The organism is Pseudomonas sp. ICMP 561, from assembly GCF_002699985.1.
Classification (GTDB): domain Bacteria; phylum Pseudomonadota; class Gammaproteobacteria; order Pseudomonadales; family Pseudomonadaceae; genus Aquipseudomonas; species Aquipseudomonas quasicaspiana.
Genome location: NZ_LKBT01000056.1, coordinates 170,963 through 285,413 on the forward strand (window position 1 = coordinate 170,963; position 114,451 = coordinate 285,413).

Consider the following 114,451-nt stretch of genomic DNA (forward strand, 5'->3'; position numbering starts at 1 on the left):
GCAGCAGACACCATCAAGATCGGCATCGCAGGTCCAAAGACCGGCGCAGTTGCCCAATATGGCGACATGCAGTTCAGCGGCGCAAAAATGGCCATTGAACAGATCAACGCCAAAGGCGGCGTCGATGGCAAGAAACTCGAAGTCGTTGAATACGATGATGCTTGCGATCCTAAACAAGCGGTCGCGGTAGCCAACAAAGTGGTCAACGACGGCGTCAAGTTCGTGGTTGGCCACCTGTGCTCCAGCTCCACCCAACCGGCTTCGGACATCTACGAAGACGAAGGCATCATCATGGTGACTCCGGCTGCAACCAGCCCGGAAATCACTGCACGTGGCTACAAGCTGATCTTCCGCACCATTGGTCTGGACAGCGCGCAAGGCCCGGCGGCTGGCAACTACATCGCCAAACAGGTCAAACCTAAAACCGTCGCCGTCATCCACGACAAGCAACAGTACGGTGAAGGCATCGCCACTGCCGTCAAGCAGACGCTGGAAAAAGACGGCGTAAAAGTCGCGCTGTTCGAAGGCATCAACGCTGGCGACAAAGACTTCTCGTCGCTGATCGCGAAGATGAAACAAGCCAACGTCGATTTCGTTTACTACGGCGGCTACCACCCGGAACTGGGCCTGATCCTGCGTCAAGCTCAGGAAAAAGGTCTGAAAGCCGGTTTCATGGGTCCGGAAGGCGTGGGTAACGCGTCGATCTCGCAGATTGCTCAGGATGCGTCCGAAGGCCTGCTGGTCACCTTGCCTGCTTCGTTCGACCAGGACCCGGCCAACAAGGCTCTGGTTGAAGCGTTCAAAGCCAAGAAAGAAGACCCAAGCGGTCCGTTCGTGTTCCCGGCTTACGCGGCGGTTCAGGTCATCGCTGATGGCATCACCGCTGCGAAAAGCGAAGACACTGACAAAGTGGCCAAAGCTATCCACGCTGGCACCTTCAAGACGCCAACCGGCGACCTGTCGTTCGATGACAAGGGTGACCTGAAAGACTTCAAATTCGTGGTCTACACCTGGCACAAAGACGGCACCAAAACTGAAGCGCCTGTGAAGTAAGCATTCGCCATAAGTTGAACCCAGAGCCCACTGCAACCGCAGTGGGCTTTGTTTTACGAGCGCAGGCGATCCACAAGACCACCTGTCGCTGACCATCTTGAAACCGTCACCAGTGATTCACTGGGCTTGTATCCAACGTGGACGCATACCACGACGTGCAAGCGGCCAAGACTTCACCAGTGAAACATAGAGCAGGTTTTTAGGAGCACGCTGTAATGCCCGAGATAGATATCTATCACTTCTTCCAACAGCTGGTTAATGGTCTGACCATTGGCAGCACCTATGCCTTGATCGCCATCGGTTACACGATGGTCTACGGCATCATCGGCATGATCAACTTCGCCCACGGCGAGGTGTACATGATCGGTTCCTACGTCGCGTTCATCGCCATCGCCGGTTTGACCATGATGGGCATCGACAGCCTGCCGCTGGTTATCACTGCAGCGTTTGTCGCGAGTATCGTCGTCACCAGCGCCTATGGTTATTCCATCGAACGCGTGGCCTATCGACCGCTACGTGGCAGTAACCGTCTGATCCCGCTGATCTCTGCCATTGGTATGTCGATCTTTCTGCAGAACTCGGTTCTGCTGTCTCAGGACTCAAAAGATAAATCGATCCCCAACCTGATTCCCGGCAACTTCGTGTTTGGCTCGGCCAGCACCCATGAAGTCGTGATTTCCTATATGCAGGTGCTGATCTTCGTCGTGACACTGATCGCGATGCTCGGCCTGACCTGGTTCATCTCCCGCTCCCGTCTGGGTCGCGCCTGCCGCGCCTGTGCGGAAGACATCAAGATGGCCAACCTGTTGGGCATCAACACCAACAACATCATCGCTCTGACCTTCGTCATCGGTGCAGCACTGGCGGCGGTCGCTGCCGTATTGCTGAGCATGCAGTACGGCGTGATCAACCCCAACGCAGGCTTCCTGGTCGGCATCAAAGCCTTCACCGCAGCGGTACTGGGCGGTATCGGCAGTATCCCGGGCGCGATGCTCGGTGGTCTGGTGCTCGGCGTGGCAGAAGCGTTTGGTGCCGATATCTTCGGCGACCAATACAAGGATGTGGTGGCGTTCGGTCTTCTCGTATTGGTGCTGTTGTTCCGGCCGACCGGCCTGCTCGGCCGTCCGGAGGTTGAAAAAGTATGACCAAAAATCTCAAATCGGCGTTTTTCAGCGCCTTGCTGGTGCTGGCCGTCGCCTACCCGGTTTTCGGCCTGAAGCTGGAAATCGTCGGCGTCAAACTGGCCGTCATTGGTGCCAGTACCACCACCGTCAGCGTGATTATTGCGGGCGCCATCGCGATGTTCTTGCGCGTGCTGTTCAATGAGCAGATCACCGCGGCATGGCGCTCCTCACCGAACATGCCACTGGTGCCAGCCAAGGCCAGCAACTTCCTGAGCCTGCCCTCGACCCAGCGCTGGATCATTCTCGGCCTGGTACTCATCGCACTGGTCTGGCCGTTCTTCGGCTCCCGAGGCGCGGTGGATATCGCCACGCTGATCCTGATCTACGTGATGCTCGGCCTGGGCCTGAACATCGTGGTCGGTCTGGCCGGCCTGCTGGATCTCGGTTATGTCGGTTTCTATGCCGTGGGTGCTTACAGCTACGCCCTGCTCTCCCACTACTTCGGCCTGGGTTTCTGGATCTGCCTGCCGATTGCGGGAATGATGGCAGCGCTGTTCGGCTTCCTGCTGGGCTTCCCGGTATTGCGTCTGCGCGGCGACTATCTGGCCATCGTGACCCTGGGCTTCGGCGAAATCATTCGCCTGCTGCTGCGCAACATGACCGACCTCACCGGCGGCCCGAACGGCATCAGCAACATCGAGAAACCGACCCTGTTCGGCCTGTCGTTCGAGCGTAAAGCGGCTGAAGGTATGCAGACCTTCCACGAGTATTTCGGGCTGCCGTACAACTCGATCAACAAAGTAATCTTCCTGTATCTGGTTGCTTTGTTACTGGCACTGGCTGCGCTGTTCGTGATCAACCGTCTGCTGCGCATGCCTATCGGGCGTGCCTGGGAAGCGTTGCGTGAAGACGAAATCGCCTGCCGTGCTCTGGGCCTGAATCCAACCATCATCAAGCTGTCGGCCTTCACCCTGGGCGCCGCATTTGCCGGTTTCGCAGGCAGCTTCTTCGCCGCTCGCCAAGGGCTGATCACGCCGGAGTCGTTCACCTTCATCGAGTCGGCGATCATTCTCGCCATCGTCGTATTGGGTGGCATGGGCTCGCAACTGGGCGTCATCCTCGCGGCCATCGTTATGATCCTGCTGCCTGAACTGATGCGTGAGTTCAGCGAATACCGCATGTTGATGTTCGGCGCCATGATGGTGCTGATGATGATCTGGCGTCCTCAAGGTCTGCTGCCCATGCAACGTCCACACATGGAGCTGCGCAAATGAGCCGCCCAATCCTCGAAGTCAGCGGCCTGAGCATGCGCTTTGGCGGTCTGCTGGCGGTCAACGGCGTAGGCCTGACCGTCAATGAGAAACAAGTCGTGTCGATGATCGGCCCTAACGGCGCTGGCAAGACCACGGTATTCAACTGCCTGACCGGTTTCTACAAGCCAACCGCAGGCACCATTCTGCTCGACGGCGAGCCGATTCAAGGTCTGGCCGGTCATCAGATCGCCCGCAAAGGCGTGGTGCGGACTTTCCAGAACGTGCGCCTGTTCAAGGAAATGACGGCACTGGAAAACCTGCTGGTTGCACAGCACCGTCACCTGAATACCAATTTCCTGTCCGGCCTGTTCCGCACTCCGGCGTTCCGTCGCAGTGAGCAGGAGGCCATGGAATATGCTGCTCACTGGCTGGAAGCGGTCAACCTCAAGGAGTTCGCCAACCGTACGGCGGGCACCCTCGCCTATGGTCAGCAACGCCGTCTGGAAATCGCCCGATGCATGATGACCCGTCCGCGCATCCTGATGCTCGACGAGCCTGCTGCAGGTCTGAACCCGAAGGAAACCGAAGACCTCAAGGCTTTGATCGGCGTACTGCGTAACGATCACAACGCGACTGTTCTGTTGATCGAACACGACATGAAGCTGGTGATGAGCATTTCCGACCACATTGTGGTGATCAATCAGGGCACACCGCTGGCTGACGGTTCGCCGGCACAGATTCGCGACAATCCTGAAGTGATCAAAGCCTACCTGGGGGAAGCGTAAATGCTGCAATTCGAAAACGTTTCCACCTTCTACGGCAAAATCCAGGCCTTGCACGACGTCAATGTAGACGTGCGCCAGGGCGAGATCGTGACGCTCATCGGTGCCAACGGTGCGGGTAAATCCACGCTGCTGATGACCTTGTGCGGTTCGCCCCGCGCCCACAGCGGCAGCATCCGTTACATGGGTGAAGAACTGGTCGGTCTGGAATCCTCGGTGATCATGCGTAAAAGCATCGCCGTGGTCCCGGAAGGCCGTCGCGTGTTTGCGCGTCTGACCGTGGAGGAGAACCTCGCCATGGGCGGCTTCTTCACAGAAAAAGATGACTATCAGGAGCAGATGGACAAAGTCCTGCACCTGTTCCCGCGTCTGAAAGAACGCTTCAACCAACGCGGCGGCACCATGTCCGGCGGCGAACAGCAAATGCTCGCGATCGGCCGTGCGCTGATGAGCAAGCCCAAGCTGCTGTTGCTGGACGAGCCGTCACTGGGTTTGGCGCCGATCATCATTCAGCAGATTTTCGAGATCGTCGAACAACTGCGTCGTGATGGCGTGACGGTGTTCCTGGTTGAGCAAAACGCCAACCAGGCCTTGAAGATCGCCGACCGGGCCTATGTGCTGGAAAACGGTCGTGTGGTGATGCAAGGCACCGGTGAAGAGCTGCTGGTTGACCCGAAAGTGCGTGATGCCTATTTGGGTGGTTGATGATTCGCTGCAATAAGAAAACGGCCTTCGGGCCGTTTTTTATGAGAAATTACCGGATGGCTCAGAGCCTGTGGGAGCGAGGCGCAATCCCGTAGGACCGGCTTTAGCCGGGAGGGCGTCGGAACATTCACCAGACTTCTTTCGCCAGAAATGCCGCTCTCCCGGCTAAAGCCGGTCCTACGAGGTCAAGAGCTAATTCAGGCGGCAGCCCCCTTCAGGTATCCCCCACCCCCAACCGCTCAAGCGCCGCACTGCTGCGCTGAAACCAGCTCAACAGATAATCGGCCAACACCTGCATGCGCTTGGGTAATTCACCTTCATACGGGTGCACCAGAAATAGCGGCGAAGTACTGGTCTGATAATCGCGGAACAGCCAGTGCAAGCGACCGTCGTTGATCTCGGCATGCACCATGTACGACGGCAATCGGGCGATCCCGGCACCCACCAGTGCCGCCTTCTTCAATAAACCGTAATGATTACTGGCGAACGTACCGTTGACCTGAACCCTGGTGAGCTCATGGTTCTGGTGATAGAGCCACTCGTTGCGACCGCTGTAATGACTGTTCAGCAGACAGCTATGGGCAATCAGCTCGTGAGGGCTATTTGGCTGTCCATGAAGTTGTAAATAAGCGCTGCTGGCACAGGTCAGCTCCTGCATGGCAAGCAACGGCTTGGCGACGAGGCGTTCATCACTGGCCACATGGGAGCGGATAGCCAGATCAAAACCATCGCGACGCAGGTCACGAAAAGCGTTATTGAGCTCCAGCTCGACCTTAACTTGCGGGTACTGCGCAGAAAACTCCATGAGCAAGCCTTCAAAAAACGTTTCCCCCAAAGACACCGGGGCCGTAACACGCACCTGCCCCACCATGTCATCGCGCATCAGCTCAACGATATTGCGTGCCCGCTCCATGCTGGCCAACAACTGCTGCCCTTGCGGCAACAACGCTGCGCCAGCAGAAGTGAGGCTGAGGCTGCGGGTGCTTCGGTGCAGCAGCATCACGCCATAAGCCTGCTCCATCTGGCTGATCCGCTTGGACAGGTAACCTTTGCTGCAACCCAGACGGGCCGCAGCAGCCGTGAAACTTCCTGCGTCGATCAGTACCGCAAAGGCTGCCAGGTCATCAATTTCGCTCACTGTTATTGTTTCCCTATGAGAACCAAAGGTTGCCTATTAGCACGCTTATCGACGGCAAATAGCGACCCTACACTGTCCCTCGACATCCATGAATGAATCTTCGGAGCGACAGCATGAAAATTTTATTGATTGGTGCAAGTGGCACCATTGGCTCGGCCATCGCCCAGGAACTGGCCCAACGTCACGAGATCGTCCGCGCAGGCCGCAACAGTGGAGAAGAGCAGGTGGATATTAGTGACAGCGCTTCAATCCGAAAACTGTTCGAACGGATAGGCCGATTCGATGCTGTGGTCTGCGCCGCTGGCAATGTGAAGTTCGCGCCGCTGGCCGAAATGACTGAAAGCGACTTCGCCCTTGGCTTGCAGGACAAATTGATGGGCCAGGTCAACCTGCTGCTGATCGGTCGGGAGTTCGCCAACGACGGCGCGTCGTTCACGTTCACTACCGGTGTACTCAGTCACGATCCGATCCGTTCGGGCAGTTCGGCCAGTCTGGTCAATGGGGCCATCGACGCTTTCGTCCGGGCAGCGGCCATAGAGTTGCCACGCGGCATGCGGGTCAACTCGGTCAGCCCTAATGTTCTGGTTGAAGCCATGGACAGCTATGCGCCTTATTTCCGGGGTTTCAAACCGGTGCCCGCAACCGATGTAGCGCTGGCTTACGCAAAAAGTGTCGAGGGCCTGCAGACCGGTCAGACGTATCACGTTGGTTAATGCCTCTTGTGATGGGGCCGCAGGCTGAGTAACGTGGCGGCACATGTCTGGAGACCACTCAATGTTTGCTGTTCGTTCCGCTCTGCTCGTCGCGCTGTTGCCACTGTTCGCTGGCTGCCAGATGCTTGCCTCTCACTCCGGTTCAGACCCCGTCTCGAAGGCTGGCTGGATTCGCATGCAGGGCAATCTGACCGGCGATAGCGGCAAGCTGATGTTCCAGCCGTGTAATGAGCAGCGTCGTTACGTGGTCAAGGACGGCGGCAATACTGGCATCCTGCAGGAAGCGACTTCCCTGGCGGACAGCTCCGGCAAGGTCTTCGCCGACCTGCGCGGTGTGTTCGTCGCCAGTAAAGCGGTCGACAGCGATGGCCAGCTGGACCTGCGTCAGGTGTACCGCGTCGAACGCGCAGGTCAGGCCTGTGAGGACCCCAATTTCAAGCGTCTGACGTTGCACGTCAACGGTAACAAACCGGCCTGGAACGTTAACGTCAGTGGCAAAGGCATGGTTATTGAGCGTCAGGGCAAAGACTCTATTGCCGTGCCGTATGTGGAAGAGCAACTGCCAGATGGGCGGTTCAGCGTGAGCAGTGAGGCTAACGGCAACAAGATGGAGCTCTGGGTTGCGCCACAGCGTTGCGTTGATAGCGTGGATGGCTCGGTGCAGCATTTGACTGCCGAGTTGCGGATCAACGGCGAGACCGCCCGGGGTTGCGGGTATTACGGTGGGTCGCGGGATGATTGATCTGGGTTGAGTTAATACTCGAGGATTACCGCTCCCGTATCGCGGAATAGGTATGTGCACAACTTTTCCATGCAGGGATGTTTGTGTACATATCCATTGCTGCGTTATGGCTGATATTGGTTGCGCTTTTACAGCGCGTCACTTTTGATAGAGCGCAAAAGTAACCAAAACGCTCTTGCCCCACCACTTGGTGCCTCGCTGTCGCTCGGCATACCCGTAATCCGACATTGCTGCGTGGAGCCGCCGCCACCGGCCATCCATGGCCTGAGGCGGCTAAACCGGCATCCCTGCCGGTTTGCCCCACGCAGCAATATCGAATTCCGGCCGGCGTGGTTTAACGGGGCGCCTAAGATCAAAATCAAAAGCAGATCAAAAACAGAACGAAAACGGCGATAGCTCCTCGGACCGGTAGGAGCGAACTTGTTCGCGAGACGTCAGCACAGCTAACGAATACATCATCTGACACACCGCTTCGCAGCCTTCGGCAGCTCCTACAGAAACCCAGCAAACCCACACAATCAGGTCGGCTATCAGGCCGCCGCGCTTTTGACTTTGATCTTAGGCGCCCCGTTAAACCACGCTGGCCGAACGCAGATTCTGAAGCGTGGGTAAACCGGCAAGGACGCCGGTTTAGCCGCACCGGGCCATGGATGGCCCGTTGCGGCGGCCCACGGTTCAGGATCTGCGGGCGGGCATCCCGAGCCTAGGCGAGGGACCGAGTGTTGGGGCAAGAGCCTTTTGCTTACTTTTGGGCTCTATCAAAAGTGAGGCGCCGTAAGGGCGCAACCAATATCAGCCGTGACTAAGATAATGGATATGTACACAAGGTTGCTGCATGAAAGTTGTGTAGATACCTATGCCGCGAAAGAGCGACGCGGCCTGCAGTAAAACCGCGGTGTTCTTATCGTCGGAATGCCGCCCAGACCAAGCACCGCGGATTTGTGTGCGGCTTCAGGTTCATGATGAGCCTGTGGGACCGACCGGGGTGGCGCTCCACTTCATTCGGGAAGGCGGCATTTCAAGCGATACATCAGTTGCGGATGTACCGGCCCCTTCGCGAATGAATTCGCTCCCACGGATTTGTGTTTGCAGGCCAACATAGAATCTCCCACATACCCGGCCGCTACATAATCCCCCTCCAGACCCGTTTGCCGGAAGGGGAGCAACACACTCACTTGAACGCTGGAACCACCTGCTTGATAAACAACTCCAGCGACTTTTTCTTCTCGGCATGGGGCAGGCTGTTGTCGCACCAGAAGCTGAATTCGTCGACGCCCAGTTCCTGGTAGTGCTTGATGCGGGTAACGATTTCTTCAGGGGTGCCGATCATGGTGTTCTTGCGGATGTTGTCCAGTTCAAACTCCGGACGTTCCTTGAACTTTTCCTCCGGGCTTGGCGCGAGGAAGCCGTTGACCGGGGTCTGTTTGTTGCCGAACCAGGCGTCAAAAGTACGGTAGAACTTCGAGATGGCCGTAGCGCCGACTTTCCAGCCGTCGGGGTCATCTTCCGCATGGACGTGGGTGTGACGCAGCACCATCAGTTGTGGGCGTGGCACGTCCGGATTGTTGGCCAGTGCGGCTTCGAACTTGTTCTTGAGATCCACGACCTCCTCATCGCCTTTCATCAGTGGCGTGACCATCACGTTGCAGCCGTTGGCCACCGCGAAGTTGTGGGAATCAGGGTCGCGGGCGGCGATCCACATCGGTGGTGTCTTGATCGGTTTCGGGACGCTGGTCGAGGTGGGGAATTTCCAGATTTCACCGTCATGGGCGTAGTCGCCTTGCCAAAGGGCGCGCACCACAGGGACCATCTCACGCAGCGCCAGGCCGCCTGACGAAGCAGGCATGCCACCTGCCATGCGATCAAATTCCACCTGATAGGCACCACGGGCAAGGCCGACTTCCATGCGCCCATTGCTGATCACGTCGAGCAGCGCGCATTCACCGGCCACCCTCAGCGGATGCCAGAACGGCGCAATGATGGTGCCTGCGCCCAGGTGAATCGTCGTGGTTTTGCCAGCCAGGTAGGCCAGCAATGGCATCGGGCTGGGAGAGATGGTGTATTCCATGGCGTGGTGTTCGCCAATCCAGACGGTGCTGAAACCGCCAGCTTCGGCCATCAGCGTCAGCTCTGTCAGGTCCTCGAACAACTGACGATGGCTGACCTGTTCATCCCAGCGTTCCATGTGTACGAATAATGAAAACTTCATGACGCGTTCCTCGGATTGTTCAGCTCCAGGCCCATGTCTGCGACCTGGCGAGTTCGATAGTGATGGCGCTGCCAGCCAGACATCGGCACGCTGCGCAACGGCTGGCTAGTGAGCGCCAGCCGCTTTGTTGAGGTCGCTTTCAGTCCACTCGGTGTAAACGCACGCATCGCCGGTGGCCCACCGCACCCTGACGGTGTCGCCGGGTTGCATCGGCATGCCGGTGGCCGACAGCGCCTTGACGGTCATCGCGGTGCCATCGGCGGTCATGACCGAGCAGGTCTGGCTTTCACCCAGGAACAACACTTCGCCGACCTTTGCCGTGACCTCGTTCCAGCCGCTTGGCAGCGGTTCCTGGCTGGCCTGTTCGATGCTCAATGCCTGGGCTTTTTCCGGGCGGATCATCAGCAACGCTTCCTGACCTGCCTGCAAGCCGGGCGTCAGGCGGATCGACAGGCTCTGGCCTTCGAAGGTGGCGACTGCGTTGCCCTGGGCCGTGAGCTTGAGGAAGTTCGAGTTACCGAGAAAGGACGCCACGAAGGCATTGGGCGGATTCTGGTAGAGGTCGTAACCGGTGCCCAGGCCGACGATTTTGCCGTGGCTGAAAATCGCGATGCGCTGGGAGAGGCGCATGGCTTCTTCCTGATCGTGGGTCACGTAGACGATGGTGATGCCCAGACGGCGATGCAGCTGGCGCAGCTCGTCCTGCAAGTCTTCCCGAAGTTTTTTGTCCAGCGCGCCGAGGGGTTCGTCCATCAGCAGGATACGGGGTTCATAGACCAAAGCGCGGGCGATGGCGACGCGTTGCTGCTGACCGCCAGACAGTTGCGAGGGGCGGCGGTGGGCAAATTCTTCCAGTTGCACCAGCTTGAGCATGGCATCGACACGCTTCTCGCGTTCGGCCGCTGGCAGCTTGCGAATCGCCAGCGGGAAGGCAATGTTGTCGCGCACCGACAGATGCGGGAACAGCGAGTAGCGCTGGAAGACCATGCCGATATCGCGCTTGTGCGGCGGCACGTTGACCAGCGATTGACCGTTGACCAGAATCTCGCCGGAACTGGGCGTCTCGAACCCCGCAAGCATCGACAGCGTGGTGCTTTTGCCGGAGCCGCTGGAGCCAAGGAAGGTGAGGAATTCGCCGTCCTGTATATCCAGGGAAATGTCGTCCACGGCCGCGAAGTCGCCGTAGTGCTTGTTCAGATTACACAGGCTGACCAGCGTGGTATTTGGCTGTTGCCCGGCTTCTTTTATCACGGCACTCATGAGGTACTCCTCGCTTCGTTGCGTCGGCGCAGGGTGGCTGCGATCACCATGATCATGACTGACAGGCCAATCAGCAGCGTCGAGGCGACGGCGATCACCGGGGTCAGGTCCTGGCGCAGGGTGGTCCACATTTTGACGGGTAGGGTTTGCAGTGTCGGGCTGGCCATCATCACGCTCAGGACGACCTCGTCCCACGAGACCAGAAACGCGAACAGGGCACCGGCGATCATGCCTGGGCGAATGGCCGGGAAGGTCACCTTGAACACTGCCTGTAACCGCGATGCGCCGCAGATCACTGCCGCATCTTCGATGGACTGATCGAACAGTTTCAGCGAGTTGATGATGGAAATGATGGTGAAGGGCAGGGCGACGATGACGTGACTGACCACGAATGAAAACAGCGTGCCGGTGTAGCCCAGTTTCAGAAACAGCGCGTAGACCGCCACGGCGATGATCACCAGCGGCACGATCATGGGCAGGGTGAATACGCCGTAGAGCATGTCCCGACCGGGGAAGCGTCCACGCACCAGAGCAAACGCGGTCGGCAGGCCCAGCGCGACGGCAAAGAACGTAGTCAGCAATGCGACCTTGAGGCTGGTCATTGCTGCGTCCAGCCACTCGGGGTTGGAAAAGAATTGACCGTACCACTTGAACGTCCAGCCAGGCGGCGGGAACACCAGCCATTGTGATGAGCCGAACGACAGCAGGACGATGAACACGATCGGCAACAACAGAAACAGCGCGATCAGGCCCGTGGTCAGGTAGAGCCCGTAGCGCAGCCGCGGGCTCATGGCATTGGGAGTCAGGAGCATGAAGGATTACCTCGCGTCACTGGCACCGACCGGGGATTCCGGCTGGAGCTTCAGGTAGAAGTAAAACAGCACCAGTGTGATCACGATCAGCAACGCCGCAGCGGCACTGGCCAGACCCCAGTTAAGGAACGATTGCACCTGCTGCACGATGAACTCGGGCAGCATCATGTTCTGCGCGCCACCCAGCAAGGCAGGCGTGACGTAGTACCCCAGCGACATGACAAATACCATCAGGCCACCGGAGAACAGCCCCGGTCGGCACAGCGGCAGGAATACCCGAAAGAAATTGCTCCACGGACTGGCACCGCAGATCGAACCCGCCTGCAGCACCATCGGGTCGATGGCTTGCATGGTTGCCTGCAGAGGAAGAACGATGAACGGGATCATGATGTAGGTCATGCCGATCACCACGCCGGTCAGGTTGTGGACCATTTCCAGTGGCTCATCGATCAGTCCCATGCCCATCAGCGCTTTGTTGATGACCCCGGAAGCCTGTAGCAGCACCAGCCAGGAGTAGGTCCGGGCGAGCAGGCTGGTCCACATCGACAGCAGGACAATGTTCAACATCCAGCGGCCCCAGCCGCGTGGCACCAGGGTGATTGCCCATGCCAGCGGAAAGCCCAGCAGCAGGCTGAACAGTGTCACCAGACCGGCCACCGAGAAGGTGTTGAACAAGACCCGTGAATACGCCGAGTTGGCGAACAGTTGCTCGTAATTGCCCAGCCCGGGTGTAGGCTCCAGGACTCCGCGCAACAGCAGGCCAATCAGCGGCGCGAAGAAAAACAGACCGAGAAAGATCAGCGCAGGAAGCAGATTGCGGCTGCCGCGCCAGCGCTGTGAGAAGGGTATCGAGCGATTCATCGTCACCGCCTGGGCCGATGCCGCACCGGCGGTGCTGGGAGCACCACCGGCCGGGCTGGATTGACGGGGGACAACCGCTGTCATTTTTACTTGACCAGCCATTCGTTCCACCGTGTCGCGATGTCCGGACCGTTCTTGGCCCAGTATGCGAAGTCGAGGGTAATTTGGTCCTTGGCATGCGCGGTCGGCATGTTAGGTGCCAGGGTCGAATCCAGACGTTGCACGCTGTCCAGGTTGACCGGTGCGTAGGCGCTGAGGTTGGCGAAGTCGGCCTGGCCTTTGGCGTCGGTGGCGTTGGCGATGAACTTCATCGCGGCGTCCTTGTTTTTCGCGCCTTTGGGCACTACCAGGAAATCAGCCATGACCAGGTTCTGTTTCCAGCTCACGCCCACTGGAGCACCGTCCTGTTGTACGGCGAACACCCGGCCGTTCCAGAATTGCCCCATGGACACTTCACCCGATGCCAGCAGTTGTTGAGACTGCGCACCGCCGCCCCACCAGACAATGTCTTTCTTGATGCTGTCGAGCTTTTTGAAGGCGCGGTCCAGGTCCAGCGGGTAGAGCTTGTCAGCCGCGACGCCATCGGCCAGCAGCGCCAGCTCCAGAACACCCGGGCTTGGCCATTTGTACAGGGCGCGCTTGCCGGGATAGGTCTTGGTATCGAACAGTGCGGCCCAGTCCTGCGGCGCTTTGGCACCGGTACCGGTTTTGCTCTCGTTGTAACCCAGCACGAAGGAGAAGAAGAACGAACCGGCACCGTGCTCGGAGACGAAGCGCGGATCAATCCGGTCTTTTTTGATGACGTTGAAATCCAGCGGTTCCAGCAAGCCTTCGCTGGCTGCGCGCAAGGCGAAATCGGCTTCGACGTCGACCACGTCCCACTGGACGTTGCCGCTTTCAACCATTGCCTTGAGTTTGCCGTAGTCGGTCGGCCCGTCCTGAACAACGGTGATGCCGCTGGACTTGCTGAAGGGGTTGGCCCAGGCCTGCTTCTGAGCATCCTGAGTCGAACCGCCCCAACTGACAAAGTTGACGCTCTCTGCCGCCAATGCCGCAGCACCCGACAGGGACAGGACGCCTGCAGTCAGCACTGCAATTGCACGTTTACTCAACACCATGTGTACGCCCTCATTTGTTGTGTTTTTGAGCGGGCTGTTGCTTGCCCGCTTATCGGGAGCAGTAGGTCCATTGGGGCCTTTTGAAACAGTGCGACCGAGTCAGATGCTGTTATTTGTGCTGTCCCTTTCCGGGCGCACCTGACGATTGATCGGCCTACGGAATATCATATTATGGTATTCCAAACTTTCTGCAAGAGCTTCGCTTCTCCGACGAAGCGTCAATTTGAGTTTGATGGGCTTTAAGCCCAATAATTACGGGGGCTAAACGTTTATTTTTAAAACAGGTTTACGCTTCGGGTACGCAATCTGAAAAGCGTTTTCATCCGTGAATAAACATCGAAAACAGGTGTTTTAAATGTGTTTTTCAGCCCGAAAACGGGATGTTTTCGACGACCTCCAGATCGTATCCAGTCAGCCCTGCGTACTTGAGCGGGGCGCCCATGTGGCGCAGTTTGCCGACGCCGATATCCTGCAGGATCTGTGCCCCGGTACCGACCTCCGAATAGATGCGCGACTGTGAACGGCTGAACTGACGCGGCGGTTGGGTCAGTTGTGGAATACGCTCGAGCAGCGCCTGGGATGACTCGTGATTGGCCAGCACCACGACAACCCCGCTGCCGGCCTCGGCGACTTTCTGCAGGGCTGCCCAGAGGGTCCAGTTACTGGGGCCGTTGTAATGCGCGCCGACCAGATCCCGCAATGGATCGATGACATGCACGCGCACCAGCGTTGGTTCGTCGCGCTTGATGTCGCCCATGATCATTGCCATGTGCACGCCGCCTTCGATGCGGTCCTCATAGCTGATCAGGCGGAACGTGCCGTGCACTGTGGAAAGCTCGCGCTCACCGATGCGGGCGACGGTGTGCTCGGTGCTCAAGCGGTAGTGAATCAGGTCGGCGATGGTGCCGATCTTGATGCCGTGTTTTGCGGCGAAGGTTTCCAGATCCGGGCGGCGGGCCATGGTGCCGTCGTCATTCATCACTTCGACGATGACCGAAGCGGGGGTGAAGCCCGCCAGACGTGCCAGGTCGCAACCGGCTTCAGTGTGCCCGGCGCGGGTGAGAACGCCGCCTTCCCGGGCGCGCAACGGGAAAATATGCCCCGGCTGCACCAGGTCTTCCGGTCGTGCATCGCGGGCGACGGCTGCCGCGACAGTTCGCGCCCGGTCGGCAGCAGAAATTCCAGTGCTGACTCCTTCGGCCGCCTCAATGGAAACTGTGAATGCGGTGGCGAACACGCTGCCATTGCTGGGAACCATCTGCTCCAGACCCAGGCGCTGGCAGTGCTCATCGGTCAGCGTCAGGCAGATCAGGCCGCGTGCCTCGCGGGCCATGAAGCTGATGGCCTGAGCGTCGCAGCAGTCGGCCGCCAACAACAGGTCACCTTCGTTCTCGCGGTCTTCGTCATCCACCAGCAGGACCATCTTGCCTTGGCGATAATCCTCGATGATTTCTTCGATGCTGTTGAACGGCATACCTGACTCCTGCTGTCATGAGTTGATTGACTTTTGGTATACCATAAGACAGTTTGTCCGGGTAAAGAACAGATATTTTTCAGGAGGGTTCGGATGAAGGCTTACTGGATTGCGCAAGTCGATGTGAATGATCCACAGCAATACACCCAGTACACACAGCGCGGTCCGGCGGCATTCAAGCTTTACGGCGGGAGATTCCTCGCGCGGGGAGGTCGCTCTGAGGCGGTAGAAGGCAAAGCCACACCGCAACGCACCGTGATCATCGAATTCGACTCCTACGATCAAGCCGTCGCTTGCTACAACAGCCCTGAATATCAGGACGCGATGAGCTACCGCGCGGGTGCTGCGAGGGCGGAGATTGTGATCGTGGAAGGGATTTAAGGTTTAGAAGCGCGCGGTATATAAAGCTCTGAGGGGCCTGATTTATTCGGGAAATGCACGGCCTGCGGATGTAATGGCGTCTTCGCGGGATCCGTTGGAGCGAGGCTTGCCCGCGAATTTATAACGATAACGCGGAGTGCCTGATCTGCCGAGTCGGCTGGTTCGCGGGCAAGCCTCGCTCCAACATACAACCCATTCATTCAGTGATTTATATTTTTTTGACGAGAGCGTCACCGGTGTCCATGACCCCGCGCTGGCTCGCAGCAAAAACGGGATCTGTAGGAGTGAGCTTGCTCGCGATTCGGTCTGTCAGCCGATGAAGATGTCGCCTGTCCTGACGCCATCGCAAGCTTCAACGAATGAAATGCACCTTGCCGGTGTCATCGTTACCGACATAGATCCCGTACGAACCGGTCCGGCGTTCTTCGATGTAGCGTTCGAGTATTTGCCGTATTGCCGGGTAGTAGATGCTGTCCCAGGGAATGTCTTCGGGGGCGAAGAATTTGTAGTCGAGGGTTTCCGGGCCAAACTGGCCGGTGATTTCCAGCGCCAGGGCGCGGAATACGATGTACACCTCGCTGATCGCCGGGACGCTGAAGATGGAGTAGGGCGAGAGGATTTCAGCCCTGACGCCGCTTTCTTCCCAGACTTCGCGCAAAGCCGCTTGCTCGGTGGTTTCGCCGCTTTCCATGAAGCCTGCGGGCAGGGTCCAGGTTCCAGGCCGGGGCGGAATCGCGCGTTGGCACAACAGGTATTTACCGTCCTGCTCAATGATGCAGCCGGCAATAATCTTCGGATTCACGTAGTGAATGTAGTTGCAGCCGCCGCACATCAATCGCTGATGAGTATCGCCCGCTGGCACGCGCTGAACGAGGTCAGCGCTGCCACAGTGCGGGCAAAAGCGCGGGGCGGGCATGTCAGTGGCCTATACGCGGTTCTTTCAGGGCCACAGGGGCGAACAACTCGCGTACCTTGCTGCCGTCATTCTGTTTGGACTTGAGGTAATCCAGCGCGACTTTTGCGGCGCTGCGCACATGGTCCACCGAAGCCTGATGAGCTGCCAGCGGGTCGCCGCTCTTGATCGCTTCGACGATACGTTCCATCTCTTCATTACTGGCGCTGCGTCGGTTTTCCTGCGAAACCGACGTGGCGCGCAGATAACTGATACGCGCCTGCAACTGCCGCAACTGGGTAGCCGCGACGTGGTTGCCCGAACCTTCAAGCAGTACGTCATAAAAGCTTTGCACTGAATCCAGCACTTGTTGCAGTTCGCCTTCCTTGAGGACCTTGCGGTTTTCCTCAAGGGCTTTTTCCAGCGCGCGAATATTCTTGGCCTTGGCCCGCAAGGTGAACAACTGAACGATCATGCCTTCGAGCACGCAGCGCAGTTCGTAGATATCACACGCGTCTTCCAGGGTAATGATCGCAACGCGTGGGCCCTTGGCGTCGGCGAATTCCACTAGCCCTTCGGACTCAAGATGACGCAGGGCTTCGCGGACCGATGTACGACTCACTCCGAGGCGTTCACACAGATCACGTTCCACCAGGCGATCACCCGGTAGCAGCTGAAAATTCATGATGGCGCTGCGCAATTTATCCAGCACGATTTCGCGTAGGGTAATGGGATTGCGATTGACCTTGAAGGAGTCGTCGATTGGCAGGCGTTTCATGGGTTTGACTCTGGATGTGACAGTTGACTGAAAATATGCACGATCAGTGTTGTATACGGCATGCCGTATGCCGTGGTGCGCATTGCGTGTATTTGCGCACGCCAGGCTGTGTTGCGCAAGCTTCCGGGATGACCGGTGCAAAACGCAGCGAAGTTTATCATGGGGCGTTTGCCCCGCAATGAAGCGGGGCTGCTGCAGATCAGACCATATCCGGCAGGGCACCCAGTTTGCCCCGGTAATAGACCATCGGCACCACAGGCTGCTCTGGCAGGATCAGATTCTTCACCGCACCGACGATGATTGCGTGATCACCGCCGTCGTACTCGCGCCACAGCTCGCACTCGATAATGGCAGTAGCATTGTTCAGCAACGGATTGCCCAGTTCGCTCAAGTGCCACTCGATACCTGCCGCTTTGTCTTTGCCTTTGCCTGCAAACGCATAGGCTTCGGCCTTCTGCCCGGCGGCCAGCAAGTGAATGGCGAAGCGCTTGCTGTCGCGCAGGACCGGGTAGGTGTCCGATTCGTAATTGGGGCAGAACAGCACCAGCGCCGGATCGATAGACAACGCGCTAAAAGCGCTGGCGGTAATGCCGACGATTCCGCCTTGCGCATCCAGGGTGGTAACCACTGTGACGCCTGACGGAAAGGAGCCCATGACTTCTTTGTATATGCTGGGTTCGATCATGTGAGGGACTCTCTTTTTTGGGCTTGTTGGGTTCGGGTGGCTAATCAATCAAGATGTACGAGCGGGTGACTAAAGATCAGCGCATGACAAACGGATCAGGCATCGGTGCTTGCGACAGGTTGATCCAGACAGTCTTGAGTTCGGTGTAGGCCAGCACCGAATCGATGCCGCTCTCACGGCCATAGCCGCTGTTTTTGAAACCACCAATGGGTGCCATGGCGGAGACTGCGCGGTAGGTATTGACCCAGATGATACCCGAACGTACATCCCGGGCCAGACGATGGGCGCGGCCCAGGTCTTTGGTCCAGATACCTGCTGCCAGGCCAAACTGCGAGTCGTTGGCGATGGCCAATGCTTCGGCTTCGTCCTTGAAACGGATCACTGAAGCGACCGGACCAAAGACTTCTTCCTGCATGATTTTCATCGAGTTGCGGTCACACTCGAACAAGGTGGGCTCGTAGTACCAGCCGTCGCTGTCCATCTGCGGGCGCTTGCCGCCAGTGCGCAACTTTGCGCCCTCTGCCAAGGCGTCGGCGACCAGACCTTCAACCACTGCCAGTTGCTGTGCCGTGGCCATGGGGCCCATTTCACTGGCATCGTCCTGAGGGTTGCCGATGCGAATACGCTTGGCGCGCTCGCTGAGTCGCTCAACAAACTCGTCGTAGATTTCGTCCTGCACCAACAGCCTTGAACCGGACACACAGCTTTGCCCGGACGCAGCGAAGATCCCGGCGATCGCGCCATTAATGGCACTGTCCAGGTCGGCGTCGGCAAAAATAATGTTCGGTGATTTGCCGCCCAGTTCCAGCGACAGCTTTGCGAAGTTTTCAGCACTGCTGCGCACCACATGCCGGGCAGTCGCTGCGCCACCGGTGAAAGCAATCTTGCGCACCAGCGGGTGGCGGGTCAGCGCGGCACCGGTGCTTGGGCCGTAACCGGTGACAACGTTCACCACGCCCGGCGGGATGCCGGCTTCGAGGGCCAGGCGGGCCAGTTCCAGCACCGTTGCCGAGGCGTGTTCCGATGGTTTGAGCACAATCGTGTTGCCTGCGGCCAGGGCCGGGGCGAGTTTGATGGCAGTCAAATACAGCGGACTGTTCCAGGGAATGATTCCGGCGACCACGCCCATGGGTTCGTGAACGGTGTAGGCAAACAGATCCGGCTTGTCCAGCGGCAGGGTGCCGCCTTCCAGTTTGTCGGCCAGCCCGGCGGTGTAGTGGAAAAACTCTGGCAGATAACTCACCTGACCCCGGGTTTCGCGGATCAGCTTGCCGTTATCCCGGCTTTCCAGCTGCGCCAGTTGTTCCTTGTTTTCAGCGATCAGGTCGCCCAGACGGCGCAGTAACTTCCCTCGTGCGGTGGCGGTCAACTTGCGCCAGGCCGGATTCTCGAAGGCTTTCTGTGCGGCCTGAACCGCACGGTCTACATCGCTTTCGTCGGCGTCGGGCAATTCGGCCCAGGCTTCGGCCAGCGCCGGGTTCAGGCTTTGGAAGGTCTTGCCGGAAAAGGCGTCGACCCATTGCCCGTCGATGCACATCTGAAAGCGAGTGAGCGTCATGCAACGATCCCCTTTGCCTGATTGTGTTGAGCCTCGGCCTTGCGCAGGAAATCCAGCAAAACCTGATTGACGAGCCGTGGCGACTCGACCGGCATCATATGTCGTTGTTCAGCGAGTATCGCAACCTCGGCACCGGGAATGCGCGAGGCCAGCTGGCGAGCCATCTCCGGCGTCGAGCCAGGGTCCAGTTCGCCGGTGGCGATCAGTGTCGGCGCGGTGATCTTGCCCAGATCGTCTGCCCGGTACATGTCCTGCGTGGCAAACAGCGTGTAAGTGGTCAGGTAACCCTGCGGGTCGTTCTCGGCGAGTATCGTGCGGATGGCCGCGATCTGCGCCGGGTTGGCGGCCTGGTATTCCCGGCTGAACCAGCGCGAGAGTGCTTCGGCGGCGTTGGCATCCGGTCCATGTTCAGCCGCCTGAGCGGTACGCGCGATGACCCCGGCGCGCTGCTCGGCACTGCGGTTGAATACGCTGTTGAGGACGACCATGCCCGATAAGTGCTGCGGGAAGTGCAGGGCAAATGCGCGCGCCACCAGCCCACCCATGGAAAAGCCGATCACTGTGGCTTGCGGCAGACCCAGATGCTCCAGCAACTCAAGCAACTGCTCGGCATAGCCCAGCAGCCCGGTATCAGCAGCGGGACGCGGGCTGGCACCGTGGCCGAGCATGTCATAGGCAATCACTCGATAGTGAGGCATCAGCCCCACGACCTGGCCGCCCCACATTTCTTTATTCAGACCCACACCGTGGATCAACACCACGGGATGGCCTTCGCCGGTGGCCAGATAACTGGTCCCGGCCGGGGTGCGTTCAGCAGTAAGCCGAATCATGGAGCGCTCCTGGCCTGTGCTTGATACGGAGGGTTACTGCTGAGCCTTTTCGGCAGCCAGCTGTTCCAGATCGATGTAGCGGTTGCCAATGCGCGGATGCAGACGCCCACCATCGGCAGCGCCCAGCACAACGACGATTTCGTCGGCACGAGGCGCATCTTCGATCTTCATTTCCAGGGTGATGTAGTGCGAACGCAGGCCTTCATCGTCCTTGTGCATCATCGGGATCTGAATCGAAGTACCAGGTCCGCCGCGCTTGTTGGTGAAGCTCAGGTAGCTTTTGGCTTTGACCGCTTCGCGATAGTGGTTGCCGAAGCGCAAGGTGTGGATCACTGCGGAGGCATGTTCGATTTCACCGTCAGCGCCAATGACTGCGGCTTTGCCGTAAGCCTCGATTTTGTCAGCACCGCCAATCGCATCTGTCAGACGCTTGACCATCAATTCGCCCAGCGCCGAGCAGTGCTCGCGGATTTCCGGGTTCAGGTCTTCAACGAAACCACGACCCAGCCAGGGGTTTTTGATCACTACTGCCAGACCCACCATGGTCACCGGCTTGTCGCTGGCTTTACCGCCTTCGATCAGGGTCTCTTCGGAATAGCAGACGATTTTGCGAATTTCGAAACTCATGGATGGACTCCCGAATGGGGTGACTGAATGTATTGCGTATGATGGTATACCATAATATTGGTCGTGCAAATTTTTTCTGCGTCAGGTGCGCAGTGAGAGATAAAGGCTGGATCGGCTCGCCACTCGATGAGCCAACAGGTAACGGGTATGCATTTCGTCGGCATTGCTTTCGATTCCCTGAACGGCCCACTTGGGTGCCACTCCACCTAACTGACGGTTGCGTCATTCAGGTGTTTTCGCAGCGGTTTACGTCACGGGAATTCAACGACGATTCATAACCGATCTACGAGGTGCCGCATGGCCAAGACAAACACCAGAACGACTGTTGCCGACCTGTTCATTCATGAGCTGTCCGACGTTTACAGCGCCGAAAAACAGATAACCAAAGCCTTACCCCGTCTGGCGCGGGCTTCTACCAATCCGTTGCTCAAGGAAGCGTTTGAGGCGCATCTTGAAGAAACCTATGGGCAGATCGAACGAATCGATCAGTTGGTGGAGCAGAGCGAACTCAAGCTCAAACGCATGAAATGCGCAGCCATGGAAGGGTTGGTCGAGGAAAGCAAGGAGCTGCTGGAGGAGATCGAGAAAGGCGAGGTGCTGGATGCGGCATTGATTGGTGCCTGCCAGAAGGTCGAGCACTACGAAATCGCTGCTTACGGCACGTTGATTGCCATGGCGAAACAACTGGGCATGAAAGACGCTGCCAAGCTATTGGGCGAGACGCTGACAGAGGAAAAGTCTGCGGATGAAAAGCTGTCGGCCATTGCCGAGCAGGGCGGGAATCAGGCGGCGACGATAGCGTCTTAGAGCACAACGGCACGGTGTCCATGACACCGCGCCAGATCGACTGTAGGAGTGAGCTTGCTCGCGATCGCAATTGATCAGTCAAAAGAATCTCGCCTGATCAATCGCTATCGCGAGCAAGCTCACTCCTACAGGGAGAGCTTTTCAAATCTCAGGCGATGCTGTAACCCTCAAACGCCTTGCCCTGCTGCAGCGCAGTCACAACATTCTTGCGATTGACCGGCAACTCGTTGCCTTCGTTATCGGTGAATGTTTCGTCCTGCAGGGTGGCTTCGTCGCCTTCGCCTACAAACGTGAACCCGAGGAATTCAAAGGCTTCACGGTCGACATTCAGGTTGGAGCGCGGGGTACGCAAAGGCAGGCTGACGCTTTGGCCGTCCTTGCTGATGGTGTAGACCTCGGCTTCTTTCTTGGCGCGGGCGGCCTTGCTTTTGCCTGTGCTCGGGTTGCTGATCGCCTGATGAGTCTGGTTCAGCACCTTGAGGGCAAGGCTGTAGACCAGCTCTTGAAAGGCAGGATCGTCTTTATAGCTGGACAGGATCCGGCTGATCGGGAACTGCGTGCTCAAATCGGCCAGTGCCAGGCTGTCGGCCGCTTCGGCGTCCTTGAGGCGCTTGAGTTCGCCCATCAGTTCGTAGGCCTTGTCATCGTCATAACTGTCCTGCGCAGCACGGATCGCGGCGCGCAGCTGACGAATTTCGTCGCTTTCCTTTGCAGTCTGGAACGCATCAAGCACCATCTCGCTGATGGTCTTGGCCTGAGGTGCGTGCTGTGAAAGACCGATAGAGTTTTCGTACTCGAGCTTGGCGGAGGTCACGGATTCAGTTGTCTGGGAATCAAGCATTGAATTTCACTATTTCAGGTTTGAGGCGCGAAAAGTCACTGGCCTTTCGGGGCGCATAATCTAGTGGACGCGGACGACGTTGTCACGGACCAATCCCGCAGCCCTCTATTTCAAGCCTTACGGGCGCTTGATAGCAAAACGGTACAATCCCGTACTTGTTTTTTCTCTTGTGTCTGTTGATCATCTCGCCCTTGAACCACTGACAAACAGAGAAAGCGGCACATGAGCACAGGTTTGACCGAAGACGATATGCGCAGAGCGCTGGGCCTGGATGTGCCTTCACCGGCAGCACCCGCGCCTGTGGAACCTGAGCTCAAGCCCGAGTCGACTCCGACGCCAGCGCCTGCTCCCGTCGCCAAGGCTCCACCACCGGCACCGCGCCCGAAAGCCAAGCGCCTGTCACCGGCGCTGCTGGTGACATTGCGGGTGACCAAAGAGTTTGAAGGCGAAGAAACGCTGTTCGTCCACGAAGCCAAAACCCTGAGCACCTTCGACGCCGAGCAGGAAGCCCGCAAGGCGGCTGCGAAAGAGAAGTACAAGTATTTTGAAGTGGTGTCGATCAAGCGGGTTGAGTGACAGGATTTTTTCAGATGAAACACGTTACTGGTAGGAGGCAACTTGTTGGCGAGGCTTTTTGCGCTGTGTTAACTCGACTAACGCCTCGCCAACAAGTTGCCTCCTACCGGTTATGCGGCGGGTAAAGATAACTGTCACCCCACTGCACTCAACCCGTGATACCCCCGATCAAAATAGACCAGCGCCGCAGCATCCTGCTGTCGACTCAGCGCCAGTACCTCGCAGAACAGAATGTCATGCGTACCCACGCTGACAGTCTGGCTGACCCGGCAATCAAACGAGGCCGCGGCACCTTCCAGCACCGGCGAGCCGGTGACCCAGGTTTCCCATTGCGCGGCGGCAAACCGCTCAGCCATGGGTGTCTTGCCGCCAAACAGATTGGACAGATCACGCTGCTCACAGGTCAGGGTGTTGACGCATAGCGTCGCATTGGCGGTCAGCGCTGCATGCACCGACGCCGAACGATTCAGGCAGACCAGCAAGGTCGGCGGCGTATCGGTAACGCTGCACACCGCCGTCGCGGTGAATCCGCAACGACCGTGCGGGCCGTCGGTGGTGATTACGTTGACCGCCGCGGCCAGTCCGGCCATGGCATTGCGGTAATCCTGTTGCGGGATCGGCAGCAACGTCTGGGCGACAGCAAGAAGTTCGGATGCTTGCATGAGTTTTTCTCCGCTCAGGCCTGGCTGGCAAGGTAATCGAGAAGTACACGATTGAAAGGCTCGACATCGCTGACGCTGGACGCATGGCCGCCATATTCGAGCAGTGCCAGTTGCCCGTTCGAAAGCTTGCTCGCGAGATGTTGCGAGCGCTGCCACGGCACTAGCATGTCGTCACGATTGGCGAGCAGCAGGGTCGGCGTGGTGATCTTGTGCAACTGATCTTCGACATCGAACGCCTGCAATGCGGCAATCCGGCGCAGCAGGTTGTTGGTCTCGGGAAAGTGCGCCAGCGCATGGGCTTCATCTTCGGCCAGTTGCGCGCTGTGCTCGGCGATCCAGTCGGCAGGATAGAGAAACAGCGCCTGGGCCTGGACGTAAGCCGCCGGACCGCTGTCGCGCAATAGATTCTTGCGCACTGCGAAGCAACGTTCGCTGTGCGGGTTCGGGCTGCTCCAGGCGTTGATCAGCACCATGCTTTGCACCAGTTGCGGGCGCTGCAAAGCCAGTTCGAGTCCGACCAGTCCACCCAGCGCATGGCCGATGAAGTGACAGTGCTGTACATCAATGCTGTCGAGCAGTGCGAGTAATTCGGTGGCCATGGTCGCAATCGAATAATCCTCGGCAAGGGTCGCCGGGCTGCGGCCAGTTCCGGCCTGATCGTAAACCACCACCTGATAGCGTTCGGTCAACACTGGCAGTTGCGGTGCCCAGAACCGGGCCGAGCCGCCCAGGCCTGAACTCAATACCAGGGTCGGCGCATCGGCGGCCTGGTTGCCGAGGATTTCGTAGTGCATGCAAGACTCCATTACAGGCGCTCAAGCGCCTGGTTGTTGTGGATAGCATTCTCTCGTAGGACCGGCCTTGGCCGAGAGGGCGGCATTGCGTTCGATAGATAATCTTCGTCAGGAACATCGCTCTCCCGGCTAAAGCCGGTCCTACGGAGATATCGTTCATACGCACCTTCGTAGGAGTGGCTTTAGCCGCGAGGGCGTCATTATGTTCACTGCATTGCTGTGGTCAGGAATATCGCTCTCCCGGCTAGAGCCGTTCTTGCGAACAGGCGTCCTGTGAAATCAGCCGATGTGGGCGATGCTGGCGATTTCGATCAGTGCTTCGGGTTTTACCAGGCCGCACTGGATGCAGTAGCGCGCAGGTTTTTCCCCGGCGAAGTATTCGGCGTAGACCTCATTCACCTTCGCGTAGTCGGCCCAGTCCTTGATCATGATCATGTTGAACGTAACGTCGTCCATGGTGCCGCCTGCGGTTTCAATCACGCTCTTGATGGTCTCCAGCACGTGACGGGTCTGCGCGGTCGCGTCGCCCACATGCACCACATTGTTGTCTTTGTCGAAGGGCAGGGTGCCGGATACATACAGCACGCCATCAGCCATGGAGCCCGGAACGAAAGGGGCGATAGGCTTGGTGGTACCGGCTGGAATGATCGCTTTCTTGGTCATGGGCTTTCCTCAGAGAGTGGAAGTTTTGGGAGTGAACGTGCTGCAGAAATCTTCAACGCTGGAAACCCAGCCGAAAAACGTTTCGATGTTGAACAGGGCCGCCTGCTGCGCGAACGCCGGACCCGCCTGATGCGTGGCGTCGGCCAGCACCACGCCGAAATACTCAAGGAAGAAGCCATCGCGCAGGGTCGACTCGACACACACGTTGGTGGCGATACCCGTGAACACCAGGTTACGAATGCCACGGCTGCGCAGCACGCTGTCGAAGTTGGTATTGAAGAAGCCGCTGTAGCGGGTTTTCGGCAATACGATGTCGCCCGGCTGTGGCTTCAGTTCGTCCACCAACTCATAGTCCCAGCCGCCTTTGGCCAGTAGTTGGCCTTGCAGCTCGGGGCGTTTACGCATGGTTTTCAGCGCGTTGGATTTATGCCAGTTGGGCGAGCCTGGGCCGCCGGCTTCGACGTAATCCGGGTCCCAGCCGTTCTGGAAGAAAATCACCGGCATGCCTGCGGCGCGCGCTGCGACCAGTGCCTTCTGAATGCTGGCGATCACCGGTCCGGTGCTGCTCACATCAAAACCCGCGAGGTCCAGATAGCCGCCCGGCGTCGAATAGGCGTTCTGCATGTCGATCACGATCAAGGCTGTCTCGCAGGCTTTCATGCTCAGCGGTTCCGGGCTTGCGGGAAGTTGCCGAGCAGCTTCTGCGGACTGCGGTGGTGCATAGCCTGATACAGGGGCAATTGCATTCATCAGGCAGATTCCTTGAGCAGATTGATGTGTTGGCGACTGGTCATCAGCGGTTGAATCTTCTGCCCGAAATCTTCCACGCCTTTAACGAAGTCATCGAAGGTCAGCATCACGCCCTGGGTGCCAGGTACGCTGGCCACTTCATCGAGCATGCGTGCCACCGACGCCCATGAACCCACCAGCGTGCCCATATTGATATTCACGGCGGAAGTTGGATCGGCCATCTGCCGCATGTTCGAGCCGGGGCTCTTGTCGGCTGAGCCTTTTTCGCTGAGCCAGGCGATAGCTTCCTCGTCAGCCCCGGCCTTGATGTGCTCCCAGCGGGCGCGGGCGGCTTCATCGGTATCGTCGGCGATGATCATGAACAGCGGGCAGGAAGTGACGTTGCGGCCGGTTTTTTCGTTGGCCTCGATCAGCTTGGCAGCGGTTGGCGCGTAAGCCATCGGGGTGTTCACACCCTTGCCGAAGCAGAAGTTGTAGTCGGCGTATTGCGAAGAAAACGCCATGCCCGCTTCGCTTTGGCCTGCGCAGATGATTTTCATGTCAGCTTGAGGTTTAGGGCTGACGCGGCAGTCGTTCATGGTGAAGTACTTGCCTTTGAGATCGCTGTGCCCGGTGCTCCACAGGTCTCGTAACACTTGGGCGTATTCGGCCAGGTATTCATAGCGGGTCGAGAAGAACTCATCTCCCGGCCACATGCCCATCTGTTCGTATTCCGGTTTTTGCCAGCCTGTTACCAGGTTCACCCCGAAGCGGCCGCCGGAAATCGAGTCGATGGTCGAGGCCATACGCGCCACGATGGCCGGGGGAATAGTCAGGGTCGCAACGGTGGCGAACAGGTGGATGCGGCTGGTGACAGCGGCGAGTCCCGCCATCAGCGTGAAGGACTCCATGTTGTGTTCCCAGAACTCGGTCTTGCCACCGAACCCGCGCAATTTGATCATCGACAGGGCAAATTCGAAGCCGTAATGCTCGGCCTTCTGCACGATTGTCTTGTTCAATTCGAAAGTCGGCATGTACTGCGGCGCGTTGCTGGAAATCAGCCAGCCGTTGTTACCGATAGGGATGAAGATTCCAATATCCATGTGAAGGCCTCTTGCATGCGGTGGCAATGAACGGTGCGCCCGGCGAAGTCCGGCAGCACGCTACACAGGACGTTTTGCATGAAGCAGGCCAGCTTTTGATTGTTGTTTTAAAACAAAGAGTTGATTGAATAATGGTATGGGTTTCAGACCATTTGGTCTGGATTAGAGCACTTGGTTTGTGCGCGGTGCACGCAGACGGGGCAGGAATACCGAAGTCCGGTTTTAGTAGGAGCTGCCGAAGGCTGCGAAGCATTCATCCAGATATGCCGCGATCGCAGCCTTCGGCAGCTCCTACAGGTCCAGTGTTGGTTGCACGACAGCGAGGTGCCATGGACATTGCGTGCTTCGGTTTGTGGTCTATCCCCCATCCACCAAGGTAAAGTGCCCCGGTATTCAATGTTGATGCGGTCGTAAATGTGAACAACGAACCTCCAGTGGCGCCTCCCAAATCCGTCAAACGCAGCCGTGTGGTGAAACCCAAGGCGCCTGCGCTCAAGGCTAAAGCCAAGCCTGTGGTTAAAGGCAAGGGCACGCGCGAGGCCAGTGCGTCGACGGTCAAGCGGCGGATGCGTTTGATAGAAGGCAAGCGTGCGGCGATTCTGGACGCTGCGCTGGAAATCTTCTCGCGCTTCGGCCTGCATGGCACCAGCCTGGATCAGGTGGCGAGCATGGCCGATGTGTCCAAGACCAATCTGCTTTATTACTTCGCCAGCAAAGAGGAGCTCTACACCAGTGTGCTGCGCCAGTTGCTGGATGTATGGTTGAAACCGTTGCGCGGCTTCAGTGCAGAGCAGGATCCGGTCGAGGCAATCAGCGAATACATCCGGGTCAAGCTGGAATTGTCCCGTGACCATCCCGCCGAGTCGCGGCTGTTCTGTCTGGAGATCATTCAGGGTGCGCCGTTGATGCTGGCTGAACTGGAGCAGCCACTGCGCGATATCGTTGAGGCCAAGGTCTCGGTGATTCAGGGCTGGATAGAGGCGGGCAAACTGGCACCGGTTGAACCGCATCACCTGATCTTCTCGCTGTGGGCCACCACCCAGCACTATGCGGACTTCGCCAGCCAGATCAACGCGGTGACCGGCAAGACGCTTGATGATCCGGTGTTCTTTGCGCAGACGCTGGAGAATCTCCGGGCGCTGATTCTCAATGGGATTTGCCCGCGTTAAATCCTGATTAAAAAAATCGCAGGGTTATTCTGGCTCAATGCTCCTGGCCAAGCCTTTCGCCCATGCCGTGGCCATTTTTTCTCCCACCGGCTCGAATTCCGGATGGGTCTTGCGGTACTCCGAAAGCTCGGCCATCGCCCGGCTCATGCCAGTGCTTACTCTGCCAAGCAGTTCGGCGCAGCGGGCTTCGGTCAAGCTGCACGACGTGCGCCCGAACTGGACCAGCATCTTGCGTTTTGGCCAGGCTTTTGAACCGCCCAGCAACAGACCCATGATGTCGTTTCCTGCATATACCGTGGTGGTCACAAGGTCGTAAGCTGGCGCGAGCCAGATGTCTGCGTCCTCGGCACAGTTTTCATAGAGCAACCCGAAATTTTTCAAATGCCCGTCACCATTCTGGATACCGGCAGAAAGCGCGACCATCATGAAGAAGTCCTCCAGTGCTTTAGTAACACGGGACGGCGTGACATAAGACTGGATCAGCCTGGCGCACCCTTGATAGCTGCCGTCATACTTCTTGACTGTTCCCCAGCCTGACAGCACGCACATGTCTTCAAATCCGAGGTAGCCGCTGTCAGCGACGTCGAAGCGTTTCACGACCAGTAATCTTCCTTGGCGGCCAAGCTGGATTTCAGGTACTTGAAGACCGGAATGGAATGCTGCCCGCATGCAGAAAAACTCATTGGCGGCCAGTTGGGGGAATTCCGGGTCGTGGAATGTTTTAACGATGTGCGTGGCACCCCGATGGGTAATTCGTCCAGTTTCGCCTTCCTTCTCGTCAGCTTCGCGGATCAGTACTTTTGGCTGAACGCCTGAAACCCCTGAGTAGGCGGCGTAAGTTTTCATGAGGCTATCGAACAAGTCTTCCGCCCCGTCGTAGATCAACAGTTCGGAAAGATTGATCTCGGGAAGCGGCTCGTCGCTGGCGGCATGGGCGATGCTGATGCGCCCGAGCTGATGTGGGCCGACGATGCCCAGCAATGCGAAGTCGTCAAAGCCGCGCACCGACTTGCTGAAGCGCCGCGTGAGTTCATTTTTGAGATGCCCCTCGGGTAGGTGCATCTCGAATAGCGGATGGATTCCGTACTCCCAGTTGTAGCTCTCCAGGCGCACTGGCATGGTCAAGGACACGGCGTCCTTTTCGGTCAGTGGCTGGTTATAGGAGAAAATCGAGTCGCGATTGTTTTTTCCACCACGCCCCAGAGTTCCGGCAGCGACTCCCCCTGCGCCGATGTGCAGCCTTTCACTTGCTGAGCTATTCATGGACGTTTCCCGCTTTCAGTTCATCAAGGGTCTTGCGTCGACGTTTGGGGGTCGCAGTCAATTCATAGCCCAAGCCTTCAAGGACTGCCGCAACCTTGCGAATGCCGACCTCGGGGATAGTGTTGTTCTCAATGCCGGAAATGGTCGCTCGACTCATGCCATGCCGGTCTGCGAGTTGGCTTTGCGAAAGGCCAGCGCTCTTGCGCAGATTTCTGATCAATGTACCTAATTCATTCACTTAAAATTGCATCCTATACGGTGCATAAATAATTTATAGCGTGATTCGCATCGTATTTGATGCAAAAAGATTTTGATAGCTTTTCTTTACGGCGTGATCAGGTTCCGATTTGCGATCGACATGATCTGCGATCAATCGACTTCAGCCCGTTCAACCCTTGATCCGTCCACAGCCCCCATGCCCGCTTTTCGTGCTCGTCCCGCCCAAACCAAGTGCTCTGCTTCGGACCATTTGATCTGTTTCTACACCCCTGAAACGCTAACCAACTGAAACCTATCGTTATTCAAAGACTGGCACAGTTACTGCTATCCCCTGAGCAGCTGTCCGGTCGGAGATTCTGATCGGCCGAGCCTTATCCCGCTGCTGGCCTACCATCAGGATGATCAACAATGCTCAACAGATTTCTTAAGCGAACCTTGGGTGCTGCAATATTGCTGGGTCTGGCACACGGCGCATCGGCAGAGGGCTTGACCCTGGAGAAGCCGGCGAAGATCGCCATGGTCTATATCAGCCCACGCAATGATGGTGGCTGGACTCAGGCGTTCGATGAGTCGCGGGTCAAGCTGGAGAAGGAGCTGGGCACCAAAATCCAGTACGTGGAAAGCGTGCCGGAAAATGCTGCGGCCATTACCCCGGTGGTTGATCGACTGATTGCCCGGGGGGCGAACGTCATTATCGGCACCGCGTTTGGCTACTCCGATACCTTCCTCGATCTAGCGAAGAAGTACCCGAAGATCGCTTTCCTCAACGGCTCCGGCACGACCAATGCGCCAAATCTGGAATCCTTCTACGGCCGTACTTACGAAAGTCAGTACCTGTGCGGCATGGCGGCGGGCGCAGCCTCGAAGACTGGCAAGCTGGGCTTTGTCGCCGCTAACCCGTTCGGTCAGGTCAACTGGACCGTCAACGCCTTTGCACTGGGCGCGCAGCAGATCAACCCGAATGCCACGGTCAACGTAATTTACACCGGCGCCTGGAATGACCCTGTCAAAGAGCGCGCGGCTGCCATGGCCCTGATCGATAACGGCGCCGACGTGATCGGCCAACACGTGGACAGTCCAACACCGCAAATCGTCGCCCAGGAGCGCGGCGTGCTGGGTACCGGCCACCACCGTGACTTGAGTGAGTTCGCCCCCAAGGCCACCGTTTGTTCTTCGGCCTGGGTCTGGGATCGCTTTCTGGCTCCTGAGCTGAAGAAAATTATTGCCGGTAACTGGGTGCCCGATCCAAAAGGCGCACTGCTGTCCATGGAGCAAGGCGGCACAGACATTACGCTGACAGCGGGCGAGCATATTTCTGCGGAGAACAAGCAAAAGATCGAGGCCGCTCGCGACGAGTTGATGAAGGGGCAGAGGATCATTTACAGCGGCCCGATGAGTGATCGCGATGGCAAGGAGCGAATCGCGGCGGGCAAGAGCATGCCTGATGCCGACTTGTGGAAGATGGACTGGTTCGTCAAAGGCGTGGCTTCTCAGCAATGAGTCAGGCGAACGCGATCCAGCTCACCGGCATCAGTAAATCCTTCGACGGTTTCAAGGCTTTGACTGACGCGCACTTCACCGGCAAATGGGGGGAAGTGCATGCGCTGCTTGGCGAAAACGGTGCGGGCAAATCATCGCTGATGAACATCGCCGCCGGTTTGTATGCACCGGAGAGCGGGTCGCTGTTGATTGATGACAACCCGGTACGGCTCAGCGGCCCCAAGGACGCGAGCCGTTACCATATCGGTATGGTCCATCAGCATTTCAAGCTGGTGCGACCTTTCACTGTTGCGCAGAACATTCTGCTCGGCCTGCCCGATGCCGTGGGGCAGGGCAGCTACAGCAAACGTCTGCAAACACTTGAAAAGCAGATCAGCGCCAAGGCTCAGGAGCTGGGCTTTGCCATTGATCCGCGTCAGACCATCGAAAACCTTTCGATTGCCGAGCAGCAACGGGTGGAGATTCTCAAAGTGCTGTTGGCGGGTGCGCGGATCCTGATTCTCGACGAGCCCACCGCTGTGCTGACCGATCAGGAAGCCGAGCGCTTGCTGGCGACCGTGCAGTCCTTTGCACGGCAGGGCGCGGCGGTGATTCTGGTGACGCACAAAATGTCTGACGTCAAACGCTATGCCGACCGGGTAACGGTGATGCGTGGCGGTCGAACCGTGGAAACCCTTGATCCGCAAAGCGTATCGGTCGAGCAATTGGTGCGCTTGACGGTGGGTGAATCGCAGACCGTTGCCGAGCATCCGCAAGCCCCGGCGGGCGAGGCAAAACTTGTGGTGCGCAATCTGCGTTCTGTAGCGGGTCAGGGACCGTTGGCTGGCGTCGATATGACCCTGCATGCCGGGCAAATTTATGGCATTGCCGGGGTGGGTGGTAACGGCCAGAGTGAGTTGGCCAACGCCTTGATGGGCCTGCCTCAAGCGGTAGAGGGCGAAATGCTGCTGCAGGGTTTTGGCGATTTGTGCGGCGCATCTGCCGAGCAACGTCGGGACTTGCGCATTGCGTCGATTCCCGCCGACCGCTACGGCGCAGCGTTGGCAGGCTCGCTGTCGGTGGCCGAGAACTTTGCTATCGGGCAGATCCACAGCGGTCGTTACGGCTCTTTTTTTCGCCTGCGCAACAAGCGCATGGATGAGGATGCCAGCGCCGCCATCAGCGCTTTCGACGTGCAGGGCGTTCGCTCCCTGCAGCAGAAAGCCGCGCTGCTGTCCGGTGGTAATGCGCAAAAACTGGTAATCGCCCGGGAATTCAGCCGCGACCCGCAACTGGTGCTGGTACACAGTCCCAGTCGGGGGCTGGATGCCAAGGCGACCGCTGCGGTGCACGGTCGTTTGCGGGCCGCGAGGGACGCGGGAGCGGCGGTGTTGGTGATCAGTGAAGACCTCGATGAGGTGCTGATGCTGGCCGACCGTATCGGAGTCATGAACAGCGGCCGGATCGTCGCAGAATTCGAACGCCCGGCGGATCGCCAGGCGATAGGCAAGGCCATGGTGAGTCATGACTGAAGTGACACTGCAATCCTCGACTCAAAAGCCTGCACGGCGTCAGCCACTGCTTTCGCGCCGCTATGCGCTGGAAATTCGTCAACAGTTGGCCTGGTACTGGCAAGCATTGGTGATTGCCCTGGCATTGGTGGTTGGCCTGGCCATCTCGGCGGCAATTCTGGTGGGCGCAGGTGTTCCGGCAGAAGAACTGCTCAATGAGTTTGTCGTGCTGACCGTGCTGGACCCGCAGAACTTCAAAGCGGTGTTGTTTCAGGCGGCGCCAATGATTCTGGTGGGGCTGGCCGGGTGCATGGCGTTTCGTGCGCGATTCTGGAACCTGGGGCTGGAAGGCCAGATGATCTGGGGCGGCATTGGCGCGACCGCTATCTCGTTGTTCGAAGTCGGCCCGCCGTCGATTCGGCTGCCGTTGATGTTGGCGGCGGCAATGATCTGCGGCGTGCTCTGGACCCTCGCGCCCGTGCTGCTCAAGCTACGCCTCAAGGTCAACGAAATTATCTCGACCCTGATGCTCAACTACATCGCCGCCAATTTTCTTCTGCATCTGCTTTACGGCAACTGGAAAGACCCTCGTGACAACTTTCCATATTCCCCGGCATTCCGAAGCTTCGAGCGCTTGCCGGATCTGCTCGATGGCTACAACGCGGCGATTGTGCTGGCAATCATAGTCACTGTTTTCGCGCTGTGGTTTATCGGTATTTCCCGGGCGGGCCTGTACCTGCGTTTCGTTGATGCCAATCCGCGCGTGGCTGATGCCGTCGGCGTGCCGGTGCGCAAAATGATCATCGGCACGGTGCTGCTTTCCGGGGCACTGGCCGGGATTGCCGGATTTATCGTCACCGCCGGGCAGGAAGGCCGCCTGACTCAGTCGTTCTATCAGGGCTATGGGTTTTCCGGAATTCTGATTGCCTTCCTGGCGCGCAATAACCCTGTTGCGGCCACCATCGTCGCTTTATTGGTCGCGCTGTTATTCGTGGCCGGACGCAGTTTGCAGGTGTTCTACCAGATCCCGTTTTCCATGGTGCAGTTGATCCAGGCCATTCTGGTGATCTGTGTGGCCTCGTCAGACTTTTTCATTCGTCATCGCATGCGACTGATTCAAAGGGGAGAGCAGTGATGGACATGATTGCCAACTGGCTGGGCAATTCCCCTGACTTTGCTGTGCCATTCGCACTGGCGGCGCTGGGCCTGATTCTGACCGAGCGTGCCGGGGTTCTAGCGCTGGGGGCCGAAGGCTTGATGCTGGTTGGCGCGCTGGCGGCGATCGGCGCCCAACTAAGCTTCAGCACGCCAATGATCTCGCTGATCATGGCCATGCTCGCTGCCAGTGTGGTGTCGCTGTTGTTCGCGCTGATGGTGTTGGTGATGCGTATCAACCAGGTCATCGCCGGGCTTGCACTGGTGTTTTTCTGTCAGGGACTGACCGGATTGCTTGGCACCTTGCTTGAATGGACCAACCAACCTGTAACCGGGCTGGCCGCAGTGGCACTTTGGCCACTTTCCGGGTTGCCGCTTATCGGAAAGATTTTTGTACAAAACCCGCTGGTTTACCTGACTCCGCTTATTTTTCTGGGTGTCGTCTGGTTTCTTTATCGCAGTAATGCCGGCCTGCGCTTGCGAGCGGTTGGCGAAAATCCTCAGGCGGCGGATGCGGCGGGCATATCTGTTCTGGGTTACCGACTGGCTGCGATTCTGGCGGGCGCAGCGTTGATCGGCCTGGCAGGCGGCTATATTTCGGTGCTCAGCACCAAGATGTGGATCGCCGACATGACCGGCGGACGTGGCTGGATTGCGGTGTCGCTGGTGATTTTTGCCCGCTGGTCGCCTTGGCGCGCCCTTGCCGGTGCCATTCTTTTCGGCTGCATCGAGGCGCTGATCCCACAGTTGGCGTCCACCGGCATTCGCCTGCCGCAATACTTCGTGCTGATGACGCCTTATGCCGTCACGCTGATGGTCATGATCTGGGTGGCAATGGATAAAAACGCAAAGGCAGCGGGCTCAGGCAATCAGCCGGGAGCGTTGGGCGAAGCGTTCATTCGTGAGGAGCGACGCTGAGGCGGGCAGGGTGCGGCATCACAGGCAGTTGCCGGGCAGGGGACTGCCAACGTAGGATGCGCAACCGCCTGGCGTTTTGTGAAGGAGCTCACTTTTACGTCCGGACTCCGAACCATACGAGTACACATACGTGACAGCCATCCAATTGACTGATGCTGAAGTCGCAGCGATCGCCGAGGTCGAAGCGACTTCCAATATTTTGCGCCTGATGACGCGACTGACGTCGCTGCGTTTTGCGGCCATTGCCCGGGTCACCGACCAGCGCTGGATTGCCTGCGCTGTCCACGATGAAATTCAGTTTGGCGTCACCCCAGGCGATGAGCTGGACGTCGAAGCGACCATCTGCAAGGAAATTCGTCAGCATCACGCCGCCGTGGTGATTTCAAAAGTCAGTGAGGACCCGCGTTTCGTGAACCATCCTGTGCCCAAACAGTATGGTTTCGAAAGCTATGTGTCGTTGCCGATCATCCTGGCTGACGGGGCATTTTTCGGCACGCTTTGCGCCCTTGATCCATTGCCTGCCAGGCTGGATGATCCGGATTTGATTCAGACGCTGGAAATCTTTGCCCGCTTGATCGGCGTCACGCTCGACCTGCAGACGCGGGTTGCTGCGGCAGCGTAGAAATATTTCGTAATAAATACCCGTACACCCGTCTATCCCCGCTATATCCCCGCAAAACACGATTTTGTGCCGGTAGCACCTGCTAACCGGCCGTCTGTCATTTGAAGCTTATTTTATCCAGTGCTGAAACGTTTATCATGGAGTGATGTCATTTTGATGTCGCGCAAAATGGATGCGCATCCAAGAGAGCAGGGCCGCCCTCATCAACCTCATCATTCCCGGACGGTTCCATGCTCACAGCGATTAACACAACACTGGCGAATATCAGTGTCAAAGCAAAACTTTCACTAGGCTTCGCTCTGGTGCTGATCCTCACGTGTTTAATCGCTTTTACCGGCTGGTCCGGTCTACAGTCGTTGACCGAGCGTGGCAACAAGGTGGCATCTATCGCCACGCTCAATGAGCAGGCGCGCGACCTGCGCATCGCCCGACTGAGCTACATGCTCAACCCGGATGCCGAACGTGCCGCTGCGGTCACCAGCTACATCACCAAGCTGGAAAACCAGACCCGCGAGATGAAAACCTTTTTTGTTACCGGTGCCAGCCTTGGCCTGATTGGCGAAGTCAGTGACTCTGTGACGGTTTACAAAACCCATTTCAACGATTTCGTTCAGGCAACCCAAAGTCGTGAAGCGGCGCGCGGCTCGATCAGCGCTCAGGTTGATACGATGATCGCTGAGCTGGAAAAAATTCAGGATCAGGCGGGTGAGGCGGACCCTCAGGCCCGGGCCATGACCGCGCAGAATCGCCTCATTCAACAGGCACGCTCTCACGCCCAGACTTACACCTACAGCACCAAGCCTGAATACCTGCAACCAGCACTCACCGCTGTGGATGCCGCACGGAACAACCTGAAAAACCTCAATCAGGCTTCACCTCAAGCCATTCAGGGCATTGATCAGGCGCTGGTCGCCTTTCGGGCTGCGATCGGGCAGTTCAGCGAAAGCGTGACCAAGGCCCAGCAGGCGCAGATTGCCTTGACGGATGACGTGACCCGCTTGCTGGAAGCCAGCAAGAAAATGACTGCCAATCAGATCGTGCTGCGCACCAACGACGTGAATGACGCCAATATGTTTCTGGCAGGCGCAACCATCGCCGCGTTGTTGTTCGGCATTCTGGCTGCCTGGGTTATCACTCGTCTGATCGTCGGCCCGCTGATGGAAACCCTGCGCAACGCCGAGTTCGTCGCCAGCGGTGACCTGAGCCACAACATGGCGGTGACTCGCAAAGACGAGCTGGGCCAGTTGCAAACCAGCATGCAGCGCATGACCGTGGGGCTGCGTGATCTGATTGGCGGTATCAGTGATGGCGTAGTGCAGATCGCCAGTGCTGCCGAGCAACTGTCGGCGGTGACTGAGCAAACCAGCGCGGGCGTTAATAGTCAGAAGGTGGAAACCGATCAGGTCGCCACGGCCATGAACGAAATGACCGCTACGGTGCAGGAAGTCGCCCGCAACGCCGAAGAAGCTTCCGAAGCCGCCATCAACGCCAGCCGCGAAGCGAAGCAGGGCGATGAAGTGGTGACCCAGGCCATGCAACAGATTGGTCGACTGGCTGAAGAAGTGAGCCACTCCACCGTCGCCATGAACGATCTGAAAAGCGAAAGCGACAAGATCGGTAGCGTGCTGGACGTGATCAAGTCGGTGGCGCAGCAAACCAACCTGCTGGCTCTCAACGCTGCCATTGAAGCGGCACGTGCCGGTGAAGCCGGTCGTGGTTTTGCGGTGGTAGCCGACGAAGTCCGCAGCCTGGCGCAACGTACCCAAACCTCCACCGAAGAGATCGAAGGCCTGATCACCGGGTTGCACACTGGTACTCAGCGTGTTGCGACGATTCTGGAAAACAGCCGCTCGCTGACCGACAGCAGCGTAGAGCTGACTCAACGTGCCGCTACCTCTCTGGTGAGCATCACACGTTCGGTTTCATCCATCGAGCTGATGAATCAGCAGATCGCCGCAGCAGCCGAACAGCAAACGGCCGTGGCCGACGAAATCAACCGCAGCGTGCTCAATGTCCGGGATATTTCCGAGCAGACCTCCGCCGCCAGTGAAGAGACTGCAGCGTCCAGCGTTGAGCTGGCGCGGTTGGGTGTGCACCTGCAAAGCATGGTGGGCAAGTTCAAGCTTTGATGGGGAGGCTGTGCAGAGTTGTAGGACTGGCTTTAGCCGGGAGAGCGGTATTTCTGTCGAAGGAAATCCAGCGAATGTTCTGAAGTCCTCCCGGCTAAAGCCGGTCCTACAGGATCGCGATCCGCCGGGTTGCATTCAGACCAGCTGTGTAAATCGAACTATCCCCAAACGCTGCGGGTCGGTAATACAACGCCATTGTCTGGCGAAGTCACCTGCCCGGAGCACTACCATGAAGCCTTATGTCATCTGCCACATGATGTCCTCCCTGGACGGCCACGCCCTGACTGATGGCTGGGAGCGGCCTTTCAAGAATGCCGCTGGCGATCTCTATGAGGAGCTGGCAAAGACGTTCAATTTCGATGCCTGGATCTGCGGCCGCGTGACCATGCAGGAAATCTCTCACGGCGACGATTACCCTCGTGGGCTGGCCAAATCCCCGGTGCCACGTACCCATCATTTCGCTGACCGCAATGCAGAAACTTACGCCATCTCCATCGATCCACACGGCAAAGTAGCCTGGAAGAGCAACCAGGCGCTGGGTTCCCATGTGGTCGAAGTGGTCAGCGAATCCGTGGAAGACGATTACCTTGCGTATCTGCAATCCATCAATGTGTCCTACATTTTTGGCGGCAAGACTGACATCGACCTGAATAAAGTTGTCGACATCCTCGCCAGCGAACTGGGCCGCAAGCGTCTGATTGTCGAAGGCGGACCCCATGTCAGCGGCTCGTTCCTGAATGCCGGGCTGGTGGACGAAGTCAGCGTTTTGCTGCTGCCATTGATCGACGGCAGAGGCGAGCATCCAGCCTCCTTTGAGGTATCGACCGAGGCCTGGAAGCAACCGGCTTATCTGAAACTGGTGTCTGCCGAGGTTCAGGAAGAGGGCGGGGTCTGGTTGCGGTACAAGATGCGGGCTTAAAGGTCAGCTAAATTTCCCTGTAGGTGCTCGTGAGCTCCTACAGGTTTCTGGTTTGTAGTACAGATTTTGCATTGCCAATCAGAGGCACTTATGCCTCCCTGAATCCACTTCACAAAACCAGACAAAAGTTGTCCACGAAAAGTGGGGGTATGTCTGTGGATAACATTGCCAAAGCCATATGGGCTGCGGTTTTTGGCCAATGATCACGAAATGAACAGCCACAAAAATACTGATTTTCCCTTGATTTTCAGTTGCTTTGCGGTGCAGCGCGCTACATCGGGCCGTTCAAAGCGTCCCGGTTCAGTGGATATCCTCGAATGGCAGGCCCACATAATTTTCCGCGATGCTGCGACGGCCAGCGTCGGAACCAACGAAGTAATCCAGTTCGGTTTGTTGCAGACGCTGGCTGAACGAGTCGTTATCGGGAAAGCGATGCAGCATTGAGGTCATCCACCAGGAAAACCGCTCGGCTTTCCACACCCGACGCAGGCAAATTTCCGAATAACGTTGCAACAGATCGGTGCGGCCCTCGCGATAAACCTTGAGCAGGATGCGATACAGCGTATTGACGTCGCTGGCCGCCAGGTTCAAACCCTTGGCCCCAGTGGGCGGTACGATATGCGCGGCGTCACCCAGCAGAAACAGTCGGCCATACTGCATCGGTTCAACCACGAAGCTGCGCAGCGGGGCGATGCTCTTTTCAATTGATGGGCCAGTGACCAGGCGATTGGCGACATCCGCGGGCAGACGGTGCTTGAGTTCATCCCAGAACCGCTCATCCGGCCAATTCTCGATCTTCTCCCCTGCGTCCACCTGGACGTAATACCGGGTACGTGTGGGCGAGCGCATGCTGCACAGGGCAAAACCGCGTTCGTGGCGAGCGTAGATCAGCTCTTCGCTGACGGGCGGGGTGTCCGCCAGTACGCCAAGCCAGCCAAACGGATAAACCCGTTCGAATACCTCGACTGCTTCAGCAGGGATCGATTGCCGCGAGACGCCATGAAATCCGTCGCACCCGGCGATGTATTCACAATCCAGACGGATGCTCTGTCCCTCGTGCCCGAAGGTCAGATAAGGGGCATCGGTTTTCATATCATGAGGTACAACGTTGCTGGCATCGAAGAAACTGACGGCGCCCGCTGCGTCCCGCGCTTGCAGCAGGTCTCGGGTGACCTCAGTCTGGCCGTAGACCGTGACGTGCTTGCCCCCGGTCAGGCCATGCAGATCGATACGTTCGGTGCGCCCGTCGAAAGCCAGCTGGAAACCGTCATGGGGCAGGCCTTCGCTGTCCAGACGCTGGCTGACGCCAGCCTCGCGCAGGAGGTCGACGGTGCCTTGTTCAAGCACGCCAGCGCGGATTCGGGAGAGGATATGCTCGGGATTTTTGCGTTCGACGATGACGTTGTCGATACCGGCCCGCTGGAGCAATTGACCGAGTAAAAGGCCGGACGGCCCGCAGCCAATAATGGCGATCTGGGTTTTCATGGCAGAACCTTTTTATATGTTGTTTTTATCTGTCCTGTATTTTTAGTGGCTGTTATCCGAAGAAGAAGACATTATTCGCTGCATTTTCTGGACTTTTCATAACTCGTGGATGGGGGCAAACATGCGTGGTCCAGCGGCTGAAAGTGTCCCGGTCTTCAAGCTCTACGGCGAAACCACGCTCTGGCCGACTCCCGACCTGTTGCATTGCGAATCGATACCAGAGCGCAGCGAGCTCCACGGTTGGGAAATACAAACCCACTCCCATAGCGACCTTGTGCAGTTGCTTTATGTGCAATCCGGGCAGGCCACCCTGCATGTCGAAGGTGTCACCCGTCAGGTGGAAAGCGCTACGTTGCAGGTGATTCCGGCGTTGAGCGTGCATCGCTTCAGTTTTGCCCCGGACATTCAGGGTTTCATCCTTAGCCTGGCGCAGCCGTTGGCGGAACAATTGAATGCGTCGCTGGCGTCTTTACCGTTGAACGTCGCCCACTGTTATGGCGTGAACAGTGAAGAGCGCAAGCAGCTGGATCCGTTGTTTACTGCGATCAGTGAAGAGTATGCGCAGCATAAATCCGGACGGGACTCCATGCTCCATGCGCTGATTACCATGCTGTCGATCTGGCTGGATCGGCGCAGCAGCGCGCTGTCTTCATCCGTGATGGCTTCCCATGAAAAAGGACGTGAACATTTGCAGGCATTTACCCGGTTGGTGGGCGAGCAGTTCCGCCAGCACTGTTCTATCGAACACTACGCTGAACAACTGAATATCAGCTCAGCCTGGCTGAACAGTCTGTGTCGACGGCTGACCGATCAGTCGGCTTTGCAGATCATCAATCAACGTCTGCTGCTGGAAGCCAAACGCGATCTGGTTTACACCACCCTGACTATCAATCAGATTTCGGACCGGTTGGGGTTTTCCGAGCCTGCTTACTTTTCCCGATTCTTCAAACGCTGCACCGGCCAGTCGCCCAGGCAGTTTCGGGGGCAGCGGTAATAGTCGGCAGTCTTATCAAGCACACTGCAATCATTTGAACTGGAAATGCGTTTTCTGTAGGAGCTGCCGAAGGCTGCGAAGCCTTTATCCTGAGCCAGCGCCATCGCAGCCTTCGGCAGCTCCTACAGGGGCAATGTTGGCCGCACCAATGGACACTCAGGCCGCTCGTTGGTATCACCATTAATGGATTCAAATGTAAGGCGACCACCGAATTGAACATTGATACCCGAATCAAATTCCGTCATCTGGTGTGTTTCCTAGAGGTGGCCCGGCAGGGCAGTCTGGCGCGGGCTTCGGATCAGTTGGCGATCAGCCAGCCAGCGCTTTCCAAAACCCTCAAGGAGCTGGAAACCCTGCTCGAAACCCAGCTGTTTGTGCGCAGTAAAAGCGGCGCAGCGCTGACCGAGGCGGGTGTGGCATTTCTGCGATTCGCCGGGCCCAGTGTGCAGTCGCTGCGCGAAGGGGTGAACAGCCTGCGTTCCGGCGAGCATGAACCGGTGACCGCGCGGCTCGGCGTTTTATCGACGGTGGAAAGCCTGCTGGTCCCGGAAGTGGTGCGTCGGCTGCATGAGCGTCATCCAGCGCTGATCGTCAGTGTCATGACGGGCCCCAGCGCCTATCTGCTCTCGCAGTTGCGGGTCGGTGAACTGGATCTGGTGGTCGGGCGCATGACCGACAGTCCGCAGATTCAGGGCCTGACCTTCGAGCACCTCTACAGCGAATCCATGACCCTGGTCGTCCGGCGCGATCACCCGTTGCTGGAGGGCAAGTTGCGCCGTGAAAGCCTGGAAAATTACCCCATGGTTCTGCCCTTGGCAGGCACAACTATTCGAAAATTTGCCGACAGCCTGTTCGTGCAATGCGGAATCAGCCCGCCACGCCAGCGTCTGGAAACCCTGTCGCTGACCTTGAGCCGCCGTTACGTGCAATGCAGCGACGCGATCTGGATCGCGCCGTTCGATGCCGTTCAGCAGGATTTGCACGCCGGTGAGCTGCACGAACTGGAGCTGGGCATTCGAGAACCTGGTGGCTCGGTGGGCATTTGCAGCAATCCGGCACTGCCTTTGTCGAGAGCGGCGCAGTGGTGTGTCGATGTCTTGCAGGAAGTAGGCAAAGCATATGGTCAAACGGAGCATCCATAACCATTTGGTTATGGATGTGTTTGATTTATTCAGTTCAGGTTTTGGGTAAGTCGGGAGAAACTGCGTAACATCAACAAACACTCCTCATTATAAAAACCAGGGAGAACCGCATGTCTGATGCGAGCAGCAGCCGTTTCGTCGTCCGTGACCGAAACTGGCACCCCAAAGCGTTGACCCCCGATTACAAGACCTCGATCCTGCGCTCCCCGCGACAGGCCCTTGTGAGTATTCCGCAATCGGTCTCCGAAGCCACCGGCCCGGACTTTTCCCACCTCAAATTTGGCGAGCACGACAACGACCTGTTGCTGAACTTCAACAACGGTGGTCTGCCGATTGGCGAGCGTATTATTCTGGCCGGGCGGGTGTGTGACCAATACGGCAAGCCGATTCCACACACACTGGTCGAGATCTGGCAGGCCAACGCGGGTGGCCGTTATCGCCACAAACGCGATGCTTATCTGGCGCCCATCGATCCGAACTTCGGCGGCGTGGGTCGGGCTCTGACTGATCGCGATGGCAACTACAGTTTCCGCACTGTCAAACCTGGTCCTTACCCGTGGCGCAACGGTCCCAATGACTGGCGTCCGGCGCATATTCATGTGTCGATCAGCGGTCCGTCGATTGCGACACGCTTGATCACCCAGTTGTATTTCGAAGGCGATCCGCTGATCCCGCTGTGCCCGATCGTCAAGTCGATTGCCAATCCGGATGCGGTGCAAAGTCTGATTGCCCGGCTCGACATGGGCATGGCCAATCCGATGGACAGCCTGGCTTATCGCTTTGATATCGTCCTGCGCGGTCAGCGCGCTACGCACTTCGAAAATCGCTAAGGAGCTAATGACATGCCAGTTCAATTGCTGCCTGAAACTCCTTCACAAACTGCTGGCCCGTACGTGCATATCGGCCTGGCGCTGGAGGCTGCGGGCAATCCGCCCCGGGATCTGGAAATCACTCACGAAATGGTTCTGCCCAATGCGCCGGGTGAACATATCGTGCTGCTGGGTAATGTTTTCGATGGTAATGGCCACCTGATTCGTGACGCCTTTCTGGAATTCTGGCAAGCCGACCATGAAGGTCATTACGACCCGATTTACGACCCGGAAAAACCCTTCAACGGCTTCGGTCGTACTGCCACGGGGGAAGATGGTCAGTGGCTGTTGAACACCATCAAGCCAGGCATCGTGCGTAACGCGGCTGGCGTGCCCATGGCAGCGCACATCAACGTGTCGCTGTTTGCCCGTGGCATCAATATCCATCTGCAGACGCGGCTGTATTTCGACGACGAAGCTGAAGCCAACGCCAAGGATCCGGTGTTGAACCTGATCGAACAACCGATCCGCCGCGAAACCCTGATCGCCAAACGCTGTACGGTCGACGGCAAGCTGGCGTACCGTTTTGACATCCGCGTGCAGGGTGAAGACGAGACGGTGTTTTTCGATTTTTGATCGAAATATACCCCGTTAAATAAACGTGTTTTCCCGTTGGAGCGAGGCTTGCCCGCGAATCAGTCGACTCGGTAGGTCAGATGGACTGCATTATCGTTTCTTCGCGGGCAAGCCTCGCTCCAACAGATCCCGTGTTTGTCGCGGAACGGCGTGGTTCCATGGATACCGGGGCGGCTCCTGCAGAAACTGCATTCCAGTTAAGAGATTTATAGAGTTTGATCAGAAACAGGGCGCTCGCAGCAGCGAGCGACCCAAATAATAATAAAAGGAACCACCATGACGCTTTCGGCTCGCGTGCCCGAGGCCGGCACACTGGATGTGCAGGCCTTTATCAATGCCCAACCCTTGTCCCGTTATCAGTGGCGAGTGGTGATTCTGTGTTTCCTGATTGTATTCCTTGATGGTCTCGACACGGCCGCCATGGGCTTTATTGCTCCGGCGTTGAGTGTGGAGTGGGGCATTGATCGCGCCAGCCTTGGCCCGGTGATGAGTGCCGCGCTGATCGGTATGGTCTTCGGCGCGCTGGGGTCCGGTCCACTGGCTGACCGTTTCGGGCGTAAGGTGGTGCTGGTCGTGGCCGTGTTTCTGTTCGGTCTGTTCAGCCTGCTGTCGGCCTACAGCAGCAACATCGATCAACTGCTGATCCTGCGTCTGCTCACCGGTCTTGGCCTTGGCGCTGCGATGCCCAACGCCACGACACTGCTCTCGGAATACACCCCGGAGCGTCTCAAATCATTGCTGGTGACCAGCATGTTCTGCGGCTTCAACCTCGGCATGGCCTGCGGCGGATTTGTTTCCGCCAAACTGATCCCCGCCATGGGTTGGCACAGCCTGTTGATGCTTGGCGGGATTCTGCCGCTGATCCTCACGGTCGTGCTGATGATCTGGCTGCCGGAGTCGGCGCGTTTTCTGGTGGTGCGCAATCTCGGCGTGGACCGCATTCGCAAGGTGCTGGCACCGATCTCCCGTCAGGAGGTCAATGCCGCCAAAGACTTCAGCGTGCCGGAACAGAAAACCGTGCGCAGCCGTAACGTCTTGAAGGTCATATTTTCCGGCACCTACAGCGCCGGGACCTTATTGCTGTGGCTGACCTATTTCATGGGGCTGGTCATCGTTTATCTGCTGACCAGCTGGCTGCCAACCCTGATGCGCGACAGCGGCGCGAGCATGGAACAATCCGCCTTCATCGGGGCTCTGTTTCAATTTGGCGGCGTGTTAAGCGCGGTCGGCGTGGGTTGGGCCATGGACAAGTACAACCCGCACAAAGTGATTGGCTGTGCCTATTTTCTGGCGGGCGTGTTCGCCTGGCTGGTGGGGCAGAGCCTGGGTAACGTTGCAGTGTTGGCGACCCTGGTGCTGCTGGCCGGTATGTGTATCAACGGCGCGCAATCGGCGATGCCTTCGCTGGCCGCACGGTTCTATCCTACCCAAGGGCGTGCCACGGGCGTTTCGTGGATGCTGGGCATCGGCCGTTTTGGCGCGATTCTCGGCGCATGGGCGGGTGCCACGTTGTTGGGCCTGGGCTGGAATTTCGAGCAGGTACTGACCGCGCTGGTGGTGCCTGCGGCACTGGCGGCCATTGCGGTGCTGATCAAGGGCTGGGTCAGCCATTCGGATGCCACATGAATTCTGGAGTCATGTTTTGAATAGATCGAGTCAGCAACTTTTCGACGCGTATTTCAGTCAGCCACAGATGAGTGAAATCTTCTCTGACCATGGTCGGCTGCAAGGCATGCTCGACTTTGAAGCGGCGCTGGCCCGCGCCGAGGCCAGCACGGGGTTGATTCCCGCTGAAGTGGTCGAAGACATTCAGGCCGGTTGCCGCGCCGAGCTGTTCGACTTTGCCGAGTTGGCGGTTGCTATTGGCAATGCCGGTAATTCGGCAATCCCGCTGGTCAAGGCGCTGGGCAAGAAGATCGCGGCACGTAATCCTGCGGCTGAACGCTATGTCCACATGGGCGCTACCAGCCAGGATGTGATGGACAGCGGACTGGTGCTGCAATTGCGCGAAGCCATCGTGTTGCTGGAGCGGGATCTGGCCGAGCTGGCCGAATCTCTGGCCCGACAGGCCCAGCGCTACGCGGTGACGCCACTGGCCGGGCGCACCTGGTTACAGCAGGCGACTCCGGTCACTCTCGGCATGAAAATCGCCGCTTGGCTGGGCGCGATAACCCGGCATCGTCAGCGCTTGCAGGAGCTCAAGCCACGGCTGTTGAGCCTGCAGTTTGGTGGAGCGTCCGGCACCCTGGCGGCACTGGGCGCGCAAGCATTGCCGGTTGCCGAAGCGCTGGCCCATGAACTGCAACTGAGTTTGCCGGAGCAGCCGTGGCACACCCAGCGCGACCGGCTGGTGGAGTTCGCCAGTTGGCTGGGCCTGATCGCCGGTAGTCTGGGCAAGATGGGCCGGGATATCAGTCTGTTGATGCAGACCGAAGTGGGCGAAGTCTTTGAACCGGCGGCAGCGGGCAAGGGCGGTTCATCGACCATGCCCCACAAGCGCAATCCTGTCGGTGCGGCGGTAATGATCAGCGCTTCAGTGCGTGCGCCGGGGCTGGTCGCAACGATGTTCGCGGCCATGCCTCAGGAGCACGAGCGCAGCCTCGGTCTGTGGCACGCCGAGTGGGAAACCCTGCCTGAACTGTGTTGCCTGGTGTCGGGATCGTTGCAACAGGCTTTGCAGGTAATTCCAGCGCTGGAAGTCAACGCGGAGCAGATGCTCACTAATCTTGATTCCACCCGAGGCCTGGTGCTTGCCGAGGCGGTCAGCATTGCCTTGGCCCAGCGCATCGGTCGCGATGCTGCGCATCATCTGATCGAGCAAAGCTGCCGCCAGGCCGTGCAGCAGGGGCTGCATCTGCGCGAAGTGCTTGGCGCAGATCCACAGGTCAGTGCCGAGCTGTCAGCCGCAGAGCTGGACCATCTGCTTGATCCCGCCAACTACCTGGGCCTTGCGCAGCAGTGGGTGGAGAGGGCGGTGGCTTTGGCGAACATTTAACTCGAACTGTGGGAGCAGAGCTTGCTCTGGGCGGCATTCCGACGATAAGAGCAACACAACTCTCAAGCAGAATCGCGTCAGCCTTATCGCGAGCAAGCTCTGCTCCCACAGGAACCAGATTCAATCTTCAATTTTCAGGAGCCCTCTATGCCCTTCATCCAACTCCCCGACGGCGATCTGCATTACCAACTCGATGGCCCGCAAGGCGCGCCGGTTTTGCTGTTGTCCAACTCGCTGGGCACTAATCTGAGCATGTGGGATTCGCAAATGCCGGTGTTCACCGAGCATTTCCAGGTGCTGCGCTATGACACGCGCGGGCATGGTCAATCGCTGGTGACCGAAGGGCCTTACAGCATCGAGCAGAATGGTCGCGATGTATTGGCTCTGCTGGACGCCTTGCAACTGCCGAGCGTCTTGTTCTGCGGGCTGTCCATGGGCGGTCTGATTGGCCAGTGGCTGGCGATCAATGCTCCGCAGCGTGTGCAACGGCTGGTGGTGTGTAACACCGCCGCGAAAATCGGCACCCCTGATGTCTGGAACCCTCGTATCGAGACCGTTCTTCGTGACGGCAAAGCCGCCATGCAAGCCCTGCGCGAAGCGTCAATTGCGCGCTGGTTCACCCCGGGGTTTGCCAAAGCCGAGCCGCAGCGGGTGGAGCCGGTGGTGGACATGCTGGCCCAGACCTCACCTCAGGGCTATGCCGCCAACTGCGCAGCGGTACGCGACGCGGACTTCCGTGAACAGATCAGCGCAATCACGCTGCCGGTGCTGGTGGTCTGCGGCACCCAGGACGCGGTCACCACACCTGCCGACGGACGTTTTCTGACCGAGCACATCGCCGGTGCCGAATACGCCGAATTTCATGCTGCGCATCTTTCCAGCATCGAAGCGGGAAGTGAATTTGGTGAGCGCGTCGTGACCTTCTTGAAAGCCTGAACCCGGAGTTTCCAATGGACGAAAAACAACGTTACGAAGCCGGCATGCAAGTGCGCCGTGCTGTGTTGGGCGATGCCCACGTGGACAACAGCCTGAAGAAACTCACGCCGTTCAATGAAGAGTTTCAGGAGATGATCACCCGCCACGCCTGGGGCGACATCTGGACTCGCCCCGGTCTGCCGCGTCACACCCGAAGCCTGGTGACGATCGCCATGCTGATCGGCATGAACCGCGAAGGCGAACTGCGCCTGCACCTGAAGGCTGCGAAGCACAATGGTGTGACTCGAGAAGAGATCAAGGAAGTGCTGATGCAGAGCGCAATCTACTGCGGTATTCCGGCGGCCAACGCTACGTTCCATCTGGCGGAAGAGGTCTGGGACGAAATGGGTGTCGAGTCGCTGGAAAAGTAAGGATGGTCGCTCAATGCTGCAAGCTGCAATTCGCAGGTAGTGCATTGAGTCAGCAGGAAATAACGTAGGTAAGGAAGTTAAGGCCGCTTAATGACTGATGAGTCGGGCGGCTTTTTTTTGCGATATCACTCAAGTTTGTTATGCCTTTTCAGTATGAGTGCTGTAACAGTTTATTAATCACCGTTGTCCTGAGGTTCACTTTTAACCTCACGCTTATTGGATCCATGTTTGAACCAAAGGCGGGCGATTGGACAGTGGCGCCGCGTGTATGCCTCGGCGGGCCTGACCGTGACGTTAATGGAAAAGTTCCAAAAAATATTATCGTGTCCATTGAAAATAACGATTATCAAGCGCCGCGGAATGACGTAAGTTACGCCCAACTCATCATTAATGGCACATAGCCATCCGCTGATCGGATGATGGTGATGTTTTATTAAGGAAGTTTCAGTCAGGGCCGACAACGAAACAATAAGAACCCGATGATCGCTCCCTTTTCGAGACCCGCCCATGTCCACTCCTTCCGCAAACTCGTCTATCGACTCTGCCATCGATCTGAACTCTATGATGAATGCCATCAATCATTCCCAGGCAATGATCGAGTTTGATCTGGAAGGCAACATACTGCAGGCGAACGCCAATTTCCTCGACAAGGTGGGCTATCGTCTCGAAGAAGTGCAGGGCCGCCATCACCGTATGTTCTGTACTCCGGAATACGCTTCCAGCCCTGAATATGCTGAGTTCTGGCGATCGCTGGCGACCGGGAAATTTGATCAGGGGCAATACAAAAGGCTGGGTAAGGGCGGCAAGGAAATCTGGCTTCAGGCGACTTATAACCCGATTCTCAATCAGGCTGGCGAGCCATTCAAAGTGGTGAAGTTTGCCACGGATATTACCGATCAGCGCATGCGCAACGCGGAATACGAAGGCAAAGTCGAAGCTATTCAGCGTTCTCAAGGCGTGATCGAGTTTGATCTGAATGGTCGGGTGCTTGCAGCCAATGACAACTTCCTGAAGGTGCTCGGCTACCGTCTGGACGAAGTGCTGGGCCAGCACCATCGCATGTTCTGCGATGACCAATACCTCAACAGCCCGGCCTATCGGGCCTTCTGGGCCAAGCTTGAGCGCGGTGAATACGATTCAGGCGAGTACATGCGGCTGGGCAAGGGCGGGCGTGAAGTCTGGATCAGTGCCACCTACAACCCTATTTTTGACCCCGATGGTCGTCCTTACAAGGTCGTGAAGTTTGCCAACGATGTGACTGAAGTGCGGGCCCGCAATGCTGAGTTCGTCGGCAAGGTCACTGCCATCGAGCGTTCTCAGGCAGTTATCGAATTTGACCTGACTGGCAAAGTCCTGTCTGCGAACCCTAACTTCCTCGCCGTGTTTGGTTATGAGCTGGACGAAGTGATCGGCCAGCCCCACCGTATGTTCTGCACCGAAGAGTTTGGTGCCAGCATGGGCTACCGCGAGTTTTGGGAAAAACTCGGTCGCGGCGAATACGACACCAATGAATATCGACGCAAACGCAAAGACGGCAAGGAAATCTGGATTCAAGCCACTTACAACCCGATTCTCAACTCCCATGGCCAGCCTTACAAAGTGGTCAAGTTCGCGCTGGATGTCACCGAAATAAAAGAAAGCAGCGCTGAGCGCCAGGGCAAGGTCAATGCGATTGATCGCGCGCAAGCGGTGATCGAGTTCGATATGGCGGGCAATATCCTCGATGCCAACGCCAACTTCCTCAAGTCGCTGGGTTACAGCCTGCAAGAGCTGCGTGGTCAGCACCACCGGATTTTCTGCGAGGAAGAGTACGTGCGCAGCACGGCCTATCGCGAGTTCTGGCATGACTTGTCTCAAGGGCAGTTTTTCTCCGGACGTTTCATGCGCTTGAGCAAGTTCGGCCAGCACATCTGGATTCAGGCGACTTACAACCCGGTGTTCGACAGCGATGGCAAACCTTATAAAGTGGTGAAGTTCGCCACGGACATCACTCAACAGGTCGAACTGGAAGAAGCCATCGAAGCTAAAACCCGAGCCATGGACGCTTCAGTGCAAAACCTGATGAGCGCAATTTCCTATGTGGCGCAGAGCACTGATCAAGCCACTGACCTGGCCAGGCTGACCCGTGAACAGGCCAGTCAGGGCTCGGAAACACTGGTCCGGGCAGCCGAAGCCATGACCATGATTGGCAAGTCTGCTGAAGATATTCAGGACATCATTCAGGTCATCAGTGAAATCGCCAGCCAGACCAACATGCTCGCGTTCAACGCAGCCATCGAAGCCGCAAGGGCCGGTGAGCATGGCCTGGGCTTCTCGGTGGTTGCAGATGAGGTGCGCAAGCTGGCCGAGAAGTCTTCCCAGGCCACCAAGGAAATCAACAAACTAATTCTGGAAACCGTCAGCCGGATAAAATCCGGCAGCGAGATCTCCTTGAGTGCCGGCAGTGCTTTCGAGCAGATCGTCAAAGGCGTCAACGAGACCACCGTGGCCATCGACAGCATCAATGCCGCAACCGCCAAGCAAATGGATTCAGCAGGCCAGGTAGAAACGCTGATTTTCGAACTGCACCAGACCAAGGTTGGCAATGAGCAAGGTGTTGTGAATGTCAGTGCCCGCACCAGTAGACCTTCCGGGCTGCCTGCATGAACACGCTGCGCGCCTACGGCGTGGTGCAGATAAACGGTGCGTTTCTGGGCATCGAAGCCACCTCGTTGATGGAGGCCGTTCACTGGCCGACCAATCTGCAGCGCCATCCGGTGACGCGCGGTGTGTTGGCTGGGGTTTTCACCTTGCGTGGCAGACCGGTTCCGCTTGTGGATCTGCGATCTGTGCTCAGCGACGACATGCCAGAGCAAGCGCCAACTCCGCTGGTCGCCATCCTCAAGTACAAAGGCGGCTTGTTGGGCGTTGCCATTGATGCCGTCTGCGACATCGTCAAGGCCGCCGACTCTCAGCTCTGTCCTTTGGGACCGGGCGGCGAGGGCAGCGGGCTGATACCCACGCTGATCATGACCGGTGAAGACAGTCGCTTGATCTACATGCTGGATCTGGCGTTCCTCGCCAGCTTGCCCGGCGTACTGTTTGCCGCAGATACAGCGGCAGGGCCGATCAGTCGCGATACGTTGCAAGCGAAAAGCCAGTTGCGTCATTACCTGGTCTTTGAATGTGACGGGCAGCATTTCAGCATTGATGCCAGCGTAGTCACCGAGTTGGTCGACAAGCCGCAGGTCGCGCCTACCGATTTCGGGAATGGCTATTGCCTGGGCGTCACCGTGATTCGTGATACTAAAATTCCGGTCCTGAGCTTGTCTCAAGTGTTGGGTTTTGACTGCAGTCACATGCAGGTCAAGAGCCAGCTTCTGTTGCTGACGGCCACCGACGGCAGGGTGTCCGGGTTTGGCTACGATCGTATGGTCGCCATTGAACGTCGGGACCCGCAAAGCCTGCTGCCGATGCCCGTCTATGGCTTGCGGGAGCCAGAGTTGTTGGCCGGTGTGATGAACCTCGGTGACGGATTGCAGGCTGTCCTGATCAATCATCAGTCTCTGCTGGAGCGATCCGGAGTCAAGAACTACGCCGAGCTTTACCAGACCCAGCCGCAGTCATCAGAGAGTCGTGCCAGCAAGGCGAAAGCGGTCATGCGTCAGGCCTGCCTGTTGTTCAAGTCGCCGACCCAGTTCGTCACGCCACTCAGTCAGGTGTTGGAAATCCTCTCGATACCCACGCAAATGATTGGCCTTGCCCAGCCGGAAAATCACTTGTTGGGGCAGTTCAATCTGCGGGGCGAGCAGCTTCCACTGGTGTGCCTGAGCAGCTTGATCGAATCGTCGCCACAACCCCACACGCCGCTGTCGCGGGTGTTGGTGGTCAGGGGAGAGACGTTGACGTTTGGCTTCGCAGTGTCTCAGGTTGAAGCCATTGACTCGTTCAACCAGTTTGACCCGACGATGCTCGCTCAGGGCTGGCAGACCAATGCGGGCAAGGTGGTGTCGGTCAATGACCGGGCACGTTCGTTGGTGAGCATTGGCAGTGGTGCAAACAGTTGGCGCGCCACGCTAATGGACCTGCAGGGCATCGCCCGGCAACTGGAGGCAAGGTTACTGCAACCTGCCAGTGCCGTTGCCTGACACGCTGTTTATCCGCCGGTGGTGATCGACAACGCCGCCAATGCACCGATCAATGCCGGTGGCATGACCAGAATTCCCAGTCTTAGAAAGCCCATAGCTGTGACGTTTTCGCCTTCGCGGCGGATGGCGATCAGCCAGAGCAGGGTTGCCAGTGATCCGGTGATTGACAGGTTGGGACCCAGATCCACGCCGATGACCAGCGCACTGGTGGTTTCGGTGGGTAGATGAGCGATATGTCCGACCGAACCCGCAATCAAACCGGCCGGCAGATTGTTGATCAGGTTGCTGGCAATCGCCACGATCACGCCAGCTGTCCACGTCGCCTGAGTGGCCGAATCGTCGGCCAGTGATTTCAGCGCGTGGGCCAGATGATCGATAACCCCGGTCAGTGCCAAGCCCTCTACCAGCACGAACAAACCCGCCACAAGTGGCAATACACTCCAGGAAACCGCCTTGAGCACCGGCAGCGGGTTAAGCCGCTGACGCAGGTGGATCAATGCAGCGGTAGCGATACATGCACAGAACGTCGGTAGCCCAAGTTGCATATCGAGCGCCGATGCACTCAGCAATACGATCCCCGTCAGCAAGATCCCGAACGCTGTCAGACGTGCACCGCTGGACAGCGGTTGCAGCGTGATGTCTGTTTCCAGAGGCTTGCGCAGATGGCTGCGTTGCGTGAGGCGCAGCACGAGATAGGTCATACCGATGGCGGCAATCGAAGGCAGGCTGAAATGCCAGAGCCAGGTTCCTAGTGGTGGCATGTTGTTGCCGAATATCACCAGGTTGGCCGGGTTTGAAATCGGCAGGACAAAACTGGCCGCGTTGGCGATAAAGGCGCAGATAAACAGATAGGGCAGTGGCTCGGCCTTGGCAGCGCGGGCTGCCGCGTAAACGGCGGGCGTCAGGACAACCGCAGTTGCGTCGTTGGACAGGAACACCGTGACCAGGGTGCCGACCAGAAACACCAGATCAAACAGGCGTTGCCCTGAGCCTTTTGCATGTTTTGCGGCAAGCATGGCCAGCCAGTCGAACAGACCTTGTTGCCGGGCCAGTTCGGCCAGAACCATCATGCCGATCAGAAACAGGTAGACATCGCCACCTTCCGCCACCGCACCCAGCGCCTTGTGCAGCGGGATAAACCCCAACGCTGTGAGCAGCACCGCGGCCCCCAACGCCCAGACAAATTCCGGCACCCGCCAAGGTCGCATGATGACGCCACAAGTGGCTAAAGCGGCGACAATCCAGATAACCGTTGCGGGGTCGAATGCGGGCATTTGCGGTACTCAATAGGCAGGCAAATGTCAGACCGGTGACGACGTGGACAAGTTCGTCCAGTGGCGCAGAATCAGGTGCTTGTGAGCCTTTATCGGTTTTCTGTTGGATCGACTTTGTGATTTTCCATCCGCACCCATGCTGTAATTTGTGTAGGCCCTAACAGTTGAGCATGCGTGTCGAGTGCTTGTGATCGAAGTCGACTCTCGAAGGTATCGAGATCTTCTGTTTCAGGCGTTGCCAGGCCCATACGAATCAGATGTGGATAAACCGCTTTCACGCCTTCACTTGCCCAGCGGTACATCAATGAATCTTTACCGCCCCCGATAGGGCGCTCACAACTCAGCTCCGGGTATGGCAAACCGGCTTCGAAGAAAGACTCCACCATGTTTGCTGCGATATCGTGGTGCGAAGCACGTGCGCGAATCGCCGCAACGATCCAGTCTCCCGCACGACTCCACATGGCAATGGCAGGGTGTGACTCGATCAATGGGTCCACTAACAAAATTTCGTGCAGCGCCAGAACACCTCCCGGCTTGACCAGGCTGGCAGCCTTGCGCAAGAAAGCCACGGGGTCAGATTGATGCACCATGACATAACGTCCAATGACGCAGTCAAACAGGCATGGACTTGAAAAGTCCTTGATGTCACAGACCTCAAACCTGACCTGCTGCAAGCCTGCCTCCAACACACGGTAACGCGCCAACTCCACGGCTTGCTCACTGAGGTCTATGCCCAACACATTCCCGTTAACGCCCACATACTCCGCGGCCAGCATGGCAACATCACCGGCACCGCTTCCTAGATCAAGAACCTGCATACTTGTTGCCAGACCCACGTCCGACAACAGCCGAGCCGTTATAGGCCTTAGTACCGTCGCCTGAAAGGTCAGCCTTTCCAGCTCTTCGGGTGAGCTTCCAAATACATAAGTATTCATTTCACTGTCTCACGCGGTTTAGAAGTATCAAACAGAGGTTCGAATCTGTTCCAGCTTTCGCTGCTGCGACCTCACAAGTTTCATCATCAATCGCAAGTCTTGATCTTCCAGCTTTAGTGCCGCCTCGACCCAGTGAGTCGTGACCACCATTAGTTCTTGATAAGTGACTGGTGATACAGCGCGACGGGCATTGTAAAAAGCCGTCAATCCGTTTTTTCGTTTCTGCGTTTTTTTTATATATTCAGCCAGTGCATTCACGCCTTCTCCCTCAGGGACAACAACATCGATTACACCTCTTTCAAGGCAAGCCCTGGCGGAATAAATATCCCCTGACACAATCATCTGCTTTGCCAGGTCCGGGCCTATGCGCCTCGACAATATGCTGTAAGCACCCATCCCGGGGAAAAGATTAAAGCCTATTTCCGGCAAGCCAAATTTTGCCTGCTCCTCGGCAATGATGATGTCGCTGGCCAGGGCTGCTTCGAACCCGCCGCCCAACGCTGCGCCTTGTACCAGCGAAACCGTAACCAATCGGGGAGAGTGGTAGTTACTTAGCCTTGAGAACATGATGTCAATGCACTGGGTTGCATAGTCCATTAATTCTGCCCGGTTACCCTTTTTTATGAGATCAACAAACAATGCCAAATCTCCGCCCAGGCTAAAAAAGCCAGGCATGCGCGAGGCCCACACATAAAAATCAACCGGGCGATCGCTGCCCGCGCATATCACCCCCTGCGCATCAACCGCCAGTTCTCGGTCGCGTTCTATAATTTCTGCCATCAGTGGACGTGTAAAGCTGGCGCTTTTTTTATCGACGAACAGTCCCCATAGGATCTTGAGTTCATGGTCATATTCAACGGCGTAATGCGTGATGTCTTTACTAACAAGGCGCGCTTCATTAATGTCCATGCGAACTAAGCTCCAGGCACTTTAATGCAATAACTTATTATCCCTGTGAGAGGCTTAACCACGCATCAGTCATTCCAGTTATAGCAAGATACTGACAAGAGTCGCTGTGGTAACTGACAGTTGACTAGAACGTTTTCAAATAATACCGCGCACTTTTCGGACTTAACGACAGTGCTTTGTTTTCTGGTGAGTCCGGTTTTTGGCCCTGGCACGGTGATAGCAGGCCTGACTGTAGCCGGTCATGCTGGCGCAAACCCTGTTTGAGATTCTTTGTTGGCCTGCAAGCGTTGATCCCGGTGGGAGCGAATTCATTCGCGAAGCGGCCTGTGGAGTGGTGCTTGCCTGCGATACATGAGACGCGGCCAGAAGACGCGCCGCGTCATTGTTTAACGCGAACAAGCCCCCCTCAGGTTTTCACATCAAGCAGCCGTATCGAGATACTTGCCGACCGGCTTGCTGCCACTGGTGTCGTAACGCTCGGTCAGTGCTGCGACCATCCGGCCCAAAGCCTCGGAAGCTTTGTTTTCGGCGGTGGTGCTGCCGTTTGAGGTGGCGGTAAGAGCGCTGGTCAGCTCATCGGCGCTGATACTGCCGTCGCCATCAGCGTCCAGTGAGCTGAACAACTGCTCGCTGGCTTCCAGTGACGAAGCCGGTGGAGCGGGTGGCTGCTGCGGTTGCAGGCTTGCGGTCAATTCGTCAAGGCTGACCGTGCCATCCTTGTTGGTGTCCAGTGCATCAAACACCTGAGCACTGTCGGCGGTGCTGCCCGCGCTGCTCAAGCCTGCGGTCAACTCGTCACTGTTGATTGCGCCGTCGCCGTCGGTGTCCATCGCGCTGAGCAGGTCTTCGGCAACATCGGTCGCAGGCTGGCCGCTTGGTGGAGGCGGCGGGGTGAGGGCTGCCAGTTCGTCGGCGTCGAGGCTGTCATCCTCGTTGGCGTCCAGGCTGCTGAACGCTTCACTCAGCGTGACGGTAATGCCGTCCTTGCTGTCAGAAGACGAGTTTGCAGCGCTCAGCTCGTCTTTGCTGACACTGCCGTCGCCATCGGTGTCCAGTTTAGCCAGCAATTGCTCCTGGAATTTCTTGCTCGCAGCGGTACTCGCGCTGGAGCTGGTGTAGCTCGAATAGCTGTTATTACTAACGGCACTGATCATCAGGCTGACTCCCTCAGGTTGATTGATCCGGTGACGGTGCACCGGCTTGTCAAGCCTCTAGGTGGCAGGTGTCGAGGGTATATGGGTTGTGTATCGGCGTCGTTACGTGGCGCTTTCAGAAGCGCGGCAAGACCAACACGGCGGTCAGGCCGCCACCGGGTGTCTCGGCCAGTGACAAATCGCCGCCCATGCGCCGGGCGGCGTCGCGGGCGATGGTCATGCCCATCCCGACGCCACCGGAGTTGCGATTGCGCGAGCCCTCCAGGCGATAGAAGGGTTCAAACACGGCTTCGTGGTGCTCGGCGCTGATCCCTGGGCCGTGATCAATCACCATGACGCGTACGTGTTGCGGATCATCAATAATTTCGACCCGCGCCTGACCGGCATAACGCAGAGCATTGTCGATCAGGTTATTGATGCACGAGCGCAGGGCCATGGGTTGAGTCTTCAGCGGCAGGCACTGGCCACTGGATTGGACGTCATCGCCATTGTCCTGAGCGTTTTCAGCGAGGGATTCGATCAAGGCCTGCAAATCGAACAACTGCACGATTTCACTGGTGCGTTGCTCATTCAGATAGGTCAGCGTGGCATCGAGCATGCCAATCATGTCGTTCAGATCCTGAGTCATCTGCCCGTGCAGTCTGGGCTCGTCGATTTGCTCGACCCGCAATTTCAGGCGCGAGAGCGGCGTGCGCAGGTCATGGGAGACTGCCGCAAGCATGCGCCCGCGCTGTTGCACCTGCTCGCGGATGCGTTGCTGCATCAGATTGAATGTCTGCGCGGCCTGCCGCGCTTCCAGCGGACCTTTGACTTCCATGGGCGGGCTGTCGAGGTTTTCGCTGAGCCGTTCGGCGGCGTTGCTCAAGTGCTGGATCGGTCTGCTCAACGCCTTGGCGCCGTACCAGGCAGCGATCACCAGGGTAATCAGCTGGAAGATCAGCGGCACGACAGGGCCACGGAAAAACGGTGGTCTGTGGCCAGGCGGCGGACCGTCCTCCGGACGCTGAAAAGCACGCCCCTCGATCTGCTGCCCTGACTCGGACATGGGTGGAGGCGGTGGTGGTGGAAACCCGTAAAACCTGAACCACATGAACGCCAGCAGATGCGCGAGCAAAATAGCAATCAACGCCCCCCCGAACAGGCGGGCGAAGAGGGTGTCAGCGGAGCGGATCAACCAATATCCCTTGCGTCAAACAGGTAACCCTCACCGCGAACGGTCTTGATCAACTGTGGGTTTTTCGGGTCATCCCCGAGCTTCTGGCGCAGACGCGAGACCAGCAGGTCAATGCTGCGATCAAAGGCCTCTATGGAGCGTCCGCGAGCGGCGTCGAGCAGTTGCTCACGGCTCAACACCCGACGCGGGCGTTCCAGAAAAACACGTAACAGGCGGAATTCCGCGTTGGACAGTGGCACCACCAGACCATCCGCGGCGATCAACTGACGCAGCACGCTGTTGAGGCGCCAGGCATCGAAACGTACCGTGGAGCGCTCATCGTTGCGGTCGTCGCGTACGCGGCGCAACACGGTCTGGATGCGGGCGACCAGTTCGCGAGGTTCGAAAGGTTTGGCCATGTAATCGTCGGCACCCAGCTCCAGGCCAATGATCCGGTCGGTGGGTTCGCAGCGGGCGGTGAGCATCAGAATCGGGATGTCCGAGGTGCTGCGCAGCCAGCGGCACAAAGAAAGGCCGTCTTCGCCGGGCAGCATCAAATCGAGGACGATGACGTCGAAGTTTTCTTCTTCCAGCGCCTTACGCATTTCAGTGCCGTCGGTCACGCCCCGGCATTGGATGTTGAAGCGCGCAAGGTAGTCGCAGAGCAGTTCGCGAATCGGTACGTCGTCATCGACGATGAGGGCGCGGGTGTTCCAGCGCGGGTCGCTGCTTTGTGGGGTTTCAGCTGAAGTTTCGGTTGATTGCATGATGCGACCACTGCCTGGTGATGCCGCCATCACTGGCCGCTATTGAAGATCAACGCTGCCCGCCATGCTACTTCGCCGACGGGCGCGGCGAAAGGGTGGCGTGAGGGGGTGTCGGGGGCGTGTCTGGAATGTATCGGGGATGATACAAAGAGTGCCAGTTAACCGGGCTGGATATCTTTTCTCAAAGGAGGACTCAAGGGCTGTTCGCGATTTGATACGTGACCTGTCTGTGGGACTGGATTCATCCGGGAAGGCGGTGTTCCGGATGATAAAGATGCTGTGAATGTCCCGGCCCCTTCGCGAATGAATTCGCTCCCACAGGTTCCACAATCCCGTAGGACCGGCTTTAGCCGGGAGGGCGTCGGTACATTCGCTAAATTTTCTTCGTCAGAAATACCGCTCTCCCGGCTAAAGCCGGTCCTACAAGATCAAGCTTGAAGACAACCATAGAATCTCCCACAGGATATGCGTCAGCCCTCCCGGCTGAAGCCGGTCCTACGGGATACAAATAAAACGGGTACAAATAAAAAAGGGAAGCCAGACCCTCGTCTGCTTCCCTTTTTTCACCACGGTGAAGCTTTAGATCACCTGGATAATCGCCTTGCAGACGGTGTCGATGTTGCTCTGGTTCAGCGCAGCGACGCAGATGCGACCGGTGTCTAGGGCGTAGATGCCGAACTCGTTACGCAGGCGATGCACCTGTTCAGTGGTCAGGCCCGAGTAGGAGAACATGCCGCTCTGACGACCCACGAAGCTGAAATCCTGGCCCGCAGGGTTGTTGGCCAGACGCTCAACCATGGCCTGGCGCATGCTCTTGATACGTACGCGCATCTCGCCTAGCTCTTCTTCCCACTTGGCCCGCAGTTCCGGACTGTTGAGCACCGCAGCAACGATGGTCGCACCATGCGTTGGCGGGTTGGAGTAGTTGGTGCGGATCACGCGCTTGACCTGGGACAGGACGCGAGCGGTCTCTTCTTTGGAGTCGGTGATGATCGACAGCGCGCCGACACGTTCGCCGTACAGCGAGAAGGATTTGGAGAACGAGCTGGAAGCGAAGAAGGTCAGGCCGGATTCAGCGAACAGACGAACTGCAACCGCATCTTCGTCAATGCCGGTACCGAAGCCCTGATACGCCATGTCCAGGAACGGCACGTGGCCTTTGCTCTTGACCACTTCAAGGACTTTTTTCCAGTCGTCCAGCGTCAGGTCCACGCCGGTCGGGTTGTGGCAGCAAGCGTGCAGCACGACGATCGAGCCGGAGGGCAGATTCTGCAGGTCTTCCAGCATGCCGGAACGGTTCACGTCATGGCTGGTCGCATCATAGTAGCGATAGTTCTGTACCGGGAAACCGGCAGTTTCAAACAGGGCGCGGTGGTTTTCCCAACTTGGATCGCTGATGGCCACGACGGCATCAGGACGCAGTTGCTTAAGGAAGTCAGCACCGATTTTCAGTGCGCCGGTGCCACCAACAGCCTGAGTGGTCAGGACGCGGCCGGAAGCGATCAGCGGCGAATCAGCGCCCAGCAGCAGTTTTTGTACGGCCAGGTCGTACGCCGCGATGCCGTCGATCGGCAGGTAGCCACGAGGAGCGTGTTGAGCCACGCGAATATTCTCTGCTTCGGCAACGGCGCGCAGAAGGGGGATTCGGCCTTCTTCGTTGCAATAGACGCCCACGCCAAGGTTGACCTTGGTGGTGCGGGTATCGGCGTTGAATGCTTCGTTGAGGCCCAGGATTGGATCGCGTGGTGCCATTTCGACAGCGGAGAACAGGCTCATTGTTGTGGCGGCTCTGTGTGAGGGGTGAGGGGAAACCCGCTCTGAACCGAATGCGCCAGAGCGGTGCACAATCGGGGAGTCAGTATAGAGAGCATCGCCGACCGGGGCGACAGTCGGTGACGGGTTTTTCCGGGTTTTTTGCAGTCGTTTGTCGACCTCTGGTCATATTGCAACCGGCATCCTGTAATGGGGCGCAGCAATAGATGTCGATTCAGCAGGTTGAAAGTCGTGGGTTGAAAGCTGGCGATGGCGACTCCATCTGTAGTCTCATCACTTCATATTCTGTACGACTGATCCGCTAGCGGGTCAGACGCACGCCGTTCTTTGGTTTTCGCGCTGTGGCTTGCGTGAGCCTGTATGCGCGTAAACCACCAAAGAGGTACGTCATGTCCGAGTTTCAGCTCGTAACCCGTTTTGAGCCTGCTGGTGATCAGCCAGAGGCTATTCGCCAACTGGTCGAAGGGATCGATGCCGGCCTGGCGCACCAGACCCTGCTGGGGGTGACCGGCTCAGGCAAGACATTCAGCATCGCCAATGTCATCTCGCAGGTGCAGCGCCCCACGTTGGTGCTCGCGCCGAACAAGACCCTGGCCGCGCAGTTGTACGGTGAGTTCAAGGCATTTTTCCCGAACAACGCCGTTGAGTATTTCGTCTCTTATTACGATTACTACCAGCCTGAGGCCTATGTGCCGTCGTCGGACACCTTCATCGAGAAGGATGCGTCGATCAACGACCACATTGAACAGATGCGTCTGTCTGCAACCAAGGCGCTGCTGGAGCGCAAGGACGCCATCATCGTCACCACGGTGTCGTGCATTTATGGTCTGGGCAGTCCGGAAACCTATCTGCGCATGGTCTTGCACGTGGATCGGGGCGACAAACTCGATCAGCGCGCCTTGTTGCGTCGTCTGGCTGACCTGCAATACACCCGCAATGACATGGATTTCGCCCGGGCCACGTTCCGGGTGCGCGGTGATGTGATCGATATCTACCCGGCCGAGTCGGATCTGGAGGCGATTCGCATCGAGCTGTTCGACGACGAGGTAGAAAGCATTTCCTCGTTCGATCCGCTGACTGGCGAGGTGATCCGCAAGCTGCCACGCTTTACCTTCTACCCCAAGAGCCACTACGTCACACCTCGGGAAACCCTGGTCGAAGCGATGGAGGGCATCAAGGTTGAGTTGCAGGAGCGTCTTGAGTACCTGCGCACCAACAACAAGCTGGTTGAAGCTCAGCGCCTTGAGCAGCGGACCCGTTTCGACCTGGAAATGATCCTGGAGCTGGGTTACTGCAACGGCATTGAAAACTACTCGCGCTACCTGTCAGGACGCCCTTCCGGCGCGCCGCCGCCGACGTTATACGACTACCTGCCAGCGGATGCGCTGCTGGTCATCGACGAATCCCACGTCAGCGTGCCGCAGGTCGGTGCCATGTACAAAGGCGACCGCTCCCGTAAGGAAACCCTGGTGGAGTATGGCTTCCGTCTGCCGTCGGCACTGGATAACCGGCCGATGCGGTTTGACGAGTGGGAAGCGGTCAGTCCGCAGACCATCTTTGTTTCGGCGACACCTGGTAACTACGAGGCTGAACACGCGGGTCGTATCGTCGAGCAGGTTGTGCGGCCAACCGGTCTGGTAGACCCACAAATCGAGATTCGTCCGGCGCTGACTCAGGTGGATGACTTACTCTCGGAAATCACCAAGCGCGTGGCACTGGAAGAGCGGGTGCTGGTCACCACGCTGACCAAGCGCATGTCCGAAGACCTGACTGATTACCTGGCCGACCACGGCGTGCGGGTGCGTTATCTGCACTCGGACATCGACACGGTGGAGCGCGTGGAGATTATTCGCGACCTGCGGCTAGGGACTTTCGACGTGCTGGTGGGGATCAACCTGCTGCGCGAAGGCCTGGATATGCCGGAGGTTTCGCTGGTGGCGATTCTCGATGCGGACAAGGAAGGCTTTTTGCGTTCCGAGCGCTCGTTGATCCAGACCATTGGTCGTGCGGCCCGTAACCTCAATGGGCGGGCGATTCTCTATGCGGACCGCATCACCGGCTCCATGGAGCGTGCGATTGGCGAAACCGAGCGCCGTCGTGACAAGCAGATCGCCTTCAACCTGGCCAATGGCATTACGCCAAAAGGCGTGTTTAAGGATGTTGCCGACATCATGGAAGGCGCCACCGTGCCGGGCTCGCGCAGCAAGAAGCGCAAAGGCATGGCCAAGGCAGCGGAAGAAAGCGCCAAGTACGAAAACGAATTGCGCTCACCGAGCGAGATCACCAAGCGTATTCGTCAACTGGAAGAAAAGATGTACCAGTTGGCCCGCGACCTGGAGTTCGAAGCTGCGGCGCAGATGCGCGACGAAATCGGCAAGCTGCGTGAGCGGTTGCTCACGGTTTGATGACTTGCCTGTTGGAGCGAGGCTTGCCCGCGAAGAGGTGGACGCGGGACGACTGGTACACCGCGTTATCGTTTATCGTCGGAATGCCGCCCAGAGCAAGCTCAGCTCCCACAGTATCCTCGGCCCCTGTTAATATTCACGGCTTGTTTGACCTATTTCGGGATTTTTCATGACCACCGTTCGTACCCGCATCGCGCCTTCGCCTACCGGCGACCCTCACGTTGGCACGGCCTACATAGCGCTTTTCAACTACTGCTTCGCCAAGCAGCATGGCGGTGAGTTCATCCTGCGCATCGAAGATACCGATCAACTGCGTTCGACCCGCGAGTCGGAGCAGCAGATTTTCGACGCGTTGCGCTGGTTGGGTATCGAGTGGAGCGAAGGTCCGGATGTCGGCGGTCCGCACGGTCCGTATCGGCAGAGCGAGCGGGGCGATATTTATCAGAAGTACGCTCAGCAACTGGTTGAGCTGGGTCATGCTTTCCCGTGTTTCTGCACCGCTGAAGAGCTGGATCAGATGCGTGCCGAGCAAACCGCTCGTGGCGAAACGCCGCGCTATGACGGCCGTGCGTTGCTGCTCCCCAAGGAAGAAGTCGCGCGTCGTCTGGCGGCGGGCGAGCCTCATGTGATCCGCATGAAAGTGCCGACCGAGGGCGTTTGCGTCGTGCCGGACATGCTGCGCGGTGAAGTCGAAATCCCGTGGGACCGCATGGACATGCAAGTCCTGATGAAGACCGACGGTCTGCCGACTTACTTTCTGGCCAACGTCGTCGACGATCACCTGATGGGCATCACTCACGTGCTGCGCGGCGAAGAATGGCTGCCATCGGCGCCCAAGCTGATCCTGCTTTACGAATACTTCGGCTGGGACAAGCCTCAGTTGTGTTACATGCCGCTGCTGCGTAACCCTGACAAGAGCAAGTTGTCCAAGCGCAAGAACCCGACCTCTGTCACGTTCTACGAGCGCATGGGTTTCATGCCTGAGGCGATGCTCAACTACCTGGGGCGCATGGGCTGGTCGATGCCTGACGAGCGCGAGAAGTTCTCTCTGGAAGAAATGGTTGAGCACTTTGATCTGTCGCGGGTTTCTCTGGGCGGTCCGATTTTCGACATCGAGAAGCTGTCATGGCTCAACGGCCAGTGGCTGCGTGAACTTCCGGTGGAAGAGTTCGCGTCGCGCCTGCAGCACTGGGCGCTGAACCCTGAATACATGATGAAGATCGCACCGCACGTGCAGGGCAGGGTGGAGACCTTCAGTCAGGTCGCACCACTTGCCAGTTTCTTCTTCGCCGGTGGCGTGACGCCGGACGTCAAACTGTTCGAGCACAAGAAACTGTCTGCAGATCAGGTGCGTCAGGTCATGCAGTTGATTCTGTGGAAACTGGAGTCCCTGCGTCAGTGGGAAAAAGACCGGATCATGGGCTGCATCCAGGCTGTCGTCGAGCATCTGGAGCTCAAGCTGCGTGATGCCATGCCGTTGATGTTTGCCGCGATCACCGGGCAGGCCAATTCCGTCTCGGTGACTGACGCGATGGAAATCCTGGGCCCGGATCTGACCCGCTTCCGCTTGCGTCAGGCGCTTGATCTGCTGGGTGGCGTCTCGAAGAAAGAAAACAAGGAATGGGAAAAGCTTCTGGGCGCTATTGCCTGAAGCAATGCCCGTGCCTGTCAGTCCCCCGGTTTTCCGGGGGCTGAATGGTAAGTGGTTGTATTACCGACAAAAAACTTTCGAAATTGTAAAAAATAAATTTGACAGCTCTGCGACTCACGCTTAACATGCGCCCCGTCCACTGATGTGGGGCTTTAGCTCAGCTGGGAGAGCGCCTGCATGGCATGCAGGAGGTCAGCGGTTCGATCCCGCTAAGCTCCACCAAATTTAGAGTTTCAAAGCTCGGCTACACTGCTTTGAAATGATGCAAAAATGACCGGATCCAGCGCCGATCATCAGCATCAAGAAGGTTCAGTCCCCTTCGTCTAGTGGCCTAGGACACCGCCCTTTCACGGCGGTAACAGGGGTTCGAGTCCCCTAGGGGACGCCATTTTAAAATGCATCATGTGAAAGTGATGTGAGCCGCGAGGCGATAAATCCGGGGCTTTAGCTCAGCTGGGAGAGCGCCTGCATGGCATGCAGGAGGTCAGCGGTTCGATCCCGCTAAGCTCCACCAATTTTGCCAGGGTTTGCTAACAAGCGAATCTGCTCGAAGGTTTTGCGTCCCCTTCGTCTAGTGGCCTAGGACACCGCCCTTTCACGGCGGTAACAGGGGTTCGAGTCCCCTAGGGGACGCCATTTTAAAATGCATCATGTGAAAGTGATGTGAGCCGCGAGGCGATAAATCCGGGGCTTTAGCTCAGCTGGGAGAGCGCCTGCATGGCATGCAGGAGGTCAGCGGTTCGATCCCGCTAAGCTCCACCAATTTTGCCAGGGTTTGCTAACAAGCGAATCTGCTCGAAGGTTTTGCGTCCCCTTCGTCTAGTGGCCTAGGACACCGCCCTTTCACGGCGGTAACAGGGGTTCGAGTCCCCTAGGGGACGCCACGATTTCTCGCTCTGCGAGACCAAGGGTCATTCGATTATTGAATGGCCCTTTTGTTTTTCTGGCGTTTGATAAAACGCATCCTCCCTCCTGATGCTCCCCCGTTCCCTCATTCCTCAGTATGAGCTCACGAGCACCGCGCTGTCGCGCAGCAAACGGGGCCCTGTAGGAGCGCGCTTGCCCGCGATAGCGTCAGTACAGACGCTTACCCGTCAACTGACAGATCGCTTCGCGGGCAAGCGCGCTCCTACAGGTGAAAAAGCATTCCAATCAGAGGGTTAAACGACGTCGGCCAGGCCGATACTCCGCTGTCACAGTCTCGGGGTGCTACGCGCCAGTAGCATTCGCCCACTCTCTTCGTCGCTTTGGTTACACTCACTCGCACCTACAACCAGCAACGCAGGAGCAAGCATGGTCTGGGATTTGACAACGCCTTTTGTGATCGACCTCAATGTGGCAGCAGACGATATAGACGGGCTGGGGCACGCCAATAACGCGGTGTACGTCACCTGGCTGGAGCGCTGCGCCTGGCGTCATTCGCAGCAGTTAGGGCTGGACCTGAGTGAGTATCGTCGTCTGGATCGGGCCATGGCGGTGGTTCGGCATGAGATCGATTACTTGGCCAGCGCCTATCAGGACGATGAACTGGAGTTGGCAACCTGGATTGTCGATTGGGACAAACGCTTGAAAATGACTCGACGTTTTCAGCTACGCCGCCCCCGTGATGGCATGACGTTGTTGCGCGCTCAGACCACTTTTGTCTGCATCGAACTGTCCAGCGGCAAGCCTAAACGCATGCCTTTAGAGTTTATCGAGGGGTATGGCGTCGCCATTGCAGATCCCCTGGTTTCCAATCCCGCCAGCGCGCCGTAAACTGCCGGACTTTTTTTCGAGTGTGACCCATGCAAATTGCTCTGGCGCCCATGGAGGGACTGGTTGACGACATCCTGCGCGATGCGCTGACAAAAGTCGGCGGGATCGACTGGTGCGTGACCGAATTCATCCGGGTGTCCGAGCGATTGATGCCGGCTCATTACTTCTACAAGTACGCGTCCGAGTTTCACAAAGGCGCCAAGACCGACGCGGGTACGCCGCTGCGCTTGCAACTGCTGGGCTCTGATCCGGTTTGTCTGGCGGAGAACGCTGCGTTTGCCTGTGAACTGGGCGCGCCGGTACTGGATCTCAACTTCGGTTGCCCGGCCAAAACCGTCAATCGCTCCCGTGGCGGTGCGATTCTGCTCAAAGAGCCTGAGCTGCTGCATTCGATCCTGAGTCAGGTGCGCAGGGCGGTGCCGAAGCACATTCCGGTCACTGCGAAAATGCGCCTGGGTTACGAAAACACTGACGGCGCGCTGGATTGCGCCCGTGCGCTGGCGGACGGAGGGGCCGAGCAGATTGTCGTGCATGCCCGTACCAAGGTCGACGGCTACAAGCCGCCTGCCCACTGGGAATGGATTGCCCGGATTCAGGAGGTGGTCAAGGTGCCGGTGGTCGCCAACGGGGAAATCTGGACCGTGGATGACTGGCGTCGCTGCCGGGAAATCTGCGGCGCTCGGGACATCATGATCGGTCGCGGGCTGGTAGCGCGGCCTGATCTGGCCCGACAGATTGCCGCCGCGCAGAAAGGTGAAGAGGTTGTGCCGATGACCTGGGCTGAGTTGCAGCCCATGCTGCGGACCTTCTGGTTGCAGTGTCTGGACAAAATGACCCTGATTCAAGCGCCTGGCCGACTCAAGCAGTGGCTGGTGCTATTGACCAAAAGCTACCCTGAAGCGACGCAGATGTTTGATGCATTACGCCGTGAAACGGACTGTCAGCGGATCAGTGTTTTGCTCGGTGTCAGTGCCGACGAACGGTCATAAAAAATCTGAAAATAAACTCTTGAAAAGCTTTTGGGCGACCCTAGTTTGGGGATTACGCGATGCCGAATTCGGGTCGCGGATTAAACCACTCGCTGTTTACAGGAGATTTATCATGACTACTGCATTTTCTCTGGCCCCTCTGTTCCGTAGCTCTGTGGGCTTTGATCGTTTCAATGACCTGTTCGAAGCTGCTGCCCGCAATGAGTCCGCTGGCGGCTATCCTCCTTACAACGTCGAGAAGCATGCGGATGACCAATACCGCATCGTAATCGCGGCCGCAGGTTTCGTTGAAGAAGACCTTGAGCTTCAGGTCGAGAAGGGCGTGCTGACTGTTTCGGGCGGCAAGCGTGAAAATACTGCTGAGGGCGTGACCTACCTGCATCAGGGTATCGCTCAGCGGGCTTTCAAATTGTCGTTCCGGTTGGCTGATCACATCGAAGTGCAGAACGCTGGCTTGTCCAACGGCTTGCTGAACATTGATCTGCTGCGTCTGGTGCCTGAAGAGGCCAAAGCCAAACGCATCCCGATCAACGCGCAGAAAGTCCTGAACAGCTGATTGTTCAGTTGCCAGCAAAAGAAGGCGCCTTTATGGCGCCTTCTTTCGTTTCTAAGCATCCAACTGACTTTCGAACAACATCTCGGGCTGTTTCAAGCGTTTTTCGAATGCGCTCAGGGTCAGCGGTTCGCTGAACAGATAGCCCTGATATAAACGACATCCCAATTGCTCAAGAAACTCCAGCTGCAGCGGTTGCTCGACACCTTCGGCGATCACCGTCAGGTTCAGGCTCTGGGCCATCGCCACGATTGCTCGAATGATTTCCGCGTCATTGGGGTCAGTGGTTGCGTCGCGGATGAACGACTGGTCAATTTTCAGCGCATCTACGGGCAGACGTTTGAGGTAGGTCAGGGATGAATAGCCGGTGCCGAAATCATCCATGGCAAAGCTGACCCCGAGCTTTTTCAGCTCATGCATCTTGGCAATGGTTTCGTCCAGATTCTGAATGACGATGCCTTCAGTAATCTCCAGCTTGAGCAGGTTGCTCGGCAGGCTGTTGATGCGAAGACAGCGTTTGACTCGATCAACGAAGTCGGACTGCCGGAATTGGCGGGGGCTGATGTTGACGCACAGACTGAAGTGCCGGACGTCGACCAGTTTGTCACGCAGCAGTTTGCTTGCCGTCCGGCAGGCTTCCTCAAGAATCCAGGCGCCCACCTCCAGAATCATTCCGCTCTCTTCCAGTATCTGGATGAACTGGTTGGGAGGCAGGTTCCCGGTTTCGGGGTGCTCCCAGCGCAACAGGGCCTCCGCGCCAATGATGCGGTTGAGGCGAGTGTCCACTTGAGGTTGATAACAGAGGCTGAACTCGCCGCGTGGCAGTGCCATGCGCAGATCATTCTCCATGCGCAGGCGTTCACTGGCCGCTTTTTGCATCGAATCATGAAACAGTTGTGTGGCATTGCGGCCCGAATCCTTCGCCCGGTACAGCGCGATATCGGCACGTTTGAGCAGGTCGGCGCTGGTCAGACCGTGGTCGGGGATCAGTGCGATACCGATACTCGGTGTGATTTGCAGACGTTGATTGTCCAGAAACATCGGCTGGGCGAGCAGGGCGCGGAGCATGTCGGCCAGTTCCAGCACCTGATCAGTGACATCGTTGCGGCTGCCTTCCAGTCCACTGATCAGTACCACGAACTCATCGCCGCCCAGTCGCGCCACTGTGTCTTCCATGCGCACGCTGGCTTCAAGCCGGGCGGTAACAATCTTCAGCACGCTGTCACCTACCGGATGGCCCAGCGAATCATTGATGTGCTTGAAGTGATCCAGGTCCATGAACAGCAGAGCGCCACGCAGATTGTGGCGTTGCAGCAGGATTATTTGCTGACTTAACCGGTCCATGAGCAATGCCCGGTTGGGCAGATTGGTCAGGGAGTCGTGATAGGCCAGGTGCTGAACCTGCTCCTGGGCGCTCTTCAGCTCGCTGATATCCCGCGCATTCATCAGCAAGCATTCGACATCGTTGAGGGTAATGGTTTCGACCGACACTTCAGCGGTGACGTGGGAGCCGTTCTTGTGACAGCCGGTCATTTCCCGGTGATGCACCCGGCCATTTTCTTCCAGATCGCGAATCAACTGCTCACGTTGTTCAATGTGAGCCCAGATGCCCAGCTCCGCGACGGTACGGCCGAGCACTTCGTCAGGGGTAAACCCCATCAATCGGCAAAAGCCTCCGTTGACCTCCAGGTAACGGCCACTGATGCGCTCGGTGATGGTGATTGCGTCAGGACTGGAGTGGAATGCTTTGGCGAACTTCTCTTCGCTGGCCTTCAGGGCGCGTTCGGCACGCAGGTGCGCGCTGTTGTCCATGAAGGTGCTGAGCAGATAAAGCTGGCGCTCCAGTTCGATTTTCAATGCGCTGAAAGTGCCTTCAACCAGTCGGCCATCTCGTGCGCGCAATCGCACATCCAGCCTGACGGGCTCGTCTTGGGTCATGACGCGTCTGACCAGGCTGTTGCGGTGTTCGGAATCGTCCCATAACCCCAGCTCGACACCCGTCCGACCAATGGTTTCGGCAGCGGACCAGCCGAGCATTGTTTCGAACTGGCGATTGACCTCGCAGATCACTCCGCTGTCGATGGTGGACAGGATCACCACGTTGGGGCTGAGGTTGTAGAGCGTTGCAAAACGCTTTTCGGATTCGCTCAGCGCCGCGGCATGGCCGGAGGACTGAAAGGTGTTGCTATCTGCAAGTTCTGGCATGGGATCACGCGCCTGTAAGTAATAAAGGCAGTAATACGATCTTTAGCATCAGGAGCTTTCAGCATTGGCCAGCCTGGGCATCTAGCAGCGCCATGAATGCCCGGGCCGCATTGGACAACGTACGCTCCGTGTGAAGTATGTAGCCTAGCTGACGACTGAGCTGTATGCCCGGTAATGGAATACGCGCCACCTGTTCATCGAGCATAGTCCGTGGCAGCACGCTCCATGCGAGGCCGATGGAGACCATCATTTTGATGGTTTCCAGATAGTTGGTGCTCATGGCGATATCCGGCTTGAGCCCTTGGGCTTCGCACAGTCCGCTGACGATGTGATGGGTAAACGTGTTGTTGCCGGGAAATACCGCCGGATAGCCGACGACGTCCTGCAAACTCACCGGGCCGCTGTTGGCCAGTGGGTGTTCAGGAGCTGCAACGAAGTCCAGCGGGTCATCCCAGACTGACACGGCCTTGATCAGCGTGTGAGGATCCGGGGCCAGAGTGATGACTGCCAGCTCAGCGCGGCCATGAAGGATTTCCTCGTAGGCGACCTCTGAATCCAGGAACTGAATGTCCAGCGCGACTTCAGGATAACGTCGGGTGAACTCCCGGAGCAGCGAGGGCAGACGGTGCAGGCCGATGTGATGACTGGTTGCCAAAGTCAGACGGCCGGTCACTTCACCCGTCAGATTGGTCAGTGCACGCCGGGTATCGTCCAGCACATTCAGAATCTGATAAGCCCTGGGCAGCAAGGCTCTACCAGCCTCGGTCAGGCTGACTTCCCGGCCCAGCCGGTCAAACAGCCGCACGTTCAACTGCTGCTCCAGCCCGGCTATGCGCTTGCTGATAGCGGGCTGGGTCAAGTGCAGGTGTTCACCTGCTCCGGAAAAGCTGCCGGTTTCCGCGATAGCAATAAAAGCGTTGAGGTTAGCCAGATCCATCTCAGATTCCAGTTGGTTATCCAAAGCATAAAAATTATGAATTTGAGTTATTTAAGCATATTCCATAGCATTACCTCACAAGCCAAAGGGTCATCGGTCGATCACCCAGGGCATAGAAAGACAGAAACGCGCTGATGAGGAACCATCCGATGGCCGGCAAAACGTTGTACGACAAGCTCTGGGATTCGCACGAAGTAAAGAAGCGTGACGATGGCTCGTCGCTGATTTACATCGATCGTCACATCATCCATGAAGTGACTTCGCCACAGGCCTTTGAAGGTCTGCGTCTGGCGGGCCGCAAGCCATGGCGCATCGACGCCAACATTGCGACCCCCGACCACAACGTACCGACCACTCCGGAACGTAAAGGCGGTATCGAAGCCATTGCCGATCAGGTGTCGCGTCTTCAGGTGCAGACCCTCGACGACAACTGCGACGAGTACGGCATTACCGAATTCAAAATGAACGACGTGCGTCAGGGCATCGTTCACGTGATCAGCCCGGAGCAGGGCGCGACACTGCCGGGCATGACCGTGGTCTGTGGCGACTCTCATACCTCCACTCATGGCGCATTCGGTGCGCTGGCCCACGGTATCGGCACTTCCGAGGTTGAGCATGTGCTCGCCACTCAGTGCCTGGTGGCCAAGAAAATGAAAAACATGCTGGTTTCCGTCGAGGGCAAATTGCCCGTCGGCGTGACAGCCAAAGACATTGTGCTGGCGGTGATCGGCAAGATCGGCACCGCAGGCGGCAACGGCCATGCGATGGAGTTTGCGGGCAGCGCGATCCGCGATCTGTCGGTTGAAGGCCGTATGACCATCTGCAACATGTCCATCGAGGCGGGCGCTCGCGTCGGTCTGGTGGCTACCGATGAAAAGACCATTGCCTATGTGAAGGGGCGTCCTTTCGCACCTAAAGGCGAGCAGTGGGATTTGGCAGTAGAAGCCTGGAAAGACCTGGTTTCCGATGCCGACGCGCACTTTGATACCGTGGTCAAACTCGACGCCGCGCAGATCAAACCACAAGTCAGCTGGGGCACTTCTCCGGAGATGGTGCTGGCCGTTGATCAGAACGTTCCGGATCCGGCTCAGGAAGCTGACCTGGTCAAGCGTGGCTCTATTGAGCGTGCCTTGAAGTACATGGGCCTCAAAGCCAATCAGGCCATCACCGACATCCAGCTGGATCGCGTATTCATTGGTTCCTGCACCAACTCGCGTATCGAGGACTTGCGTGCTGCGGCTGAAATCGCCAAAGGTCGCAAGGTGGCTTCGACTATCAAGCAGGCGATCGTTGTGCCGGGCTCGGGGCTGGTCAAGGCGCAGGCGGAAAGCGAAGGTCTGGACAAGATCTTTCTTGAGGCCGGTTTCGAATGGCGTGAGCCAGGGTGCTCGATGTGTCTTGCAATGAACCCGGACCGCCTGGAAAGTGGCGAGCATTGTGCGTCCACCTCCAACCGCAACTTCGAAGGTCGTCAGGGTGCCGGTGGTCGTACTCATCTGGTCAGCCCGGCGATGGCCGCAGCCGCAGCGGTCAACGGTCGTTTCATTGATGTTCGCGAACTGATTCAGCACTAAGGAGCCCAGCATGAAAGCCTTTACTCAGCACACCGGCCTTGTCGCTCCTCTGGATCGTGCCAACGTCGATACCGATCAGATCATTCCCAAGCAGTTTCTCAAGTCGATCAAGCGCACCGGCTTTGGTCCGAACCTGTTCGACGAATGGCGTTATCTGGACGTCGGGCAACCGTATCAGGACAACTCCAAGCGGCCGTTGAACCCTGACTTCGTACTCAACGATGCTCGCTATCAAGGTGCGAGCGTGTTGCTGGCCCGGGAAAACTTCGGCTGCGGCTCAAGCCGTGAGCACGCTCCGTGGGCACTGGACGAGTACGGTTTCTGCGCGATCATCGCCCCCAGCTATGCCGATATCTTCTTCAACAACAGCTTCAAGAACGGCTTGCTGCCGATCATTCTCGACGAAGCTGAAGTTGATGAACTGTTCAAGCAGGTTGAAGCCAACGAAGGTTACCAGTTGACCGTCGACCTGGCGGCCCAGACGGTCACTCGTCCGGATGGCAAGGTATACAGCTTTGAAGTCGATGCGTTTCGCAAGCACTGCCTGCTGGAAGGTCTGGATGACATCGGTCTGACCCTGGTGGATGGCGAAGCGATTGCCAGTTTCGAAGCGAAGCACCGCGCCAGCCAGCCGTGGTTGTTCCGCGGTTAACGCAGAACCCTGTTGGAGCGAGGCTTGCCCGCGAATTGATTTATCAGGCGACATAATGTTCGCCTGATCCAATGCCTTCGCGGGCAAGCCTCGCTCCAACGGAGAATATCGTTCCCTCGCCATTATCCTTGGAGGATTCATGACCAACTCCGCCCACACTCAAGTCGTACAACGTCAATTCGGTGAGCAGGCCTCCGCCTATCTGAGCAGTGCCGTGCACGCCCAAGGCACCGAATTTGCGCTGCTACAGGCGGAAGTGGCGGGGCGTAGTGATGCGCGGGTACTGGATCTGGGATGTGGCGCGGGGCATGTGAGCTTCAATGTCGCTTCGGCAGTCGGCGAAGTGGTAGCGTACGACCTTTCGCAGCAGATGCTCGATGTCGTGGCCGCTGCAGCGCAGGAACGTGGGCTGACGAATGTCAGTACTGTGTGCGGCGCTGCGGAAAGCCTGCCATTTGCGGATGGCGAGTTCGACTTCGTGTTCAGTCGCTATTCGGCTCACCACTGGAGCGATCTGGCGCCAGCCCTGCGTGAAGTGCGCAGAGTGTTGAAGCCGGGAGGCGTTGCCGCTTTTATCGACGTTATGTCTCCAGGCAGCCCGTTACTGGATACCTACCTGCAAAGCGTGGAAGTGCTGCGTGATACCAGCCACGTACGCGACTATTCCGCCGCCGAGTGGCTGCGGCAGGTCAGCGAGGCAGGCCTGTTCACCCGCAGCCACAGTCGTCAGCGTCTGCACCTTGAGTACAACTCCTGGGTAGAACGCATGCGTACCCCGCAAGCCTTTCGGGTCGCGATCCGGGAGTTGCAGCAGGCGATGGGCGCGGAAGTGCGCGAATATTTCGAGATTACCGCTGACGGCTCGTTCAGCACCGATGTGCTGGTGTTATGGGCCGAACGCTAGTTTTTCCCGTTCAGTAGACGAAGAGGCGCTGACCGACAGCGCCGTTACAAAAAATTGAGGATGTTATGAGCAAGCAGATTCTGATTCTCCCTGGCGACGGTATTGGTCCGGAAATCATGACCGAAGCGGTCAAGGTGCTGGAACTGGCCAACGAGAAGTATCAACTGGGCTTCGAACTCAGCCATGACGTGATCGGCGGCGCTGCGATCGACAAGCATGGCGTGCCACTGGCTGACGAAACACTGGCGCGTGCCCGCGCAGCTGACGCGGTATTGCTGGGTGCTGTGGGCGGCCCGAAATGGGACGCCATTGAGCGTGATATCCGCCCAGAGCGCGGCCTGCTGAAAATCCGTGCGCAACTGGGTCTGTTCGGCAACCTGCGTCCGGCCATCCTCTATCCACAGCTGGCTGATGCTTCCAGCCTCAAGCCTGAAATCGTTGCCGGTCTGGACATCCTCATCGTCCGTGAGCTGACGGGCGGTATCTATTTCGGTGCACCGCGTGGCAGCCAGACCCTGGAAAACGGCGAACGTCAGGCCTATGACACGCTGCCGTACAGCGAGAGCGAAATCCGCCGCATCGCTCGCGTCGGTTTCGACATGGCACGTGTACGTGGCAAGAAGCTGTGCTCGGTAGACAAGGCCAACGTTCTGGCCTCCAGCCAACTGTGGCGTGAAGTGGTCGAGGAAGTCGCCAAGGATTACCCGGACGTCGAACTGAGCCACATGTACGTCGACAACGCCGCCATGCAGCTGGTGCGTGCGCCGAAGCAGTTTGATGTGATCGTCACCGATAATATGTTCGGCGACATTCTGTCCGACGAAGCGTCGATGCTCACCGGCTCCATCGGCATGCTGCCGTCGGCCTCGCTGGATGCCAATAACAAGGGCATGTATGAGCCTTGCCATGGCTCGGCACCTGACATCGCGGGCAAAGGCATTGCCAACCCGCTGGCGACGATCCTTTCCGTGTCGATGATGCTGCGTTACAGCTTCAATCTGACCGACGCTGCCGATGCCATTGAAAAGGCCGTGAGCCTGGTTCTGGACCAAGGCTTGCGCACTGGCGACATCTGGTCGGCGGGCAATGCGAAGGTCGGCACGCAGGAAATGGGCGACGCTGTAGTCGCCGCGCTGCGCAATCTGTAATATCTTCGGCCCGCTTCATTATCGGCCATAGTAAAAACGTAGCGAGCGAAGGCAAGACAAGGCAAAAACAGGCGAGGACGCGGAGTTTAGTGCTTCTTAAATGAGCAGTCCGAGCCTGTTTTTAACGCAGTATTGTCGAGCGCAGTAGTTTTTACTTTGGCCGGCGAGTGTGGCGGCCCACTTTTTGTAAAGGGTGTAGTTGCGATGAAACGTGTAGGTCTGATCGGTTGGCGTGGAATGGTCGGTTCCGTGCTCATGCAGCGGATGCTGGAAGAGCAGGATTTTGATCTGATCGAGCCGGTGTTTTTCACCACCTCCAACGTAGGCGGCCAAGGCCCCTCCGTCGGCAAGGACGTGGCTCCGCTCAAAGATGCTTACAGCATTGACGAGCTGAAAACCCTCGACGTGATTCTGACCTGCCAGGGCGGCGACTACACCAATGAGGTGTTTCCGAAGCTGCGCGAAGCCGGTTGGCAGGGTTACTGGATCGACGCCGCTTCCAGCCTGCGTATGCAGGATGATGCGGTCATCGTTCTGGATCCGGTTAACCGCAAGGTCATCGACCAGCAGCTCGATGCCGGTACCAAAAACTACATTGGCGGTAACTGCACGGTCAGCTTGATGCTGATGGGCCTGGGCGGTCTGTTCGAAGCCGGCCTGGTGGAGTGGATGAATGCCATGACCTATCAGGCAGCTTCTGGTGCGGGCGCGCAGAACATGCGTGAGCTGATCAAGCAGATGGGCGCGACTCACGCGGCTGTTGCTGACGACCTGGCCAATCCTGCCAGCGCGATTCTGGACATCGACCGCAAGGTCGCTGAAGCCATGCGCAGCGATGCCTACCCGACCGAAAACTTCGGTGTGCCATTGGCCGGCAGCCTGATCCCTTGGATCGACAAAGAACTGCCGAATGGTCAGAGCCGTGAAGAGTGGAAAGGCCAGGCCGAGACCAACAAGATTCTCGGTCGCTTCAAGAGCCCGATTCCTGTCGATGGTATCTGCGTGCGGATCGGCTCGATGCGTTGCCACAGCCAGGCATTGACCATCAAGCTCAATAAGGACGTGCCAATCGCCGACATCGAAGGTTTGATCAGCCAGCACAACCCTTGGGTGAAGCTGGTGCCAAACCATCGCGAAGCGAGCATTCAGGAGCTGAGCCCGACTTCCGTGACTGGCACCATGAGCATTCCGGTGGGCCGCCTGCGCAAGCTGAACATGGGCTCGCAGTATCTGGGCGCGTTCACTGTTGGCGATCAGTTGCTGTGGGGCGCGGCCGAGCCGTTGCGTCGCATGCTGCGGATCCTGCTGGAGCGTTGATCGCCCGGTTGTAGCTGACATGAAAAACCGCCTTTCGGGGCGGTTTTTTTGTGGACGCTTAAAAATAACGCGGTCCTGTTGGAGCCGAGCTTGCTCGCGAAGGGCGATTCCCCGGTCATATTTGTAGACCGCAGCGCTTGATTCGCGGGCAAGCCTCGCTCCAACAAAAATTTCCCAATATGTGGGATTAACATTTACATATTGAGATATTTCCCGTTTCAGGTTTATAGTCCTCCTCGCACTCACTGCTCAAAAAATAATAGGTGAAGCGATGCAAGCGCATTTGATCGCGCTCGATTGGGGAACAACCTCTCTTCGTGCTTATCGACTCGGCGATCATGGCCGGGTTCTGGAACAGCGTTCTCTGAGCGCAGGCATCATGCAATTGCCGAGTACGCCGCGAATGATCGCCGGTGAACTCTGCAGCGACGGTTTTGAACTGGCGTTTGACGAGGCGTGTGGCGACTGGCTCGATGCCGAACCCAACCTGCCGGTCATTGCCTGTGGCATGGTCGGCAGCGCCCAAGGCTGGCGTGAAGCGGTCTATCGGGAAACCCCGGCCAGCGTCTCCGGTCTCAGCTCTGCCTTGCAAACCGTACGCAGCCTGCGTGGTGTCGATGTCCACATCATTCCTGGCGTACTCCAGCGTTCGGTCCTGCCCAATGTCATGCGGGGTGAAGAAACTCAGGTGCTGGGTGTCTTGGCCGGTTTATCCGCCACCGAAGCCCTCAAACCCCTGTTGATCGGGTTGCCCGGTAGTCACTCCAAATGGGTTCAGGCGGCCGACGGCTGCATCCTGCATTTCGATACTTTCATGACCGGCGAAGTCTTTGCTGCGCTGAGCAACCACACGATTCTCGGCCGCACCATGCAGCGCAGTGAGGTCTTTGATCAGGCAGCGTTTGATCTGGGGGTCGCGGTGGCGTTGTCGGCTGACGGCGCAGCGGGGCCGCTATCAACGATTTTCAGTTGCCGCACCCTGGGCCTGACCGGCCAACTCAGTGCTGATGCCCAACCTGATTACTTGTCCGGTCTGTTGATCGGGCATGAGCTGGCAACCCTCGCCACTCTGCAGCGTGCCCATCATTCCGAATTGCCTCCCGTCATTCTTCTGGGTGGCGAGCAATTGTGTCTGCGTTACGGGCGAGCCCTGCACGCCTGCGGTTTTCTTCACGTGACGGTGGCAGAACAGGCCACTGAGCGCGGTCTATGGCAAGTGGCACTCAAAGCCGGCTTGCTCGCCAACATTCCATTAGAGGTCTGACATGCTCAAGCAAGCACTGCTCGAAAACGGTTTGATCGCCATTCTGCGTGGTCTGCGTCCGGCAGAAGCGCCCGCCATTGGTGATGTGTTGTATGAGGCGGGTTTCCGGGTCATTGAAGTGCCCCTTAATTCGCCGCAGCCCTATGACAGCATTCGTCTGTTGCGCCAGAGTCTGCCTGCCGATTGCCTGATCGGTGCAGGCACCGTGATGACTCCTGAACAGGTCGACCTGGTCAAGGAGGCGGGCGGGCAGGTCATCGTCATGCCGCACAGTGATGCCAAGGTGTTGCGCGCCGCCAAAGAGGCGGGGTTGTTTCTGTCACCTGGAGTGGCGACACCGACAGAAGCCTTCGCTGCGTTGGCCGAAGGTGCTGATGTGCTGAAGCTTTTTCCGGCTGAGCAAATGAGTCCTGCCGTGGTGAAAGCCTGGCTTGCGGTGTTGCCTATAGGGACAGCACTGGTTCCGGTGGGGGGTATTACCCCGGACAACATGAAGGTCTTTCTGGAGGCAGGCGTCAAAGGTTTCGGTCTCGGCTCGGGTTTGTTCAAACCGGGCATGAGCGCAGCCGAAGTGGGCGAGCGCGCTCATGCCTATGTCGCGGCCTGGAAGCAATTGACCGAACGTTTTTGAGTCAACCAGAGCGCTTCAGGCGCCACTTCAAATAAGAGAATCGCACACATGAAAATTACCAAACTTACGACTTTTATCGTTCCGCCACGCTGGTGCTTCCTCAAGGTCGAAACCGACCAAGGCATTACGGGTTGGGGCGAACCGGTGGTTGAAGGCCGTGCTCACACGGTTGCAGCGGCTGTCGAAGAGTTGTCTGACTACCTGATCGGCAAAGACCCGCGCAATATCGAAGACATCTGGACCGTGCTCTATCGTGGCGGTTTTTATCGCGGCGGCGCGGTGCACATGAGCGCACTGGCCGGTATCGATCAGGCGTTGTGGGATATCAAGGGCAAGCATCTGGGGGTATCGGTCAGCGATTTGCTCGGCGGCCAGGTGCGCGACAAGATCCGTGTTTACTCGTGGATCGGCGGCGACCGCCCGGCTGATACCGCCCGTGCGGCCAAAGAAGCGGTGGAGCGGGGCTTCACTGCGGTGAAGATGAACGGCACCGAAGAGTTGCAGTTCCTCGATACCTTCGACAAGGTCGACCTCGCGCTGGCCAACGTTGCCGCAGTGCGTGACGCAGTCGGGCCAAACGTGGGCATCGGCGTCGATTTCCATGGCCGGGTGCACAAACCCATGGCCAAGGTACTGATGAAAGAACTGGACCCGTACAAACTGATGTTCATCGAAGAGCCAGTGCTCAGCGAGAACTACGAGGCGTTGAAAGAGCTGGCGCCCTTGACCAGTACGCCGATTGCCCTGGGCGAAAGGCTGTTCTCGCGCTGGGATTTCAAGCGCGTGTTGAGCGAAGGCTACGTCGACATTATCCAGCCTGATGCGTCCCATGCCGGTGGTATCACTGAGACTCGCAAGATCGCCAACATGGCTGAAGCCTACGACGTCGCCCTTGCGTTACATTGCCCGCTCGGTCCGATAGCCCTGGCTGCGTGCCTGCAACTGGATGCGGTCTGCTACAACGCCTTCATTCAAGAGCAGAGCCTGGGTATTCACTACAACGAGAGTAATGACCTGCTGGATTACATCAAGAATCCCGAGGTGTTCGATTACGACAAAGGCATGGTGAAAATTCCCAACGGACCCGGCCTGGGCATCGAGATCAACGAAGAGTACGTCAAGGAGCGCGCGGCTATCGGCCATCGCTGGCGCAACCCGATCTGGCGCCATGCCGATGGCAGCTTTGCGGAGTGGTGATTTCTCAGGCTGACGCCTGACCCTTGTAGGAGCTGCCGAAGGCTGCGAAAGCGATCTGCCTGAATCACCGCGATTCGCAGCCTTTGGCAGCTCCTACAGGGGGTCACCAGTTCATAGCGACCTCAATAAAGACAAAAAGAGGCACCTCACATGCAAACCCGCACTCTCGAAGGGGCGGCGTCTTTAGTCACGCCTACCCGCAAGCGTTATTTCATCATGGTCCTGTTGTTCATCACCGTCGTGATCAACTATCTGGACCGCAGCAACCTGTCCATCGCCGCGCCTGCGCTGACCAGCGAACTGGGTATCGATCCGGTGCATGTCGGATTGATTTTCTCGGCATTCGGCTGGACTTACGCGGCCATGCAATTACCCGGTGGCTGGCTCGTCGACCGTGTACCGCCACGAATCCTGTACACCGTCGCATTGGCGCTGTGGTCCATCGCGACCATCATGCTCGGCTTCGCTGCCAGCTTCATCGCGCTGTTCGTTTTGCGCATGGCAGTGGGCGCCCTGGAAGCACCGGCGTATCCCATCAACAGTCGTGTCGTCACCACCTGGTTTCCCGAGCGTGAGCGGGCCACGGCCATTGGCTTCTATACCTCAGGGCAGTTTGTCGGTCTGGCATTTCTGACACCGGTGCTGGCCTGGCTGCAAGCGCACTACGGCTGGCACATGGTGTTCGTCAGCACTGGTGCGGTGGGCGTGCTCTGGGCGGTTATCTGGTACATGGTGTATCGCGAGCCTCGTGATTTCAAAGGCGTCAACGAGGCAGAAATCGAGTTGATTCGCGAAGGCGGCGGGCTGGTGGATATCCAGGCTGACACGGCCAAAGAAAAACGTCCGTTCAGTTGGGCGGATCTGGGCATCGTGCTCACCAAACGCAAGCTTTGGGGGATCTACCTCGGTCAGTTCTGCCTGAACTCGACGCTGTGGTTCTTTCTGACCTGGTTCCCGACCTATCTCGTGAAATACCGCGGCATGGATTTCATCAAGTCCGGCCTGTTGGCGTCGCTGCCATTTCTCGCGGCATTCATCGGTGTGCTGTGTTCGGGATTTTTCTCTGACTGGCTGATCCGTCGCGGTCATACCGTAGGTTTTGCGCGCAAATTGCCGATCATTGCCGGTCTACTGATTTCCACCTCGATCATTGGCGCCAACTTCGTTGATTCGACGCCGTTGGTCATCGCATTTCTGGCGCTGGCGTTCTTCGGCAATGGTCTGGCGTCCATCACCTGGTCGCTGGTATCGACCCTGGCCCCGGCGCGTCTGCTGGGCCTGACGGGCGGGACCTTCAACTTCATCGGCAACCTGTCGGCCATTGCCACGCCTATCGTGATTGGCTTCTTGGTGTCCGGCGATTCCTTTGCGCCTGCTATTACCTACATCTCAGTGCTGGCGCTGCTGGGGGCGCTGTCCTACATCCTGCTGGTGGGCAAGGTCGAGCGTATCGAGCTTTAACCGCGGATATCGGAAGTAGCATGGAGATGAGCTGGCGGCGATAATGCCGCCAGTTTTTTGAGGGGATAAGCCTGATATGTCGCAAGCGCTCGACGACACAGCAAGCAGCACTTCCAAAGATTCGGCGCCGACGGGTACGCAGACCCTGTTGCGCGGGCTGGGCGTGGTTCAGGCCGTCGCCGACGGTGCACGGGACCTCAAGGAAATTGCCCGGCGCATTGGCACCACGCGCAGCACTACGCACCGGTTGGTCAGTTGCCTGGTGGAGGAGCGTTATCTGCGGGTATTGCCTCAGGTCGGCTACCTGCTGGGGCCCAAGTTGATCGAGCTGGGCTTTCAGGCGCGGGAAGAGGTGCCTTTGGCGATATTGGCCCGGCCTTATCTGGATGAGCTTTCACAGTTGACCGGCGACACTGTCCACCTCGCGATTCGTGACGGCGACGAGGTGCTTTATCTGCACAAGAATCCTGGGCGTAACGGTCCGGAAATGCGTTCACGAGTTGGCCATCGTATGCCGCTGGCGCGTACCGGGATCGGCAAGGCGCTGCTGCTGGACAGCGTGGAAAGCGAGTGGCTGCGGCTGTACCAGGTCAGTTTGCCGGAAGTGGCGCGCAACCCGTTGTGGCCCGCTCATGAGGAGCAGTCCTGGGAGCAGGTGCGTCAGCGTATGCATGAGTACGTGGAAGGCGGTTACGCGTTTGATCTTGAGGATAACGAGCCGTCGATCCGCTGCGTGGCAGCGCCGATTCGTGATGCGGGCAAGCACATTGTTGCCGGCATCAGCATCGCCAGTACCGTGCCTTACATGCCGTTGGAGAAAATGGCCGAGCTGGTGCCGTTGATCAAGGAGACGGCGGCCAGGTTGTCGGCGGAGTTGGGAGGTTGAACACCAGCCTCTGTAGGAGTGAGCTTGCTCGCGATGCGATATGACAGTCGACAAATAACTGACTGGTCTGACGCTATCGCGAGCAAGCTCACTCCTACAGTATTTCTGCGGTTGTTACGCTTTCAGCGTCGCCATATCAATCACAAAGCGATACTTCACATCGCCTTTTACGACGCGCTCGAACGCTTCGTTGATGTTACGGATGTCGAGCATTTCGATATCGCAGGTGATGTCGTGTTCGGCGCAGAAATCCAGCACTTCCTGGGTTTCGGCCATGCCACCAATCATCGAGCCAGCCAGTACCTTGCGGGACATGACCAGGTTCACTGCGTTCACCGGCGGATCTACAGGCTCGATCAGACCGACCAGAATATGCACGCCATCGAAGCGCAGGGTCTGCAGGTAGGGGTTGAGATCGTGCTGCACGGGGATGGTGTCCAGCAGGAAGTTGAATGTCCCTGCGACCGCTTGCATCTGGGCTTCGTCGGTTGAGATAACCACGTGATCAGCACCCTGACGACGACCTTCTTCTGCCTTGCTGGCGGAGCGAGTGAACAGGGTGACTTCAGCGCCCATCGCCTTGGCGAATTTGATGCCCATGTGGCCCAGACCGCCCATGCCCAATACACCAACCTTGTCACCAGCTTTCACACCGTAGTGCTTGAGCGGCGAGTAGGTGGTAATACCTGCGCACAGAATCGGTGCTGCACTGGCGAGGTTCAGTTTTTCAGGGATGCTCACCACGAAACGTTCGCTGACCACGATGCTGTCGGAGTAGCCGCCCATGGTCAGGCTGCCGTCAATGCGGTCCTGTCCGGCATAGGTTGGGGTCATGCCGTTCTGGCAGTAGTTTTCCAGATCCGCTTTACAGGCGTCGCACGTACGGCAGGAGTCAACCATGCAGCCAACACCCACGAGATCGCCGACTTTGTACTTGCTGACATCAGCACCGACCGCCGTGACTTTGCCGACGATTTCGTGGCCGGGCATCAGTGGGTAAGCAGCGAAGCCCCACTCGTCGCGGGCCTGGTGGATGTCGGAGTGGCAGACGCCGCAGAACATGATTTCGATGGCCACATCATCCGGGCGCGGGCTGCGGCGTTCGAAGGACATGGGGGCGAGGGGCGCGGTCGATGATTGAGCGGCATAACCGATAGCTGTGTACATGGTGAACCTCGCAAGGCAATCAATAATTGAGGCTGACCAGTTTGCGGGAAGGCAGGGTTCAGGGCCATGACCATTCCTCCGCGACTCATGCCTGATCCTCCGGAGGTTTTGGGTTTGATGTTGCTACATGTGGCATTTCTGCGATCATGCAGCTGTCTAATCCTCCGCCCGGTGCCCCATGTCGTTGCCTCATCAAACCGATGCCAATGCCACCCTTGTTTCTCTTATCAAGCCACTGGCGACGCGTCCAGGTTTCGTGCCGACGTTGCTGCCCGAAGTCAACGTAGTGTCGCTCTCTACCTATGTTGCAAGCAGCCCGCAGATCTACGAGCCGAGCCTGATGATCATCGCCCAGGGCGGCAAGCTGGCGAGCCTGGGTACACGAACCTTCGATTATGGTGCCGGGCATTATCTGGTTCAGGCGCTTTCGGTGCCGTTCATGTGCGAAACCTTTGCCACGCCTGAGGCGCCGTTGTTTGGCGTTTCTGTGGCGATTGACCGGGTGATGCTGGGTGAGCTGGTGCAGGCCATGGGGCCAATGCCGGATCAGATTGTGGAAGCGCAGACTCCGGAGTCCATGACTTCGGTGTTGCTGGATGCGCCGATGCGGGAAAGTGTCGAGCGATTGTTGCGCTGCCTGCACGATCCGCTGGATTGTCAGGTACTGGGTCCGTCGCGGTTGCGCGAGGTGTTGTATGCCGCGTTGCGCGGTCCTCAAGCCGGGGTGTTACGTGCGTTGGTCGCCCAGCAGAGCCATTTCTCGCGTGTTGCAGCATCGCTGGCGTATCTGCATAGCCATTACGCCGAGCCGTTGAATGTGGAAACCCTGGCACGGCAGGCCAACATGAGTGCTTCAACTTTCCATGAGCATTTCAAACGCAGCACCTTGCTGTCGCCGGTGCAGTATCTGAAACGTCTGCGTCTGCTCAAGGCCCAACAAATGCTGATTGCCGAAGGGATGGGAGTGGCGCAGGTTGCGCATTGCGTCGGGTATCAAAGCACGTCGCAGTTCAGTCGTGAGTACAAACGCTACTTTGACCGGAACCCGGGCGAAGAGGGGCTGCAGCTGCGAATCCCTGCTTGATCCAAAACCTGAGCTGCCCCGGTGAGCATGGCACCCTCTTGCGGCAAACTTTGATTCTGTTGGAGCGAGGCTTGCCCGCGAAGCAGGCGACTCGGTAAGGCAGAAGCACCGCGTTATCGTTCTTCGCGGGCAAGCCTCGCTCCAACAGAGAATCCGTCAATTGACGTTGTTATATGTAGCTTAACGCGAGACACAGCGCCACCGCAGGGGCGCTACATATTCGGGTAGGTCGGGCCGCCGCTGCCTTCCGGTGTCACCCACGTGATGTTCTGCGAAGGGTCCTTGATGTCACAGGTCTTGCAGTGCACGCAGTTCTGGGCATTGATCTGGAAGCGCTTCTCGCCGTCTTCCTGTGTCACCACTTCATAGACGCCAGCCGGGCAGTAACGTTGAGCGGGCTCGTCATACAGCGGCAGGTTTTTGCCAATCGGGATGCTTGGGTCGGTCAGCTTCAGGTGGCACGGCTGTTCTTCTTCGTGGTTAGTACCGGAGATGAATACCGAGCTGAGCTTGTCAAAGCTGAGTTTGCCGTCGGGTTTCGGGTAGTCGATCTTCGCCGAGTCTGCTGCAAGCTTCATGCAGGCATAATCCGGCTTGGTGTCGTGCAGCGTGAACGGCAGCTTGCCACCGAAGATGTTCTGATCAACAAAGTTGAACGCGCCGCCCATGATTGCGCCGTACTTGTGCAGGGCCGGGCCGAAGTTGCGGCTGGCGAACAGCTCTTCGTGCAGCCAGCTGTTTTTGAAGGCTGAGACATAAGTGTTCAGCTCATCACCGCCTTCCTTGCCCGCCAACAACGCCTCTGCTACCGATTCAGCGGCCAGCATGCCGGACTTCATGGCTGTGTGGCTGCCTTTGATCTTGGCAAAGTTCAGTGTGCCCAGATCGCAACCGATCAGTGCGCCGCCCGGGAAGACCATCTTCGGCAGCGAATTGAGACCGCCTTTGCAGATGGCTCGTGCGCCGTAGCTGATGCGCTTGCCGCCTTCAAGGTACTGCGCGACCACCGGGTGGTGCTTATAGCGCTGGAATTCGTCAAACGGCGAGAGGTAAGGGTTGCTGTACGACAGGTCGACGATCAGGCCCACGACCACCTGATTATTTTCCAGGTGATAAAGGAAAGAACCGCCCATGTTTTCGTCGTCCAGCGGCCAGCCAGCGGTATGCACCACCAGACCTTGTTCATGTTTGGCCGGGTCGACTTCCCAGATTTCTTTCAGGCCGATGCCGTAGTGCTGGGCGTCAGCGTCGGTATCAAGGTTGAAGCGTTTGATCAGTTGCTTGCCGATGTGACCACGGCAGCCTTCGGCGAACAGCGTGTATTTGCCGCGCAATTCCATGCCGGGGGTGTACAGACCGTCTTTTGGCTGACCCTCGCGGTCGACACCCAGATCACCGGTGATGATGCCGCGTACTACGCCGCTTTCATCGATCAGCGCTTCCTGGGCAGCAAAGCCCGGGTAGATTTCAACGCCCAGGTTCTCGGCCTGCTGGGCGAGCCAGCGGCACAGATTGCCCAGAGAGATAATATAGTTGCCCTCGTTGTGCATGGTCTTGGGCACAAAGAGGTCCGGGACTTTCACTGATTTTTCGGCACTGCGCAGGACGTAGATGTCGTCACGCTTGACTGGAGTGTTCAGCGGCGCGCCGAGGTCTTTCCAGTCCGGGAACAATTCGTTTAGCGCGCGGGGTTCGAACACTGCGCCAGAGAGGATGTGTGCGCCAACTTCGGAGCCTTTTTCCACCACGCAGACGCTGATTTCCTGACCGGCTTCAGCAGCCTTTTGTTTTAGACGGCACGCGGCAGAAAGCCCGGCGGGGCCGGCACCGACGATGACGACGTCGAATTCCATAAATTCGCGTTCCACAGGCTATCTCCTACTCAAGGCTCACAGTATTTTTTTATATGCAGCGGTGCGGGGCATCAGTAACCCACATCTTTTAATGCTGCGCAGTATATCTACACCACCCGGCAGGGCCAATACAAACGTTTGTTTGAAATGGCCGCAGGCCAGATAAAACGCAGACGCGCGGCTCATGACTGGCGGTTTTGTCGTATTGACCGCATAACGGCTTGCGGTCAAGATACGGACGGTTTTGCGCTCGCCGTAGGCTGAACATCGCCTGAACTGCACCTCTGAGGCGTCACGAGCGCGTTGCAGACAATCCAGGTCACGATTATTGCGGGTGCAAAGTTTACACGCCTGCATTGCCCAGATGTGCGGCATCTGGCGTTTATCCCTGTTTAGGTGGCTTGTTTATTGAGGTCACCGTTCGTTCTGTACGAATACGGCTGTTTCCAGAGGTTGCTTCACGGGTACATATGCATCGCCGGGTCTGCACCGGGCGACTTTCTTTTCACCGGAGAGAAACGAGGAATCCATGAAGGTTCTAGTAGCTGTCAAACGAGTGGTCGACTATAACGTCAAGGTTCGCGTCAAGGCGGACAACTCCGGCGTCGATCTCGCTAACGTCAAGATGTCGATGAATCCCTTCTGCGAAATCGCTGTGGAAGAAGCCGTACGCCTGAAAGAGAAGGGCGTTGCGACTGAAATCGTCGTCGTTTCCATTGGTCCGACCAACGCTCAGGAGCAACTGCGTACCGCGCTGGCTCTGGGTGCCGACCGTGCCATTCTCGTTGAGTCCGCCGATGAGCTGAACTCTCTGGCTGTTGCCAAGCTGCTCAACGCCGTCGTTGCCAAGGAACAGCCACAACTGGTCATCCTCGGCAAGCAGGCGATCGACAGCGACAACAATCAGACTGGTCAGATGCTGGCCGCTTTGAGCGGTTTTGCTCAGGGCACTTTCGCGTCGAAAGTTGAAGTCAGCGGCGACAAGGTTGCCGTGACCCGCGAAATCGACGGTGGCCTGCAGACCGTTTCGTTGAGCCTACCAGCCGTGGTGACCACTGACCTGCGTCTGAATGAGCCGCGCTACGCGTCGCTGCCCAACATCATGAAAGCCAAGAAGAAGCCGCTTGAGGTGCTGACCCCGGATGCTCTGGGTGTTTCCACTGCATCGACCACCAAGACCATCAAGGTTGAAGCGCCTGCTGCACGCAGCGCAGGTATCAAGGTCAAGTCGGTGGCTGAACTGGTCGAGAAACTGAAAAACGAAGCTAAGGTGATCTGACCATGACTATCCTGGTAATCGCTGAACACGACAACGCGACACTGGCTCCTGCCACTCTTAATACTGTAGCGGCTGCTGCCAAAATCGGTGGTGACATTCACGTACTGGTTGCCGGTGCAGGCGCTTCGGCCGTTGCCGATGCTGCTGGCAAATTAGCCGGTGTGGCCAAAGTGCTGGTGGCCGATAACGCCGCCTACGCCCATCAGTTGCCGGAAAACATCGCTCCACTGGTTGTTGAGTTGGCCGGTAGCTACAGCCACATTCTGGCCGCTGCTACTTCCAACGGCAAAAACATCCTGCCACGCGTTGCTGCGCTGCTGGACGTCGACCAGATCTCCGAGATCATTTCGGTTGAGTCGGCGGACACCTTCAAGCGTCCGATCTACGCCGGTAACGCCATCGCTACAGTGCAGTCGTCGGCTTCGATCAAAGTGATCACCGTGCGCGCTACCGGTTTCGATCCGGTTGCTGCTGAAGGCGGCTCGGCTGCGGTTGAAGCGGTTTCTGCCGCTCACGACGCAGGTAAATCGAGCTTTGTCGGCGAAGAGCTGGCTCAGTCTGATCGTCCGGAACTGACCGCTGCCAAGATCGTCGTTTCTGGTGGTCGTGGCATGCAGAATGGCGACAACTTCAAGCACTTGTACACGCTGGCTGACAAGCTGGGCGCCGCTGTGGGTGCTTCCCGTGCTGCAGTGGACGCAGGCTTTGTGCCGAACGATATGCAGGTCGGTCAGACCGGCAAGATCGTAGCGCCTCAGCTTTACATCGCGGTGGGTATCTCCGGCGCGATCCAGCATCTGGCGGGCATGAAAGACTCGAAAGTCATTGTTGCGATCAACAAGGACGAAGAGGCGCCCATCTTCCAGGTCGCCGATTATGGTCTCGTAGCCGATCTGTTCGAAGCCATTCCTGAGCTGGAGAAGCTGGTCTAATCCAGATGCTTCGCTTATAAGTGCTTCTATAAAGCCCCGTTCGTTTCGGCCGGTGAGCATCGCAGTTACTGCGAGTTCATAGGGTCCGGGCGAACGGGTTTTTTATTGGCTGTATTAAAGCCCTGAAAAAAGTCTTGAAGCAAAAAAGGTTTTCCCATGGTTCAGTCAAACAGGCTGCTTGCTGCGCTTGTCATCGGTTTGCTTGCAGGGCCCGGCGTGGCAATGGCGGCGGGTAAGTGTGAACGTCTGATCGTGACCGGCAGTCCCGATGCGCCGCCTTACCTGTGGCGTGATCCTCAAGACCCCAAACACTTGATGGGCGCCAGTGCTGATCTGTTCAAGCAGGTGGCGCAGGAGCTCGGGATCAAGGTCGAAGTGCTGTACGCCGGGAAACGCAGTCAGGCGCTTGAAGAAGTGCGTAGCGGTCGCATGGACATGTTGGTGGACGCGCCACTGAGTCAGGCCGAACTGGAAGCGCTGGACTACATCCATCCGCCGCTGATCCAGAATGAAATCATGGTCTGGACGCGTCATGATCAAGCGCTGCCACTGGATACGCTGGCTGATCTGCATGGGCACACAGGTGCGGCATCCGAACGAATCCGGATGACCCAGGTGTTCGATGCGGCCGTCAAGGCGCAGCTGACCCTTGAGCGCCTCCCTAATCTGACTGAGGCCTTTCAAAAATTGATGCTGGGGCAGGTGGACTACGTTCTCGCCAGTCGCTATCCAGGGATGGCGATGGTGCAGACGTTGGGCCTGACCAAGGATCTGGTGGCGCGTCCACAACCGGTTGACCAGCCGGGTCTGTATCTCGCCTTGTCATTCAACTCGGCCTGCAACGATCCCTGGCTTCGCGGACAACTGGCGAAAAAGATGACAGAATCGGCCGCCTCAGGCCTGTCGGGCGAAGCAATCAAACGCAATCTGGAAACCTGGAAGGCTCAATTACTGCAACCGGCCAGCGCCCCAAACAAGTAGGAATGTTTTTTTGTGATTTCTTTCGTGACCTGTCTAGCGACTTCCTTTGTAAAAAGACGCCCCTTATTGGCCGCCATGGCACTCGTTACCCTGGCTGGCTGCGCCAATGATCCGGCCCCCATCGAGCAGATGAAACTGACCGAAAAAGCCGTGGCCCAGGCCAAGGCCGTCGGTGCTGTCGACGATGAGCCAGAGATGCAAATGGCGGAATCGAAATTGGCCCAGGCCCGATCCGACATGACCAACGAGTCCTACAAGGCTGCACGCATGCAGGCCGAGCAGGCTGAACTGGATGCGCGTCTGGCGGAAGCACGGGTTCTGACTGAAAAGAGCGAGGCGCAGGTCACCCAACTGAATACCCGCCTCAATCGTCTGCGCAAGCAGTTGGGGGAGGGCCAATGAACCTTGTTCCCCGTGTATTGAGCGTTTGCCTGCTGCTGGGCTCGGCCGGACTTTACGGCTGCGCAGGTCACCAGGGCAGCGAGCAGGCTTTGCAACAGGCCAATGCTGACTTTCAGAAGGTCAAGGAAGACAGCGATGTTCTGCGCAGTGCCCCGAAGGACGTAGTGCGGGCGGGTGAATTGCTGGGCAAGGCAGAGCGCCTGTCGAGTTATCTGGGCAGCGGCAGTGATGTTGCCCATTACGCCTATCTCAGCAGCCGATACAGTGAAATTGCCCGTGAGCACGCCAATTTGCTGCTCAATACCGAGCGTCTGGAAAAGCAGGAGATGGAGCGCCAGCGTCTTCAATTGGCGCTGCGTGAAGCCAAGCTGGCCAGTGCGCAGCAGCACGGCCAGTGGCTGGAAGACCAGATTGTCAGCCTTGCTACCACACAGACCGAGCGTGGTCTGGTCATGACATTAGGGGACGTATTGTTCGACACCGGTCATGCTGAACTCAAAAGCTCGGCTAACCGGACGGTGCTCAAGGTCGTGCAATTTTTGCAGCTCAACCCCAAACGCGTCGTTCGTATTGAGGGCTACACCGACAACGTTGGCGACAAGCAGGAAAACCTGCGCTTGTCTCAGGAGCGTGCGCAATCGGTGGCTGACGTGCTGACAGATCTGGGTATTGATGAGAAACGCATCCATGTTCAGGGCTACGGTGATGAATATCCTGTGGAAGCCAACGCATCTGAACGGGGGCGCGCGAAAAACCGCCGGGTCGAGATCGTTTTTTCTGATTCGAAAGGGCTGCTCGGTCCCAATCGCTGAGAAAATTTGAAAAAAATCGACGCCTGATTTCGGGTGTCGATTTTTTTTGGCCTGAAAACCTGATGATTTGGCGCTTTTGCCTGATAGTTTTTTTAATCAGCGCGCGCCGGGGCTAGCCCTGCGGGAAACTGTCCCAGTACACTTCACAACTGTTCTGGTGACAAATCGACTATCTTCCTACAAAAGCAAGTCGCCAGCGGTACCGAGGCTGCGTCATGACCAACCTTCTGCTCTACCAAAAAATCGCTCAGCAACTGGCTGAAGACATTCGTCGTGGCGTTTATCAGCCCGGCGAGCGTGTGCCGTCAGTGCGCAAGATGAGTTCGCAGTTGAATGTGAGTCATGCGACCGTCTTGCAGGCCTATGCGAATCTGGAGGATCAGGGGTTGATTCGCGCCCGGCCACAGTCTGGCTATTACGTGCACCAGACTCCGGCATTGACCGCGCCGACACCCGATATCGCCCGTGTCGAAAGGCCGGGATTGGTGACGCGCAGCAGCATCATTCAGCAGGTCTTGATGGAGTCGCGCCGGGAGGGGGTCTTCCCTTTGGGCGCTGCAGTGCCTCACGTCGATTATCTGCCGGTGCGGGCCCTGCATCAGCAGATAGCAAAGGTGACTCGTTTTCAAAGTCCGCGAGCCTTCAGCTACATGTTCAGCCCGGGTTTCGAACCACTGCGTCGTCAGGTTGCCATTCGTATGCGTGATGCAGGCGTAGTGGTTGATCCGGCTGATGTGGTGATCACCCATGGCTGTGTGGATGCATTGCAGATGGCCTTAAGGGTGGTAACGCGGCCTGGTGATCTGATCGCAGCGGAATCGCCAAGTTATTACGGGCTTCTGCAGCTGGCCGATCTTCTGGGGCTCAAGGTTATTGAGATTCCCAGTGACCCCCAAACGGGGATTAGTCTTGAAGCGCTGCAACTGGCCGCCAATCAGTGGTCGATCAAGGCATTGGTACTGACTTCGCGCCTGAGTAATCCTTTGGGCAGTACCATGCCCGAAGAGCGTCAGAAGCACTTGCTGCGGCTGGTCTCGGACTTCGATATTCAAGTAGTTGAAGACGATATTTATGGCGAGTTGATGTTTGAGCAAGGGCGAGCCAAGGCGTTGAAGGCTTTTGATCGTCTGGGGCGCGTTATCTATTGTTCCAGCTTCTCCAAAACCCTATCCCCCGGCGTGCGTATCGGCTGGATGATTGCGGGCAAATATCAGGCTGAAATTCAGCGCTTGCAGATATTCAGTACTCATTCGGCGTGTAGCGTCACGCAAATGGGCGTTGCCGCTTATCTGGAAAATGGCGGCTATGACCGGCATTTGCGTTTCATTCGCGTGGAATACCGGAAGAACCTAAGCGCTTTTCAGCTCGCGGTGCAGCAGTACTTCCCCGAGGGCACGCAGATGAGCCGACCGCTGGGCGGATTTATCCTGTGGGTCAGCTTGCCAGGGCGAGTCAACACTCAGGAATTGCACATCCGGGCGCTTGAGCAAGGGATCAGCATTGCGCCGGGCCTTATCTTCAGCAATACAGAACAGTTCAACCATTGCATTCGATTGAACTGTGGCATTCCGTGGAATCGTGAAGCAGAAAGAGCGCTCATGACGCTCGGAATGCTGGCCAAACAGTTATGCCAGGAAACGGTTGAGCTCTACTGAGGTCAGCTATGTAGGTCCTGCAGACATAGTGTTGTCGTCTGTGGGTTGAATCTCCGTCTTGTTATTGGACGTGCAACAGGCCAGCATGTTGTTTTCTGCCTTTGCCATTTCTGCCCTATGAATGTTTTTCGTTGCGTTGCATTGTCGGTTGTCGTTCTTCTGAGTGCCTGTGATGCTCAGAAGGACGCTGCACCCAAGCCCAAGGTGGCGGCCGAGGCTCAGGCGCCAGCGAAACCCGCTGTCAGCCCGCCAGTTGTTGAGGCCCCAAAGTCAGCCTCCGAGCCCGTCAAATCACAGTTGCATGAGTTGGCGCCGAATGTGCCGGTGGTTCCGGTTGCGACCAGCGGTGATGCTGCGCCTGCCAGTAAGCAGAACAAGACTGAAGTAGCCAAAGCGCCTGCTGCAAAGACTGCGAAGGAAAAAAAGAGCGATGCGGCGAAACGCAAGTCGGTGGCAGAAAGTAAGAAAACACTCAAGGACACCAGTCTCAATAACGCAAAGCTTGATTTGAGTCTGCCTCCTGAGCTGGCTGAAGAGCTGCAACCTGCCGGAACGGCCAAAGCCAAGCCACGCAAGCCCATATTGCCGCCGATGTTCGGCGATAAGCGTGCGTCTGGTAATGATCCTTTCGAGCTCAATGGGCGCATCTTGAGTAATGAAATGGATTTGCAAATGCGTAACGACAATCGTCGGGATGTGGAAGGTGCTGCTCTGGATTTCAAATTCAGGCAGTAGCACCTTGCAGTAGCACCGGGCATTTCAAACGCGCGTTTCAGCGGTTACTATCCTCACTTCAATTTTACCTGTCAGGGTGCTGGTCATGGACTGCCGCTCAGGCTGTGGTGCTTGCTGCATCGCGCCTTCTATCACATCTCCCATTCCAGGCATGCCGGACGGCAAGCCTGCAGGCGAACGCTGCCTGCATCTGTCGCTCGACATGCTGTGCGCTATCTTTGGTCAGCCGGACCGCCCTGCGGTGTGTAGCCAGTTCAAGGCGGGGCAGGATGTCTGTGGCGTTGATCAGGCTGATGCCATCCGTCTGATTACCTGGTGGGAGGAAGCCACAGCAGTTGCTTGAGTTGATTGATCTGTGCCGTAAAACAGAATTGATTCGCTGGAACTTCAACAATAAGGAATACAACAATGAGTTCGCTGCATCGAATGGCTGTTGTCTGTGGGTTGACTGTTCTCGTGGCCGCTGGTGCTCAGGCTGATGACTGGAAAGTTGCGAAGGACGAGGCCGGTATCAAGGTTTCGCTGAGCGAAGTGCCTGGTTCTCAGTACAAGGCTTATCGCGGTGAGACGGTCATCAACGCGAGCGTCGCGAAGTTGCGCAGTCTGCAGGAAGATGTTGCAGGTGCCTGCGCCTGGATTCACGAATGCAAGTCGCAGAAGGTACTCAAGCATGAGGGTAATCAGGCCTGGACATACACTCAGATCAATACACCCTGGCCGGTGACGCCTCGTGATTCTGTATTGCTGGTGACGACGGAAGGGGGCGCTGACGGCAGTCTGACCCGTAAACTTCAGGAAGTACCCACCTACATTCCCGAAGAAAAAGGCTTTGTACGGGTGTCGCAAGTCGACGGCTTCTGGAAGTTCGTGCCGCAAGGACCGAACAAGACGCAGGTGACCTATCAGGTGCACACCGAGCCGGGCGGCAGCGTGCCTTCATGGCTGGCCAACAAGTTCGTGGTGGAGGCGCCGTTCAATACGTTGAAGGCGTTGCGGGAAAGGGCTGAGAAGTAGGCTTCCCTCCCTTTTTTGTAGGGGTGCACGAGCATCAAAAAACATAAATTACTGAATTGAAATGCTTTTTCCCTGTAGGAGCGCGCTTGCCCGCGATCGCGTTAGTACAGGCAATATATTCATCGACAGACAGACTGAATCGCGGGCAAGCGCGCTCCTACAGGTCTCCGTTTTCTACGTGACAGCGTGGTGTCAAGGACACCGGGTCAACTCCTGCTGGGACGGCGGAACAAAAAAGGGCTGCCATTGGCAGCCCTTTTCAGTTGCAGCATGAAGCTTACTTGCGATCTTCCAGTGGCACGATATCGCGAGACACGTAGCCGGTGTACAGCTGGCGTGGACGGCCAATCTTGTACGGGCTGGAGAGCATTTCCTTCCAGTGGGAGATCCAGCCGACAGTCCGCGCCAGAGCGAAGATTACGGTGAACATACTGGTCGGAATGCCAATTGCCTTGAGGATGATGCCCGAATAGAAGTCGACGTTCGGGTATAGCGAGCGCTCGATGAAGTAAGGATCGGTCAGGGCGATCTCTTCCAGGCGCATGGCGAGCTCAAGTTGCGGATCATTGGTAATGCCCAGCTCCTTGAGAACTTCGTCGCAGGTCTGCTTCATCACGGTCGCGCGCGGGTCACGGTTCTTGTAAACCCGGTGACCGAAGCCCATCAGCTTGAACGGATCGTTCTTGTCCTTGGCCTTGGCGATGAACTTGTCGATGTTCGACACATCACCAATTTCATCGAGCATGGACAACACGGCTTCGTTTGCGCCACCATGTGCCGGGCCCCAGAGCGCGGCAATGCCGGCTGCTATGCAAGCGAACGGGTTGGCGCCCGAAGAGCCCGCCATACGTACTGTGGACGTCGAGGCGTTCTGTTCGTGGTCGGCGTGCAGGATGAAAATCTTGTCCATGGCCTTGGCCAGCACCGGGCTGATCGGTTTGATCTCGCACGGTGTGTTGAACATCATGTGCAGGAAGTTCTCGGCGTAGCTCAGGTCGTTGCGTGGGTACATCATGGGTTGGCCCATGGAGTACTTGTAAACCATTGCTGCCAGCGTCGGCATCTTGGCGACCAGACGGATGGCCGAGATTTCACGGTGCTGTGGATTATTGATGTCCAGAGAGTCGTGATAGAACGCCGAGAGGGCACCCACCACACCACACATCACCGCCATCGGGTGAGCGTCGCGGCGGAAGCCGTTGAAAAAGGTCTTGAGCTGTTCGTGAACCATGGTGTGGTTTTTCACGACAACAACGAACTGGGCTTTCTGCTCGGCGGTTGGCAGCTCGCCGTTCAGTAGCAGATAGCACGTTTCCAGGTAGTCCGATTGCTCGGCCAGTTGTTCGATCGGATAGCCGCGGTGCAGCAGGATCCCGTTGTCACCATCAATGTAGGTGATCTTCGACTCGCAAGAGGCGGTCGACATGAAGCCTGGGTCGAATGTGAAGCGGCCGGTGGCTGTGAGACCACGTACGTCGATCACGTCGGGGCCTACGGTGCCGGTGAGAATGGGCAGCTCGACGGGGGCTGCGCCCTCGATGATCAACTGCGCTTTATTATCAGCCATGTGGCCTCCTGTTTATGCTTCAAATCATCAGACGGCCCCCCACGCAGGGCCCGCACCACTATAGTTAGATAAAATCTAAAGTCAATTTGCCTAAAGTCGTGTTCCAGAAGGCTTTCAGGCTTGATTTACCCTGCGACATTCTGTCACTTACGCTTTTTATCCGGCCAGCGCAATCACCTATTTGAGGGCCCTCTCTGCGTTGTCATTAGTAACCTAACTGTCTATACTCGGCGTCCGACCGCCAGGGGCTTTAGGGCCTGTATACCGGAGGTCGTCACTCCCTGGGTGGTGGGTACCTGACCAGTGCACTTCCCAATAATTTGCCCTGATAGTTAGGGGCTCTTCAAGTGTGAAATAAAGCCGTGAAAAGCCAACGACCTGTAAACCTAGACCTAAGGACCATCAAACTCCCAGTCACTGCTTACACGTCCATTCTTCACCGTGTCTCCGGAGTCATTCTCTTTGTCGGCCTCGTCATCATGCTGTATGCATTGGACAAGTCGCTGAGTTCCGAAGAAGGTTTCGGTGAAGTTAAAGCGTATCTGACCAGTCCGCTGGCCAAGCTTGTGATCTGGGCTCTGCTGTCCGCCCTGCTTTATCACCTGGTAGCGGGCATCCGCCACCTGATCATGGATGCGGGCATTGGCGAGACGCTGGAAGGCGGCAAGCTGGGCTCCAAAATCGTTATCGCCGTATCCGTGGTGGTAATCGTTCTGGCGGGAGTATGGATATGGTAACCAACGTCACTAACCTGTCGCGTTCGGGCCTCTATGACTGGATGGCGCAGCGCGTATCTGCGGTCGTGCTCGCGGCTTATTTCATATTCCTGATCGGATATCTGGTCGCGCATCCGGGCATCGATTATGCCCAGTGGCACGGTCTGTTCTCCCACACTGCAATGCGCATCTTCAGCCTGTTGGCCCTGGTTGCTCTGGGCGCTCACGCCTGGGTCGGCATGTGGACCATCGCAACTGACTACCTGACGCCGATGGCGCTGGGCAAGTCGGCGACGGTTGTGCGTTTCCTTTTCCAGGCAGTCTGCGGCGTTGCGATGTTCGCTTACTTCGTCTGGGGTGTGCAGATTCTTTGGGGTATCTGATCCATGGCTAACATAAATACACTTTCATTCGACGCCATCATTATTGGTGGCGGCGGTGCAGGCATGCGTGCTGCCTTGCAGCTGGCTCAGGGCGGCCACAAGACCGCCGTAGTCACCAAGGTTTTCCCGACTCGTTCGCATACTGTTTCTGCTCAGGGTGGCATCACCTGCGCAATCGCCTCTGCCGATCCAAACGATGACTGGCGCTGGCACATGTACGATACCGTCAAGGGTTCCGACTACATCGGTGACCAGGACGCTATCGAATACATGTGTCAGGAAGGCCCGGCTGCAGTTTATGAGCTGGACCACATGGGCATGCCGTTCTCGCGCACCGAGCAGGGCCGTATCTACCAGCGTCCGTTTGGTGGTCAGTCCAAGGATTTCGGCAAGGGCGGTCAGGCTGCGCGTACGTGCGCGGCGTCCGACCGTACAGGTCACGCCCTGCTGCACACCCTCTATCAGGGCAACCTGAAAGCAGGCACCACCTTCCTGAACGAGTATTACGCAGTTGATCTGGTGAAGAACCAGGACGGCGCGTTCGTGGGTGTGATTGCGATCTGCATCGAAACCGGCGAAACCATGTACATCCGCGCCAAGGCGACTGTATTGGCGACCGGCGGCGCTGGCCGTATCTATTCCTCTACCACCAATGCCCTCATCAATACCGGTGACGGCGTCGGCATGGCACTGCGTGCCGGTGTTCCTGTTCAGGACATCGAAATGTGGCAGTTCCACCCAACCGGCATTGCCGGCGCAGGTGTACTGGTCACAGAAGGTTGCCGCGGTGAAGGCGGATACCTGATCAACAAGCACGGTGAGCGTTTCATGGAGCGCTATGCTCCGAATGCGAAAGACCTTGCTGGTCGTGACGTTGTTGCGCGTTCCATGGTCAAGGAAATCATCGCGGGTAATGGCTGTGGTCCTGATGGCGATCACGTGATGTTGAAGCTTGATCACCTGGGCGAAGAAGTGCTGCACAGCCGTCTGCCAGGCATCTGTGAGCTGTCGAAGACATTTGCGCACGTGGATCCGGTCGTTGCTCCTGTACCTGTTGTGCCTACCTGCCACTACATGATGGGTGGTGTTGCCACCAACATTCATGGTCAGGCCATGACCCAGGATGCTGACGGCAACGATCAGATCCTTCCCGGGTTGTTCGCTGTAGGTGAAGTAGCATGCGTATCTGTGCACGGTGCCAACCGTCTGGGTGGTAACTCGCTGCTCGACCTCGTGGTATTTGGTCGTGCTGCCGGCCTGCACCTGGAGAAAGTGCTGACTGAAGGCATTGAATATGCTGACGCAAGCGAAACCGATATCGATGCCGCGCTGAGCCGTCTCAATGGCCTCAACGAGCGTACCGAAGGCGAAGACGTCGCTACTCTGCGTCGCGAGCTGCAAAGCTGCATGCAGAACTACTTCGGCGTGTTCCGTACCGGCGAATACATGCAGAAAGGTATCGCTCAGCTGGCTGATCTGCGCGTTCGTATTGGCAATGTCAAGATCAACGACAAGTCCCAGGGCTTCAACACGGCGCGTATCGAAGCGCTCGAGTTGCAGAACCTGCTGGAAGTTGCTGAAGCTACTGCAGTTGCTGCAGAAGTGCGTAAAGAGTCCCGCGGTGCTCATGCTCGCGAAGACTATGAAGATCGTGACGATGAAAACTGGCTGTGCCACACCCTGTACTTCCCTGGCGAGAAGCGGGTTGCCAAACGTGCAGTCAACTTTGCGCCGAAGACAGTACCGGCGTTTGAACCGAAAATTCGGACTTACTAAAGGTGGCCGCTATGTTGAAAGTCGAAGTTTATCGCTACAACCCCGACAGCGACTCTGCGCCTAAAACCCAGGTGTTCGACGTTGATACCGGTGGTAAAGACTTGATGGTGCTGGATGTATTGGCCCTGATCAAGGAACAGGACGAAGGGTTCTCTTACCGTCGTTCGTGCCGTGAAGGTGTTTGCGGCTCCGACGGTATGAATATCAACGGCAAGAACGGCCTGGCGTGCATCACGCCGCTGTCCGCCGTGGTCAAGGGCAACAAGCTGGTGGTGCGTCCACTGCCTGGTTTGCCTGTGATACGTGACCTGGTTGTTGATATGAGCATCTTCTACAAGCAGTACGAGAAGGTTAAGCCATATCTGTTGAACGATACCCCGGCTCCGGCCATCGAACGTCTTCAGACTCCTGAAGAGCGTGAGAAGCTGGATGGTCTGTACGAGTGCATTCTGTGCGCTTGCTGCTCGACTTCCTGCCCGTCCTTCTGGTGGAACCCTGACAAGTTCCTCGGTCCAGCTGCACTGCTGCAAGCCTATCGTTTCCTGGCTGACAGCCGTGACAACAAGACCGCCGAGCGCCTGGCTTCGCTGGATGACCCGTTCAGCGTATTCCGCTGCCGCGGGATCATGAACTGCGTCAACGTTTGTCCGAAGGGCCTTAACCCAACCAAGGCTATCGGTCACGTACGCAACATGCTTCTGCAAAACGGCGTCTGATTTGACTGTTACATCGTAATGCCGTAATACCCGTAACCGCTGCGGCGCAGGCTTCAACCGGCGCCGTAGTTTTAACCTGAGCAGCAGCGAGTAACGCTGCGGCTCTTATTTTGAAGAAATAAGACCAGCAGGGGCATCCGGGCTGGTACCCGGACTATCTGCGTGATCCTAAGTGGCTTGATACAGTCGCTGCACATGACTATCTCAGGTTTGCTGTGGTGTCTTCGCCGGTGGTGTCCCCTTACCGAGGGTGACCAAGCATGCAAGAAAGCGTGATGCAGCGCATGTGGAACAGTGCCCACCTTTCCGGTGGTAACGCTGCCTATGTGGAAGAGCTCTATGAGCTCTACCTGCACGACCCTAACGCTGTGCCAGAGGAATGGCGCACCTACTTTCAGAAGTTGCCCGCTGACGGCAACTCTGCCACCGATGTATCGCACTCGACGATTCGCGATCATTTTGTGTTGCTGGCGAAAAACCAGCGCCGCGCCCAACCGGTATCCGCCGGTAGCGTGAGCAGCGAGCATGAAAAGAAGCAGGTCGAAGTACTGCGGCTCATCCAGGCTTACCGTATGCGCGGCCATCAGGCTGCCCAGCTCGATCCGCTGGGGCTGTGGCAACGTACGGCACCAGCTGACCTGTCGATCAATCACTATGGGTTGACCAACGCTGACCTGGATACCACTTTCCGTGCCGGTGACTTGTTCATTGGCAAAGAGGAAGCGAGCCTACGCGAAATCCAGGACGCCCTACATAAGACATATTGCCGCACCATTGGCGCCGAATTCACTCACATCGTGGATTCCGAGCAGCGCAACTGGTTCATGCAGCGTCTTGAGAGTGTCCGTGGCCGTCCTGCTTTCTCTGCCGAAATTCAGAGCCATCTGCTCGAGCGCGTTACCGCGGCAGAGGGTCTCGAGAAGTACCTGGGCACCAAGTATCCGGGCACCAAGCGCTTCGGTCTGGAAGGTGGCGAGAGCCTGATCCCGATGCTGGACGAGTTGATCCAGCGCTCCGGTTCGTATGGCACCAAGGAAATCGTTATCGGTATGGCCCACCGTGGCCGTCTGAACGTGCTGGTCAACACCTTCGGCAAAAACCCGCGCGAGTTGTTCGACGAGTTCGAAGGCAAGAAGAAAGTCGAGCTGGGTTCCGGTGACGTTAAATACCACCAGGGCTTCTCCTCGAACGTAATGACCACTGGCGGCGAAGTTCACCTCGCCATGGCGTTCAACCCGTCACACCTGGAGATCGTCTCTCCGGTGGTTGAAGGTTCGGTTCGCGCCCGTCAGGATCGTCGTAACGATCCGAACGGTGACAAGGTTCTGCCAATTTCCCTCCACGGTGATGCTGCTTTTGCAGGGCAGGGCGTGGTCATGGAAACCTTCCAGATGTCGCAGACCCGCGGCTTCAAGACAGGCGGCACGATCCACATCGTCATCAACAACCAGGTAGGCTTCACCATCAGCAACCCGCTGGACTCGCGTTCCACCGAGTACGCCACCGACGTTGCCAAGATGATTCAGGCGCCGATTCTCCATGTAAATGGTGATGACCCTGAAGCCGTCGTTTTCGTGACCCAACTGGCTATCGACTACCGCATGCAGTTCAAGCGTGACGTGGTTATCGATCTGGTCTGCTACCGTCGTCGCGGTCACAACGAAGCGGATGAGCCGAGCGGCACTCAGCCTCTGATGTACCAGCAAATCACCAAGCAGCGCACCACGCGTGAGCTGTATGCCGAAAGCCTGATCAAGGCCGGCGTTCTGGACGAGGCTCGCGTACAGGCCAAGATCGACGACTACCGCAACGCGCTGGACAACGGTCTGCATGTTGTGAAAAGTCTGGTCAAAGAGCCAAATAAAGAGCTGTTCGTGGACTGGCGTCCTTATCTGGGCCACGCCTGGACTGCACGTCACGACACTCGCTTTGATCTCAAGACCCTGCAGGAACTGTCAGCCAAGCTGATGGAGCTGCCAGAAGGTTTTGTGGTTCAGCGTCAGGTTCAGAAAATCTACGAAGACCGTCAAAAGATGCAAGCTGGCGGCCTGCCGATCAACTGGGGTTACGCCGAAACCATGGCGTACGCGACCCTGGCGTTCGAAGGTCACCCGATCCGCATGACGGGTCAGGACATCGGCCGCGGTACGTTCTCGCACCGTCACGCTGTACTGCACAACCAGAAAGACGCCGGGACTTACATCCCGCTGCAGAATCTGTATGCCGGTCAGCCACGTTTCGATCTGTATGACTCCTTCCTCTCGGAAGAAGCCGTGCTGGCATTCGAATACGGCTACTCGACGACTCAGCCAGATGCACTGGTTATCTGGGAAGCCCAGTTCGGCGATTTCGCCAACGGTGCGCAAGTGGTTATCGACCAGTTCATCACCAGCGGCGAGCACAAGTGGGGCCGTCTGTGCGGTCTGACCATGTTGCTGCCTCACGGTTATGAAGGGCAGGGGCCAGAGCACTCGTCGGCACGTCTTGAGCGTTACCTGCAGGGTTGTGCCGAGCACAACATTCAGGTGTGCGTACCGACTACACCGGCGCAGATCTACCACTTGCTGCGTCGCCAGGTCATCCGTCCGCTGCGTAAGCCGCTGATCGTCCTGACGCCAAAGTCGTTGCTGCGTCACAAGCTGGCCGTTTCTACCCTGGAAGATCTCGCCGAAGGTTCGTTCCAGACCGTGATCCCGGAAATCGACACCCTCGATGCCGCCAAGGTGACCCGTCTGGTGCTGTGCGGCGGTAAGGTTTACTACGACCTGCTGGAAAAACGCCGTGCCGAAGGCCGCGAAGATATCGCCATCGTGCGTATCGAGCAGCTGTACCCGTTCCCGGAAGACGACCTGATGGAGGCGATTGCGCCTTACACCAATCTGCAGAATGTAGTGTGGTGCCAGGAAGAGCCGATGAACCAGGGTGCCTGGTACAGCAGCCAGCACCACCTGCGTCGCAGCGTTGGCAATCACAACCGCAACCTCGTCCTCGAGTATGCCGGTCGTGACGCCTCTGCAGCGCCTGCATGTGGTTACGCTTCGATGCACGCCGAGCAGCAGGAAAAACTGCTGCAAGATGCCTTCACTGTTTAACGCCTTCGCGCATTAGAAACCGAATTAAGGAATTACAGATAATGGCTATCGAGATCAAAGCCCCCTCTTTCCCGGAATCAGTTGCCGACGGCACCATTTCCAAGTGGCACAAACAGCCGGGCGAAGCGGTAAAACGTGACGAGCTGCTGGTTGATATCGAGACTGACAAAGTTGTCCTCGAAGTACTGGCTGAAGCTGACGGCGTACTGGCATCGATCGTGAAAGGCGAGGGCGAAATCGTCCTCTCCAACGAACTGATCGCAACTCTGGACGGTGGCGCTACCGCATCTGCTGCTCCGGCTGCCGCTGCTGCACCTGCTGCTGCCCCGGCTCAAGCAGCTGCCCCGGCCGCTGCTCCAGCTGCTGGCGACGAAGATTCGGTTGCTGCTCCTGCTGCTCGCAAACTGGCTGAAGAAAACGGCATCAACCTCGCCAGCGTCAAAGGCACTGGTAAAGACGGCCGTGTGACCAAGGAAGACGTGGTTGCTGCTGTTGAAGCCAAGAAGTCCGCGCCTGCTGCACCTGCCGCCAAGCCAGCCGCTGCCGCTGCTCCAGTCGTCGCTGCTGGCGACCGCACCGAGAAGCGTGTACCGATGACTCGCGTACGTGCCACCGTTGCAAAGCGTCTGGTTGAAGCTCAATCGAACATGGCGATGCTGACCACTTTCAACGAAGTCGACATGACTGAAGTCATGGCACTGCGTTCGAAGTACAAGGACCTGTTCGAGAAGTCCAACAACGGCGTGCGCCTGGGCTTCATGTCGTTCTTCGTCAAGGCTACTACCGAAGCGCTGAAACGCTTCCCGGCAGTCAACGCATCGATCGACGGTTCCGACATCGTTTATCACGGCTATGCCGACGTCGGTGTTGCGGTTTCCAGCGACCGTGGTCTGGTGGTTCCGGTTCTGCGTAACGCAGAGCAGATGAGCCTGGCTGAAATCGAAGGCGGCATCGCTACCTTCGGCAAGAAAGCTCGCGACGGTAAGCTGTCCATCGACGAAATGACTGGTGGTACCTTCACCATCACTAACGGTGGTACTTTTGGTTCGATGATGTCGACGCCAATCGTCAACCCGCCACAAGCGGCCATTCTGGGCATGCACAACATCATTCAGCGCCCGATGGCGGTCAATGGTCAGGTTGTGATTCGTCCAATGATGTACCTGGCTCTGTCCTACGATCACCGTTTGATCGATGGTAAAGAAGCTGTGACGTTCCTGGTGACCATCAAGAACCTGCTGGAAGATCCAGCTCGTCTGCTGCTGGATATCTGATTCACGACAGCTGCAAGCCGCAAGCGTCAAGCTGCAAGTAAAAGCAGCCTGGCGCTGAAGCTTTGGCCGTCGCTACATCCTAATGAACAGGTTGCAACGCTCGTCTGTAATACATCACAGGCCAGCTTGCAGCCTGTAGCTTAAAGCTCGCAGCTAAAGAGGAACTCTTTGTTATGTCCCAGAAATTCGACGTGGTAGTGATTGGCGCAGGCCCTGGCGGTTATGTTGCCGCCATCAAGGCTGCGCAACTTGGTCTCAAGACTGCCTGCATCGAGAAGTATCAGGACAAGGAGGGCAAGCTGGCCCTTGGCGGTACTTGCCTGAACGTGGGTTGCATTCCGTCCAAGGCGCTGCTGGACAGCTCCTGGAAGTTCTATGAAGCCAAAAATGGCTTCTCGATCCATGGTATTTCGACTTCCGAAGTCAGCATGGATGTACCGGCCATGGTTGGCCGCAAAGCCAACATCGTCAAAGGCCTGACCGGCGGCGTTGCCAGCCTGTTCAAAGCCAATGGCGTGACCACTCTGCAAGGCCACGGCAAACTGCTGGCCGGCAAGAAAGTCGAGCTGACCGCTGCTGATGGCACTGTTGAAATCATCGAAGCGGATCACGTGATCCTGGCTTCCGGTTCGCGTCCGATTGACATTCCACCGGCTCCGGTCGATCAGAAAGTCATCGTTGATTCGACTGGCGCTCTGGAATTCCAACAGGTTCCACAACGTCTGGGCGTGATCGGCGCTGGCGTGATCGGTCTGGAACTGGGTTCCGTATGGGCTCGTCTGGGGGCTCAGGTTACTGTTCTGGAAGCGCTGGAGAAATTCATCCCTGCCGCTGACGAAGCTGTTTCCAAAGAAGCCCTGAAGACCTTCACCAAGCAAGGCCTGGACATCAAGCTGGGCGCTCGCGTCACCGGTTCGAAAGTCGAAGGCGAAGAAGTTGTGGTCAGCTACACCGACGCAGCGGGCGAGCAGTCGATCACTTTCGACCGCCTGATCGTGGCCGTTGGTCGTCGTCCTGTGACGACTGATCTGCTCGCTTCCGACAGCGGCGTGGACCTGGATGAGCGTGGTTTCATCTACGTTGATGACTACTGCACCACCAGCGTTCCTGGCGTTTACGCCATCGGCGACGTGGTTCGTGGTCTGATGCTGGCCCACAAGGCTTCTGAAGAAGGCATCATGGTTGTCGAGCGCATCAAGGGCCATAAGGCTCAGATGAACTACAATCTGATTCCTTCGGTCATCTATACGCACCCGGAAATCGCATGGGTGGGTAAAACCGAACAGACCTTGAAGAGCGAAGGCGTTGAAGTTAACGTCGGCACCTTCCCGTTCGCAGCCAGCGGCCGTGCCATGGCAGCCAACGACACGGGCGGCTTCGTCAAGATCATTGCCGACGCCAAGACTGACCGTGTTCTGGGCGTTCACGTTATTGGTCCTAGCGCTGCCGAGCTGGTACAGCAGGGCGCGATCGCGATGGAATTCGGCAGCAGTGCCGAAGACATCGGCATGATGGTCTTCTCCCATCCGACGCTTTCCGAAGCATTGCATGAAGCTGCTCTGGCCGTGAATGGCGGTGCCATCCACATCCAGAACCGCAAAAAGCGTTAAGACAACAAGAGAAACCACGACGGACTGCCCGTCGTGAGCCTTGCGAGCAAGACTCACCGCGGAATGTCCGCCGGACTCGACCTCCGGACTCTCCCTGAAGGGATTGCCCGGGGTATCGGTCACAGGTGGTGCGGCACGCCAGACGTGCAGCACCGAATGCGCAGTACCTAACGAAGACGGTAATAAGCATGAATCTTCACGAGTATCAGGGTAAGCAGCTGTTCGCTGAGTACGGTCTGCCAGTATCCAAAGGCTACGCAGTAGACACCCCGGAAGCAGCAGCAGAAGCTTGCGATAAAATTGGCGGGACCGAGTGGGTTGTCAAAGCCCAGGTTCACGCGGGTGGTCGCGGTAAAGCGGGCGGCGTAAAGCTGGTTCGCAGCAAAGAAGACGCTGCAGCGTTCGCCCAGCAATGGTTGGGCAAGCGTCTGGTAACTTACCAGACTGACGCCAACGGTCAGCCAGTGACCAAGATCCTGGTTGAATCCTGCACCGACATCGCTAAAGAGCTGTATCTCGGCGCTGTAGTGGATCGTTCCAGCCGTCGTATCGTGTTCATGGCTTCCACCGAAGGTGGCGTGGACATCGAGAAGATTGCTCACGACACTCCTGAGAAAATCCTCAAGGCCACGATCGATCCACTGGTTGGCGCTCAGCCATTTCAGGGTCGCGATCTGGCATTCCAGCTGGGTCTGGAAGGCAAGCAGGTTTCCCAGTTCGCCAAGATCTTCACCGGTCTGGCCAAGCTGTTCCAGGACCACGATCTGGCCCTGCTGGAAGTGAACCCGCTGGTCATCAAGGCTGACGGCGATCTGCACTGCCTCGACGCCAAGATCAACATCGACGCCAACGCCATGTACCGTCAGCCAAAGCTGAAGGCTTTCCACGATCCATCGCAAGATGATCCGCGCGAAGCCCACGCTGCCAAGTTCGAACTGAACTACGTGGCACTGGAAGGTAACATCGGCTGCATGGTCAACGGTGCTGGCCTGGCCATGGGTACCATGGACATCGTCAACCTGCATGGCGGCAAGCCAGCCAACTTCCTCGACGTAGGCGGTGGTGCAACCAAGGAACGCGTTACCGAAGCGTTCAAGATCATTCTGTCCGACACCAACGTCGCTGCAGTTCTGGTCAACATCTTCGGCGGCATCGTTCGTTGCGACATGATTGCCGAAGGCATCATCGGTGCAGTGAAAGAAGTCGGCGTGAAAATCCCGGTTGTTGTTCGCCTTGAAGGTAACAACGCTGAACTGGGCGCTAAAGTACTGGCAGAAAGCGGTTTGAACATCATCGCGGCTACCAGCCTGACCGACGCTGCTCAACAAGTTGTCAAAGCTGCGGAGGGCAAGTAATGAGCGTCCTGATCAATAAAGACACCAAAGTAATCTGCCAGGGCTTCACTGGTTCGCAGGGTACTTTCCACTCCGAGCAAGCCATTGCCTACGGCACCAAAATGGTTGGCGGCGTGACTCCAGGCAAAGGTGGCACCACTCACCTGAATCTGCCAGTGTTCAACACTGTGCAAGAAGCAGTAGACAAAACCGGCGCAACTGCTTCGGTTATCTACGTTCCAGCTCCGTTCTGCAAGGACTCCATCCTTGAAGCGGCGTTCGGCGGTATCAAGCTGATCGTCTGCATCACCGAAGGCATCCCGACCATCGATATGCTGGAAGCCAAGGTCAAGTGCGACGAACTGGGCGTGGTCCTGATCGGTCCTAACTGCCCAGGCGTTATCACTCCGGGCGAGTGCAAGATCGGCATCATGCCAGGTCACATTCACTTGCCAGGCAAAGTAGGCATCGTGTCGCGTTCCGGCACCCTGACTTACGAAGCTGTTAAGCAGACTACTGACGCCGGTTTCGGTCAGTCGACTTGCGTTGGTATCGGTGGTGACCCGATCCCTGGCTCCAACTTCATCGACATCCTGAAGCTGTTCCAGGAAGACCCGAAGACCGAAGCGATCGTGATGATCGGTGAAATCGGCGGTTCGGCTGAAGAAGAAGCGGCTGCCTACATCAAGGCACACGTGACCAAGCCGGTTGTTTCCTACATCGCTGGTGTGACTGCTCCTCCGGGCAAGCGCATGGGCCATGCTGGCGCAATCATTTCTGGCGGCAAAGGCACTGCAGACGAGAAATTCGCTGCGCTGCAAGACGCAGGTGTTAAAACCGTGCGTTCGCTGGCAGACATCGGCAAGGCTTTGGCTGAGCTGACTGGTTGGGAAGTCAAAAAATAAGCATCTGCTTATTTGATTGACCGACTACACAAAGGCCACCTTCGGGTGGCCTTTGTGCGTTGTGGAGGGGCTACACCTCTTTCCTGATGTGGTTTGTGTGCATATCCGTTGTTGGGTAACGGCTGAAATTGGTTGCGCTTTTACAGCGCCTCACTTTTGGGCCCAAAAGTAAGCAAAAGGCTTTTGCCCCACCACTCGGCACCTCGCTGTCGCTCGGTGTACCCGCCCGCAGATCCTGAACCGTGGGCCGCCGCAACGGGCCATCCATGGCCCAATGCGGCTAACCCGGCGTCCTGCCGGGTTGCCCACGGTTCAGAATCTGCGTTCGGCCAGCGTGGTTTAACGGGGCGCCCAAAATCAAAAGCGCAGCGGCCTGAGAGCCGACCTGATTTGTGAACTTACCGATTTTCTGTAGGAGCTGCCGAAGGCTGCGATGCGGTGTGTCAGACGAAACCTGTGTTGGATATGCTAACGTCTCGCGAACAAGTTCGCTCCTACCGGTCCGGGATAAAACTGCTGCGTTTGATCTGCTTTTGATTTTGATCTTAAGCGCCCCGTTAAACCACGCCGGCCGGAATTCGACATTGCTGCGTGGGGTAAACAGGCAGGGATGCCGGTTTAGCCGCCTCAGGCCATGGATGGCCGGTGGCGGCGGCCCCACGCAGCAATGTCGGATTACGGGTATGCCGAGCGACAGCGAGGCACCCAGTGGTGGGGCAAGAGCGTTTTGCTTACTTTTGCGCTCCATCAAAAGTGAGGCGCTGTAAAAGCGCAACCAATATCAGCCGTTACCCCAAAAACGGATATGTACACAAAAACAACCGGTGCAAGATAAACCAAACCCCCCAACCGTGCGTTCATCGGCCGCTTCGCCCTCTATTAGTGCAATAAACACGCAAATTGGTTAGGCTAGCCGCCATTTTGTGCATCGCGGGTCTCACAAGGAGCCGCCGCACAGCGGCTCGTCCTAAAAGGACCGGCATGAATTTCCCCCACTCAACGGGAAGTCGCCCTCCAATTCCGATTCTGAAGTGTGGTTTTCTCAATGAAAGTGTTGAAAGGTCAGGACATCCTGGCACTGGGTTTCATGACGTTTGCCCTGTTCGTAGGGGCTGGCAACATCATCTTCCCGCCCATCGTAGGCCTGCAGGCCGGGCCGAATGTATGGATGGCCGCGTTAGGCTTTCTGGTCACGGCAGTCGGTCTGCCCGTTGTCACCGTCATCGCGCTGGCCAAGGTCGGTGGCGCAATGGATGCGCTCAGTAGCCCCATCGGCAAGGTCGCTGGCAGTATCCTCGCCGCAGTTTGCTATCTGTCCGTAGGGCCACTGTTCGCCACACCGCGCACGGCGACTGTATCGTTCGAAGTCGGGCTCGCGCCGCTGACTGGAGACAGCGCCACTGCGTTGTTTCTCTACAGCCTCGTGTATTTCCTGATTGTGCTGTGGGTGTCGTTTTACCCAGGCCGATTGCTGGACACAGTAGGGCGCTTCCTTGCACCGCTGAAAATAATCGCGCTGGCGGTGCTGGGGATTGCAGCTTTCGCACTGCCCGCAGGAGACATCGGTGTCGCTGAGCCCGCCTATGTCGCAGCACCGTTTTCCCAAGGCTTTATCAATGGCTACCTGACCATGGATACCCTGGGTGCACTGGTGTTCGGCATTGTCATCGTCAACGCTATTCGCTCAAGAGGCGTCGAGTCGCCGCGCCTGATCACCCGTTACGCGATCATTGCCGGTTTGATTGCCGGGGTAGGGCTGGCACTGGTTTACATCAGTCTGTTCCGTCTGGGTTCCGGCAGTCATGCCGTCGCAGCAGGGGCGAGTAATGGTGCGGCGGTGTTGCATGCCTACGTGCAGCATACCTTCGGTTCGCTGGGGAGCGGTTTCCTTGCGGTGCTTATCTCGCTGGCCTGTCTGGTCACCGCCGTGGGCCTGACGTGCGCCTGTGCCGAGTATTTCGCCAAGGTACTGCCATTGTCGTACAAAACCTTGGTGATAATTCTGGCAGCGTTCTCGTTGCTGGTTTCCAATCTGGGTCTGACCAAACTGATTCTGTTCTCGATTCCGGTACTGACGGCGATCTATCCGCCCTGCATCGTTCTGGTCGCGCTGAGTTTCTGCAAAAACTTCTGGTATTCCCAGGCTCGTATCGTTGCGCCGGTGATGCTGGTGGCGTTTGTGTTCGGTCTGATTGATGCGATCAAAGGCGCCGGTTTCAAAGATTACCTGCCTCATGCCTTGAGCAACTTGCCCCTTAGCGATCAGGGGTTGGCCTGGCTGATCCCGGCCGTCATTGTTCTGTGCGTAGCATTTGTCTGCGACCGGATTATCGGCAAGCGTAATGAGGCGCTGGCCTGATGTTTAATGGCGTGTGATAAGCGTTCAGAAAAATATCGACAGGCGAGTGTATTAAACTCGTAACTAATAAAGCCCGCTCATGGCGGGCTTTATTATATGAAAAGTCGGGGAAACTTTTCGGCTTACTTGGTAGTCGCTGGATCTTGAGTCGTCTTGCCAGCTTCCTGGGCGCGCTGTGCGTCCGCCTCGGCATTCTTCTGAGCGGCTTCCTGACTTTCTTTGGCCGCGTCGTTCACTTTGTCCTGAGCCTTTTGCATGGACTCTTGAGATTCTTGAGCGGCTTTGTTCGCATCTTGTTGAGTGTTCTCGGATTTCTTGTCGCAAGCGGCAAGGCCCAAGGTGGCAGAGAGCATCAAGGCATAAGCTAAAGTATTGCGCATGGGGTGTTTCTCCTTATTGAATATCTACGAGCCTAAGAGCCTTGCGCATTAAGTTAAGTTCCAACTCTTTTTTCGCGAATTGAATGTGTACGCCGGGCGCACAATCACGGGGGCTGTGCGGCAGTCACGGCAACTTTCGATAAAAATATAAAAGAGGTTGTGAGCCTGACGGGTGAAAGCCTTGTGTTTGAGCGTGTCAGTGGTTTTCTTTATGGATCGACCACTGTCAGGAATCTGCAGTGTAATTAAATCAGTGTGTACGCAAATGGCATCACGCGGGTGCTGGCTTATTCCGAGAAAATCATAGCAGGCCCGAACGCTGGTGTTTGCGTGTCTGTCTCAAATTCGCACCTGTCCTCACTGTGAGCGCGCTCGTCATTGATGCGGATGACGAATGTCGCGGTCTTTGCGCGCCCTCGCTTTAGAGCTGGTTGTCAAGGTGCGAGCGCATTTGAAAATTGACGACTTGTCGATCGAATCAGGTAAGCCCTTGAAATCCGAGACCCAGCCCCCACTTTGATGACAACCCGCCGCCAGACACCGGTTCCGGCTTGTGTCTGGCGGCTTATGCCATCTGATTGGAGTTTGATGACCATGAGTGTGGAAACTCAAAAGGAAACCCTGGGCTTCCAGACCGAGGTGAAGCAACTGCTGCACCTCATGATCCACTCGCTGTATTCCAACAAGGAAATCTTCCTTCGCGAGTTGATCTCTAACGCCTCTGACGCCGTCGATAAACTGCGCTTCGAAGCACTGTCCAAACCGGACCTGCTCGAAGGCGGCGCTGAGCTGAAAATTCGCGTGAGCTTCGACAAGGAAGCGAAAACCGTCACGCTGGAAGACAACGGTATCGGTATGAACCGTGACGATGTGATCACCCACCTGGGGACCATCGCCAAGTCCGGCACCGCCGATTTCATGAAAAACCTGTCTGGCGATCAGAAAAAAGATTCGCACTTGATCGGTCAGTTCGGTGTGGGCTTCTATTCGGCCTTTATCGTGGCCGATCAGGTTGAAGTATTCAGCCGTCGCGCTGGCACACCTGCCAGCGAAGGCGTGCACTGGTCTTCCAAAGGCGAAGGCGAGTTTGAAGTTGCCAACGTCGAGAAGGCCGAGCGCGGTACTCGTATCGTTCTGCACCTGAAGAGCGGTGAAGACGAGTTCGCGGACGGCTACCGTCTGCGCAACATCATCAAGAAATACTCCGATCACATCGCGTTGCCGATCGAGCTGCCGAAAGAATCCGCCGCTGCGGAAGGTGAAGAGGTTCCTGCTGTCGAGTGGGAAACCGTCAACCGCGCCAGCGCGCTATGGACCCGTCCTCGTACTGAAGTGAAGGACGAGGAATATCAGGAGTTCTACAAGCACGTCGCCCATGACTTCGAGAATCCGCTGAGCTGGAGCCACAACAAGGTCGAAGGCAAGCTGGAATACACCTCGCTGTTGTACGTGCCTGCCCGTGCGCCGTTCGACCTGTATCAGCGTGAAGCGCCGCGTGGCCTGAAGCTGTACGTTCAGCGCGTGTTCGTCATGGATCAGGCTGAGTCGTTCCTGCCGCTTTACATGCGCTTCGTCAAAGGCGTGGTCGATTCCAATGACCTGTCCCTGAACGTTTCCCGTGAAATTCTGCAGAAAGACCCGATCATCGATTCAATGAAATCGGCGTTGACCAAGCGTGTCCTGGACATGCTGGAAAAACTGGCGAAAAACGAGCCTGAGCAATACAAAGGCTTCTGGAAAAACTTCGGTCAGGTCATGAAAGAAGGCCCGGCAGAAGACTTCGCCAACAAAGAGAAAATTGCAGGTCTGCTGCGTTTCGCTTCGACTCACGAAGAGGGCGGCGAGCAAGTCGTTTCTCTGGCCGAATACCTGGCTCGCGCCAAGGAAGGTCAGGACAAGATTTACTACCTCACCGGTGAAACCTACGCACAGGTCAAGAACAGCCCGCACCTTGAAGTCTTCCGCAAGAAAGGCATCGAAGTGTTGCTGCTCACCGACCGTATCGATGAGTGGCTGATGAGCTACCTCAGCGATTTCGATGGCAAAGGTTTTGTTGATGTGGCACGTGGTGATCTGGATCTGGGCAAGCTTGATTCCGAAGAGGACAAGAAAGCTCAGGAAGAAATCGCCAAGGATAAAGAAGGCCTGATCGAGCGTCTAAAAGCGGCTCTGGGCGAATCTGTCAGCGAAGTCCGGGTTTCTCATCGTCTGACTGACTCTCCAGCGATCCTGGCCATTGGCGAGGCCGACCTTGGCTTGCAGATGCGTCAGATTCTCGAAGCCAGCGGGCAGAAGGTTCCGGACTCCAAGCCAATCTTCGAATTCAACCCGGCGCATCCGCTGATCGGCAAGCTGGATGCCGAGCAGAGTGAAGAGCGCTTTGGTGACCTGTCGCACATCCTGTTCGATCAGGCTGCGCTTGCGGCCGGTGATAGCTTGAAGGACCCGGCGGCTTACGTGCGCCGTCTGAACAAGTTATTGGTCGAGTTGTCGGTTTAATATTCCGAGTCAAAGAAAACCCGCTTCGGCGGGTTTTCTGATTGTGCTCCACCCATTTGTCTTTCATTACTTGAGGAGTCAACGATGAGCAGCAACGTTTCCGTGAGTTCAGTGGTGTACCAGATCGACGGTCAACCTTTCGAGAGCCGTTTGGTATTCGACTCGGGTGACGCTTCGTCACGTCCCGGTCTGTTGATGGCCCCAAACTGGATGGGTGTAACCGAAGGCGCCGAGAAAATTGCACAGGCGGTAGCAGAGCAGGGTTATGTAGTGTTCCTGGCCGACCTTTACGGTCAAGGTACGCGCCCGCAGAACAACGATGAGGCTGGCGCTGCGATGATGCCGCTCAAGGATGACCGTGCGCTGCTGCGCAAGCGTATGCAGGCTGCACTGGATCAATTGCTGGCCCAGACGGACGCACCGGTTGACGCTGATAAAGTCGCTACTTTCGGTTTCTGCTTCGGCGGTTGCTGCTCCCTTGAGCTGGCGCGTACCGGCGCTAACCTCAAAGCAGCTGTGTCGTTCCACGGCACGCTGGATACGCCGAACCCGGCTGATGCGAAAAACATCAAGGGTGCGGTGCTGGTACTGCACGGTGCGTCGGATCCATTGGTGCCGAAAGAGCAATTGCCAGCTTTCGAAGCCGAAATGAATGCTGCGGGTGTGGACTGGCAGTTGCTGAGCTACGGCGGGGCCGTGCATTCGTTCACCGACCCTCACGCACAAACGCCGGGCATGATGCAGTACGACGAAAAGACCGCCAAGCGCGCCTTTGTGTCGATGCATAACTTGCTGGATGAAGTGTTCAAAGGCTGACACGCGAGACTGAATAACGGTAGGAGCGAACTTGTTCGCGAGGCGATGTATCCTTGATACGCAGGCCCAACCTCGCGAACAAGTTCGCTCCTACCGTTGCTTTATGGCAGCTCAATCCTGCCAATCTCCCCAGGCACTGTCGGCCAGTCTCCAGCTGCCCAGCGGGTTCTTGCCTGTTCGATCAGTTCCTGATCACTGGCGACGAAATTCCAGTTCATGCGCCGTGGCCCATCCAGTGGTGCGCCGCCAATCAGCACCGCGTGACACTCACTCTCCGCACACAGATTCACTTCTTTGCCTGGCTCCAGCACCACCAATGTTCTGGCTTCCACTGCTTCGCCGTCCACTGACGCTTCACCGCTGAGCACATACAGCGCACGTTCTTCATGTTCATCAGGGATGAGCAAAGTCGTCGCGTTTTGCATGTGCAGCTCGGCATAGAGCGTCGGCGACAGCACCGGCACCGGGGAGGTCAGGCAAAAGCCGGTTCCGGCAATCATCCTTATCTGAATACCAGGGTTGTCAGTGACAGGCAGACTGCTGGCCGGGTGAAGGCTGTAATGACCTTCGCCCTGCTCATGTGGCTTGGGCGAAGCCAGCCACACCTGCAAACCGTGCATGCGCGAGCCGCTGGCCATGAGGTCGGCGGGGGGGGGCTCGATGTGTGCGATGGCTGCGCCGGAGGTCATCCAGCTGACGTCGCCTGGCGTCACTTGCTGATCGCTGCCGAGGCTGTCCTTGTGCAGGAGGCGGCCCTCGAACAGATACGTCAGCGTCGACAGGCCAATATGCGGATGCTGGCGAATATCAATGCCTTTGCCCGGCGCATACTCCGTTTCCAGCATGTGATCGAAAAATACAAACGGGCCGACACTGCGGCATCTGGCTGAGGGCAGGGGGCGCAGTATCGGCTGGCCTTCCACGTCTTCGGCGCGGGGTTTGATGGTAAGCATCAGGCGGTTCTCGGCAGTCAGGCCAGTTGGGTGTTGATAGTGATCTCGGCGGTGGTCATCAGCTTATGGACGGGGCAGCGATCCGCGATGCGGTGCAATACCGTGCGCTGCTGTTCGCTGAGAGCCCCTTCCAGGTAGAGTTCTACGTTCAGGCGGTACTTTCCCTGTCTTTCCTCACTGTCGTCGTGAGTGACCTTGACGGTGACGCCTGTCAACGGGATGTCATGCTGCTTCGCGTACAGCTTTACGGTCAGTGTCTTGCACGAGGCCAGCGCTGCATCGAAGTAATCATGGGGGGAGGGCGCGGAGTTTTCGCCACCCAGCTCAACGGGCAGGTCAGTGAACACTTCGTGCTGCTGGTTGATGTCGATCTTGTGGCGAAACCCGTCAGGGCTAACAGTGCTGACGATGACAGACATGGCGGCCTCGGCTGTAGGTAAAGGAAAATATCCTACCCGCATAGTGTTTGCTCGGCCTATAAAATCGGTGCTCATAAAAAAGGCGCCTCGAAAGGCGCCTTTTTACACAGCTGAAGCTGTATCTACAGCAAGGGCGGAATTACTTGCCCTGCCAGC

Annotated in this window: 102 protein-coding genes, 6 tRNA genes and 3 pseudogenes (2 of these 111 cut by a window edge); 72 read left to right on the top strand and 39 right to left on the bottom strand. The window is 57.4% G+C overall.

Features of this window, described 5'->3' with window-relative positions; genetic code table 11:
- The 5 genes from AO242_RS24600 to AO242_RS24620 all read left to right on the top strand — a co-directional run.
- On the top strand, window positions 1–1,053 hold the 3' portion of the coding sequence (locus tag AO242_RS24600) for a branched-chain amino acid ABC transporter substrate-binding protein (RefSeq protein ID WP_099270752.1). The gene continues 75 nt to the left of window position 1, outside the view; only the last 1,053 of its 1,128 coding nucleotides appear in the window; its start codon lies off the left edge, out of view; the stop codon is at window positions 1,051–1,053.
- A 215-nt stretch (window positions 1,054–1,268) separates the two neighbouring features.
- Window positions 1,269–2,198: a high-affinity branched-chain amino acid ABC transporter permease LivH gene (livH, locus tag AO242_RS24605; RefSeq protein ID WP_099270753.1), complete on the top strand. Its 930-nt coding sequence runs from the start codon at window positions 1,269–1,271 to the stop codon at window positions 2,196–2,198.
- Window positions 2,195–3,451 carry a high-affinity branched-chain amino acid ABC transporter permease LivM gene (locus AO242_RS24610; protein ID WP_099270754.1) on the top strand — a complete coding sequence of 419 codons (1,257 nt, stop codon included), beginning with the start codon at window positions 2,195–2,197 and terminating at the stop codon, window positions 3,449–3,451. Before livH ends, AO242_RS24610 begins: the two co-directional genes overlap by 4 nt.
- Window positions 3,448–4,215, top strand: coding sequence for a high-affinity branched-chain amino acid ABC transporter ATP-binding protein LivG (gene livG, locus AO242_RS24615; protein ID WP_099270755.1), 768 nt, complete (start codon window positions 3,448–3,450; stop codon window positions 4,213–4,215). Before AO242_RS24610 ends, livG begins: the two co-directional genes overlap by 4 nt.
- A complete protein-coding gene (locus AO242_RS24620) occupies window positions 4,216–4,917 on the top strand; it encodes an ABC transporter ATP-binding protein (protein WP_027900847.1) in 702 nt (233 codons plus the stop codon).
- A 214-nt stretch (window positions 4,918–5,131) separates the two neighbouring features.
- Here the strand turns inward: AO242_RS24620 and AO242_RS24625 are convergent, their stop codons facing one another.
- Complete coding sequence (locus tag AO242_RS24625) at window positions 5,132–6,055, bottom strand: LysR family transcriptional regulator (RefSeq protein WP_099270756.1); 924 nt, start codon at window positions 6,053–6,055, stop codon at window positions 5,132–5,134.
- A gap of 113 nt (window positions 6,056–6,168) precedes the next feature.
- On the opposite strand from AO242_RS24625, the gene AO242_RS24630 reads away from it, so the two are divergent.
- Together AO242_RS24630 and AO242_RS24635 are read left to right on the top strand one after the other, a co-directional pair.
- On the top strand, window positions 6,169–6,768 hold the full coding sequence (locus tag AO242_RS24630; RefSeq protein ID WP_027900845.1) for a short chain dehydrogenase: 600 nt from the start codon (window positions 6,169–6,171) through the stop codon (window positions 6,766–6,768).
- A gap of 61 nt (window positions 6,769–6,829) precedes the next feature.
- Window positions 6,830–7,510, top strand: a complete 681-nt coding sequence (locus AO242_RS24635) for a COG3650 family protein (RefSeq protein ID WP_027900844.1) — start codon at window positions 6,830–6,832, stop codon at window positions 7,508–7,510.
- A gap of 1,171 nt (window positions 7,511–8,681) precedes the next feature.
- Here AO242_RS24635 and AO242_RS24640 read toward each other — a convergent pair.
- The 6 genes from AO242_RS24640 to ribBA form a co-directional block, all read right to left on the bottom strand.
- A complete protein-coding gene (locus AO242_RS24640) occupies window positions 8,682–9,719 on the bottom strand; it encodes an LLM class flavin-dependent oxidoreductase (RefSeq protein ID WP_099270757.1) in 1,038 nt (345 codons plus the stop codon).
- Window positions 9,720–9,824: 105 nt separating this feature from the next.
- On the bottom strand, window positions 9,825–10,979 hold the full coding sequence (locus AO242_RS24645; protein WP_099270758.1) for an ABC transporter ATP-binding protein: 1,155 nt from the start codon (window positions 10,977–10,979) through the stop codon (window positions 9,825–9,827).
- Window positions 10,976–11,791, bottom strand: coding sequence for an ABC transporter permease (locus AO242_RS24650; RefSeq protein ID WP_027898826.1), 816 nt, complete (start codon window positions 11,789–11,791; stop codon window positions 10,976–10,978). Before AO242_RS24650 ends, AO242_RS24645 begins: the two co-directional genes overlap by 4 nt.
- Window positions 11,792–11,797: 6 nt before the next feature.
- The gene (locus AO242_RS24655; protein WP_099270759.1) at window positions 11,798–12,754 is read right to left on the bottom strand and encodes an ABC transporter permease; all 957 of its coding nucleotides are present in this window, start codon (window positions 12,752–12,754) and stop codon (window positions 11,798–11,800) included.
- Entirely contained in the window at window positions 12,739–13,770 is a 1,032-nt protein-coding gene (locus AO242_RS24660) for an ABC transporter substrate-binding protein (protein ID WP_027898828.1), read from the bottom strand. The genes AO242_RS24655 and AO242_RS24660 overlap by 16 nt, the downstream gene beginning before the upstream one ends.
- Before the next feature lie 364 nt (window positions 13,771–14,134).
- Window positions 14,135–15,244 carry a bifunctional 3,4-dihydroxy-2-butanone-4-phosphate synthase/GTP cyclohydrolase II gene (gene ribBA, locus AO242_RS24665; protein WP_099270760.1) on the bottom strand — a complete coding sequence of 370 codons (1,110 nt, stop codon included), beginning with the start codon at window positions 15,242–15,244 and terminating at the stop codon, window positions 14,135–14,137.
- Between the two features lie 93 nt (window positions 15,245–15,337).
- Between ribBA and AO242_RS24670 the strand changes: the two genes are divergently transcribed.
- A complete protein-coding gene (locus tag AO242_RS24670) occupies window positions 15,338–15,625 on the top strand; it encodes a DUF1330 domain-containing protein (protein WP_027898830.1) in 288 nt (95 codons plus the stop codon).
- 352 nt (window positions 15,626–15,977) lie between these two features.
- On the opposite strand, the gene AO242_RS24675 is transcribed toward AO242_RS24670, so the two are convergent.
- The 6 genes from AO242_RS24675 to AO242_RS24700 form a co-directional block, all read right to left on the bottom strand.
- Window positions 15,978–16,541: an NUDIX hydrolase gene (locus AO242_RS24675; RefSeq protein WP_027898831.1), complete on the bottom strand. Its 564-nt coding sequence runs from the start codon at window positions 16,539–16,541 to the stop codon at window positions 15,978–15,980.
- 1 nt (window position 16,542) lies between these two features.
- A complete protein-coding gene (locus AO242_RS24680) occupies window positions 16,543–17,295 on the bottom strand; it encodes a GntR family transcriptional regulator (protein WP_027898832.1) in 753 nt (250 codons plus the stop codon).
- Window positions 17,296–17,494: 199 nt separating this feature from the next.
- On the bottom strand, window positions 17,495–17,980 hold the full coding sequence (locus AO242_RS24685; RefSeq protein WP_099270761.1) for a flavin reductase family protein: 486 nt from the start codon (window positions 17,978–17,980) through the stop codon (window positions 17,495–17,497).
- 76 nt (window positions 17,981–18,056) lie between these two features.
- Window positions 18,057–19,538: an aldehyde dehydrogenase gene (locus AO242_RS24690; RefSeq protein ID WP_099270762.1), complete on the bottom strand. Its 1,482-nt coding sequence runs from the start codon at window positions 19,536–19,538 to the stop codon at window positions 18,057–18,059.
- Window positions 19,535–20,368 (bottom strand): alpha/beta fold hydrolase, encoded by an 834-nt coding sequence (locus tag AO242_RS24695; RefSeq protein ID WP_099270763.1) that lies wholly within the window; start codon window positions 20,366–20,368, stop codon window positions 19,535–19,537. Before AO242_RS24695 ends, AO242_RS24690 begins: the two co-directional genes overlap by 4 nt.
- Before the next feature lie 33 nt (window positions 20,369–20,401).
- Window positions 20,402–20,995 (bottom strand): amino acid synthesis family protein, encoded by a 594-nt coding sequence (locus AO242_RS24700; RefSeq protein WP_027898836.1) that lies wholly within the window; start codon window positions 20,993–20,995, stop codon window positions 20,402–20,404.
- A 297-nt stretch (window positions 20,996–21,292) separates the two neighbouring features.
- Between AO242_RS24700 and AO242_RS24705 the strand changes: the two genes are divergently transcribed.
- Window positions 21,293–21,802 carry a YciE/YciF ferroxidase family protein gene (locus tag AO242_RS24705; RefSeq protein WP_099270764.1) on the top strand — a complete coding sequence of 170 codons (510 nt, stop codon included), beginning with the start codon at window positions 21,293–21,295 and terminating at the stop codon, window positions 21,800–21,802.
- 148 nt (window positions 21,803–21,950) lie between these two features.
- On the opposite strand, the gene AO242_RS24710 is transcribed toward AO242_RS24705, so the two are convergent.
- Window positions 21,951–22,643 (bottom strand): hypothetical protein, encoded by a 693-nt coding sequence (locus tag AO242_RS24710; protein WP_099270765.1) that lies wholly within the window; start codon window positions 22,641–22,643, stop codon window positions 21,951–21,953.
- Window positions 22,644–22,865: 222 nt separating this feature from the next.
- Here AO242_RS24710 and AO242_RS24715 point away from each other — a divergent pair, with 222 nt between their 5' ends.
- Window positions 22,866–23,219 (top strand): hypothetical protein, encoded by a 354-nt coding sequence (locus AO242_RS24715; protein WP_099270766.1) that lies wholly within the window; start codon window positions 22,866–22,868, stop codon window positions 23,217–23,219.
- A 134-nt stretch (window positions 23,220–23,353) separates the two neighbouring features.
- Here AO242_RS24715 and rutF read toward each other — a convergent pair whose 3' ends face one another.
- From rutF to rutA, 5 genes are all read right to left on the bottom strand, one after another.
- Window positions 23,354–23,881 carry an NADH-dependent FMN reductase RutF gene (rutF, locus tag AO242_RS24720; protein ID WP_099270767.1) on the bottom strand — a complete coding sequence of 176 codons (528 nt, stop codon included), beginning with the start codon at window positions 23,879–23,881 and terminating at the stop codon, window positions 23,354–23,356.
- A 14-nt stretch (window positions 23,882–23,895) separates the two neighbouring features.
- Complete coding sequence (rutD, locus tag AO242_RS24725) at window positions 23,896–24,675, bottom strand: pyrimidine utilization protein D (RefSeq protein WP_099270768.1); 780 nt, start codon at window positions 24,673–24,675, stop codon at window positions 23,896–23,898.
- A gap of 279 nt (window positions 24,676–24,954) precedes the next feature.
- A complete protein-coding gene (gene rutC, locus AO242_RS24730) occupies window positions 24,955–25,338 on the bottom strand; it encodes a pyrimidine utilization protein C (protein WP_027898842.1) in 384 nt (127 codons plus the stop codon).
- Between the two features lie 9 nt (window positions 25,339–25,347).
- On the bottom strand, window positions 25,348–26,088 hold the full coding sequence (rutB, locus tag AO242_RS24735; RefSeq protein ID WP_099270769.1) for a pyrimidine utilization protein B: 741 nt from the start codon (window positions 26,086–26,088) through the stop codon (window positions 25,348–25,350).
- Window positions 26,088–27,170, bottom strand: coding sequence for a pyrimidine utilization protein A (rutA, locus tag AO242_RS24740; protein ID WP_027898844.1), 1,083 nt, complete (start codon window positions 27,168–27,170; stop codon window positions 26,088–26,090). Before rutA ends, rutB begins: the two co-directional genes overlap by 1 nt.
- A gap of 416 nt (window positions 27,171–27,586) precedes the next feature.
- Here rutA and rutR point away from each other — a divergent pair, with 416 nt between their 5' ends.
- The gene (gene rutR / locus AO242_RS24745) at window positions 27,587–28,339 is read left to right on the top strand and encodes an HTH-type transcriptional regulator RutR (RefSeq protein ID WP_027898845.1); all 753 of its coding nucleotides are present in this window, start codon (window positions 27,587–27,589) and stop codon (window positions 28,337–28,339) included.
- Window positions 28,340–28,363: 24 nt separating this feature from the next.
- On the opposite strand, the gene AO242_RS24750 is transcribed toward rutR, so the two are convergent.
- Window positions 28,364–29,602, bottom strand: coding sequence for a type II toxin-antitoxin system HipA family toxin (locus AO242_RS24750; RefSeq protein WP_099270770.1), 1,239 nt, complete (start codon window positions 29,600–29,602; stop codon window positions 28,364–28,366).
- Window positions 29,595–29,840, bottom strand: coding sequence for a helix-turn-helix domain-containing protein (locus tag AO242_RS24755; RefSeq protein ID WP_099270771.1), 246 nt, complete (start codon window positions 29,838–29,840; stop codon window positions 29,595–29,597). The genes AO242_RS24750 and AO242_RS24755 overlap by 8 nt, the downstream gene beginning before the upstream one ends.
- A 389-nt stretch (window positions 29,841–30,229) precedes the next feature.
- On the opposite strand from AO242_RS24755, the gene AO242_RS24760 reads away from it, so the two are divergent.
- The 7 genes from AO242_RS24760 to AO242_RS24790 all read left to right on the top strand — a co-directional run bounded on the left by AO242_RS24760 (window position 30,230) and on the right by AO242_RS24790 (window position 38,554).
- A complete protein-coding gene (locus tag AO242_RS24760; RefSeq protein ID WP_099270772.1) occupies window positions 30,230–31,321 on the top strand; it encodes a BMP family ABC transporter substrate-binding protein in 1,092 nt (363 codons plus the stop codon).
- A complete protein-coding gene (locus AO242_RS24765; RefSeq protein WP_099270773.1) occupies window positions 31,318–32,832 on the top strand; it encodes an ABC transporter ATP-binding protein in 1,515 nt (504 codons plus the stop codon). The genes AO242_RS24760 and AO242_RS24765 overlap by 4 nt, the downstream gene beginning before the upstream one ends.
- On the top strand, window positions 32,825–33,946 hold the full coding sequence (locus tag AO242_RS24770; RefSeq protein WP_099270774.1) for an ABC transporter permease: 1,122 nt from the start codon (window positions 32,825–32,827) through the stop codon (window positions 33,944–33,946). The genes AO242_RS24765 and AO242_RS24770 overlap by 8 nt, the downstream gene beginning before the upstream one ends.
- A complete protein-coding gene (locus AO242_RS24775; protein WP_099270775.1) occupies window positions 33,946–34,884 on the top strand; it encodes an ABC transporter permease in 939 nt (312 codons plus the stop codon). The genes AO242_RS24770 and AO242_RS24775 overlap by 1 nt, the downstream gene beginning before the upstream one ends.
- Window positions 34,885–35,014: 130 nt before the next feature.
- Entirely contained in the window at window positions 35,015–35,506 is a 492-nt protein-coding gene (locus AO242_RS24780) for a GAF domain-containing protein (RefSeq protein ID WP_231667092.1), read from the top strand.
- Window positions 35,507–35,736: 230 nt separating this feature from the next.
- Complete coding sequence (locus AO242_RS24785; RefSeq protein ID WP_099270776.1) at window positions 35,737–37,635, top strand: HAMP domain-containing methyl-accepting chemotaxis protein; 1,899 nt, start codon at window positions 35,737–35,739, stop codon at window positions 37,633–37,635.
- A 229-nt stretch (window positions 37,636–37,864) separates the two neighbouring features.
- Window positions 37,865–38,554, top strand: a complete 690-nt coding sequence (locus AO242_RS24790) for a dihydrofolate reductase family protein (protein ID WP_099270777.1) — start codon at window positions 37,865–37,867, stop codon at window positions 38,552–38,554.
- A gap of 300 nt (window positions 38,555–38,854) precedes the next feature.
- Here the strand turns inward: AO242_RS24790 and pobA are convergent, their stop codons facing one another.
- The gene (gene pobA / locus AO242_RS24795) at window positions 38,855–40,039 is read right to left on the bottom strand and encodes a 4-hydroxybenzoate 3-monooxygenase (protein WP_099270778.1); all 1,185 of its coding nucleotides are present in this window, start codon (window positions 40,037–40,039) and stop codon (window positions 38,855–38,857) included.
- A 121-nt stretch (window positions 40,040–40,160) separates the two neighbouring features.
- Between pobA and AO242_RS24800 the strand changes: the two genes are divergently transcribed.
- From AO242_RS24800 to AO242_RS24850, 11 genes and pseudogenes are all read left to right on the top strand, one after another.
- On the top strand, window positions 40,161–41,033 hold the full coding sequence (locus AO242_RS24800; RefSeq protein WP_099270779.1) for a helix-turn-helix domain-containing protein: 873 nt from the start codon (window positions 40,161–40,163) through the stop codon (window positions 41,031–41,033).
- 212 nt (window positions 41,034–41,245) lie between these two features.
- Window positions 41,246–42,175, top strand: a complete 930-nt coding sequence (gene pcaQ / locus AO242_RS24805; RefSeq protein ID WP_027898126.1) for a pca operon transcription factor PcaQ — start codon at window positions 41,246–41,248, stop codon at window positions 42,173–42,175.
- Between the two features lie 110 nt (window positions 42,176–42,285).
- Window positions 42,286–43,005, top strand: coding sequence for a protocatechuate 3,4-dioxygenase subunit beta (gene pcaH / locus AO242_RS24810; RefSeq protein ID WP_027898127.1), 720 nt, complete (start codon window positions 42,286–42,288; stop codon window positions 43,003–43,005).
- Between the two features lie 12 nt (window positions 43,006–43,017).
- Complete coding sequence (gene pcaG / locus AO242_RS24815) at window positions 43,018–43,620, top strand: protocatechuate 3,4-dioxygenase subunit alpha (protein ID WP_027898128.1); 603 nt, start codon at window positions 43,018–43,020, stop codon at window positions 43,618–43,620.
- A gap of 276 nt (window positions 43,621–43,896) precedes the next feature.
- Entirely contained in the window at window positions 43,897–45,246 is a 1,350-nt protein-coding gene (locus tag AO242_RS24820) for an MFS transporter (protein WP_027900851.1), read from the top strand.
- Between the two features lie 16 nt (window positions 45,247–45,262).
- Window positions 45,263–46,615, top strand: a complete 1,353-nt coding sequence (locus tag AO242_RS24825; protein ID WP_099270780.1) for a 3-carboxy-cis,cis-muconate cycloisomerase — start codon at window positions 45,263–45,265, stop codon at window positions 46,613–46,615.
- Window positions 46,616–46,762: 147 nt separating this feature from the next.
- Window positions 46,763–47,551, top strand: a complete 789-nt coding sequence (gene pcaD, locus AO242_RS24830; RefSeq protein ID WP_099270781.1) for a 3-oxoadipate enol-lactonase — start codon at window positions 46,763–46,765, stop codon at window positions 47,549–47,551.
- A 14-nt stretch (window positions 47,552–47,565) separates the two neighbouring features.
- Window positions 47,566–47,961: a 4-carboxymuconolactone decarboxylase gene (gene pcaC, locus AO242_RS24835; RefSeq protein ID WP_027900854.1), complete on the top strand. Its 396-nt coding sequence runs from the start codon at window positions 47,566–47,568 to the stop codon at window positions 47,959–47,961.
- Window positions 47,962–48,525: 564 nt separating this feature from the next.
- Window positions 48,526–49,965, top strand: a pseudogene (locus AO242_RS24845) (PAS domain-containing protein); the annotation flags it as partial.
- 159 nt (window positions 49,966–50,124) lie between these two features.
- Window positions 50,125–50,607, top strand: a pseudogene (locus tag AO242_RS30310) (methyl-accepting chemotaxis protein); the annotation flags it as partial.
- Window positions 50,604–52,088, top strand: a complete 1,485-nt coding sequence (locus tag AO242_RS24850) for a chemotaxis protein CheW (protein WP_099270784.1) — start codon at window positions 50,604–50,606, stop codon at window positions 52,086–52,088. The pseudogene AO242_RS30310 and the gene AO242_RS24850, both read left to right, overlap by 4 nt.
- An 8-nt stretch (window positions 52,089–52,096) precedes the next feature.
- Here AO242_RS24850 and AO242_RS24855 read toward each other — a convergent pair whose 3' ends face one another.
- From AO242_RS24855 to AO242_RS24885, 7 genes are all read right to left on the bottom strand, one after another.
- Window positions 52,097–53,362 (bottom strand): arsenic transporter, encoded by a 1,266-nt coding sequence (locus tag AO242_RS24855; RefSeq protein WP_099270785.1) that lies wholly within the window; start codon window positions 53,360–53,362, stop codon window positions 52,097–52,099.
- An 89-nt stretch (window positions 53,363–53,451) separates the two neighbouring features.
- The gene (locus AO242_RS24860; RefSeq protein WP_099270786.1) at window positions 53,452–54,297 is read right to left on the bottom strand and encodes an SAM-dependent methyltransferase; all 846 of its coding nucleotides are present in this window, start codon (window positions 54,295–54,297) and stop codon (window positions 53,452–53,454) included.
- Between the two features lie 27 nt (window positions 54,298–54,324).
- Complete coding sequence (locus AO242_RS24865) at window positions 54,325–55,206, bottom strand: crotonase/enoyl-CoA hydratase family protein (RefSeq protein ID WP_099270787.1); 882 nt, start codon at window positions 55,204–55,206, stop codon at window positions 54,325–54,327.
- Between the two features lie 419 nt (window positions 55,207–55,625).
- Entirely contained in the window at window positions 55,626–56,360 is a 735-nt protein-coding gene (gene xopAW, locus AO242_RS24870) for a XopAW family type III secretion system calcium-binding effector (RefSeq protein ID WP_099270788.1), read from the bottom strand.
- 115 nt (window positions 56,361–56,475) lie between these two features.
- Entirely contained in the window at window positions 56,476–57,534 is a 1,059-nt protein-coding gene (locus tag AO242_RS24875) for a sensor histidine kinase (RefSeq protein ID WP_099270789.1), read from the bottom strand.
- Window positions 57,531–58,280 (bottom strand): response regulator, encoded by a 750-nt coding sequence (locus AO242_RS24880; RefSeq protein WP_099270865.1) that lies wholly within the window; start codon window positions 58,278–58,280, stop codon window positions 57,531–57,533. The genes AO242_RS24875 and AO242_RS24880 overlap by 4 nt, the downstream gene beginning before the upstream one ends.
- A gap of 579 nt (window positions 58,281–58,859) precedes the next feature.
- Complete coding sequence (locus tag AO242_RS24885; protein WP_099270790.1) at window positions 58,860–60,056, bottom strand: amino acid aminotransferase; 1,197 nt, start codon at window positions 60,054–60,056, stop codon at window positions 58,860–58,862.
- Window positions 60,057–60,442: 386 nt separating this feature from the next.
- Here AO242_RS24885 and uvrB point away from each other — a divergent pair, with 386 nt between their 5' ends.
- The 11 genes from uvrB (at window position 60,443) to AO242_RS24940 (ending at window position 67,409) form a co-directional block, all read left to right on the top strand.
- The gene (uvrB, locus tag AO242_RS24890) at window positions 60,443–62,458 is read left to right on the top strand and encodes an excinuclease ABC subunit UvrB (protein ID WP_099270791.1); all 2,016 of its coding nucleotides are present in this window, start codon (window positions 60,443–60,445) and stop codon (window positions 62,456–62,458) included.
- A gap of 169 nt (window positions 62,459–62,627) precedes the next feature.
- Window positions 62,628–64,109, top strand: a complete 1,482-nt coding sequence (gltX, locus tag AO242_RS24895) for a glutamate--tRNA ligase (RefSeq protein ID WP_099270792.1) — start codon at window positions 62,628–62,630, stop codon at window positions 64,107–64,109.
- A gap of 146 nt (window positions 64,110–64,255) precedes the next feature.
- Window positions 64,256–64,331 (top strand) — tRNA-Ala (locus AO242_RS24900).
- Window positions 64,332–64,421: 90 nt separating this feature from the next.
- A tRNA-Glu gene (locus AO242_RS24905) sits at window positions 64,422–64,497 on the top strand.
- Window positions 64,498–64,547: 50 nt separating this feature from the next.
- Window positions 64,548–64,623 (top strand) — tRNA-Ala (locus AO242_RS24910).
- Window positions 64,624–64,669: 46 nt separating this feature from the next.
- Window positions 64,670–64,745, top strand: a tRNA-Glu gene (locus AO242_RS24915).
- Window positions 64,746–64,795: 50 nt separating this feature from the next.
- A tRNA-Ala gene (locus tag AO242_RS24920) sits at window positions 64,796–64,871 on the top strand.
- A gap of 46 nt (window positions 64,872–64,917) precedes the next feature.
- Window positions 64,918–64,993, top strand: a tRNA-Glu gene (locus AO242_RS24925).
- A gap of 409 nt (window positions 64,994–65,402) precedes the next feature.
- A complete protein-coding gene (locus AO242_RS24930; protein ID WP_027900864.1) occupies window positions 65,403–65,864 on the top strand; it encodes an acyl-CoA thioesterase in 462 nt (153 codons plus the stop codon).
- Between the two features lie 29 nt (window positions 65,865–65,893).
- A complete protein-coding gene (locus AO242_RS24935) occupies window positions 65,894–66,853 on the top strand; it encodes a tRNA dihydrouridine synthase (protein ID WP_099270793.1) in 960 nt (319 codons plus the stop codon).
- 112 nt (window positions 66,854–66,965) lie between these two features.
- Window positions 66,966–67,409 carry an Hsp20 family protein gene (locus AO242_RS24940; RefSeq protein WP_027900866.1) on the top strand — a complete coding sequence of 148 codons (444 nt, stop codon included), beginning with the start codon at window positions 66,966–66,968 and terminating at the stop codon, window positions 67,407–67,409.
- A gap of 51 nt (window positions 67,410–67,460) precedes the next feature.
- On the opposite strand, the pseudogene AO242_RS24945 reads toward AO242_RS24940, so the two are convergent.
- A pseudogene (locus tag AO242_RS24945) lies at window positions 67,461–69,557 on the bottom strand (putative bifunctional diguanylate cyclase/phosphodiesterase); the annotation flags it as partial.
- 112 nt (window positions 69,558–69,669) lie between these two features.
- Window positions 69,670–70,548: a LysR family transcriptional regulator gene (locus AO242_RS24950; protein ID WP_099270795.1), complete on the bottom strand. Its 879-nt coding sequence runs from the start codon at window positions 70,546–70,548 to the stop codon at window positions 69,670–69,672.
- 149 nt (window positions 70,549–70,697) lie between these two features.
- Between AO242_RS24950 and leuC the strand changes: the two genes are divergently transcribed.
- The 10 genes from leuC (at window position 70,698) to AO242_RS25000 (ending at window position 81,582) form a co-directional block, all read left to right on the top strand.
- Window positions 70,698–72,122: a 3-isopropylmalate dehydratase large subunit gene (leuC, locus tag AO242_RS24955; protein WP_087274132.1), complete on the top strand. Its 1,425-nt coding sequence runs from the start codon at window positions 70,698–70,700 to the stop codon at window positions 72,120–72,122.
- Window positions 72,123–72,132: 10 nt separating this feature from the next.
- Complete coding sequence (gene leuD / locus AO242_RS24960) at window positions 72,133–72,774, top strand: 3-isopropylmalate dehydratase small subunit (RefSeq protein WP_027900869.1); 642 nt, start codon at window positions 72,133–72,135, stop codon at window positions 72,772–72,774.
- 139 nt (window positions 72,775–72,913) lie between these two features.
- The gene (locus AO242_RS24965; RefSeq protein WP_099270796.1) at window positions 72,914–73,678 is read left to right on the top strand and encodes a class I SAM-dependent methyltransferase; all 765 of its coding nucleotides are present in this window, start codon (window positions 72,914–72,916) and stop codon (window positions 73,676–73,678) included.
- A gap of 65 nt (window positions 73,679–73,743) precedes the next feature.
- On the top strand, window positions 73,744–74,826 hold the full coding sequence (gene leuB, locus AO242_RS24970; RefSeq protein WP_099270797.1) for a 3-isopropylmalate dehydrogenase: 1,083 nt from the start codon (window positions 73,744–73,746) through the stop codon (window positions 74,824–74,826).
- A gap of 204 nt (window positions 74,827–75,030) precedes the next feature.
- The gene (gene asd / locus AO242_RS24975; RefSeq protein ID WP_027900872.1) at window positions 75,031–76,143 is read left to right on the top strand and encodes an aspartate-semialdehyde dehydrogenase; all 1,113 of its coding nucleotides are present in this window, start codon (window positions 75,031–75,033) and stop codon (window positions 76,141–76,143) included.
- A gap of 271 nt (window positions 76,144–76,414) precedes the next feature.
- A complete protein-coding gene (locus AO242_RS24980; protein ID WP_099270798.1) occupies window positions 76,415–77,407 on the top strand; it encodes a 2-dehydro-3-deoxygalactonokinase in 993 nt (330 codons plus the stop codon).
- Window position 77,408: 1 nt separating this feature from the next.
- Window positions 77,409–78,038: a 2-dehydro-3-deoxy-6-phosphogalactonate aldolase gene (locus tag AO242_RS24985; protein WP_099270799.1), complete on the top strand. Its 630-nt coding sequence runs from the start codon at window positions 77,409–77,411 to the stop codon at window positions 78,036–78,038.
- A 48-nt stretch (window positions 78,039–78,086) separates the two neighbouring features.
- Window positions 78,087–79,235 carry a galactonate dehydratase gene (gene dgoD / locus AO242_RS24990; protein ID WP_027900875.1) on the top strand — a complete coding sequence of 383 codons (1,149 nt, stop codon included), beginning with the start codon at window positions 78,087–78,089 and terminating at the stop codon, window positions 79,233–79,235.
- 150 nt (window positions 79,236–79,385) lie between these two features.
- Window positions 79,386–80,696: an MFS transporter gene (locus AO242_RS24995; RefSeq protein ID WP_099270800.1), complete on the top strand. Its 1,311-nt coding sequence runs from the start codon at window positions 79,386–79,388 to the stop codon at window positions 80,694–80,696.
- Window positions 80,697–80,772: 76 nt separating this feature from the next.
- Complete coding sequence (locus AO242_RS25000) at window positions 80,773–81,582, top strand: IclR family transcriptional regulator (RefSeq protein WP_099270801.1); 810 nt, start codon at window positions 80,773–80,775, stop codon at window positions 81,580–81,582.
- A gap of 114 nt (window positions 81,583–81,696) precedes the next feature.
- Here AO242_RS25000 and AO242_RS25005 read toward each other — a convergent pair whose 3' ends face one another.
- Complete coding sequence (locus AO242_RS25005) at window positions 81,697–82,749, bottom strand: NAD(P)-dependent alcohol dehydrogenase (RefSeq protein ID WP_095097008.1); 1,053 nt, start codon at window positions 82,747–82,749, stop codon at window positions 81,697–81,699.
- Between the two features lie 178 nt (window positions 82,750–82,927).
- Between AO242_RS25005 and AO242_RS25010 the strand changes: the two genes are divergently transcribed.
- Window positions 82,928–83,833, top strand: coding sequence for an AraC family transcriptional regulator (locus AO242_RS25010; RefSeq protein ID WP_027900879.1), 906 nt, complete (start codon window positions 82,928–82,930; stop codon window positions 83,831–83,833).
- A 212-nt stretch (window positions 83,834–84,045) separates the two neighbouring features.
- Here AO242_RS25010 and AO242_RS25020 read toward each other — a convergent pair whose 3' ends face one another.
- Together AO242_RS25020 and AO242_RS25025 are read right to left on the bottom strand one after the other, a co-directional pair.
- Window positions 84,046–85,701, bottom strand: coding sequence for an electron transfer flavoprotein-ubiquinone oxidoreductase (locus AO242_RS25020; RefSeq protein ID WP_099270803.1), 1,656 nt, complete (start codon window positions 85,699–85,701; stop codon window positions 84,046–84,048).
- A 21-nt stretch (window positions 85,702–85,722) separates the two neighbouring features.
- Entirely contained in the window at window positions 85,723–86,061 is a 339-nt protein-coding gene (locus tag AO242_RS25025) for a hypothetical protein (protein ID WP_099270804.1), read from the bottom strand.
- A gap of 154 nt (window positions 86,062–86,215) precedes the next feature.
- Here AO242_RS25025 and AO242_RS25030 point away from each other — a divergent pair, with 154 nt between their 5' ends.
- The 9 genes from AO242_RS25030 to AO242_RS25070 all read left to right on the top strand — a co-directional run bounded on the left by AO242_RS25030 (window position 86,216) and on the right by AO242_RS25070 (window position 93,496).
- Window positions 86,216–86,965 carry an electron transfer flavoprotein subunit beta/FixA family protein gene (locus AO242_RS25030; protein ID WP_087274155.1) on the top strand — a complete coding sequence of 250 codons (750 nt, stop codon included), beginning with the start codon at window positions 86,216–86,218 and terminating at the stop codon, window positions 86,963–86,965.
- Between the two features lie 2 nt (window positions 86,966–86,967).
- Window positions 86,968–87,897 (top strand): electron transfer flavoprotein subunit alpha/FixB family protein, encoded by a 930-nt coding sequence (locus AO242_RS25035; RefSeq protein WP_099270805.1) that lies wholly within the window; start codon window positions 86,968–86,970, stop codon window positions 87,895–87,897.
- Window positions 87,898–88,053: 156 nt separating this feature from the next.
- Complete coding sequence (locus AO242_RS25040; RefSeq protein ID WP_099270806.1) at window positions 88,054–88,878, top strand: substrate-binding periplasmic protein; 825 nt, start codon at window positions 88,054–88,056, stop codon at window positions 88,876–88,878.
- 75 nt (window positions 88,879–88,953) lie between these two features.
- Window positions 88,954–89,280, top strand: coding sequence for a DUF4398 domain-containing protein (locus AO242_RS25045; protein WP_049827005.1), 327 nt, complete (start codon window positions 88,954–88,956; stop codon window positions 89,278–89,280).
- Window positions 89,277–90,092 carry an OmpA family protein gene (locus AO242_RS25050; RefSeq protein ID WP_099270807.1) on the top strand — a complete coding sequence of 272 codons (816 nt, stop codon included), beginning with the start codon at window positions 89,277–89,279 and terminating at the stop codon, window positions 90,090–90,092. Before AO242_RS25045 ends, AO242_RS25050 begins: the two co-directional genes overlap by 4 nt.
- Window positions 90,093–90,307: 215 nt before the next feature.
- Window positions 90,308–91,747, top strand: coding sequence for an aminotransferase-like domain-containing protein (locus AO242_RS25055; protein WP_099270808.1), 1,440 nt, complete (start codon window positions 90,308–90,310; stop codon window positions 91,745–91,747).
- A gap of 117 nt (window positions 91,748–91,864) precedes the next feature.
- Window positions 91,865–92,482 (top strand): translation initiation factor 2, encoded by a 618-nt coding sequence (locus tag AO242_RS25060; protein WP_099270809.1) that lies wholly within the window; start codon window positions 91,865–91,867, stop codon window positions 92,480–92,482.
- An 85-nt stretch (window positions 92,483–92,567) separates the two neighbouring features.
- Complete coding sequence (locus AO242_RS25065; RefSeq protein WP_099270810.1) at window positions 92,568–92,825, top strand: YkgJ family cysteine cluster protein; 258 nt, start codon at window positions 92,568–92,570, stop codon at window positions 92,823–92,825.
- 65 nt (window positions 92,826–92,890) lie between these two features.
- On the top strand, window positions 92,891–93,496 hold the full coding sequence (locus AO242_RS25070; protein WP_099270811.1) for an START domain-containing protein: 606 nt from the start codon (window positions 92,891–92,893) through the stop codon (window positions 93,494–93,496).
- A gap of 277 nt (window positions 93,497–93,773) precedes the next feature.
- Here the strand turns inward: AO242_RS25070 and gltA are convergent, their stop codons facing one another.
- Window positions 93,774–95,063: a citrate synthase gene (gene gltA / locus AO242_RS25075; protein WP_027900891.1), complete on the bottom strand. Its 1,290-nt coding sequence runs from the start codon at window positions 95,061–95,063 to the stop codon at window positions 93,774–93,776.
- Window positions 95,064–95,425: 362 nt separating this feature from the next.
- Here gltA and sdhC point away from each other — a divergent pair, with 362 nt between their 5' ends.
- The 10 genes from sdhC to brnQ all read left to right on the top strand — a co-directional run bounded on the left by sdhC (window position 95,426) and on the right by brnQ (window position 109,228).
- Window positions 95,426–95,800 carry a succinate dehydrogenase, cytochrome b556 subunit gene (gene sdhC / locus AO242_RS25080; protein ID WP_080238188.1) on the top strand — a complete coding sequence of 125 codons (375 nt, stop codon included), beginning with the start codon at window positions 95,426–95,428 and terminating at the stop codon, window positions 95,798–95,800.
- Window positions 95,794–96,162 carry a succinate dehydrogenase, hydrophobic membrane anchor protein gene (gene sdhD, locus AO242_RS25085; RefSeq protein WP_027900893.1) on the top strand — a complete coding sequence of 123 codons (369 nt, stop codon included), beginning with the start codon at window positions 95,794–95,796 and terminating at the stop codon, window positions 96,160–96,162. Before sdhC ends, sdhD begins: the two co-directional genes overlap by 7 nt.
- 3 nt (window positions 96,163–96,165) lie before the next feature.
- Window positions 96,166–97,938 (top strand): succinate dehydrogenase flavoprotein subunit, encoded by a 1,773-nt coding sequence (gene sdhA, locus AO242_RS25090; RefSeq protein WP_027900894.1) that lies wholly within the window; start codon window positions 96,166–96,168, stop codon window positions 97,936–97,938.
- Window positions 97,939–97,949: 11 nt separating this feature from the next.
- Window positions 97,950–98,654 carry a succinate dehydrogenase iron-sulfur subunit gene (locus AO242_RS25095; protein WP_027900895.1) on the top strand — a complete coding sequence of 235 codons (705 nt, stop codon included), beginning with the start codon at window positions 97,950–97,952 and terminating at the stop codon, window positions 98,652–98,654.
- 260 nt (window positions 98,655–98,914) lie between these two features.
- The gene (locus AO242_RS25100; protein ID WP_095096968.1) at window positions 98,915–101,746 is read left to right on the top strand and encodes a 2-oxoglutarate dehydrogenase E1 component; all 2,832 of its coding nucleotides are present in this window, start codon (window positions 98,915–98,917) and stop codon (window positions 101,744–101,746) included.
- 41 nt (window positions 101,747–101,787) lie between these two features.
- Window positions 101,788–103,020, top strand: a complete 1,233-nt coding sequence (odhB, locus tag AO242_RS25105) for a 2-oxoglutarate dehydrogenase complex dihydrolipoyllysine-residue succinyltransferase (protein ID WP_099270812.1) — start codon at window positions 101,788–101,790, stop codon at window positions 103,018–103,020.
- 173 nt (window positions 103,021–103,193) lie between these two features.
- Window positions 103,194–104,630 carry a dihydrolipoyl dehydrogenase gene (lpdA, locus tag AO242_RS25110; protein WP_027900898.1) on the top strand — a complete coding sequence of 479 codons (1,437 nt, stop codon included), beginning with the start codon at window positions 103,194–103,196 and terminating at the stop codon, window positions 104,628–104,630.
- 188 nt (window positions 104,631–104,818) lie between these two features.
- On the top strand, window positions 104,819–105,985 hold the full coding sequence (gene sucC / locus AO242_RS25115; RefSeq protein WP_032629164.1) for an ADP-forming succinate--CoA ligase subunit beta: 1,167 nt from the start codon (window positions 104,819–104,821) through the stop codon (window positions 105,983–105,985).
- Window positions 105,985–106,869 carry a succinate--CoA ligase subunit alpha gene (gene sucD, locus AO242_RS25120; protein ID WP_027900900.1) on the top strand — a complete coding sequence of 295 codons (885 nt, stop codon included), beginning with the start codon at window positions 105,985–105,987 and terminating at the stop codon, window positions 106,867–106,869. Before sucC ends, sucD begins: the two co-directional genes overlap by 1 nt.
- Before the next feature lie 1,045 nt (window positions 106,870–107,914).
- Window positions 107,915–109,228: a branched-chain amino acid transport system II carrier protein gene (gene brnQ, locus AO242_RS25130; RefSeq protein ID WP_099270813.1), complete on the top strand. Its 1,314-nt coding sequence runs from the start codon at window positions 107,915–107,917 to the stop codon at window positions 109,226–109,228.
- A gap of 122 nt (window positions 109,229–109,350) precedes the next feature.
- Here the strand turns inward: brnQ and AO242_RS25135 are convergent, their stop codons facing one another.
- Window positions 109,351–109,608, bottom strand: coding sequence for a hypothetical protein (locus tag AO242_RS25135; RefSeq protein ID WP_087267897.1), 258 nt, complete (start codon window positions 109,606–109,608; stop codon window positions 109,351–109,353).
- Window positions 109,609–110,202: 594 nt separating this feature from the next.
- Between AO242_RS25135 and htpG the strand changes: the two genes are divergently transcribed.
- Complete coding sequence (gene htpG / locus AO242_RS25140; protein ID WP_099270866.1) at window positions 110,203–112,107, top strand: molecular chaperone HtpG; 1,905 nt, start codon at window positions 110,203–110,205, stop codon at window positions 112,105–112,107.
- Between the two features lie 84 nt (window positions 112,108–112,191).
- A complete protein-coding gene (locus AO242_RS25145; RefSeq protein ID WP_099270814.1) occupies window positions 112,192–112,923 on the top strand; it encodes a dienelactone hydrolase family protein in 732 nt (243 codons plus the stop codon).
- Window positions 112,924–113,024: 101 nt separating this feature from the next.
- On the opposite strand, the gene AO242_RS25150 is transcribed toward AO242_RS25145, so the two are convergent.
- The 3 genes from AO242_RS25150 to fabB all read right to left on the bottom strand — a co-directional run.
- Window positions 113,025–113,876, bottom strand: coding sequence for a pirin family protein (locus tag AO242_RS25150; RefSeq protein WP_099270815.1), 852 nt, complete (start codon window positions 113,874–113,876; stop codon window positions 113,025–113,027).
- 17 nt (window positions 113,877–113,893) lie between these two features.
- Window positions 113,894–114,295, bottom strand: coding sequence for an OsmC family protein (locus tag AO242_RS25155; RefSeq protein WP_099270816.1), 402 nt, complete (start codon window positions 114,293–114,295; stop codon window positions 113,894–113,896).
- Window positions 114,296–114,434: 139 nt separating this feature from the next.
- On the bottom strand, window positions 114,435–114,451 hold the final stretch of the coding sequence (fabB, locus tag AO242_RS25160; RefSeq protein WP_027898654.1) for a beta-ketoacyl-ACP synthase I. Its footprint extends 1,204 nt past the window's final position; the window shows 17 of its 1,221 coding nt (coding positions 1,205–1,221); the start codon falls outside the window, past its right edge; the stop codon is at window positions 114,435–114,437.

What these genes read in the sequence shown, in the direction of transcription:
- sdhD (WP_027900893.1), top strand. Translation starts at nt 95,794, where the DNA reads ATGGTAACCAACGTCACTAACCTGTCGCGTTCGGGCCTCTATGACTGG.
- leuD (WP_027900869.1), top strand. Translation starts at nt 72,133, where the DNA reads ATGAAAGCCTTTACTCAGCACACCGGCCTTGTCGCTCCTCTGGATCGT.
- AO242_RS24800 (WP_099270779.1), top strand. Translation starts at nt 40,161, where the DNA reads ATGCGTGGTCCAGCGGCTGAAAGTGTCCCGGTCTTCAAGCTCTACGGC.
- AO242_RS25005 (WP_095097008.1), bottom strand. Translation starts at nt 82,749, where the DNA reads ATGTACACAGCTATCGGTTATGCCGCTCAATCATCGACCGCGCCCCTC.
- AO242_RS24770 (WP_099270774.1), top strand. Translation starts at nt 32,825, where the DNA reads ATGACTGAAGTGACACTGCAATCCTCGACTCAAAAGCCTGCACGGCGT.
- AO242_RS25070 (WP_099270811.1), top strand. Translation starts at nt 92,891, where the DNA reads ATGAGTTCGCTGCATCGAATGGCTGTTGTCTGTGGGTTGACTGTTCTC.
- AO242_RS24980 (WP_099270798.1), top strand. Translation starts at nt 76,415, where the DNA reads ATGCAAGCGCATTTGATCGCGCTCGATTGGGGAACAACCTCTCTTCGT.
- pcaH (WP_027898127.1), top strand. Translation starts at nt 42,286, where the DNA reads ATGTCTGATGCGAGCAGCAGCCGTTTCGTCGTCCGTGACCGAAACTGG.
- AO242_RS24715 (WP_099270766.1), top strand. Translation starts at nt 22,866, where the DNA reads ATGAGCACAGGTTTGACCGAAGACGATATGCGCAGAGCGCTGGGCCTG.
- AO242_RS24995 (WP_099270800.1), top strand. Translation starts at nt 79,386, where the DNA reads ATGCAAACCCGCACTCTCGAAGGGGCGGCGTCTTTAGTCACGCCTACC.
- AO242_RS24860 (WP_099270786.1), bottom strand. Translation starts at nt 54,297, where the DNA reads ATGAATACTTATGTATTTGGAAGCTCACCCGAAGAGCTGGAAAGGCTG.
- htpG (WP_099270866.1), top strand. Translation starts at nt 110,203, where the DNA reads ATGAGTGTGGAAACTCAAAAGGAAACCCTGGGCTTCCAGACCGAGGTG.
- livG (WP_099270755.1), top strand. Translation starts at nt 3,448, where the DNA reads ATGAGCCGCCCAATCCTCGAAGTCAGCGGCCTGAGCATGCGCTTTGGC.
- rutD (WP_099270768.1), bottom strand. Translation starts at nt 24,675, where the DNA reads ATGCACTACGAAATCCTCGGCAACCAGGCCGCCGATGCGCCGACCCTG.
- AO242_RS25055 (WP_099270808.1), top strand. Translation starts at nt 90,308, where the DNA reads ATGACCAACCTTCTGCTCTACCAAAAAATCGCTCAGCAACTGGCTGAA.
- AO242_RS25035 (WP_099270805.1), top strand. Translation starts at nt 86,968, where the DNA reads ATGACTATCCTGGTAATCGCTGAACACGACAACGCGACACTGGCTCCT.
- AO242_RS24710 (WP_099270765.1), bottom strand. Translation starts at nt 22,643, where the DNA reads ATGCTTGATTCCCAGACAACTGAATCCGTGACCTCCGCCAAGCTCGAG.
- AO242_RS24630 (WP_027900845.1), top strand. Translation starts at nt 6,169, where the DNA reads ATGAAAATTTTATTGATTGGTGCAAGTGGCACCATTGGCTCGGCCATC.
- AO242_RS24650 (WP_027898826.1), bottom strand. Translation starts at nt 11,791, where the DNA reads ATGCTCCTGACTCCCAATGCCATGAGCCCGCGGCTGCGCTACGGGCTC.
- livH (WP_099270753.1), top strand. Translation starts at nt 1,269, where the DNA reads ATGCCCGAGATAGATATCTATCACTTCTTCCAACAGCTGGTTAATGGT.
- AO242_RS24680 (WP_027898832.1), bottom strand. Translation starts at nt 17,295, where the DNA reads ATGAAACGCCTGCCAATCGACGACTCCTTCAAGGTCAATCGCAATCCC.
- xopAW (WP_099270788.1), bottom strand. Translation starts at nt 56,360, where the DNA reads ATGATCAGTGCCGTTAGTAATAACAGCTATTCGAGCTACACCAGCTCC.
- AO242_RS24655 (WP_099270759.1), bottom strand. Translation starts at nt 12,754, where the DNA reads ATGGCTGGTCAAGTAAAAATGACAGCGGTTGTCCCCCGTCAATCCAGC.
- AO242_RS25000 (WP_099270801.1), top strand. Translation starts at nt 80,773, where the DNA reads ATGTCGCAAGCGCTCGACGACACAGCAAGCAGCACTTCCAAAGATTCG.
- AO242_RS24645 (WP_099270758.1), bottom strand. Translation starts at nt 10,979, where the DNA reads ATGAGTGCCGTGATAAAAGAAGCCGGGCAACAGCCAAATACCACGCTG.
- AO242_RS24760 (WP_099270772.1), top strand. Translation starts at nt 30,230, where the DNA reads ATGCTCAACAGATTTCTTAAGCGAACCTTGGGTGCTGCAATATTGCTG.
- AO242_RS25065 (WP_099270810.1), top strand. Translation starts at nt 92,568, where the DNA reads ATGGACTGCCGCTCAGGCTGTGGTGCTTGCTGCATCGCGCCTTCTATC.
- AO242_RS24785 (WP_099270776.1), top strand. Translation starts at nt 35,737, where the DNA reads ATGCTCACAGCGATTAACACAACACTGGCGAATATCAGTGTCAAAGCA.
- AO242_RS25095 (WP_027900895.1), top strand. Translation starts at nt 97,950, where the DNA reads ATGTTGAAAGTCGAAGTTTATCGCTACAACCCCGACAGCGACTCTGCG.
- AO242_RS24850 (WP_099270784.1), top strand. Translation starts at nt 50,604, where the DNA reads ATGAACACGCTGCGCGCCTACGGCGTGGTGCAGATAAACGGTGCGTTT.
- AO242_RS24640 (WP_099270757.1), bottom strand. Translation starts at nt 9,719, where the DNA reads ATGAAGTTTTCATTATTCGTACACATGGAACGCTGGGATGAACAGGTC.
- gltX (WP_099270792.1), top strand. Translation starts at nt 62,628, where the DNA reads ATGACCACCGTTCGTACCCGCATCGCGCCTTCGCCTACCGGCGACCCT.
- AO242_RS25100 (WP_095096968.1), top strand. Translation starts at nt 98,915, where the DNA reads ATGCAAGAAAGCGTGATGCAGCGCATGTGGAACAGTGCCCACCTTTCC.
- AO242_RS25030 (WP_087274155.1), top strand. Translation starts at nt 86,216, where the DNA reads ATGAAGGTTCTAGTAGCTGTCAAACGAGTGGTCGACTATAACGTCAAG.
- AO242_RS24855 (WP_099270785.1), bottom strand. Translation starts at nt 53,362, where the DNA reads ATGCCCGCATTCGACCCCGCAACGGTTATCTGGATTGTCGCCGCTTTA.
- AO242_RS24930 (WP_027900864.1), top strand. Translation starts at nt 65,403, where the DNA reads ATGGTCTGGGATTTGACAACGCCTTTTGTGATCGACCTCAATGTGGCA.
- AO242_RS24985 (WP_099270799.1), top strand. Translation starts at nt 77,409, where the DNA reads ATGCTCAAGCAAGCACTGCTCGAAAACGGTTTGATCGCCATTCTGCGT.
- AO242_RS25045 (WP_049827005.1), top strand. Translation starts at nt 88,954, where the DNA reads ATGGCACTCGTTACCCTGGCTGGCTGCGCCAATGATCCGGCCCCCATC.
- sucC (WP_032629164.1), top strand. Translation starts at nt 104,819, where the DNA reads ATGAATCTTCACGAGTATCAGGGTAAGCAGCTGTTCGCTGAGTACGGT.
- AO242_RS24750 (WP_099270770.1), bottom strand. Translation starts at nt 29,602, where the DNA reads ATGAATAGCTCAGCAAGTGAAAGGCTGCACATCGGCGCAGGGGGAGTC.
- AO242_RS24700 (WP_027898836.1), bottom strand. Translation starts at nt 20,995, where the DNA reads ATGAGTTTCGAAATTCGCAAAATCGTCTGCTATTCCGAAGAGACCCTG.
- AO242_RS25150 (WP_099270815.1), bottom strand. Translation starts at nt 113,876, where the DNA reads ATGCTTACCATCAAACCCCGCGCCGAAGACGTGGAAGGCCAGCCGATA.
- rutF (WP_099270767.1), bottom strand. Translation starts at nt 23,881, where the DNA reads ATGCAAGCATCCGAACTTCTTGCTGTCGCCCAGACGTTGCTGCCGATC.
- AO242_RS24775 (WP_099270775.1), top strand. Translation starts at nt 33,946, where the DNA reads ATGGACATGATTGCCAACTGGCTGGGCAATTCCCCTGACTTTGCTGTG.
- AO242_RS24635 (WP_027900844.1), top strand. Translation starts at nt 6,830, where the DNA reads ATGTTTGCTGTTCGTTCCGCTCTGCTCGTCGCGCTGTTGCCACTGTTC.
- uvrB (WP_099270791.1), top strand. Translation starts at nt 60,443, where the DNA reads ATGTCCGAGTTTCAGCTCGTAACCCGTTTTGAGCCTGCTGGTGATCAG.
- leuB (WP_099270797.1), top strand. Translation starts at nt 73,744, where the DNA reads ATGAGCAAGCAGATTCTGATTCTCCCTGGCGACGGTATTGGTCCGGAA.
- sucD (WP_027900900.1), top strand. Translation starts at nt 105,985, where the DNA reads ATGAGCGTCCTGATCAATAAAGACACCAAAGTAATCTGCCAGGGCTTC.
- AO242_RS24705 (WP_099270764.1), top strand. Translation starts at nt 21,293, where the DNA reads ATGGCCAAGACAAACACCAGAACGACTGTTGCCGACCTGTTCATTCAT.
- AO242_RS24880 (WP_099270865.1), bottom strand. Translation starts at nt 58,280, where the DNA reads ATGCAATCAACCGAAACTTCAGCTGAAACCCCACAAAGCAGCGACCCG.
- lpdA (WP_027900898.1), top strand. Translation starts at nt 103,194, where the DNA reads ATGTCCCAGAAATTCGACGTGGTAGTGATTGGCGCAGGCCCTGGCGGT.
- AO242_RS25010 (WP_027900879.1), top strand. Translation starts at nt 82,928, where the DNA reads ATGTCGTTGCCTCATCAAACCGATGCCAATGCCACCCTTGTTTCTCTT.
- AO242_RS24675 (WP_027898831.1), bottom strand. Translation starts at nt 16,541, where the DNA reads ATGCCCGCCCCGCGCTTTTGCCCGCACTGTGGCAGCGCTGACCTCGTT.
- AO242_RS24660 (WP_027898828.1), bottom strand. Translation starts at nt 13,770, where the DNA reads ATGGTGTTGAGTAAACGTGCAATTGCAGTGCTGACTGCAGGCGTCCTG.
- AO242_RS24790 (WP_099270777.1), top strand. Translation starts at nt 37,865, where the DNA reads ATGAAGCCTTATGTCATCTGCCACATGATGTCCTCCCTGGACGGCCAC.
- AO242_RS24685 (WP_099270761.1), bottom strand. Translation starts at nt 17,980, where the DNA reads ATGATCGAACCCAGCATATACAAAGAAGTCATGGGCTCCTTTCCGTCA.
- AO242_RS25060 (WP_099270809.1), top strand. Translation starts at nt 91,865, where the DNA reads ATGAATGTTTTTCGTTGCGTTGCATTGTCGGTTGTCGTTCTTCTGAGT.
- AO242_RS25145 (WP_099270814.1), top strand. Translation starts at nt 112,192, where the DNA reads ATGAGCAGCAACGTTTCCGTGAGTTCAGTGGTGTACCAGATCGACGGT.
- AO242_RS24935 (WP_099270793.1), top strand. Translation starts at nt 65,894, where the DNA reads ATGCAAATTGCTCTGGCGCCCATGGAGGGACTGGTTGACGACATCCTG.
- AO242_RS24690 (WP_099270762.1), bottom strand. Translation starts at nt 19,538, where the DNA reads ATGACGCTCACTCGCTTTCAGATGTGCATCGACGGGCAATGGGTCGAC.
- AO242_RS24620 (WP_027900847.1), top strand. Translation starts at nt 4,216, where the DNA reads ATGCTGCAATTCGAAAACGTTTCCACCTTCTACGGCAAAATCCAGGCC.
- pcaD (WP_099270781.1), top strand. Translation starts at nt 46,763, where the DNA reads ATGCCCTTCATCCAACTCCCCGACGGCGATCTGCATTACCAACTCGAT.
- rutA (WP_027898844.1), bottom strand. Translation starts at nt 27,170, where the DNA reads ATGGATATTGGAATCTTCATCCCTATCGGTAACAACGGCTGGCTGATT.
- AO242_RS25040 (WP_099270806.1), top strand. Translation starts at nt 88,054, where the DNA reads ATGGTTCAGTCAAACAGGCTGCTTGCTGCGCTTGTCATCGGTTTGCTT.
- AO242_RS24820 (WP_027900851.1), top strand. Translation starts at nt 43,897, where the DNA reads ATGACGCTTTCGGCTCGCGTGCCCGAGGCCGGCACACTGGATGTGCAG.
- AO242_RS25155 (WP_099270816.1), bottom strand. Translation starts at nt 114,295, where the DNA reads ATGTCTGTCATCGTCAGCACTGTTAGCCCTGACGGGTTTCGCCACAAG.
- AO242_RS24695 (WP_099270763.1), bottom strand. Translation starts at nt 20,368, where the DNA reads ATGATTCGGCTTACTGCTGAACGCACCCCGGCCGGGACCAGTTATCTG.
- AO242_RS24670 (WP_027898830.1), top strand. Translation starts at nt 15,338, where the DNA reads ATGAAGGCTTACTGGATTGCGCAAGTCGATGTGAATGATCCACAGCAA.
- pcaC (WP_027900854.1), top strand. Translation starts at nt 47,566, where the DNA reads ATGGACGAAAAACAACGTTACGAAGCCGGCATGCAAGTGCGCCGTGCT.
- AO242_RS24610 (WP_099270754.1), top strand. Translation starts at nt 2,195, where the DNA reads ATGACCAAAAATCTCAAATCGGCGTTTTTCAGCGCCTTGCTGGTGCTG.
- AO242_RS25050 (WP_099270807.1), top strand. Translation starts at nt 89,277, where the DNA reads ATGAACCTTGTTCCCCGTGTATTGAGCGTTTGCCTGCTGCTGGGCTCG.
- AO242_RS24965 (WP_099270796.1), top strand. Translation starts at nt 72,914, where the DNA reads ATGACCAACTCCGCCCACACTCAAGTCGTACAACGTCAATTCGGTGAG.
- AO242_RS24940 (WP_027900866.1), top strand. Translation starts at nt 66,966, where the DNA reads ATGACTACTGCATTTTCTCTGGCCCCTCTGTTCCGTAGCTCTGTGGGC.
- rutB (WP_099270769.1), bottom strand. Translation starts at nt 26,088, where the DNA reads ATGAATGCAATTGCCCCTGTATCAGGCTATGCACCACCGCAGTCCGCA.
- AO242_RS24765 (WP_099270773.1), top strand. Translation starts at nt 31,318, where the DNA reads ATGAGTCAGGCGAACGCGATCCAGCTCACCGGCATCAGTAAATCCTTC.
- rutC (WP_027898842.1), bottom strand. Translation starts at nt 25,338, where the DNA reads ATGACCAAGAAAGCGATCATTCCAGCCGGTACCACCAAGCCTATCGCC.
- odhB (WP_099270812.1), top strand. Translation starts at nt 101,788, where the DNA reads ATGGCTATCGAGATCAAAGCCCCCTCTTTCCCGGAATCAGTTGCCGAC.
- AO242_RS25135 (WP_087267897.1), bottom strand. Translation starts at nt 109,608, where the DNA reads ATGCGCAATACTTTAGCTTATGCCTTGATGCTCTCTGCCACCTTGGGC.
- AO242_RS25025 (WP_099270804.1), bottom strand. Translation starts at nt 86,061, where the DNA reads ATGCCGCACATCTGGGCAATGCAGGCGTGTAAACTTTGCACCCGCAAT.
- sdhA (WP_027900894.1), top strand. Translation starts at nt 96,166, where the DNA reads ATGGCTAACATAAATACACTTTCATTCGACGCCATCATTATTGGTGGC.
- AO242_RS24885 (WP_099270790.1), bottom strand. Translation starts at nt 60,056, where the DNA reads ATGAGCCTGTTCTCCGCTGTCGAAATGGCACCACGCGATCCAATCCTG.
- ribBA (WP_099270760.1), bottom strand. Translation starts at nt 15,244, where the DNA reads ATGCCGTTCAACAGCATCGAAGAAATCATCGAGGATTATCGCCAAGGC.
- dgoD (WP_027900875.1), top strand. Translation starts at nt 78,087, where the DNA reads ATGAAAATTACCAAACTTACGACTTTTATCGTTCCGCCACGCTGGTGC.
- gltA (WP_027900891.1), bottom strand. Translation starts at nt 95,063, where the DNA reads ATGGCTGATAATAAAGCGCAGTTGATCATCGAGGGCGCAGCCCCCGTC.
- AO242_RS24865 (WP_099270787.1), bottom strand. Translation starts at nt 55,206, where the DNA reads ATGGACATTAATGAAGCGCGCCTTGTTAGTAAAGACATCACGCATTAC.
- pobA (WP_099270778.1), bottom strand. Translation starts at nt 40,039, where the DNA reads ATGAAAACCCAGATCGCCATTATTGGCTGCGGGCCGTCCGGCCTTTTA.
- leuC (WP_087274132.1), top strand. Translation starts at nt 70,698, where the DNA reads ATGGCCGGCAAAACGTTGTACGACAAGCTCTGGGATTCGCACGAAGTA.
- asd (WP_027900872.1), top strand. Translation starts at nt 75,031, where the DNA reads ATGAAACGTGTAGGTCTGATCGGTTGGCGTGGAATGGTCGGTTCCGTG.
- brnQ (WP_099270813.1), top strand. Translation starts at nt 107,915, where the DNA reads ATGAAAGTGTTGAAAGGTCAGGACATCCTGGCACTGGGTTTCATGACG.
- AO242_RS24950 (WP_099270795.1), bottom strand. Translation starts at nt 70,548, where the DNA reads ATGGATCTGGCTAACCTCAACGCTTTTATTGCTATCGCGGAAACCGGC.
- pcaG (WP_027898128.1), top strand. Translation starts at nt 43,018, where the DNA reads ATGCCAGTTCAATTGCTGCCTGAAACTCCTTCACAAACTGCTGGCCCG.